The organism is Flavobacterium sp. 2755 (genome assembly GCF_031455715.1).
Lineage (GTDB): Bacteria > Bacteroidota > Bacteroidia > Flavobacteriales > Flavobacteriaceae > Flavobacterium.
Window position 1 is genome coordinate 634387 of record NZ_JAVDTG010000001.1, and the last position, 115343, is coordinate 749729.

Genomic DNA, 115343 nt, shown 5'->3' on the forward strand with positions numbered 1-115343 from the left:
TTTCTCAGCAATTTTGGCAAATATGTAATACAAGCCCGGAATTACAAATACTCCGCAAATAGTCCCTATAAGCATACCTCCAGCGGCCGCAGTACCAATAGTTCTGTTACCAATTTTACCCGGACCAGTTGCAAATGCAAGCGGTAATAATCCCGCAATAAACGCAAATGAAGTCATCAAGATAGGACGGAACCTTGCTTTTGCTCCTTCCATTGCAGCTTCTAAAACGGTTCTTCCTGCTGCGTGCCTTTGTATCGCGAACTCTACAATCAATACGGCATTTTTACCTAATAAACCAATAAGCATTACCATGGCAACCTGCGCATAAATATTGTTTTCTAATCCTGCAACTTTCAATAAAAGGAAAGCTCCAAAAATACCCGCAGGTAAAGAAAGAATTACTGATAATGGAAGAATAAAACTTTCATACTGAGCTGCTAATACCAAGTAAACGAATCCTAAACAAATTAAGAATACCCAAATTGCCTGATTACCTTGTGCAACCTCATCGGCAGAAATACCTGCCCAATCAATATCATAACCTCTAGGTAATTTTTTAGCTGCTATTTCCTGAATGATTTTAATAGCTGTACCAGAACTGTATCCCGGAGCTGGTCCACCACTAATCTCTGTAGAAGTGTACATGTTATGTCTCGTAATTTCAGAAAGTCCGTATACTTTTTCTAACTTCATAAAAGCAGAGAAAGGAACCATTTCATCACGATTATTTTTCACGTATAATTTCAGGATATCATCTGGCTGTGCACGATATTCAGGAGCAGCCTGAACGATTACTTTATAGTTAATACCGTATTTAATGAAACTGATCTCGTAGTTACTTCCCACAAGAGTTGACAAAGTATTCATGGCGTTTTCAATAGAAACTCCTTTTTGCTGTGCCAAATCATTATCAACTTTCATCATATACTGAGGGAAACTCGCACTAAAGAAACTGAATACGTTAGATAATTCCGGACGTTTGTTCAATTCTTCAACAAACTCTTTATTAACTTCTTCCAGTTTTTTGAAATCTGTAGTACCAGTTTTATCCAGTAAACGAAGCTCAAATCCTCCCGCAGCTCCATATCCTGGTACCGCCGGCGGTTGGAAAAACTCAATATTTGCACCTGCAATGTCTTTTGATTTTTCTTCCAGTTCCGTCATAATTTCCTGAACAGATTGTTTACGATCGTTCCAGTCTTCTAAGTTGATCAAACATGTTCCCGCATTTGATCCAGTACCTTCTGTCAAAATTTCGTAACCCGCCAATGCAGATACTGATTTTACACCTTCTACAGTTTCTGATATTTTTTGAAGCTTCAAGGCAACATCATTTGTTCTTTCTAATGATGAACCCGGAGGCGTTTGAATAATAGCATAAAACATTCCCTGATCCTCATTCGGGATAAATCCAGAAGGAACAGTGCTGCTGATTAACCATGTTCCGGCACAAAATCCAAGAAGTGCGATAATTGTAACAGCTCTTCTGTTTACGATTTTACCTAATACATTTTGGTATTTACCTTGTGCAAGGTTAAACTTGTTGTTAAAACCATCAATAAATATGTTTACAGGAGTTCTCTTTTTAGGTTTACCGTGGTTGTTTTTCAACATCATCGCACAAAGTGCAGGCGTTAAAGTCAAAGCCACAATACCAGAAAGGATAATCGCTGTTGCCATTGTAATCGAGAACTGTCTGTAGAAAACCCCAACAGGACCAGACATAAACGCAACCGGAATAAATACCGCAGCCATCAGGAACGTAATCGCAATAATTGCCCCTGCAATTTCGTGCATTGCTTTTTTAGTTGCTTTTAATGGAGAAAGATGTTCTTCTTCCATCTTGGCGTGAACGGCTTCAATAACTACAATCGCATCATCGACGACGACCCCAATTGCTAATACTAAAGCAAACAACGTAATTAAGTTCAATGAAATATCAAAGAAGGTCATGAACACAAATGTTCCAACCAATGAAACGGGTACCGCAATTGCCGGAATTACCGTAGAACGCCAGTCTCCTAAGAAAAGGAAAACTACTATACCAACTAAAATAAAAGCTTCAACAAGAGTGTGGATTACTTTTTCGATAGAAGCATCAAGGAATTTAGAAACGTCATAAGAGATTTCATAATTCATTCCTTTTGGGAATTTTTGCTTGATTTTTTCCAGTTTTGCTTTTACATCTTCAATAACCTGATTCGCATTACTTCCAAATGATTGTTTTAATACAATCGCTGCAGAAGGTTTTCCGTTCAAGTTAGAATAGATATCATACATCGAACTTCCAAATTCAACATTTGCAATATCTTTCAAACGCAAAAGTTCTCCGTTAGCATTCGATCTTACCACAATATTTCCGTATTGCTCTTTCGTTGTAAAACGTCCAGAATATTTCAATACATATTCAAATGCCTGAGAACGTTTACCAGAACTTTCTCCCGTTTTACCTGGCGAAGCTTCCAAACTCTGACTTGATAATGCTTCCATTACTTCATCTGCAGAAATTTTATACGCTAACATACGATCTGGTTTCAACCAAATACGCATTGCATATTCACGTGTTCCTAAGATATCTCCGGAACCAACTCCATTTACCCTTTTTAATTCAGATAATACGTTGATATCGGCATAGTTGTACAAGAACTTCATGTCGGTATTTTTATCCGTACTATAAAGATTCACGTACATCAGCATACTCGGAACTTCTCGTGTAATCTTAATACCTTCTCTAATTACTAAAGGAGGAAGTTTATTAGTAACCGAAGCCACACGGTTTTGAACGTTAATCGCAGCCTGGTTAGGATCTGTTCCTAAATTAAATACAACCTGAATACTTGCTTCACCATCATTTCCGGCATCAGAAGTCATATATTTCATTCCAGGAACACCGTTTAAGGCTCTTTCCAACGGAATTACAACAGATTTAATCATAAGCTCTCCATTAGATCCAGGGTAATCCGCAGTAACGTTTACCATTGGAGGAGAAATCGAAGGGAATTGGGTAATTGGTAAATTCAATACCGACAATACTCCCAAAAAGACAATAATCAGCGATATCACTATCGACAATACGGGTCTTTGAATAAATTTATTAAACATTTTTATATTTTTTTAATGATTAAACTTATTTGAAGTTTAAAAAAGGGTTTCATGTTTCAAGTTTAAGGTTTAAGGTTTCAGCATAAAACTTGAAACTTGTAACCTGAAACTTGAAACAAAAAACTTACTCCGCTTTTAAGCGCAGGTTATTAATTACCTTTTTAGGAGACTCAAATTCGTATTTGATTTTGTCATTTTCTTTTACTTTCTGAACACCTTCAAGTAAGATTTTATCATTTTCATTAAGTCCCGTTTTAATCACATACAAATCAGGAATTTCACCTGTAATCGTGATTTCTTTTGAGCTTACTTTATCATTTTTATCAACTATAAAAACATATTTTTTATCCTGAATTTCGTAAGTCGCTTTTTGCGGAATTACGATTGCATTTTTAAGAGGAACCATCATTTGAACTTGTCCTGTTTCTCCGTTTCTAAGCAATTTTGCTGAATTTGGGAATCTTGCTCTAAAAGCAATGTTTCCTGTTTCATTGTCAAATTCACTTTCGATAACTTCTACATTACCTTTTTCTTTAAAAGTATCTCCATTTGCTAAAACCAAGTTCACTTTGTTTTCGGCACGATCTTTAACATTGGTTTGATACTGAAGATATTCTGGTTCAGAAACGTTGAAGTATGCAAACATTTGACTGTTGTCTGAAAGACTTGTCAATAATTCACCTTCATCGATAAGACTTCCTAATTTCAAAGGAATTCTGTCGATTGTTCCGTCAAACGGAGCTCTGATTTCTGTGAATGATAAATGAAGTTTTGCTAATGCAACTTCTGCTTTTGCAGATTGCAATTTAGCCTGAGCAACGCTCAATTCGTTTTTAGAAACGATATTTTTATCTGCCAGTAATTTAGCATTTTGCAGTTCAATTTCTACTGATTTTTGTTCAGCCTGTGCTTTCAATAATTCTGCCTGATACATGTTTGGCATAATTCTGAACAACAGCTGACCCGCTTTTACAAACTGTCCTTCATCAACATAAATGTTTTGTAAAAACCCTTTTTCCTGGGCGCGGATTTCGATATTTCGAACAGATTTAATCTGCGAAACATATTGTTTAGTAAATGAAGTATCAATTCTTACCGGATTTGTAACCGTGAATTTTTCTACTTCTTCTTTTTCTTCCTTTTTAGATGTACAACTAGTTAGGCACACTAGGGCAAACAAGCCCGTGAACACGATAATTTTTTTCATGATTTAGTTTGGAAATTAAGCGATTGAATGCTTGGAATAATGATTTCTTTAGATGATAAAATGCATCAGCCAGCCTGAAGTCAGAACTTAATTTTCATATAAGCGGAAGTAAAATAATATACATCAACGAGATATGCAGATCACGACTTAGGTAACCGATGTATACTGTAAAATCAAATTCTTAATACTCGTTGAGTAATGTAGATAGGATTTGAATGCCCTAAAGAAGGCGTAAAAATTTTAAAACGATTGGAATCATTCGCAGCAGACTGATCTGAAAGTGCCAGATACAAGTTGTCTACTAAGCTGTACGAAGCAGCAAAAAGCTTGTTCGTAAGTAAAGCATCATCATTTCCTAATAGATCTTCTTCAAGATCAACATCGGCATCTTCGATTATAGAAGTTCCACGATCCTGGCTCGTAAATTTAACTCTATGTTTCTGTGCAAGATTATGATGATGAGAAAAAGTATTTGCATTAAGATATTGGCCTCCGCCTAGCAGAAGCAAATTCATGAATACTAAAAATACTATTAACTTTCTCATTTGGGTGCGAAAGTAGTAAAACTATCAAAACAAAAAAAGAATTTTTAACAAGGTTTAACAGTTATATAAAACGAAAACGTTTTCATTTTTTTATTACATTAAAATTACATTCAAAAATGAGGTTTTTTAAAGTAATTTAAGACAATAAACGTCTTAGTATTAATTTGTTATAGAAATGTAGGAAATCTATTTTGATAAATTGATTTCCATAATGGTATATTCCTGTCCGGCTTTGGTAAAAGTTTTAAAAGTATCTTTCATGCCGAATTTTTCATAAAAAGACTTTTTATTGGTTCTGGCATTGCACCAGACTTTTTCTAAATCCCTTTCTTTAGCAAACTGTAAAATATATTCTAAAAGATGAGAAGCGATTCCTTTTCCCTGATATGATACTAAAGTGGCTAATTTTCGAAACTGCATTTCTTTCTCTTCAATAAAGCAGGAAATTATAGAAACTAATTTATCATCTTCAAAAGCGCCAAAATGAAATCCTGAATTGTCTTCTTCTAATTGTACAAATTCTAAAGGCTGGTCCGGCCACATTACTTCGTGTCTAATCTGCCAGGTTTGTGAAGCCTGAATTGCTTTAATTTCCATTTTATACTTATTTCTGATATTCCAAAATTACATTAATTTTAAAATAAAAAAGGGAATCTTAAAACAGATTCCCTTTCTAATTATATTGATTTTTTGAATTACTTCGCTCTTATAAAATAAACTTCAGGATTATTTTCGGTTATTTTTTTAACACCCTTTTTTCCATATTTACCTATATTAATGGCGCGCATTACTTTATTATCTTCATTTAAAATACAATCCCAAACCCTCCCGTCTGATAAAATAAATGCCGAATATAAAGAATCAGATCTGTCATTATTAAAGTAAAGTAAATCCTCTGTTTTAATTAGTGTTTTTACTTTTGATTTACGGTCTTGCTCATAAAATAAAATTTTATCCTGTGCTACTTCAACTAATTTATCAACTTTTTGGTTTTTAAAATCATCATGGGCAGTAACTGTCCAAATTGGTTTATCGCCCGTAACTAACCAGGTTCCGCTTATTTTTTCTAAAACATCTTTTCTTAAAATTTCTTTTAAGGTATCTATCTCTTTTAATGATTCCTGTCCAATTTCGTTTTCCGGTTTAATTTTCGATGCCAGTGAAAACAAATCAAGAGCTTTTACATACTCTGATTTCTTTAAATAAGAAAGAGCCAATTCGTATTTATTTTTTTGAAATGTCTCTTTTGAAGCATTTTGCGCAATACTTTTTACTGAAAAAAGCAAAATGATAAGAATCAAATAATTTTTCATCTATTTAAACTTTATTTTTATTTTGCAATATTAGAATATTTTTCTTACAAAGTGAAATAAAAAATAAGTTTAATCTGATATTAATTTTTAATTTGAAAATGAATTTAAAATAGTCATTGCTTTTTCGACGTCTTTTTTATTGACAAAAATATGGTCGTGATAAAATGCCGCAACAACATTACAGCTTATATTATGATCTGAAAGTGCCTTTGAAAATGCAGCTGTTAAGCCAACAGCTTCCAGCGAAGAATGTACCGTAAGTGTTATCCATGACATTACTATAAAGTAATCCAATTTCATTTTTACTGCTATTTCTTCTTTCAGAATAACCGTTATAGCCTCTTTTTCTCTAAAAAACATTTCAACTTCATCTAAATTGAAATTCTCTAAAGTATCAACTTTACAAAAAACATAATCTCCCTGTTTGTGTTCAGGTTTCATTGTTTTAAGTAATTTTTGAAGATCTTTTTCTCCTGACATTTTCTCTGTTTTATTTTAAAAGCTTATCTAATTTTCCTTTTGTTTCAGGAAAGTTTTTATCCATCGCTAAAACCTTTTCATAATTTGCAATAGCATTTTTCTTATCTCCGCTTGCTTCATAAAAATCACCTAATGAATCATATACATTTGGACTTTGCGGATAATTGGTAACATTCAGCTTAAATAAATATCCTGCCAGTTCCAAATCTTTTTTGGCAAGCGATTGATAGGCAAAATTATTTACTGTGCTTTCCGGAACATCCACTTTATATCCTAAATGTTTTGAAACATCTTTGAAGTGCTTTTCAATTTTGGCAAAAACGGCTGCATTAAAATCAATCTGTTCTGGTATAGAAAGCTTTAATTGATTGAATTTAAAGATAAAACGAAACGCATCATAAGTTGCAATTAAGGGTACAGAACCGTGATTATCTTCGTTATAATATTTATAATCGTAATTAAGATCGCTTTTTTTATTCTGCTTCAGGAAATCATTCAAATCCAATATAGCTCTGATATGTCTGGTAAAAACAGTTGTATCTTTTCTAACTTTTATCAAATCCATATTATCATCCATTGTATTTGCAGCTGCGAGAAACAATGAAATATTAGCTAAGTTTTTTGTGGCTAGTTTTTTTGTGGTTTCTTTTAAAAACTGATCGTGGTCCCACCACATGCTTGGGTCAATGGCCACGTAAGAATTGAATAAGGAAGTATGATTCGTCAAAATATTCATAACGGTTAATCCGCCAAAAGAATGTCCAACTAATGTTTTGTATGGCGCTGTTGGATATTTGGTATTGATATACGGAATCAGTTCATTTTCCAGAAACCCGACAAATTTTTCTCCGCCTCCAGATTGTTCACTTACCACTTTTGGTACAAACGGAAGATCAATCTCAGAATGTGTTGGTGTTAAATCCCGATTACGATTTGTATTTGTAATCCCAACCACAATCATTTCAGGGCAGTTTGTATTGCCGTTTATTTCACTCAATTGCTCAATCATTCCCACAACAGAACTAAAATGGGCATCGCCATCAAGCAAATAAACAACCGGATATTTTTTTTCTGCAAAAACGCCTGCATATTGCAAACTTCTTGGAAGATGAATCCAGATTTTTCTGTTTTCATTTAAAACTTTAGATGAAATACTATCAATAGTTCCTATTTCGATTTTTAAGTTTTTCTGAGCAAATCCAAAATTAGACAGCATTAAAAAAACAAAAAACAAGATTATTTTATGCATTAAAATCTTAACTATACTGCTTTTCATAATTGGTTATTTTATTTTGGTTGATTGTTAAAAGATTTTTTGCTGATAAAAAAAACCGTCTTAATCGTTAGAAAAAGACGGCTCTTTAATTTTTTATTTGGCTGCCCAAGTATTATTGTCTGGTGTAGCATCCATGAAAATACCGCCATCCAGTGTAACTTGTTTAATTTGTTTTTTACTGTTAAAAGCTACAGAAACTGAATTTTGGTTTTTCTGCCAAACTCCCGGAGTCTGATGTAATGTTTCTGTAGAGTTGTCTGCATATACAATATTCACATCAAACGGAATAGCAAATCCTCCTTTATTTTCGATAGTAATGGCATTTTTTGAAACATTACTAACCGAAATATCGATATAATTGTTGGTAAAGAACCAGTTATTGAAAAACCAATTCAGATTTTTTCCTGAACCTGTATTCATCGAATTAAAATAATCCCACGGAATTGGGTGTTTTCCGTTCCAGGTATCCATATAATGGTGCAGTGATTTTTTGAATAATTCATCTCCAAGTAAATCTTTTAAAGCTATATAAGAAAGAGAAGCTTTTCCGTAAGAGTTATTTCCATAACCCGGACCAGAAACTTGTGTAGACATTGTGATTATTGGCTGATCTTCTTCTGTAGATTTATCCTTGATATAATCTTCAACTCTAAATTCTTTATAAAATTTATCTGCGGCTTCTTTTCCGTGTTCGGCAATTCCAATTAAATATTCAAAAGTAGTTGCCCAGCCTTCGTCCATAAAAGCATAACGCGTTTCGTTAATTCCCATATAAAAAGGAAAATATGTATGTGCTACTTCGTGATCCTGAACTAATTGAGCAAATTTTGGATCGTTCATTTGTGAATCGTTACACATCATTGGGTATTCCATATCTGCAAAACCCTGAAAAGCTGTCATTTTAGAAAACGGATACGGAACTCCAGGCCAGTTATTAGAAAACCAGTCTAAAGCATATTGATTATTTTTAATTGAATTTACAAAATCAGTTCCTTTTACATCATAAGCTGCCTGAACGCTGGCGCGGCGATTTGTTTTTTTATCTACCACAACACTGCTCGCATCCCATAAATAGTGGTCGCTTAAACCAAAACATACATCTGAGATATTTTTAACTTCAAATTTCCAGACATTCCATTCGTTTTGTTTAGTTACAATACCGCTTTTCATTTCCTGTTCGTTTGCAATATGCATGATTTCATCAGTCACGTACGATTTTTTCAAACGTGCTGCAAACTCCGGCTGTAAAACCTCATCTGGGTTTAAGAAATCTCCGGTTGCATAAACTACATAATTTTTTGGTGCTTTTACGGAATAAACATAATCGTTGAAATCATTGTAAAATTCCTGACGATCTGTATGTGATATTCTGTCCCATCCATTGTAATCATCAAAAACAGAAACTCTAGGATAACTATAAGCAACAAAAAATGTAGTTTCGTCGATTTGTCCTTCTCTTCCGCTTTCTTTTGATAAAGGATAATTCCAGTCGATATTAATGGTAATTTTAGAATGTGGTGCAATTGCTTTTTTCAATTTCACATTTCCAACAGTTCCCCAGCTTCTGGCATCTTCTTTATAAACTACATCAGCTACTTTTAAAGACGTAATGGTTAATCCGTTACTAAAAAAATCGTCACTTACGCTCCCGCCTCTTGGTGAAGAAGGTTTATGAAGATTGTTTACAAACCGAATCGCAAGGTTTCTTAAACTATCGTTACTGTTGTTTTCGTAAACGATTGTTTCTGTTCCGCTGACCAATTTTGTTTTAGCATCTACGGTAATATCCATTGTATATTTTCCGTGGTTCTGCCAATAGTTTTTTCCGGGTTTTCCGTCTTTCGAACGAGTACCTTTGTCGTAAGCTTCTTTAATATTTCGAGGCATATAAAGCTCTTGTGCAAAGCTGATTTGTGCCAAAAACAAAAATGCAATAAATGCAAATTGAGATAGTCTTTTTTTCATAAGTTGTTTTTTGGTTTGCTGATTAAATGATGTTAATAAGACCCAATTTTTGAAATAATGTTACAAAACTTTATAAAATTATGTTTTTAAAGAATAAAAAAAACTAAAAACTTAGTCCCGATAGCTATCGGGATAGAACCTCAGCATCTTAAAAAAAGAAAAACCGCCTAATTCAAAAAGAAAAAGACGGTATCTACAATTAATATATAACCTTGATACTACAAAATATAGTCGGTATTAATGAAATTTGATTCCTTGCTGTTTAGCAATTCCTGCAAAATTTCATTATTATAAGCGATATCTTTTGAAGCGACAAACGTACGAATTGAGAAAGAACGTAAAGCATCTGGAATACTTAAAGTACCAACAGCAGAATCTTTACGACCTGTAAATGGGAAAGCATCCGGACCTCTTTGGCAAGAACTGTTTAAGTTCACACGGCATACTAAGTTTACCAAAGCATCGATAAGCGGTGCAAGGGTTTTAATATCTTTTCCGAACAAACTTACCTGCTGTCCGTAATTAGATTCAGCCATATCTTCTAACGGCTGCTGAATATCTTTAAAAGAAATAACAGGAACTACAGGTCCAAATTGTTCTTCGTGATACACACGCATTTTACTGTTTACCGGATATAAAACGGCTGGGAAAATAAAATTATCGGTATGTTTTCCTCCTTTTTCATTCAGGATTTTTGCGCCTTTGCTTGTTGCATCGTCAATTAATCCCTGAATATATTGTGGTTTATCTGTTTCTGGAAGCGGTGTTAATGCAGCTCCTTTTTCCCATGGATTTCCAAATTGTAATGCATCCACTTTTTCAGAAAATCTTTTGTTGAATTCTTCTACAATTGATTCGTGAACATATAAAACTTTTAATGCCGTACAACGCTGTCCGTTAAAAGACAAAGTTCCTGTAATACATTCCTGAATTGCCAAATCTAAATCGGCATCCGGAAGAATAATTGCCGGGTTTTTAGCTTCTAATCCTAAAATTAAACGAAGTCTGTTTTTATTTGGATGCTGATCTTGTAAAGCAATCGCCGATTTACTGTTTCCAATTAATGCCAAAACATCAATTTTACCCGATTTCATAATTGGAGAAGCGACTTCTCTACCTCTACCGTAAACAATATTGATAACACCTTTTGGAAAACTGCTTCTAAAGGCTTCTAATAATGGTGAAATACATAATACACCATGTTTAGCAGGTTTAAAGATTACAGTATTACCCATAATCAAAGCCGGAATCAACAATGAGAAAGTTTCGTTTAAAGGATAATTGTAAGGTCCAAGACATAAAACAACTCCAAGAGGTCCACGGCGAATCATAGCGTTTACACCCTGCACTTTTTCAAAATGTGCACTGCGTCCGTTTAATTCTTTGTAGCTGGCAATCGTATCGTAAATATATTCGACAGTTCTGTCAAATTCTTTTTGAGAATCGCCAAGGTTTTTTCCAATTTCCCACATTAAAAGTTTAACCACTTCTTCGCGGGTTTCTTTCATTTGGGTAACGAAATTCTCCATGCATTTAATACGGTCAGCTACTTTCATAGTTGGCCATAATCCCTGCCCTTTATTGTAGGCGGTATTTGCAGCTTCAACAACTTCGGCAGCTTCTGCTTCTGCCATAAACGGAATAGATCCTAATAATGTCGGCGTATATTTTTCTGTAGAAGAAATAGTCGAAAAAACAGGTGTGGTTTGCCCTGTCCATTGTTTTAATTCTCCATTTACAAGGTAAGTGTCTTGATTTATAAGGCTTTTAATCTCAAACTCTTCTGGAATTAAACTCATAATCTGGTAATTTTTATTTGGTTATTAATAGTGGTTTAATGAAAAAAGAGGCTTTTTTATGCCTCTTTTTCATTTTATGGTTGTACGGTTTCGCCTTCCCAGTCCAGGATTCCGCCTAGCAGATTATAGGCATTTTCGATGCCTAATTCATTCATAACCTGGCATGCTTTCGCACTTCTGGCTCCAGAACGACAATACACGTAGTAGTTTTTGTTTTTATCTAATTCTTCGATTTCATAAATAAAACCCTGACCTTTATTGATATCAATGTTTAAAGCATTTTCAATATAGCCATCATTAAATTCGTCTTCAGTTCTTACGTCCAGTATAACTGCATTCTCGTCAGCAGCAAGCTGATTAACCCAATCTTCTTGTGATAAATTCATAATAAATGTGTTTTTGTAAAATTACGACGTTTCTATTAATTAAAAACGTACCAAATGCGATTTCGATTATTATTCTCAGAAAACGTTTTAGAGAAAGTATTATAATCAGTGAAACACAAATTTACTTACTATTTTTAAAAATACACCCTAGAAAATCGATAGAAAATAGGATTTTTTCATTTACCCAAAATACCTTTAAATATAGTTTTCTGACAATTTATGACAGCCGAATCTATTATCTTTGTAAAAAATTATAGTATTTAATCTCTTTTTGATAAAAGTATTCGCCACGAATTACACTAATTTCCACGAATTAATTTTTAGAATTTTGTGAAATTCGCGTCAAAAAAATAATTTTCAACATATAGAAAAACACCCAATATTTCAAAAAAACATCCGTCATCAATTCAAAAATAAACGCAAACCTAATTTGTGAAAATTCGTGAAATTCGTGGCAAAAAAAATATAATACATGCAAAATTCATTAAAAACCATCTTTCCTAATTTCTCCAGCGAACTTATCGCTACCATTGAAGAAAACGGAAGCCATCAGGATTTTGAAGCCGGAACTATTTTAATGCGCACCGGACAGTATATTAAAAACACCGTTTTGATTACGAAAGGGAAAATCAAAATTTACCGTGAAGGCGAAGATGGAGGTGAATTTTTAATGTATTACCTGCAGCCCGGACAAGCCTGCGCCATTTCGATGATCTGCACTGCAAAAAGCGAAAAAAGCCAAATTATGGCAAAAGTTGTTGAAGATGTTTCAGTCATGATGATTCCGCTGCAAATGATGGACAAATGGATGATGGAACACCGTTCCTGGTATGAATTTGTTATTGAAACTTACAGAAGCCGTTTTGAAGAAGTTCTGGAAGTTGTCGATAATATCGCTTTCCGTTCTATGGATGAGCGTTTAGAGTTTTATTTAAAAAGACATTCTGATGCCTGCGGCTGTTCTGAAGTGAAACTTTCACACCAAGAAATCGCCACCGAATTAAATACCTCAAGAGAAGTTGTTTCACGATTACTTAAAAAAATGGAACAGCGAGGTTTGGTCAAACTAAACCGAAACCAGATTGAATTATTAAACACAAATTTCACTAATTAACACAGATTTGATTAGTCAGAAATGTCAGTTCGAGCGAAGTCGAGAACCCGCAAAGCATTTCGACTTCGTTCAATGTGACATATGAGTTCGTGTTAATTAGTGAAATTTGTGTTTAATAATTCTTTCTGTGATAAATGTTACTGTAGGATTCTAATTTCCGAAGCAACTTTGCATAAAAATAAATGCAATGGAATATTTAGGATATTTTGCTTCAATCATTATCGGGGTTTCACTGGGCTTAATTGGCGGTGGGGGATCGATATTGACAATTCCTATTTTGGTGTATTTATTTAAAGTAAATCCTGATCAGGCCACTTCTTATTCTTTATTTATTGTTGGCTTAACCGCTTTATTCGGAAGTTACAGTCATTATAAAATGGGGAATTTGAAACTAAAATCGGCACTTTATTTTGCAATTCCTTCTGTAATTTCAATTTTGATAATCCGTGAAGTTATATTTCCTCAAATTGCTGCGACACTTTTTTCTGTAGCATCTTATACCGTTTCAAAAGATTTTCTGATTATGATTGTCTTTTCGGTTTTGATGATAACGGCGGCAATTTCGATGATTCGAAAAAACCTTCCAGAAGTAAAAAGTACCGAAACCAATTATATTCAATTAAGTATTATTGGATTTTTAGTTGGAATTGTAACCGGATTTCTTGGTGCGGGCGGCGGGTTTTTAATTATTCCGGCACTTTTGTTTTTTGCAAAATTACCCATGAAACAAGCCGTTGGAACTTCATTATTGATTATTACAATCAATTCTTCAATAGGTTTTGGAGGAGATTTATATATAGGAACTCCAATAGATTATACTTTTTTATTAGGCGTTTCGGGAATGGCACTTCTCGGAATGTTAATTGGAAGCCAGCTTTCTAAAAAAATTGACGGAACTAAATTAAAACCGCTTTTTGGCTGGTTTGTTCTCGTAATGGGTTTTTATATAATTGCTAAAGAGGTTTTGTTTTAGAAATTATTTTCTACCGCAGCTTTTTCTTTAAATATTTTTGAATTAGTTTCACTTGTAGATAATCTTTGTCAAAGTTTAAAACTTTGACAAAGATGAAACTATTTAGATTATTTTCTTTTCAGCAGTTTTAGCAATTGGTTTTCGGTAAAACAAATACCTCAAAACCAAAGTATAAAAAGTAAAGATTGAAGTCGTTAAAGTTCCAACAACAAACAGAAACTCCGTTTGCGATAAAATAAAGAATTTATAAGATCGTCCAAAACCGTGTAAAAGAATTATTAAAGCAATAAAAATCGCCCATCTTGCAGAAAACACAAAAGCTTTTTCAGCATTCTTTTGTCTTAACATTCGTTCAGAACTTTCATTTGCCTGTTCGATTTCAAATCTTTTTAATTCTATGTATTCCGAATGGCTTTTAGGATCATAAGGTTTCATTAAATGATTTTCCTTTTCCGCTTCTTTCGATACATCTTTCGGAACATTAATAATATCGTTTCCTAAAGCACTTTCCGGTAATTTTTCTGCTAAAGTTCTTTCCATTAACTATTTAGTTTTTCCTGATAATATTCTTTAATTAAATCGTTTCCAATTACAACATCATGTGTTCCATCCCAGGTTTGCGACCACGGACTCCCCTCTTCATGCGTTAGTGCCGAAAGCTGCAATCCGGATAATCCTTTGTAATTATCCCAGATTTTTTTCAGGAACTCTTTATCTTCTTCATTTAATGGCGTTTTCGCAGATATATTCAGCAAAAACGGATCAACAGGATCTTTCCCAAACATTCGTATGGCATAATACAAATCTGGAATAACCGCGCCATATTTCCACGCCTGAATTTCATTATCAAAAAGTGGTTTTCCGGTAATTCCCAAATGCCATCCATCTGAAATATAAGTCAGCTTTAGCAATTTCATTGGGTCAAGTCCTTGCCCTTCTGCCTTTGCTAATTCTATGAAATACTTTGCTATATCAAAACAATTATACATTTTCTAAAATTTAAATTATTTCTCTTCTAACAAAACTAAGAAAATCCCAACCAAATACAATATTTGTAAAAATTATATTAAGAAAATTTAACGTGAAGTCCAAAATACATTTAAAAAATAATGAGAAGTTTTTGAGCGTTACCTTCGGCCGGGCTATCCGCTTGTATCTTTTTGTTTTTAAAGAAAAAACAAAAAGGATACCGCTTCTATCCCTAACGCAAACCCGGATAAATAACTTATAGTTTTTCAATAAATTAGCTGGAGGTAAACAAATCTATATAAATAAAGACTTTAGCCAAACTTTACGATTTGGGCTAAAGCCTTCTCAATATCAATAAAAAACCTCCAGCTAAAGCTGGAGGCAATTGATCTTATACCAAAATTTACTTAGCGTTGTCCGCCAGAAACAGCGATTGTTTCACCAGTAATCCAATACGAATCTTCAGAAGCAAGAAACACAGCAACTTTTGCAATATCTTCTGGTTTCCCTACACGAGCAAGCGGCGTTTCAGACACGTGCCATTTTTCTGCATCACCATTCATAACTCCAGAGCTATGAGAACCTTCTGTTTCGATTAGTCCTGGATTAATAGAATTGACACGAATTTTCTTTGGACCAAATTCTTTTGCAAGAATACGCGTCATGGCATCTACAGCGTATTTAGTTTGCGTATAAACCAATGTAGTTGGCATATCAAGTGTTGATACTATCGACCCGACATTAATAATAACACCGCCTTTATCTCCAAATAATTTCGCCGCTTGCTGAATCGTCAATATACTGCCCAAAACATTAATGTTAAACATACGGTGAAAAGATTCTTCGGTAATATCGTCAATACCCGCAAAACTGTAAACTCCTGCATTATTTACCAAAATATCAAGCTTACCAAATGATTTTAGAATTTCTTCAAAAATGCGTTTTACATCGGCCGCTTTTTCAACATTGCCTTGTATGGCAATTGCTTTTCCGCCATTAGTCGTTATTTCTTCAACAACTTTATCAGCGTCATTCTTATTACTAGCATAATTTACAACTACTGTTGCGCCCTGATTTGCGTATGCTTTAGCGATTCCGGCACCTATACCTTTTGATGCACCTGTTATTAAGGCTATTTTACCATTTAATTTTTGTGAATTTTCCATTTTAACTTTATTAATTATACGTTGTTAATTGATAAAGCAAAGTTGGGTATTAAGTCAGGCTGAAAAGTTGAAGTATCTTAGGAAAAAAGGTTGAACTAGTTCAACCTTTTTTCTTTACTTTTTCATTACGTATTTTCGATAAAAACTCTGTAGTCATATTAAGATAAGATGCGAGCGCGTATTGCGGCAGGCGCTGCGCAACTTTTGGAAACTTTTCCAGAAACTCCGTATAACGCTGCTCTGCATTTTGCGTAAGCGTTGCAATAATACGACGCGCAAAAAATGCCGCCGATTTTTCAGCCATTATTCTAAATAATGTTTCAAGATTATGAGCTGAAGATTTAAGTTTCTGTTCGGCTTCGTGATTTATTTGCAGTATCACGCTGTCTTCTAACGCTACTACAAACATCGTTGCTGGAGTTTGGTATATATAACTATTATAATCCGCTATCCACCAGTCTTCTATAGTAAACTGAATTGTATGCTCGTTTCCTTTTTCATCTACCACATAAGCACGAAAAGCTCCTTCAAGCACATAAGTTCTGTGTTTGTTTACAAATTCCGGCTGTACAATAAACTGTCTTTTCTTTATTTTTCGCACTTTAAACTCTGACAATAGAGCATCCATTTCGCCCGGCAATAAAACGACTTTCTGATTAATATTTTCAATAAACAATGTCAGGTCTTCCATGAAGTTTAAGTTACGATTTAGAATAGATGCAAGCAGTGTCACAAATTTATTCTAAAAATTGGTATCAATGCGAAAAATTGAATGGGCTTGTTTTGGGCGTTTCCTCCGGCCGGGCTTATCAGTTCCCGTTTAAATAATAGTGAGATTGCTTCGTTCCTCGCAAGGACACATGCAAAGTCTTTGCGAGGAACGAAGCAATCTCACTATCAAAATCAATCATCATTATTAAATTAAAAAACCGTTGGTTAAAACCAACGGCTATTGATATAATTAATTAGTGTAATTCGTGGCAAAAAATAATCAATGCTCACCATACCCAATATCATCCATTTTACCGCTAAAAACTCTATACTGAATAATAAAATAAATAATCACAAGAAACAAAGCTACAAAAAACCAGCTCATTCCGGCGTTTAATCCGTATTCTCCGGCGGCAGTATTATAAATCGTTAACGATGGATTTACTTTATTTGTCGAAGGCAAAACATTCGGAAAAATCGAAACCGCTGTTGAAGCAAATCCTCCAACTAAAAAGAAAGTAGAAAACATAAATCCGTAACCGTCTTTTTGAAACGAACGTACTTTGAATAATCCCAGAATTCCAACGAAAGTCAAAAGCGGGAAAAACCAAAGAATAGGATTTTCAACAAAATTATGAAACGGTTTTGGCTCAATAAAATGCCAAACCTGCAATGAAATACAGACTAAAACCAACAGAACAATATTCAATGCAAAAACAACTTTTTTAAGCTTCGGGTTTAAAGATGAATTCGTTTTATAAATAATCCAGTTTGCACCGTGAATTGTTAAAGCGACAGTGCTCACAATCCCAAGGAAAAGTGTAAACCAGTCAATAATTCCCAATTCATTTGCCTGCGGACTAAATGTTGGGTTCCATAAAGGCAAAAAGAAATAATGTGCTTCCTGTGTTGAAACTCCATTTTGAACCATTCCGAGATTTACGCCGCGAACAATATTTCCTAAAGCAATTCCGAAGAAAAGTGCCAAAAGTAAACTCGCAATTCCGAAAGCTTTATCCCAAATCGTTTCCCACATGGCGTTATGAATCTGTCCGCGCATTTCTAATCCGATAGCACGGAAAATCAAAAGCCACAAAATCATAATCAAAGGCAGATAAAATCCGCTGAAAGAAGAAGCATATAAAGTTGGAAAAGCAAAAAACAAAACCCCTCCGGCCGCAATAAGCCAAACTTCATTGGCATCCCAAAACGGGCCAATGGCACTTGTAATTGCTTTTTTATCTTTTTCTGTATCGGCAAAAAATAAATGAATAATTCCTGCCCCAAAATCATAACCGTCTAAAACCAAATAAACGGCCAGGATTCCCATTAAAACTATGTACCAAAAAAATTCCATACTTATATTTTTTCTGTTGAAAGTTCCACGTGATGAGGCCCTTTATTGATAATTTTTCCAATCAAAAGTAAAAACAACATTCCCAGTAAAAGGTATAAACCAATAAACCCAAGTAATGTAAACAAGGTATTTCCTGAGGAAACTGTTGGTGAAGCTCCGGCTGCAGTTCTAAGTAAATTATAAACCAGCCACGGCTGTCTTCCTAATTCGGCCGTGTACCAACCTGTTGTATTCGCAATATACGGAAACGGCATCATGAACATAAGCGACCATAAAATCCATTTGGTTTCAAACAATTTTCCTCTAATTAATTGAAAAAGCGAAATCACCATTAAACCTATAAAAACGGTTCCAAGCCCAACCATAATATGATACGCATAATACAATCCTGAAATATTTGTCGGATGCAAATCCTCTTCAAACTGGTCTAAACCTTTAATTTCCTGATCCCAGTTTCCGTACGTCAGGAAACTCAAAATATTAGGAACAGCAATTTTATTATCGAGTTTTTTATCTTTTACATCGGGCTGACCAATTAAAACAATTTCAGAGCCTCTTTCTTCGGTATGAAAAATCCCTTCCATTCCTGCAAAAGTTACGGGTTGGTATTTCACGACATTTTTAGCCAGTAAATCTCCTGTTGGAACTGCCACAATAACACTAGAAATCAATCCGAAGATAACTCCCGTTTTAAGGAACAATTTTCCAAAAGAAACATTCTTTTGACTTAAAATATAGAAAGCGCCAATTCCGGCCACAACAAACGAACTAGTCACTAAAGAAGCAGCCTGATTGTGTAAATAAGAAGGCCAAAGCCAAGGATTTAAAAATAAAGCCTGAAAATTATTGAGTACAAATTTTCCGTTTTCAAGAATTTCATAACCCACTGGATTCTGCATCCACGAATGTGTGGCAATAATTAAAAATCCGCTGGCCCAAGAACCAATCATGATTAATAATCCGGTTATAAAATGCCATTTATGTCCGAGGAGTTTTTCTCCAAATAAAAATATTCCAAGAAAAGAAGATTCGAGAAAGAAAGAAAACATTCCTTCCATTGCGAGAGTCTGCCCAATAATTCCGCCTGTTAATTCGGAGAATTTTGCCCAGTTCGTCCCGAATTGAAATTCCATCGGAATTCCGGTTACAACGCCCATTGCAAAGTTGAGAGCGAAGATTTTCATCCAGAAATGGGTGGCGTGATTGTATTGTTCGTCTTTAGTTTTTAGGTATTTCCATTTGAAGTAAACAATAATGAGCGAAAGACCCATTGTAAGTTGTGGAAAAAGATAATGAAAAGTAATGGTGAACGCGAATTGCATTCGATCATAAAAGAGCATTTCTTCCATAAGTGGTAATTTGTTTATGAAGTTCCACAAATTTAACCATTACAACCCGAATTGTCGCTTTAAAAAAGAGTTTCTTTTTTAAAATTTTAAACCATATAAGTGATATAAGTTCATTTTAGTTTTTTGTGTAAAACTCACATTTACTTATATCACTTATATGGTGAAAATCATTTTTTCAAAATTCCTTTTTCTACGCTTTCATTTATCAAACCTTCAGCATAATTCCATAAAGATGTTGAGCCATTTTTTATAACGCTCTTTTTTTCGTAAACCTTATTATACTTTACATCAAATTCTTTCCAGGTTCCGCCATTGTTCGAAGTATTTTGTAATAAAGGCTCCAATCTGTCCATCGATCTAGCAAATTTGGCTTCGTTGGTTTCTCCGGCTTCAAATTCTTCCCAAATAGCAATTAACTCTTCTGCTTGTTTTTTTGGAAGTAAACCAAAAATTCGATTCGCTGCTAATCGTTCTTCATCTGTATTATCATGACTTTTCACCGTATCATACATGAAAACATCTCCAGCATCGATTTCTACAATATCATGAATCAAAACCATTTTTACTACTTTTAAAACATCGATTGGTTCATTAGAGTGTTCTGCCAAAACAATGGCCATTAAAGCTAAATGCCAGCTGTGTTCGGCATCATTTTCACATCGGTCGCTGTTGAATAATTTTGTTTTTCTCTGAATGTATTTTACTTTATCAATTTCTTTTATAAAAGCTATCTGATCTAATAAGTCTGCTGTATTCATATCAATAATTTTCGTCAGTTGTAAAATTACGTAGATTTTTTTTTGCACCATATAAGTTATATAAGTTCATTTTAGTATAACGTCGATTATGTATGCCAGATTTTTTTATATGGTAAAACAGGCGAGCTTATAAATCCATTTTAATATAATATCAATTATGTGATGCCTTAAATTTACTTATATAACTTATATGGTTAAATTCCTTCTTTTTACACAAAAATCAAATTTCTGTAACATTAGTCACCTATTTTAAATGAAAACAGAGTTATCTTTGTATTCCCAATATTTTTCAATTCATATCATGAAAATAGAACAAATTTACACCGGATGCCTCGCACAAGGTGCATACTATATAACTTCAAACGGAGAAGCAGTAATTATTGATCCGTTAAGAGAAATCCAGCCTTATTTAGATCGTTTAGAACGCGACAATGTTAAACTAAAATACATTTTTGAAACGCATTTTCACGCTGATTTTGTTTCCGGACACATTGATTTAAGCAAGGAAACAGAAGCTCCAATTGTTTACGGACCAAATGCGGCCTGTGAGTTTGACTGCATTTCTGCAAAAGACGGACAGGAATTTAAACTCGGAAATGTAACGATAAAAGCATTGCATACTCCGGGTCACACCATGGAAAGCACTACTTATTTATTGATTGACCAAGACGGAAAAGATTATGCGATTTTTTCTGGTGATACTTTATTTATTGGTGATGTTGGCCGTCCGGATTTAGCTCAAAAAGCTGCCGGAATGACTCAGGATCAATTAGCCGGAATTTTATTTCATTCTTTAAGAGATAAAATTATGACGCTGAATGATGATGTAATCGTTTATCCTGCACACGGTGCCGGAAGCGCCTGCGGAAAAAACATGAGTAAAGAAACGGTTTCAACAATTGGAAATCAAAAAGCTACGAATTATGCTTTGCGTTCGGATATGACGGAAGCTGAATTTATTGAAGAAGTAACGGACGGATTATTACCTCCTCCAGCCTATTTCAGCATGAACGTTGCCATGAACAAACAAGGCTATGAAAGTTTTGAAACGGTTTTGCATAACGGAATGAAATCTATTGATGCCAAAGATTTTGAGGCTGTTGCCGAAGAAACCGGAGCTTTAATTTTAGATACACGAAAAAGCGGTGATTTTGCCAAAGGATTTATTCCGCAGTCTATTAATATAGGAATCAACGGAGATTTTGCTCCGTGGGTTGGAACTTTAGTGGGCGATGTAAAACAACCTATTATATTAGTAACCGAATTAGGTCTTGAAGAAGAAACGGTTACACGTTTAAGCCGTGTTGGTTTTGATTCTATTATCGGACATTTAGAAGGTGGTTTTGAAGCTTGGGAAAAAGCGGGTTTTGAAATTGATACCGTTAACCGAATTTCGGCAGAACAATTTGCTATTAAATTTAATATCAAAGAAGATAAAGTTATTGATGTTCGTAAGGAAACGGAATATGAAGCTGAACATATTGAAGATGCTTACAGCAAACCTCTTGCTTATATTAATGACTGGGTAAAAGATATTAACCCAAATGAACATTTTTATTTGCATTGCGCAGGCGGTTACCGCAGTATGATTGCCGCTTCGATTTTACAGGCACGCGGTTTCAGAAATTTTAGCGAAATTGACGGCGGTTTTGGAGCCATCGCAAAAACTGAAATCCCAAAATCAGATTTTGTCTGTCAGAGTAAGGTTTTGAAAGCATAAACATTGAACATAAAGTTTAACCATATAAGTGATATAAGTTCATTTTAGTTTGGAGCGTTTTTAAGTCTGCTTCTTATATTCCTTAGCTTTTCTAAGTTATATAATAAACCCCAACTTATAATTTCTTATATAACTTATATGGTGGAAAAAACACTTAATATTTAAATTATATATGAGTTTACTAGAAATTATTCAAGAACCTTGGCCTTGGTATGTTGCAGGTCCGTTGATTGGTTTGACTGTTCCTATTTTATTGATTATCGGAAATAAATCTTTCGGGATTAGTTCTTCACTTCGTCATATTTGTGCGGCTTGTATTCCAGCGAATATTTCGTTTTTTAAATACGACTGGAAAAAAGAAAGCTGGAATTTATTCTTTGTTTTGGGGATATTTCTTGGCGGTGTTATTGCGGCTTACTTTTTATCAAACCCAAATGACGTTCAAATTACTCCGGAACTTTCACAGCAATTATCGTCTTACGGGATCACAGATCATTCTGGTTTGGTTCCTTCGCAATTATTTTCCTGGGAAAGTTTATTAACGCTTCGCGGATTCATCATGATTGTTGTGGGCGGATTTTTAGTCGGCTTTGGAACGCGTTACGCAGGCGGATGCACGAGCGGACACGCCATAATGGGATTATCAAATTTACAATGGCCTTCATTAGTAGCTACAATCTGTTTTATGATTGGCGGTTTTGTAATGTCACTTTTGATTTTACCTTATATTCTTTCACTTTAAAATTTCAAAAATGAGCAATTTAGAAAATAAAAATACAGACGGAGAAGGAATCAATGCAAGTCATCAAAAAGAAACAGTATTCTCAAATCTTAAATATTTAATCGTCGGAATCTTTTTCGGGATTGTATTTGTAAAGGCAGAAATCATCAGCTGGTTTCGTATTCAGGAAATGTTTCACTTACAGTCATTCTTCATGTATGGCGTAATTGGGAGCGCAGTTGCTGTTGGCGTTATCTCGGTTTTCATCATTAAAAAATTCAACATTAAAACGCTTCAGGGCGAGAAAATCGAAATTCAGCCAAAGACTTTCAGTAAAGGACAAATCTATGGCGGATTACTATTTGGTTTTGGATGGGCGATTACCGGAGCTTGTCCGGGTCCGCTTTTTGCTCAAATTGGAACTGGTGCAACTGTAATTATTGTGACTTTATTAAGTGCTATTGCAGGAACCTGGTTTTATGGTTTGATTAAAGATAAACTTCCCCACTAAAATTTGTTTCAGGTTTCAAGTTGATTTAACCGAAAAGCACGCAAAGATATACACAAAGTTCGCAAAGTTTATTTATAAAGCTTTGCGAACTTTGCGCTTTATAAAAGTCTTGTTTCTAATAAACCTTGCGCGCTTTGCGGTTAAATCAACTTCAAACCTGAAACTTGAAACAAACTTTAACAACTAAGATATTTCTTCATCTAAATCTAATTTCGTTTCGTTAAGTTTGCTTTAAACAATGAATCCCAAAAAATAGAATATAATATATGAACCGTTCAGAACAGCTATTGATATTAAAGAACACTGAAAAATGGGATGTAATTGTAATTGGAGGCGGTGCCAGCGGTTTAGGAACTGCTCTTGATGCTGCAAGCAGAGGATACAAAACAATTTTACTTGAAGCAGTTGATTTTGCAAAAGGAACTTCGAGCAGAAGCACTAAACTAATTCATGGCGGCGTACGTTATCTGGAACAAGGAAATATTCACTTGGTCATAGAAGCGCTGAAAGAAAGAGGCTTAATAGCTAAAAATGCGGGTCACTTAGTCAAAAACCAATCTTTTGTGATTCCAAACTACAATTGGTGGAGCACTTTCATTTATACTATTGGGTTAACTGTTTATGATTTATTGGCCGGACGTTTAAGTTTAGGCCGTTCCAAATATATTTCTAAGAAAAAAACAATCGAAATGCTTCCTAACGTAGAAGAAGCTGGTTTGCTAAATGGTGTTATTTATCATGACGGACAATTTGATGATTCACGTTTAGCTATTAATATCGCTCAGACTGCTGTAGAAAAAGGAGCTTGTATTTTAAACTATACAAAAGTTATAAATTTAATAAAAGACGATAAAAACCAAGTCATTGGTGTTGAAGTAGAAGATCAGGAAACTGGAGATAAATACAACTTAAAAGGCGCTGCAGTTATAAATGCTACAGGAGTTTTTACAAATGCCATAATGAAACTAAACGATACTGTTTATAAAAAATATATCGTTCCGAGTCAGGGAATTCATCTTGTGTTTGATAAATCTTTTTTACCCGGAGATCATGCTTTGATGATTCCAAAAACAAGTGACGGACGAGTTTTATTTGCAGTACCCTGGCATAACCGAATTGTAGTAGGCACAACAGATACTTTAATTAAAAAGCAAAGTTTAGAGCCTGTTGCTTTAGAAAGCGAAATCAAATTTGTGCTAGAAACAGCCCAGCATTTTTTAGCAAAAAAACCAACCAGAGCAGATGTTTTATCGGTTTTTGCAGGTTTACGTCCTTTGGCTGCTCCCGAAGAAGAAGGAAAAAAAACTAAGGAAGTTTCCAGAAGCCATAAAATTATTGTGTCAGAAACCGGCTTAATAACGATTACAGGAGGAAAATGGACAACGTACAGAAAAATCGCTGAGGATATTATAAACAAAGCAATTACTATTGGTAAACTGCCCAAAAAACCATGTATTACAGAACATCTTCCCATTCATGGAAATAAAACTACGACGACTTTAGACCGAGAAAATCATTTGTATATCTATGGTTCAGATATTTCTAAAATAATTGAGTTACAACAAAACGATCCTGAATTAAACGAAAAAGTTCATCCTGATCACGAATTTACTATGGCAGAAGTGCTTTGGGCGATTCGATATGAAATGGCAAGAACTGTAGATGATATTTTAGCCAGACGTGTTCGTTTATTGTTTTTAGATGCAAGAGCAGCGATTCAATCTTCAGAAAAAGTAGCAAAACTTCTTGCTAAAGAGCTTGGACATGACGAAAACTGGATAAATAACGAAATTTTAAATTTCAAAAAAACTACAAAAGGCTTTCTTTTGTCCGAATTTCAATAAATCTTTTTTAAATTCGATAACTTTTATAGAATTTATAAGGACAAGTTTAATTTTTAGTTAAATATTTAAAAATCAATATTTTAAAACTAAAAAATAAATTATTTTTATTCTAACTTTTTCCGTTCAAAATTGATGTCATTTTGAATTAACAAAAAATTAACATGACATTTGTATATACAACTATTAAAACTTCTACATTTGTATATACAAATTATACACTTACGACTATGACAATTGAAGAGGTTATTAAAAGTACAGTTAAGATGGATAATGCGAAAAAAGTTATTCTAAATATCATGTACACACAAAATGTGATTCAGGATCATTTCAGCGAGTTGATGAAACCGTATGATTTATCCGGAGAGCAATATAATGTATTACGTATATTAAGAGGACAAAAAGGAAAACCTGCTAATATGTGTGTAATACAGGAACGTATGCTGGCTAAGACAAGTAATACAACCCGATTAGTAGATAAATTATTGCTGAAAGATTTAGTAACAAGAAATGTCTGTCTGGGAAATCGACGCAAAATTGAAGTTTTGATTACACAGAAAGGATTAGATATTTTAAAAGAATTAGACCCTAAGGTAGATGAGCACGAGCGTTTGTTTGCCGAAAATATAAGCCAAGAAGAATTAGAATTATTAAATACATTATTAGAAAAATACCGAACCCAACAAAATTAAAATTATGAGTACATTATTAGATAATTTAAACTGGAGATATGCAACAAAAAAATATGATGCATCTAAAAAAGTATCTTCAGCAGATTTGAATACTATTAAAGAAGCTGTTAGATTAAGCGCTTCTTCATACGGATTACAACCTTACAGAGTTGTTATTGTAGAAAATCCGGAAATTAGAGAACAATTAAAAGCGGCTGCTTACGGACAAACTCAGCTTACAGATGCATCTCAAATATTTGTATTTGCAAATGATGTAAATCTTGGAGCACATTCTGTAGACAGTTATATCAACAATATTAGTGAAACAAGAGGTATTCCTGCTGATGCTTTAGCTGGATTTGGCGATATGATGAAAGGTACAGTGGCAAACTTATCTGACGATGCTAAAAATACATGGACAGCAAAACAAACTTATATTGCTTTAGGAACTTTATTAGCTGCAGCTTCTGAATTAAAAATTGATGCTACTCCTATGGAAGGTTTCAATGCAGCAGAATTCAACAAAATCTTAGGTTTTGACAAACTTGGCCTAAGTGCTACAGTAATTGCTGCTGTAGGTTACAGACATGATGAGGATGATACTCAGCATTTCAAAAAAGTTAGAAAATCTCACGAGGAATTATTTATCACTATATAATTATTATTAATCAAATTCAATTTTACAACATGAAAAATTTAAAGACAATTGCAATTGCATTATTCGTAGCAGCAGCTGGTATCTCAGTAAACGCACAAACTAAAAAAATCGACGTAAAAGCGTCTACTATCAAATGGGTAGGTAAAAAAGTAACTGGAGAGCACTCTGGAACAGTAAACTTTAAAGAAGGTGCTGTAGTTTTCAAAGGAAAAAAATTAGTTGGAGGAAGCTTTACAGTTGATATGACTTCATTAACTTCTACAGATTTAACTGGAGAATACCAAGGTAAATTAAACGGTCACTTAAAAGCTGACGATTTCTTTGGAACTGAAAAATTCCCAACTTCAAAATTAGTTTTCAAAACTATTGGTGCTAAATCTGCTGACGTTTACACTGTAACTGCTGATTTAACTATTAAAGGAATCACTAAACCAGTAACTTTTGATATCACTGTAAGCGGAAACACTGCTACAACTGCATTTAAAGTTGACAGAACTAAATATGATATTAAATACGGTTCAGGAAGTTTCTTCGAAGGTTTAGGAGACAAAACTATCAGCGATGATTTCGAATTAACAGTAGCTTTAAAATTCTAATTTCAGGCTTACCTAATTCATATATAAGAAAAACCCCAATAGTTGATTCTATTGGGGTTTTTCTTTTTTATTTCTTTTCAAAAGCATAACATTCTTAACGATAAAATAACGCTTTCATAATAACTATCCCCGTATTGATTAACATTCGGGGTCTAATTTTGAGCAAATTAAAAATCCAAAACTAGAAATTAAAATTATAGTTATGAAAACAAAAATACGTGTTATAATAATTACACTTCTAAGCACTTTTTTACTTCAAGCTCAACAACAAACAAAAGGAATAATCGGTACTAATAACTGGATGAACAATTGGACCAATTTTAATCCGGCAAAAATGGAATACAGCGAAGCGACCAACATAATTGCAGGAACAATTGATAAAGATACCAGATTGGTAAAACGAAATACATATCAATTAGTAGGGATTGTTTACGTGACAAACAATGCAACTTTAACCATCGAACCCGGAACTGTAATACGAGGCGATGATAAAACCTGTGGAACTCTTGTTATTTCAAATGGTGCAAAAATTGTAGCAGAAGGTCTAGAAACAGATCCAATCATTTTTACTTCAAACAAAGAAATTGCAGACAGACGTCCGGGTGACTGGGGCGGAATTATCATTTTAGGAAAAGCTCCAATTAATTTTCTTGGCGGACTTCACACACTGCCTTTTACTTTAGATCCAATAATAAATCATTATGGAGGTCAGGATGCCGAAGATAATTCAGGAATTTTAAAATATGTCAGAATAGAATTTGCAGGAAGAAAATTGAGTTCAGAAAAAGAACTTAACGGACTTTCACTGGCTGGAGTTGGAAAAAAAACAATTTTAAGCAATATCCAGATCAGTTTTTCAAATGATGATTCTTTTGAATGTTATGGCGGAGATTTAAATATGAACAACTTAATTTCATACCGAACAACTGATGATGATTTCGATTTTACGCAAGGTGCTCAAATCAGCATCAGCAACAGTATTGCTATTCGTCATCCTTTTTCATCAGATATCTCTGGTTCAAGATGTTTTGAAGTCGATTCATACGACAAGATTCAAAATACGGATATGAGTAAAAAAATGACAAAAATCACCGCAAGCAATATCACTTTAGTTAATCTTGAAGAAAACAATCAAGGTTTGGTTAGAGAATCTGTTCACATTAGAGAAAATACTTTTTTTAGTTTAACCAACAGTATTGTTTCTGGTTTTTCTCCTTTTGTTTTATTAGAAAGCAATATTGGAGATGGAAATGAAAACTTATCAAAAATGAGTTTCAAAAACATAATTGTAAACAATTGCAACGGCGGAATTACAAGTGAATCATCTAGTTCTGATGTCGCAATTCAAAATTATTATAACCCAAATTCCGGGATAGAATACTCAAAATGGAAGAATAGCGAGTTATTTACAATGCCAAATATCAAAGGAAATCCAGATTTTAGAGCAAATGTAAATAATACGATTGCGATTGGAAACTAAGACCTTAAGCAGATTTTAGATTTTAAAATTTAACAAATTTTGAAAATTAGAAAAGTTTTTTTTGAGATTTTATGTATTCTAATTCAAATTACATTTATATCTTTGTCACATCAAAATAAAGAAATGAAAACATTAATGAACAATACTTGGTGGTGGAACAATTTACGTCAGACGTCGTGAACTAAGCTTCCTATGGTATTTTCAAAACTATAAACAAAAAGGGCTTGTCATCACGACAAGCCCTTTTTTTTGGTCAAAACTTTAGCCTAAAAATATTAAAAACTAAAAAACAACATACTTTGAAACCTTTTATACTCAACACACATTACAAACAAATTCTGGCAGACACTATTACGCCAGTTAGTATATATTTTAAAATAAGAGATAAATTTCCTAATAGTTTATTATTAGAAAGTAGTGATTATCATGGAAATGACAACAGTTTCTCTTACGTTTGCTGCAACCCGATTGCAACGATTAAAATCGAAAACGAAACGATTTCAAAAACTTTCCCTGACGGAACTTCGGAACAAACTAAAATTGATGCTTCAACAAATATCCCGGAAGTAATTCAGGAATTCTCAAGCAAATTTCAATCGGAGAAAAACGATTTTAAATTCATCAATAACGGATTATTCGGATACATTTCTTACGATGCTGTTCGTTATTTCGAGAAAGTTTCGATTGCTAAAAAAGACAATGCAACTTCAATTCCGGATGTTTTTTATGCAGTTTACCAAAACATCATCGCCATCAATCACTTTAAAAACGAGGCGTATATTTTCTGCCACAGCGTTGATGGAACAAACAATATTGCTGAAATTGAACAATTACTTCAGTCAAGAAATATTGCTTCATACAAATTTTCAAAGGAAGGTGAAGGTTTCTCAAACTTAACCGACGAAGAATTCAAACACAATGTTGCTTTAGCTAAAAAACACTGTTTCCGCGGAGACGTTTTTCAGTTAGTTTTATCTCGTCGTTTTACACAAGGTTTTAAAGGTGACGAATTTAATGTTTACAGAGCCTTAAGAAGCATCAACCCATCTCCTTACCTATTCTTTTTTGATTATGGAGATTTCAAAATATTTGGGTCTTCGCCCGAAGCACAAATTATCGTAAAAAACAGAAAAGCCGAAATTCACCCCATCGCAGGAACTTTTAAAAGAACCGGAAATGACGAACGTGATGCGCTTTTAGCTAAAGAACTTTCGGAAGATAAAAAAGAAAACAGCGAACATGTAATGCTTGTCGACTTAGCAAGAAACGATTTAAGCCGAAACGGTCACGATGTAAACGTAGAAAAATATAGAGAAGTTCAGTTTTTCTCGCACGTAATTCACTTGGTTTCTAAAGTAACCGGACATTTACATGAAAAAGCTACAACTATGCAGGTTGTTGCCGATACTTTCCCAGCCGGAACTTTAAGCGGCGCACCAAAACACAGAGCGATGCAATTGATTGAAGATTACGAAAAAACAAATCGTAATTTCTACGGAGGTGCAATTGGTTTCATGGATTTTAACGGAAACTTTAATCATGCTATTATGATTCGAACTTTCCTTTCTAAAAATCACCAATTACATTGCCAGGCCGGAGCCGGAATCGTAGCAAGTTCTGACGAAGAAAGCGAAATGCAGGAAGTTTATAATAAATTAAGAGCATTGAATACAGCGTTGGAAATGGCGGAGAAAATATAGTTTCAAGTTTTCTTTGTTTCAGGTTTCAAGTTGTTGGAACGTGAAACTTGAAACCTGAAACTTTAAACAATAAAAACAAACTATAAAAAACCACAAATTATGAAAAAAGCAATTTCAATTTTAGTTTTAATCATTAGTATAACCGCTTGTAATTCGGAAAAAAAGGAAAATCCGATAAAAGGAACCTGGCGTCTGATATCTGCAGAAACGACAGAAAAAGATTCAACGTTTTCGACTTTTAATCCGAAAACAAAAATGATTAAAATTATAAACGATACACATTTTGCTTTTTTCAATCATGATTTAAATAATGGTAAAGATTCAACAAATGCAGTATTCTTTGGCGGAGGCGGAAAATATACTTTAAAAGATAGTATTTATACTGAGAATTTAGAGTACTTCAATAACCGTCAATGGGAAAATGGAAAATTTGAATTTGTAGTAAAAATCAAAAACGATACTTTAACTCAAAAAGGAGTTGAAAAAGTAGAAAAATTAGGAATCGATAGAATTATTACTGAAAAGTACGTTCGAGAAAAATAAATAAAAATTAGTTGCCAGTCACAGTATTCAGTCTCAGTTTAAAAACTTAGTAACTCAGAATCTCAGCAACTTAGAACCTTAGAAAAAATGAAAAAAATATTAGTTATAGACAATTACGATAGTTTCACTTATAATTTAGTACACTACCTGGAAGATTTAAACTGCGAAGTAACGGTTTACAGAAACGACGAATTCGAAATTGACGAAATCGCTTCTTTCGATAAAATATTACTTTCGCCAGGTCCGGGAATCCCTGATGAAGCAGGTTTATTAAAAGCAGTAATCGAAAAATACGCGCCAACAAAAAGTATTCTGGGCGTTTGTTTAGGACAACAGGCAATTGGGGAGGTTTTTGGCGGAACACTTTCTAACCTTGATAAAGTATACCACGGCGTTTCGACAAATGTAAAAACGGTAGTTTCAGACGAAACTTTATTTGAAGGTCTAGGAAACGAATTCGAAGTGGGAAGATACCATTCGTGGGTTGTAGACAGCAATTTGCCTGAAGTTCTTGAAGCAACTTCAATTGACGAAAATGGGCAGATAATGTCACTAAGACACAAAACTTTTGATGTAAGAGGCGTTCAGTTTCACCCTGAAAGTGTGCTTACGCCAAAAGGAAAAAGGATTTTAGAGAATTGGATAAAAAGCTAGTTTACAGTATTCAGTCTCAGTTTACAGTCACAGTAAAAAAACTTAGCATCTCAGTATCTTAGAACCTTAGCAACTTAAAAAAAATGAAAACTATATTAAACAAATTAATCAATCACGAAGTGCTTTCTAAAGAAGAAGCAAAAGACGTTTTGATTAATATATCAACAGGTCAATACAATCCGAGTCAGATTTCGGCATTTTTGACCGTATTTATGATGCGAAGCATTACGATCGATGAACTTTCGGGTTTTCGCGAAGCTTTATTAGAATTATGTGTTCGCGTTGATTTATCAGCTTACAATACAATCGATTTATGCGGAACGGGCGGCGATGGAAAAGACACTTTCAACATCTCAACTTTAGCTTCTTTTGTATCTGCTGGAGCTGGAATTAAAGTTGCTAAACACGGAAATTACGGCGTTTCATCCATTTCTGGATCGAGTAACGTAATGGAAAAAATGGGAATTAAATTCAGTAATGATCCTTCATTTTTAGAAAAATGTATCGACAAAGCCGGAATCTGTGTTTTACACGCTCCCCTATTTCATCCAGCAATGAAAAATGTTGGGCCAATCCGTAAAGAATTGGCTGTAAAAACATTCTTTAATATGCTGGGTCCAATGGTAAATCCATCATTTCCACAAAATCAATTGGTTGGAGTTTTCAATCTAGAATTAGCTAGAATGTATGCTTATTTATATCAAAATACCGATATCAATTTCACGATTTTACATTCGCTTGATGGATATGACGAAATCTCTTTAACAGGTCCAACCAAAACGATAACATCGCATATGGAAGGAATGCTAAAGCCAGAAGATTTTGGTGTTAGACTTTTATCCCAAACAGAAATCGAAGGCGGAAAAACCATCGAAGAATCGGCTGAAATATTTACGAATATCATTTCTGGAAAAGGAAACGAAGCACAAAATAATGTGGTTTGTGCCAATGCTGCAATGTCAATTGCAACGGTTACAAAATGTTCTCCGCTTGAAGGATTTGAATTAGCAAAAGAAAGTTTATTGTCTGGAAAAGGACTAAAAGCATTACAGACATTACAGGAATTAAGCAAATAAAAAACAAACACAAATTTCACGAATTAGCACTAATAAATTTGCGTCTTTGTGACTTTGTGGCAAAACAACAAAAATGAATATTTTAGATAAAATAATATTTGATAAAAAACGAGAAGTCGTTCTCAAAAAATCAATCATTCCGGTTTCTCAGTTGGAAGCTTCGGTATTTTTTGGAAAAGAAACAATTTCATTAAGCCAAAAACTAAAAACAAGTTCAACTGGAATTATTGCAGAACACAAACGTCGCTCTCCTTCAAAATCAGTCATTAATCACAATTTTACAGTTGAAGAAGTTGTAAAAGGTTATGAAAATGCCGGAGCTTGCGGAATCTCTGTTTTAACGGATGGTAAATATTTTGGAGGCTCTTTAGACGATTTACTTTTAGCAAGAGCAAGCGTAAATATTCCGCTTTTGCGAAAAGAATTTATTGTTGATGAATACCAAATTTTAGAAGCAAAAGCACACGGAGCTGATTTGATTTTATTAATCGCTGCAGTTTTAACCCGCGAAGAAACCAAATCTTTATCTGAATTTGCAAAGAATTTAGGTTTAGAAGTCCTCTTAGAAGTTCATAATCAAGAAGAATTGGAAAAATCGATTATGCCGAGTTTAGACATGATTGGAGTAAACAACAGAAACTTAAAAACTTTCGAAGTCAGTTTAGATTTCAGTAAACAATTGGCATCGCAAATTCCAGATGATTTTGTAAAAGTTTCCGAAAGCGGAATTTCATCAATCGAAGCCATTCAGGAATTAAAACCTTACGGTTACAAAGGTTTCCTAATTGGAGAAAACTTCATGAAAACCGATAACGCCGGACAAGCCGCAACGGAATTTATAAGCAAGCTAAGTCTTTGACGGTTTGCCACAAAGTCACAAAGGCGCAAATTTAATTTGTGTCAGTTTGTGAAATTAATAAAAAAAACTTAGTGTCTTAGCGCCTTCGTGGCAAAAACAAATATAAAATGAAACTCAAAATATGCGGCATGAAATATCCTGAAAACATTCTCGAAGTAGGCGCACTCCTACCCGATTATATGGGATTTATTTTCTGGGAAAAATCCGCACGATATTTTAACGGAACCATTCCTGAACTTATAAAAACAATCAAAAAAGTGGGCGTTTTTGTAAATCAAACACAGGAAGAAATTCTGGAAAAAGTAACAAAATACAATTTACAAGCCGTTCAGTTACACGGAAATGAATCTGTTGAATTTTGTTCAGAATTAAAGAAACAATTGCCAAAAAAAATCGAAATCATAAAAGCATTTTCCGCAGATGAAAATTTCGATTTTGAAGTGATAAAACCTTTCGAGCCAGTCTGCGATTATTTTCTATTTGACACAAAAGGAAAACTACCGGGCGGCAACGGAACAACATTCGACTGGACCATATTAAAAAAATACAATTCAGATAAACCCTTCTTTTTGAGCGGCGGAATCGGAATTAACGAATTAAAAGCCATTGAAGAAATTTCAAAAAGCAATTTGCCTATTTATGCTATCGATGTAAATAGTAAATTTGAAATCGAACCAGGGCTGAAAAACAGAAATTTATTTAGCAATTTCAAACGAAAATTTGATGTTGCCAACTTTTAAACTTTAAACAAAATGAGTTTTAACGTCAACGAAAAAGGATATTACGGAGAATTTGGAGGAGCTTACATTCCTGAAATGCTTTATCCAAACGTAGAAGAATTACGCCAAAAATACCTAAGCATAATGGATGAACCGGATTTTAAAGCTGAGTTCAACCAATTATTGAAAGATTATGTAGGGCGCCCAAGTCCGTTGTATTTTGCAAAGCGATTATCTGAAAAATACAATACAAAAGTCTATCTAAAAAGAGAAGATTTAAACCATACAGGAGCGCATAAAGTCAACAACACAATCGGGCAGATTTTATTAGCAAAACGTTTGGGTAAAAAAAGAATTATTGCCGAAACCGGAGCTGGTCAACATGGTGTTGCAACAGCAACAGTATGCGCTTTAATGGGAATTGAATGTATCGTTTATATGGGTGAAATTGATATTGCGCGTCAGGCACCAAACGTGGCCCGTATGAAAATGTTAGGCGCAGAAGTTCGTCCGGCACTTTCGGGTTCACGAACTTTAAAAGATGCTACAAACGAAGCGATTCGCGATTGGATCAATAATCCGGTTGACACACATTATATTATCGGATCGGCTATTGGACCTCATCCTTATCCAGATATGGTAACGCGTTTTCAGAGTATTATTTCAGAAGAAATAAAATGGCAGCTAAAAGAAAAAGAAGGACGTGAAAATCCTGATTATGTTGTTGCTTGTATTGGCGGCGGAAGTAATGCGGCCGGAACATATTACCACTTTTTACACGAACCAGAAGTTGGAATTATTGCTGTTGAAGCTGCCGGAAAAGGTGTTGACAGCGGGCATAGCGCAGCAACAAGTAAATTAGGAAAAGTAGGCGTTATTCACGGTTGTAAAACGCTTTTAATGCAAACACCAGACGGACAAATTACAGAACCATATTCAATTTCTGCCGGATTAGATTATCCGGGAGTTGGACCTTTACATGCGCATTTGGCACAAACGGGACGTGGTGAATTTTTCTCTGTAACCGATGATGATGCAATGAATGCAGGTTTGCAATTAACAAAATTAGAAGGAATTATTCCGGCAATTGAAAGTGCACACGCATTTGCAGTTTTAGATCAAAAGAAATTTAAACCTACAGATGTCGTAGTTATTAGCCTTTCTGGACGTGGCGATAAAGATTTAGATAATTATATTGACTATTTTAAATTGTAATAAAAATCGTAATTTGGGCGTTCCCTACGGTCGGGCTGTCCGCTATATCTTTTTATTTTTAAAGAAAAAATAAAAAGGATGCCGCTCCCATCCCTAACGCAAATAAATAACGAGAAAAAAGTAGATATGGAAAAGTTATTCTCTTACGGAACATTACGATCAAAGCAAATTCAAATGCAGATCTTCAATAAAGTATTGTCGGGAACTGCAGATCAACTTCTTGGCTATAAATTAAAAAGCCTTCAAATAGAAGAAGAATTTGGAATGGCTGATTATGTAGTAGCGGTTCCAAGCGATGATCTTTCAGATATTATATATGGGGTTGTTTATACAATTTCAAATACAGATCTGGCTAAAGTAGATATATTCGAATCGAACTCATATAAAAGAGTTCAGGTAAGATTAAAGTCTGGAATACAGGCTTGGATTTACACAGAAAATTAATAATTGATATGATTCTTGCTGCTGCACAAACAAAACCAAAACGAGGAGATATCGATGCTAATTTATCAGATCATTATCGCCTTATCGAATTGGCCGTAAAAAATAAAGCGCAATTAGTTGCATTTCCTGAAATGTCTATTACTGGCTATGAAAGAGAACATGCACAAAAATTAGCTTTCCAGAAAAACGATTCGCGTTTGGATCATCTGCAAAAATTAGCTGTAGAAAATAATATTACAATTATTGCCGGAGCACCTATTGAAATTGACTCCAATTTGTTTATTGGCGAATTTGTAATTTCTCCGGATAATTCGGTTTCCATTTATACGAAGCAGTTTTTACACGAAGGTGAGGATGAATATTTTCAATCTTCTTTTGATAATAATCCAATTATTTCAATTGAAAATGAAAAGATTTCATTTGCTATTTGTGCCGATATTGATAATCCGCTGCATCCGGAAAATGCACGTAAAAGAGAAACTGACATTTATATTGCCAGTATTTTCTTTTCGCCAAACGGAATTCCGAATGCGTATAGAAACTTGCAAAATTATGCCGAGAAACATCAAATGAATGTTTTGATGTCGAATTTCAGTGGCGAATCCTGGGGATCTCCTTCGGCGGGTCAAAGCGCTTTTTGGAATAATAAAGGAGAATTAATTGGTCAGATGAATGATTCAGATTCCGGATTATTATTAGTCGAAAAACAAAATGATAATTGGACAACTCAAATCATTATTGACTAGCAAAGACTCCTGCAAGGTTTTCAAAACCTTGTAGGTATAAATAAATTACTTAAAATAAAACACCTACAAGGTTTTGAAAACCTTGCAGGAGAAAAAAGATATTAAAAATGAACAGAATAACTCAAAAATTACAAGAAGATAAAAAGATACTTTCGATCTATTTTTCTGCGGGATATCCTAACTTAAATGATACCGTGCAGATTATTCAGGATTTAGAAAAAAACGGTGTTGATTTAATCGAAATTGGACTTCCGTTTAGTGATCCTTTGGCAGACGGACCAACAATTCAGGCGAGTTCTACACAGGCGCTTCATAACGGAATGACAACTCAAATTCTTTTCGACCAGCTGAAAAACATCCGCGAAAGCGTAAAAATTCCGTTGATTATTATGGGCTATTTTAATCCGATGTTACAATACGGAGTTGAAGCTTTTTGTCAAAAATGTGCTGAAATTGGTATCGACGGTTTAATTATTCCTGATCTTCCGGTTGATGTTTATGCTGAAGAATACAAAGCAATTTTCGAAAAATACGGATTAATTAATGTTTTCCTTATTACGCCTCAAACTTCAGACGAACGTATTCGTTTTATTGACAGCGTTTCAAACGGATTTATTTATATGGTAAGTTCTGCAAGTGTTACGGGATCGCAGTCTGGTTTCGGAGATGTTCAGGAAAGCTATTTCGAAAGAATATCAAATTTAGATTTAAAAAATCCTCAAATTGTTGGTTTTGGAATTTCAAATAAAGAAACTTTTAATCAGGCTACTAAATATGCAAAAGGTGCTATTATAGGAAGTGCTTTTATTAAACATTTAAGTGAAAGCGGAAGTGGGAAAATTGAGGAATTTGTTGGAGAGATTCGATAGAATTTAATCTGTATAATTACTTATCTTTGAATAAAATAAAACAAAATGGATTTAGAAGCTCGTAAAATATCATTTGTTCAGGAATTCCTGAGACTTGAAAATGAAGAGATTGTTACTGGATTAGAAAATTTACTTCATGAAAAAAAAGTAGAATTATTAGATTCTGAAATGAAACCAATGAATATTGATCAATTTAACAATGAAATTGATCAATCAATTAATGACGCTTTTCAAGGAAGAATTGTTTCTGCTAAAGATCTAAAATCCAGAATTCAAAAATGGGATTAACGGTTTATTGGACTCAATTTGCAGAAAATAAACTTGAAGATATTTTTGAATACTACAAATTCAAAGCTGGTATTAGAATTGCTCAAGTACTTATAAATGGTATAATTGATTCTTCACTAACTTTAGAATTCAATGCATTTGGCGGGCAAAAAGAAGAACTTTTATCAGACAGAATTCAAGACTTCAGGTATTTAATTTTTAAAAATTACAAAATAATATATTGGATTGATGAAACTCGAAACACCGTTTTCATCTCAAACATTTTCGACATAAGACAAAATCCTGATAAACTTAAATTAGGAAAATAATTTCATAATCATTTTCAAAAAGCTGAAATACTAAGTGTTTCAGCTTTTTTTTGCCCAAAATTATCGAAACCGTTTTATGTTAATATTATGTTAAAATAAAATTAAACAAGTGTTTAAATTAAACAAGTGTTTAATTTTGTATCCGATTAGAAACAATTCCATGTCACACATCGAACTAAACGATAAAAAAATTCAGATTCTTAATGTTGCTGAAAAGCTATTTTCTGAGAAAGGATTTGAGGGGACGTCTATACGGGATATTTCGAAACATGCAAAAATTAATATTGCGATGGTTTCCTATTATTTCGGTTCAAAAGATAAATTACTGGAATCTTTAATTATTCATAAAACAGCCGATTTAAAACTGCAAATCGAAAGTTTACAGCACGAAGATCTTCATCCTCTTGATAAAGTCAATAAATTAGTCGAAATTTATATCAATCGAATTAATTGTAACAGAGGGATTTTCAGAGTTTTACACTTCGAACTTAATTCTAAAAAAAGAGAAGAGAGTCTTGCTGCTTTTACGGAGCTGAAAAAGGGGAACCTAAAATCTCTTGAAACGATTATTAAAGAAGGCCAGTCAAAAGGAATTTTTAGAAAAGATGTCATTATCCCGTTGATTACACCAACGATTATGGGGACTTTTTTTCATTTCCACATGAACAAATCATTTTTTGAAGAACTCTTAAATCTAAAAACAGAAACGTTATACAACGATTATATTAAAAACAGTCTTACAAAGCACATTCAACAAACTATAAAAGCGCTACTTGTTTATGAAAATTAGTCAATTAATGCTCTTTGGAGTTTTCTTTATAGGAATCTCTTCAATAGAAGCACAAGAAAAAACAAGTTTAACTTTAGATGAAGCCGTAAAAATGGCGTGGGAAAAGAGTAACGAAGTTACGCTTGCCAACACTAAGGTAAACTCAAAGAAATATGAATTACAAACGGTTAAGAATAACCAATATCCAGATTTAAAAATTTCAGGACAATATCAGCGATTAACAAAAGCTTCGATCGATATGCCTAATCAGGGAGAAAGTGCTTCTTTAGCTTCTCCGGATCGTGCAATGCTTGGAATGGCAAATTTAAGTTTACCTCTTTTTGCAGGATTTAAAATCCAAAATAGTATTGACGCTTATGAAAGCTTATATGAAGCTGAAAGCGTTACTGCGGCTAAAACAAAAGAAGATGTTGCTTTAAAAGTAATTACTTATTACACCGCTTTATACAAAGCACAAAAAACTTTGGATGTTTTAACAGAGAATCAAAAAAGTGCTAAACAGCGTGTTACTGATTTTATCGAATTAGAGAAAAACGGAATCATTCCAAGAAATGATTTATTGAAAGCACAATTACTGGTTTCAAAAACGCAGTTATCTATTGATGAAGCTAATAACAACATCAACAATATCAACTTTTATTTAACGACATTACTTAAATTAGAGCCATCTGTAAAAATTCAGGTTAACGAAGATGATTTCTTCAACCTAAAAACAACTGGTGCTCCTACATCTGATGTTCTGGCACTTGAAAGCAGAAAAGATTTAGAGGCAATTCGTTTACAACAAAAAGCTTCAGAGGCTAATGTTAAGATTGCAAAAGCCGGATATTATCCAACAATTTCATTACTTGGAGGTTATACTGCTTTAGATCTTAAAGACATTATTACGGTAAAATATGCTATGAATTTTGGTTTAGGTTTATCTTATGATTTATCTGGAATTCTGAAAAACAGCGCACACGTAAAAGAAGCAGAAAGTAAAGCTCTTGAAGTAAAAAACACGGAAGCTATTATGACGGACCGCATTAAAGTTGAAGTTCAAAAATCTATTGAAGATTATGACTTAGCGATCAATCAAAGTGTGGTTTATGAAGAAGCATTTCAACAAGCTACAGAAAATTACAGACTTGTAAAAGATAAATTCGACAATGGTCTTGCAGATACCAATGATCTTGTTGAAGCCGATGTTGAGCAGTTAAGTGCAAAAATCAATACTGCTGTAGCAAAAGCAACCATCATTCAAAAATATTACGAATTACTTTCAGTATCAGGACAATTATCACAATCATTCAATCTTTCTAAAATATAATCGAAGCTCTCATGGAAAAGAAAAAGACAAATAAAAAATTCATCATCATACTAACCGTTTTGGTTTTAGTGGGAGGAACTTACGGAATATCAAAATACTTACACTCATTGGCTCACGAAGAAACGGATGATGCTCAAATTGAGAAAAAAATGAACCCAATTATTCCGAGAGTATCAGGATATATCAGCAAAGTTTATGTGAAAGATAATGACTATGTAAAAAAAGGAGATACTTTATTTACTATCGATAAAAGAGATTATCAGTTAAAAATCGATGAAGCAAATGCTGCATTATTAGGAGCTGAAGGTCAATACGAAGCTGCAAAAGCTGATATTGGAAGTGCTTATGCTAGTATTTCAGTTTCTGATGCTCAAATGAGATCTGCTGGTGGTTCTATCGAAAGTGCTAAAATTAGATTGAGACAGCTTACAAACGATTTTAACCGTTACAGCAATTTATATAAAACACATACAATTACAAAACAACAATTTGAACAAGCTCAAACTGCAAAAGATGAAGCTGAAAATCAAGTACGTGTTTTAGAACAACAACAAAGAGCGACTTCTTACCAAAAATCGGTTATTCAGTCAAAATCAAAAGTTTCTGATAAACAAACAGAAGTTGCTGCAGCAAACATCAAAAAAGCAAAAACAATGCTTGATGTTGCGCACTTAAACTTAAGCTATACAGTAGTTACAGCGGCTATTGACGGTCAGGTTTCTAAAGTTGATATTCAGCCGGGACAATTAGTTCAGCCGGGACAATCTTTATTCTATATCATCAACAATAATGAGGCTTGGGTTGTAGCGAACTTTAAAGAAACACAATTAAACAAAATGGTTGTGGGACAAAAAGTAAGTTTAAAAGTTGATGCTTACCCTAACTATGAGTTTAAAGGTACTGTAACTTCATTTTCTCCAGCAACAGGATCACGTTTTTCATTGTTACCTCCTGATAATGCTACAGGAAACTTCGTAAAAACAATTCAGAGATTACCAGTAAAAATTAGTTTAGATCAAGCAAACGATCCTGAAAAAGTAAAACTTTTAAGACCGGGAATGAATGTTGACGTAGACGTACATTTAAAATAAATAAATGGCAGCAGCAGTACAAGCAGACGACGATTTAGTAGAATACGGTTACCGACGCGTTATTATTACCATTACGGCAGTACTTTGTGCCTTGCTGGAAATTGTAGATACGACGATTGTAAACGTAGCTCTAACAGACATGCGCGGAAGTCTTGGTGCTACCTTGACCGATGTGGCGTGGGTTATTACAGCATACGCAATTGCGAATGTTATTGTAATTCCGATGACGAGCTGGTTATCACAGCAATTTGGAAGACGTAATTATTTTGTGGCTTCTATCATAATATTTACCGTCTGTTCCTTTTTGTGTGGAAATGCCAGTAATATTTGGGAACTTGTAGCCTTCCGATTCGTACAAGGTATGGGTGGTGGAGCGCTACTTGTAACAGCCCAAACGATTATTACAGAAAGTTATCCGGTTGCAAAACGTGGTATGGCGCAGGCTATTTACGGAATGGGTGTAATTGTAGGTCCAACTTTAGGTCCGCCTTTGGGAGGATATTTAGTAGATAATTATTCTTGGCCTTATATCTTTTACATCAATATTCCGCTTGGAATTATTGCTACTATTTTGGCTTTAACTTTCGTAAGAAGTCCTAAATATGGAGAGAAATTAAAAGCAAATCAGGTTGATTGGTGGGGAATTTTCTTGTTGAGCGCCTTTATTGGTTCTTTACAATTCGTTCTTGAACACGGACAGCAGGATGACTGGTTTAACGATTCTCTTATTGTAACTTTAAGTGTTGTGACTGTTTTAGGATTGGTTCTTTTTATTTGGAGAGAGCTGACTTACAAACATCCAATTGTAAACTTAAGTGTTTTAAAAGATGGAAATTTAAGAATTGGAACTGTAATGTGTTTCATTCTTGGTTTTGGATTATATGGTTCGACGTTAATTATTCCTATTTATACACAGTCAATTTTAGGATGGACAGCAACTGATGCGGGATTATTATTAATTCCGGGATCTATTACAACGGCGATTATGATGCCATTTGTTGGAAATATGATTCAAAAAGGTGTTCCGCAAGGTTATATGGTTGGAGTTGGATTTTTAGTATTCTTCTTCTTTACCTTTATGATGCAGACTCGTATGACGCCAGATACTGGTGTAGAACATATGTATTGGCCATTAATTTTGAGAGGAATTGGTCTTGGATTACTTTTCGTTCCAATTACAACACTTTCGCTTTCAACTTTAAAAGGAAAACAAATTGGTGAAGGAGCCGCTTTTACCGGAATGATGCGTCAATTAGGAGGTTCATTTGGTATTGCAATTATTACCACTTTTATTACACGTTTTAGTCAGGAACACAGAGTTGATTTGATCAACAATTTAGATCCTGCAAGATATGATGTTCAACAGCGTATCGCAGGAATGCAGCACGCTTTTATGTCCAAAGGATATAGTGCAGATGTTGCTCTTAAAAAAGCTTATCAGGGAATAGAATATTCAGTATTGAAACAAAGTACTGTTTTGGCTTACATGGATATTTTTATGTACCTGGGAATTATGTTTTTATGTTGTATACCGATTATTCTCTTTATCAAAAAAGGGAAGAACAAAATTAGCGCAGCCGACGCAATGCACTAATAATAATAATTTTATAATACGCAGAAACGCCGAATTCAATTTAGAATTCGGCGTTTATTTTTTTAATTTAACCGCAAAGAGCGCAAAGAATTTATCTCTAAGATGTTTTAAAAACGCAAGGTTCGCAAAGCTTTGTGTAAAAACTTTGCGAACCTTGCGTAAATCTTTGCGCTCTTTGCGGTAAAAATATTAGAATCTTAGCAACTCAGAACCTTAGCATCTTAAAATCATCTTGTAAAAACCAAATGATTTCCTTTTGAAAGATTCGCATCAAAATGATAACCTTCGTAATTAAAACCTTTTAAGTCATCAATAGTTTCAGCATTTGTATCAATAATATAACGAACCATCATACCTCTCGCCTTTTTTGCGAAGAAACTGATCATTTTTAATTTTCCGTCTTTGTAATCTTTAAAATCCGGAGTGATTACAGGAACTTTTAAAGCTTTTACATCAACTGCCGAAAAATATTCGTTACTGGCTAAATTCACGAATAATTCTCCTTTTGCCAATTCTTTATTTAGAGCTTTTGTAACAACAGGTTTCCAAAATTCATGCAGGTTTTTATAATCTCCAACAGGTAATTTTGTTCCCATTTCTAAACGGTAGGCCTGCATTAAATCAAGCGGTTTTAAAACACCGTAAAGTCCGGATAAAATTCTAAGTTTATCCTGAAGGACATCTAGTTTTTCTAACGGAATTGAATAAGCATCTAAACCTGTATAAACATCTCCATCGAAAGTATAAACTGCCGGGCGGGCGTTTTCAACTGTAAATGGTGTTTTCCAGTCTTGGTTTCGTTTCCAGTTTAAGTCAGCAAGTTTATCTGAAATTGACATTAAATGGGATAATTCAGCAGGCTTTTTCCCTTTTAATATTTTATGAACCTGACGCGCTTCTTTTAAAAATGAAGGTTCAGTATGTTGAGCAGTAGGTAATTCTTTTTCGAAATTCAGTGATTTCGCCGGCGATATAACAATTTTCATTTGTGCATTTTTATATGATTCAAAAATACAAATTGCAATTTTAAAAATATGTTATTGTAATTGATTTGTTTTATCGTTGTATAATTTTTTCTGCCACGAATTACACGAATTTTCACGAATTATTCTTTTATGTAGATTGTGATTTTTTTCTGCCACAGATTAAAGTGATTTCCACAGATTTTTTTAATCCTTATAATCTGTGGCAGAAAAAAAATAATTCGTGAAAATTAGTGTAATTCGTGGCAGCCCTTTCTCAATTCATAAAAATCAACGCATCAAAATGTGAAATTGTTCAAAAAATTGAGCTATAGATTATAATAGCGATTTTCTATGTTGTAAATTTGCATGCATTTCATTTCTTCGAAAATTGAAATCATCTTTATTCAAAAATTAGTGATCCCGATAGCTATCGGGAGTGGCAAACAATATGAACTATAAAACTGCTTTACAAAACAAAATCTTCGATATTATTTCGAAAGCTTCTCAGGAATTAAATGTAGACTCTTATGTGATAGGAGGTTTCGTTCGTGATTTGCTTTTAAACCGAGGTTCTAAAAAAGACATCGACGTTGTAGCAGTTGGAAGCGGCATCGAATTAGCGCTTAAAGTTTCTGATTTACTTCCGAATAAGCCAAAAGTTCAGGTTTTTAAAACTTACGGAACAGCAATGCTTCGTTTTGAAGATACCGATATTGAATTTGTGGGTGCCCGAAAAGAATCTTATAATTTCGACAGCCGAAATCCGATTGTAGAAAACGGAACGCTTCAGGATGACCAAAATCGTCGTGATTTTACAATCAACGCTTTGGCTTTATCTTTAAATAAAAAGAACTTTGGAGATCTTTTGGATCCGTTTAATGGATTGGCGCATTTAGAAAGTAAAACAATCAAAACGCCTTTAGATCCGGATATTACTTATTCTGATGATCCGCTGCGAATGCTTCGTGCAATTCGTTTTGCTACACAGTTGAATTTCGAAATCGAAGAAAATTCTTTGAATGCAATTACCAAAAATGCTGATCGCATCAAGATTATTTCGGGAGAAAGAATTGTAGACGAATTAAACAAAATTCTTTCTACGCCTAAACCATCAACTGGATTTTTACTTTTATATAAAACAGGGCTTTTAGATTTAATCTTACCTGAATTAACAGCTTTAAATCAAGTAGAAGAAATTGAAGGTCATACGCATAAAAACAACTTTTACCATACACTTGAAGTCGTTGATAATATTTGTCCAAATACAGATGATGTTTGGCTGCGATGGTCGGCTTTATTACATGATATTGGAAAAGCTCCAACAAAACGTTTCAATAAAAAACAGGGTTGGACTTTTCACGGACATGAATTTTTAGGTGGAAAAATGGCGAAAAAAATATTCGAACGTTTGCATATGCCATTGAATCACAAAATGAAATTTGTGCAAAAAATGGTTATAATGAGTTCTCGTCCGATTGTTTTGGCGCAGGATATAGTAACCGACAGCGCAGTGCGTCGTTTGGTTTTTGATGCGGGTGAAGATGTTGAGGATTTAATGACTTTATGTGAAGCTGATATTACAACCAAAAACCCAGCGAAGTTTAAGAAATATCATAAAAACTTTGAAATTGTTCGCAAGAAAATTGTTGAAGTCGAAGAACGCGATCATGTTCGTAATTTTCAACCGCCAATTTCCGGTGAAGAGATTATGGAAATGTTTGATTTGAAACCTTCACGAGAAATTGGAGTTTTAAAGGAAGCCGTAAAAGAAGCGATTTTAGAAGGAGATATTCCAAATGAATATCAAGCCGCATATGATTTTGTGATTAAAAGAGCTGCGAAGTTAAATCTTACCCTAAAAAAATAATGATAGCTATCGGAGTCATCTTTTTATTGATTATTATATCAGTCTTTTTATCAACTAATATACTTTTTTATAGAAAGCTTAAAAACATTAACAAGGTACGGTTTAAACATATTATACTTTATTTTTTGTTCTCTGTTGCTTCAGCTTTTATAATTGCAATACTATATTATTTTTTTGAAAAATATATTCTAATTAGTTTATTTGGAAATGAATTCCATGCATCTATTACTGAAAGGATAATAAAATTTATTATGCTATTTTCATCTTTTATATATGGGAGTTTTTATTTTTCAAAATTTTACATCAATAAATTAACAAAAACAAACGAAATCGAATTAATCGGAAAAGAATGAAAAAAGAGAATAAATCAGTAATCATTTGGTTACTATCAGGTTGTGTTTTATTATTTTTAATGGTTGTCGTGGGTGGAATCACACGTTTAACCAATTCAGGTTTATCAATGACGGACTGGCATTTGGTTACCGACACATTTCCTCCTTTAACGGATGCAAAATGGCAAGCCGCTTTTGATGAATATAAAAAATTTCCTGAGTACCAAAAAATCAATATTCACAACGATTTTCAATTAGCAGATTATAAATTCATTTATTTCTGGGAATGGTTTCACCGTTTCATCGGTCGTATAATTGGATTGGTTTTCTTTGTGCCTTTTGTTTATTTCTTAATCAGAAAGAAATTAGATACTCCAACAATTAAAAAATGTATTGTTCTTTTAGCAATGGGAGCTTTTCAAGGTTTTCTTGGATGGTTTATGGTTCGAAGCGGATTAATTGATAATCCGGATGTAAGCCATTTTAGACTTTCCTTACACTTAACTTTTGCTTTTGTCACTTTTGCTTACACACTTTGGGTAGCGTTAGATTTGATTTATCCTGAAAGAAATATCAATAAAATATTACCGCTTCGTACAATTGCCAGATATGCTTTAGTCGCTTTATTGATCCAGATTATTTATGGTGGATTTGTTGCGGGATTAAACGCCGGATTAATTCATAATCACTGGCCTTTAATGAGCGATGGAGAATTTATTCACGAATCGGTTTTTATTGAGCAGTCTAGCTTGATTAAAAATTTAATTGAAGGAAAAAGTGGCGTTCAGTTCGTACACAGAACTTTTGCTTATGTTGTAGTTGCAATTATTCTTTTCCTTTTCTTCAAAAGCAAAAAATATACGCTTACGAATACACAATCAAACGGAATCAATACTTTAGTTGTTTTTGTTTTTATACAATTCCTTCTTGGTGTTTTTACATTATTATACAGCGTGCCTTTGGCTCTAGGATTAATTCATCAAATTATGGCATTTTTCCTTTTGAGCGCCATGACATATACATTGCATAGATTGAGTAAATAATGTTTTGAATAAAATAAAAAAGAGCCGAAAATTTCGGCTCTTTTTTATTTTATATAATTGGGACTAGAAAATTATTTTATCCCAGCCAGGTTTTAAAATCCTGCACTTTTTCACGGCTTACAATAACCTCATCTTCTTTATAAGTTGGTAAAATTACTTTTAAACGTGAATTGGTATAAACCTGAATTTCTTTAATGGCCTGAAGCGGAACAATAAATTTTCTGCTTACGCGAAAGAAATCCTTTTTGTCTAATTCCTGTTCCAGAATCTCTAAAGTTGAATCGATTAAGTAGTTTCGATTGTCATAAGTATGGATATATGTTCCTTTGTTTTCACTAAAAAAACATTCAATTTCTTCTGTTGTAATTACTTTTAAATGCTGGCCAATTTTAACCGTAAATCTCTTTTTATAAGTCTTCTCAAAGGGATTTGAGAGCATTTGGCGAATCTGTTCAAAATCAAGCTGTACGTTTGAAGTTTCAGAAGCTGTTTTCGGAAGTCGGGATTTAAATTTTGAAACCGCTGCTTCGAGATCATCTTCGTCAATTGGTTTTAGAAGATAATCTATGCTATTTAGTTTAAACGCTTTTAATGCATATTCATCATAAGCTGTTGTAAAAATAATAGCGCTTTTAATATCTATTTTTTCAAAAATTTCAAACGACAATCCATCTGACAATTGTATATCCAGAAAAATCAAATCCGGATGCTGGTTATTGCTAAACCAATGAACTGATTCTTCAACCGAATGAAGCATCGTTTCTACGGTAACGTCTAACTTTTCAAGTTTTCTTTGCAGCAATCTTGCAGCTGGTTTTTCGTCTTCTATAATTAATGTGATCATTTACTATATACAAAATTTAGAAAAAATAGTATTTCAAAGTTACTCCCATTTATTTGTATTCGCGGCTTCTTTCTCCATATATTTTTGGATTTTCTTTTGCTCCCAATCGTCACTAAAGAAAAGATCACGGCCAAAAACAGACATTGCGTGCGCCAATAAACCAATTCCCCAGAAAAATGCTGTTGAATAAGTCTGCCAGTCCATTAATCCGCTTTCATGAATATTTTCGCTAAAAATATCCCTGTTTAAATTTGCGATTATAATGATTACATTCACAATAATATAAACTCTTAAATGCGAGTAGAAACCTTTTAACCTTTTAACTTTTCTATAAGCATTATTATAATTTTCGTCTGTGCTGAATTCGTGTGCATATTCTTCGTACATGCGTCTTCTAAAACGTCCCATAATATTTATTTCTTTAAAATTATTTCCATTTATTTTTATTCTCTTTTTCCTTTTCCATAAACTCTTTGATTTTTCTTTCTTCCCAGTCTTTTCCTAAAACCGGAAATACTTCAAAAACCTTTAATCCATGAAAAACAACTCCAATTCCCCACCACATTAACGGCCAGAAAAACCATAAATATTTTGGTGAAGTATATAGATTAATGAAAATCAAAATTGCGTTTACTAAAATATAAGCAACAAGATTTCCGTAAAACCCTTTAATACTTTCTACTTTCTTTTTTGCTAAAAAGTATTTATCATCTTCATTAAAATTCATTTCCATGATTACTCCCATTTTTGTGTTCTGTTTTTCTTTTCTAAAAGGCTTCTCAATTTTCTTTCTTCCCATTCCTTGCCGAATATTTTGAAAGAAACAAACATATCAATTGCGGAACCTACATATACTGCAGACCAAATAATTACTACCACTCCGTTTAAAAAATGTATCGGAAAGAAGTTTAATGGCAATTCTGTATATTCTTTCAATACATAAAGAATCATTGCAGCGGCATACAGAAAAGTGTGTTTGTAAAATGATTTTAGTTTCACCACTTTTTTACTTGCCAGCTCTTTCAAAACATTTTCTTCTGAACTATTATTAGAATTTGTTTCCATTATTCCCAAGTTTTTTGATTGCGTTCTTTCTCTAAAATTTCCCTGATTTTTCTTTCCTCCCATTTTTTATTAAAAAAAGGCGGAAGGTTAAAAACCTTTAATCCGTGTAAAACAACTCCTATTCCCCATCCCATTAAACACCATATAAACCATAAATATCCCGGCGAAGTCATAATATTAACCACAATTACAATTGGATTTACAAGTACATATACTGTGAGATGTTCATAAAATTCTCTTAGTTCTTTTACTCTTTTTTGAGCCTGATAATATCTTTCACCTTCGGCATAATTCTTTTCCGTCATTATTTCCAGGTTTTTTGATTATTTTCTTTCTCTAAAATCTCTCTGATTTTTCGTTCTTCCCAATCAGAGCTGTAACCAAAAACTTTAAAAGCATGCATCGCAACTCCAAATCCCCATCCTAAAGCCGAGAACCAAAACCATTGAAATCCTGGTGAAAATTTTAAATTGATGAAAACTAAAAACGGAATGACACATAAATATGAAATTACATTTCCGTAAAATCCTTTCAACTCTTCTACTCTCTTTTTAGCTCTGTAATACGCTTTTGCTTCGTCATTATATTCTGTACTAATGTCCATAACTGCAATTTGTTTAGTTAAAATTGGAATCTTAACCGAGAAGTTCTTTTCATCCTGCTCAATCAGCACTTTTCTGTCGGTTATAATTCCGTAACGGTTTACAATATTCTGCAATCCAACGCCTTGCCTGTCCTGCAGAACTTCTTTTTTCTGAAGATCATTTTGAATAACCAAATAATCTTTGTCAATAAAAATTCTAATATGTAATGGCTTCTGTTCGCTTACCACATTGTGTTTTACTGTATTTTCCAGTAAAAGCTGTAAAGAAAGCGGAACCACTTTGGCATCCGGATTTATATTTCCTGCTGGCAATTCATAAAACAAACTGTTTTCGAAACGCATTTTCAGCAGGTTCATATAAGTTTTTGCAAATGATAATTCATCTTCTACAGAAACCAGTTCTTTATCTTTTTGTTCTAAAACATATCTGTAAATTTTAGATAAAGAAGTGGTGAACCGCTGTGCGTTATCCGGATTTTCTTCAATTAAAGAACTAAGAACATTTAAGCTGTTAAAAAGAAAATGCGGGTCGATTTGATTTTTTAAACTTTCGAATTTGGCGTTTGCCGTTCCCGCAATTATCTTTTGCTGTATAACCTTATTTTCCTGATATAATTTGTAAAAATGTAATGCGTGAAATATCAGCAAAACGATAAAAGTAATGACCGAAGATTCTATATAATTTGCCGGATCTTCATTTGCCAAAAAGCTTAATAACGGGCGTCTTTCTATAACAACCTGCGTGAAAATGCGCAGTACAAAAATGACGAAAAGCGAAATGAAAAATGAACTTATAAACCCTATAAAAATTCTTCTGGCAGAAAACCTGTTTGCTCCTTCAAAAACCTTATCTAAATACACAAATAGAGAAGCATTTACCACGTACAAAACAACGCTGTACAACATACAGTACAAAAAATAGATGTACAAATCTTTGGTAAAAACTGCAGTTCCAAATGATGCAAAGCGAATCAGGAAGGAAAATAAAAATACTACTCCGCCAATTAAAAACGCTTTAAATAGATTTGGTTTTAAGGTCATTCTTTTATTTTTTTATAAAATTATTTACAATTTTTTTGAGTTTCCAAAGCTCTGTCTAATCCCCACTTAGGAGAAAAAGGAGTTTCTGGTTTAAAAGTAGCAAAAAGTTCTATAGCTTTATCAACTTGAGCACAAAGTGGTTTTGTATCAACTCCTGTCCATTTTGCACCGCCTATTTGGTAATCAGCTTCTCCAAAAACAATTCTTGGATTGTTTGGGTCAATCGCTTTTCCTTTTGCGTAAGCTTCCATTACTTTAGCCGAATATTTCATTCCGTTTGTCATTGGGTCAGCCACAACATATCCTGTATAAATTAAAGCTTGCAAAGCATAAAGTTCAGCATTGTTTTGATCTTTAATAAATTCAACATCTAATGCGTCTTGTGCTTTTGTCAATAACAAATCGATTTTTGTTTTATCTTTTTCAGTAAAAACCGCTGTTGCATTCATCAAAGCAATATAATAATTTGGCAGATAACTGGTTTTATCAGCAGAAGCAATTCTTTCAAATAATGCCGAAGCTTCTGTAGTTTTGCCTTCTTTCCAAAGCGCGAAAGCTTTAGTCATTCCTTGCTCAAATTGAGTTTGAGCTGAACTTATTACTACAACAAATAATGCGATTAACGTGATGATTTTTTTCATTTTATAAGTAATTTAAATGGTTATTTTGATTTGTTTGCTAGTTACTGTTTATAATATAATTTCAATTTTTGAATCTTTTGCTATAACAAATTTAGCATCTTTATAGGAAGGCGGCCCCATAAATCCTTTTGCATTGTTTGAAGCTGCATAATCTTCAGAAGGTATTCCCATCGCGTTTCTATCAAGCTTACCGTTATTGTTTTCATCGTGATATGTCGAAATTGCATATTCTCCCGAAGGAAGATTGTCAAATGTTACGATAACTTCATTGTTTTTAATTTCAGAAGAAAGACTTTTGTAAGTCGTTTTAAGAAACGTACCGTCTGAGTTATACAAACCTACTTTTACAATTCCAGTATTGTTTTTTATACCTGAAACAGCAACAGTTAATTTTACATTTTGAGCAGACATTAAGCTGCAGATAAATAACGTGATTAGTGTAATAATTTTGGTCATGATTCTTTTTTTTAAAGTTTCTAAGATTCTAAGGTTCTGAGATTCTAAGTTTTTTTGTTGATGATTAAAACTCTTTTTTCTAGGCTCAAAGGTTCTGAGTTACAAAGGGACAAAGGTTTGACTTTCTTATTATTGACATTCTAAAAAACTTTGAACCTTTGTCACTTTGTTTCTTTGTACCTTTTAATTTATACTTCAAAAGTATATCAGATTTTACCTTCTTAAAATTAAATGATACTGAGTTGTTGATTTTTGATGCTGAATTGTTTTTTTTTGAGGTTCTAAGATTCTGAGATACTAAGGTTCTAAGTTTTTTTTCTTAGTTTCTAAAATCTTAGCATCTCAGAACCTTAGCAACTTAGCATCTTTTTAAAGATTCTTCAACTGATTCTCGCTCTTATTCTGGCTGATCGTCCAGAAGAAACCTACGAAGAAAAATCTATCTGCGGTTGGTGTAATTGCTTGTCTATTATACACTCCGTTTGGATCTGGTAATTTTGCGTAATCGTATCCAAAGATATTCTGCGTTCCTAAAAGGTTTGAAACTGAGAAATAAAGGATTTTTTGTGTTGTCAATAAATACGCCCAGTTAAAACTCAAACTATTATACGATTTTGTTTTTCCGTTCATGAATTGCGTTTGATTTGGATCGTTATACGGACGACCTGAACTGTAACTATTTGTAAATCCAATTTGTGATTTCCAGTCCGTAATGAAATATTTCGTTACAACAGATAAGGTATGATTTGCAATAAAACTTGGCGTTGCCATTGTTGGAAAATTCTTGTATTGTCTTTCTGAATCGATATAAGAATAGGATATCCAATATTCTAAATTTTTATACAAGTTGCTGTCTCTCCAAAATAAATCCAATCCTTTTGCATATCCTTTTCCGTTATTATTGAAAACCGAATTGTACTGAATATCTCTCGTATCGTATTGCACTAAATTGCTGTAATCTTTATAATAAGCTTCGGCTCTAAAAGTTTGTCCCGGCTGTGTAAACTGATAATTTAAAATATAATGCTGTGCTTTTTCGCTTTCAAACTGATGGTATTTTGAATACTTAATATAATCTACAACAGGCGTTTGAGAAAAATCTCCGTAAGCAAATGAAAACTGGCTGCTTTTTGAAACTTTGTATGCTATTGAAGCTCTTGGCGCAATATTATTTTCGTTTAATAAACTGTTGTTCGAATATCTCAAACCAACTTTCATTGCCAGTTTTTTAGAGAATAAAATATCTGCTTCGGTATAAGCTGCAAAAATGTTAGAATCATATCCGTTTTTAACATCAATAGAAACATTGTCATCAAAATTTTCATTGAATTTGGTAATGAAATAATCTGTTCCAAAAGACAATTTGAAATAGTTCGAAACTTTCTTTCCTAGTTTTAATTTCAACTGTGCAGCATTTTCATCTGTATTGATATCATTAATGTCGTATTTTGTTTTGTTTTTGCTGTAACCGTAACTAATTCCAGAAGTTAACTGCCATCCCGTTCCAAAAGTTCCTTTATAAGAAGAATTTAAATAGAAGTTATTATTGTTTAAATCTGTTCTGATAGGATTCTCGAAGTTGATATTTTTCTGATTCAAATCGAATTTTTCAGAATCAAAAGCCGCATATAATTTGAAGATTCCGTTTGTAAAATTGTATCGGTAAACCGTTTCTCCTCCAAGAGATTGATACGGATTATTCCAGTCAACATTTTGTGGAATTACAGCCTGATAAGGCGCTAAATTAATATAAGCCATATTGACACTTAACGAACTTTTTGTCCATTTTTGAGTATTTCCTAAACTCAAACCAACCGTCATTAAACCAATATCTGTTTTATTATGATCTGGTTCATCCTGCGTATTTAAAAGTAAAACACTTGATAAAGCTTCACCATATTCTGCCGAGTAACCTCCGGTAGAAAAAGCAATTCCGCTGAATAAAAAAGGAGAAAAACGGCTTCTTGTTGGTAAATTATTAGTTGTTGCTCCGTACGGTTGTGCCACGCGAATTCCGTCAACAAAAGTCTGTGTTTCACTGGCTTCTCCACCACGTACAAATAAACGTCCGTCTTCGCCCACACTTTGCGTTCCAGGCAAAGTCTGCAAAGCGGCAACAATATTTCCGGCAGAACCTGCAGTTGTTACAATATCTAAAGGTTTTAAAACCGAAACTCTTGCTTTATCTCCAGATTCTAAAGTTCCGGCTGTAATGACAACGGCATCAAGAGCATTTACATTTTCTCTTAGTTTTACCGTTTGATCTTTAAAGTTGGTAACATCAATTTCTTTTTTGAAAGTTTCGAAAAGTAAAAAGCTTACTACTAAAAACTGATTTCCTGTTGCAGAAGTTTCAAAAGAGAAATCTCCAGTTTCAGAACTTGTTGCTCCATCGTAAGTTCCGTCTATATAAATATTCGCTCCGGCAACTGGTTTTCCTTTTTGGTCCAAAACTTTTCCTGAGATAACATTTTGTGCAAAAGTAAAAGTGCTTAGTAATAATAAAATAAAAGTAATTCTGGTTTTCATGATATTGGTTTTTGATGAGGCAAATGTATTTTAACATTTCCTGTTAAAAAATATATAATAACCCAATTGTAGAATTTTAAGGATGAGTTGTAAAATACTAATTTGTATCTTAGCTAGAAATTGAAAAACATCGTTAATCATGTCAGAAAGTAAAAGAGTTTCGAACTTGTACCAATCCATTTATAATGGAAATCCGTGGCTTGAAGTTACCTTAGCAGATACTTTAAAAGATGTAACTGCGGCTCAGGCTTATAAAAAAATCAACCCTAATTTAAACACGATTTGGGAAATTGTCAATCACCTAATACAATGGAGAAGAAACATATTAAAACGTGTTCAGGGTGAAATAATCACAACTCCCGATCATAATTATTTTGTACCCATTTTAGATTCATCAGAGCCGGCCTGGGAACAATCATTGCAGAGTCTGGCAAAATCTCAGGAAATGTGGAATGATTGTTTGAGTAATTTTAATGATGCGGATTTTGAGAAAATAGATCAAAATAATAATCATAATTTTTATGAAGATATTCACGGAATCATCCAGCATGACGTTTATCATTTGGGACAAATTGTTATTTTGAAAAAGCTGCTTTAGTAGTATGATTAAAAATATTGATAAAATACAGAACTTACTTCCTTTAGGATATCTTTTTCTTATCCTTTTAGGAATAACAAAGGATAGCATTTTTTACTATCTGCTTGGTATAAACATTATCAGATATTCGTCTATTATGGATATTTTGATAAGTCCGTTAGCAGCAACGATGTCACATCCAGTGTTTTTTGTAACTGTATTAGCATTATTTATTTTTTATTATAATGTGCCAAAATTGTTATTAAATAAGAAAGGTAAAAATTGGCTGCCTAAAATTACTGGTGTAAAAACCGGTCCTGAATTCGAGAAATTACCCGAAAATGAAAAACTAGAATATTATAATATAATTGCAATACAATCTTTAAGTACTTTTTTAATTTCTGTTTTTTTAGGATATGGGCTAGCAGATGGTATATCAATCTCTAATAAAATAAAAAACAACACATTAAACTATAACTACACATTAAATTATAGTGATGAAAAATCTGAAAATATTTATATAATTGGTTCTAATACTGCTTATTACTTTTATACAACACAAGGAAATCCAACTATAAAAATTGCACCTATTAGTTCGATAAAAAATCTGGAATTCACAAAAAACAAAATGCTGGACAAATAACAAGAAATATTCTTAAAAATGAAAAATTCAATTTTAATCCTGCTTCTTTTACTTTGCAACTTTGGTTTTTCACAAGAAACTGAAGTTAAATTCGATGAAAATCTGGCAAAATCTCTAAATGCAGATGAATACGGAATGAAGAAATATGTTTTCTGTCTTTTAAAATCGGGAACTAATACAACGGCTTCAAAAGAAGAAACCAAAAAATTGTTTGAAGGACATATGGCAAACATCAATAAACTGGCAAAAGAAGGAAAACTCGTTGTGGCAGGGCCTTTTATGAAAAACGACAGAAATTATAGAGGTATTTATATTTTTAACGTAGAAACTGTCGACGAAGCAAAAGCGCTTGTAGCAACAGATCCTGCCATAAAAGCCAATTTACTCGAAGCCGAATTAACGCCTTGGTACTGCACCGCAGCTTTGCAGGAAACTGTAAAAATTCATGAGAAAATCGCTAAGACGAAAATGTAATACCTTATAATGAAGACAGAAAAAGAAAAAATGATTTCGGGTGAATACTATAACGCTTTTGACCTTGAATTAGTAAAAGGCCGCCGAACTGCAAAAAATCTTTTACACAGTTTAAATGTAAAAGAATATAGAGTTACCAAAAAAGCAAAAGAAATTTTAAAAGAACTGATTCCCAATACTGGAGCCGGTTTTTACATCGAACCACCTTTTCATTGTGATTACGGTTATAATATTTTTTGTGGCGAAAACGTTTATTTTAATGTGAATTGCGTTGTTCTGGATTGTGCGCCTGTAAATATTGGTTCGAATGTATTTATTGCGCCAAATGTTCAAATTTATACCGCATCACATCCTCTTGACGCTGAATTACGAAAATCATTAGAAAATGCTTATCCGGTTACAATTGGCGACGATTGCTGGATTGGTGGAAATTCAGTTATTTGTCCGGGTGTGACAATTGGAAAAGGCTGTGTTATTGGCGCCGGATCTGTTGTTACAAAAGATATTCCTGATAATTCATTAGCCGTTGGAAATCCGGCAAAAGTAATCCGAAAATTAAATCAAGAACCTGAATCAAAAAAATAATGCTTACCCTAAATAAAGTTCACCATATTGCCATTTTATGCTCTGATTTTCAAAAATCTAAAACTTTTTATACCGAAATTTTAGGTTTAACAGTTATCAGAGAAATTTACAGAGAAGAACGCCAGTCGTATAAATTAGATTTGGCTTTAAATGGAATTTATGTAATTGAATTGTTTTCATTCCCAGATCCGCCAAAAAGACCTTCAAGACCAGAAGCGGTTGGATTACGTCATTTAGCATTTGAAGTAATTAATCTCAATGAAACTGTTGCTTTTTTGACTTCAAAAAACATAGAATCTGAGCCTATCAGAATTGATGAAACGACAGAAAAACGTTTTACTTTTATCGCAGATCCTGATTTACTGCCGATAGAGTTTTATGAGAGATAAGTTTTTGCCGCGAAGGCACTAAGGCGCGAAGTTTTTTTTCTCATTTTATATCATTACGTATGTAAAAAAATATTTCAATTGCTTCCAGCTTTAGCTGGATGATTAAAAAAGCAAAACTTGAAAGGCTTTAGCCCAAAAATACAGTAATTTGGCTAAAGCTTTTTTTATTCAAATTTTATTTGTCTACAGATTTTACAAATCGTCCCCAACCTTTATACTAAAAAAACACTCTATTAAAGAAAAGAAATTCTAAAACATAGATATGAGATTATTTTACTTATTTATTTTAATTTTTTTTCCTCTAATTCTGTGCAGTCAGGAAAATAGAATAATCCAAATGATAGATGGTGAACCGATAAAAAACGGGGTATTTTTAAAATCTACCCCAGAAGGATGGACTTTTGCTAACAAAAAAGGAGTTCAATATAACAGATCGTTCAAATCAGTTTTTAGCATTAATAACGGAATGGTCAGAGTTGAAGAAAATCTGCCTGCAGATCAAATTAAAAGGAAAACCAAAGGAAAAACTGCCAATGTAAGTGAAATTTATATTTTAGAAATCATGAAACAACTAGGCGACATTCACTATTATTATTTTCAAGATCGATATATAAAAGTTGGGTATCATGAAGATAATTCAAATAAGTTAGATTATACTATTGAACTTAATGAACAGACTGATGCCGTGGGCTTTGCTGGTTCCAGAGACAGCAAATATGCAAAAATTAATAAGAACGGAGACGTTTTAACAGATTTTAAATACGACCATAGTTTTAGATTTTTCACTGTCACTAAAAGAAATAAAAGCATAAAAACCTATGTAAAATTAGATTACTATTCCGGTAAAGAAATTTTCAAAACAAAAGACAGTCTTGTAAGATATTGGGACCCTAACAACTATATTGTCAAAAACACCAAGACTAAAAAATATTTTTTTACTTACGATTCTCATACTTACAAAGTACCAAAAGAGTTTATCTACATAAAAAGCTTATCACAGAAAAGTAAAATTTTTGCCTATCACTTTTACAATCATAAAAAAGAGATTCATGAATATGGTTTTATTACACTTAAAGGAAAAAAATTAAAAACTGATTTAGAACCGCTTTCTACTTTCTATAATGGCCATTGTATCGTGAAGGAAGAAATAAAAGATAGTCTCCAAAAAACAACAACTATTATTAAAATTGTAAATGAACAATTAGAAAGCATCAAAATACTAACCGATGCTCAAATAGCTAGTGATTTCGATAGTTATGGAAACGTCATTATTACATATCCGGTAGGAGAAATACAGAACATTCGTTTTAAAGATTGTGTAATTGACTATAAAGGAAATTATATTATTACTCCTGAAGGAGATTGGAACAAAATATGGGAAGTATCTGAGGGTATTTATCATCGTGAAGTATATCATTTTAAGCTAATAGAAAATTTATGGAGCAATACCACAGATGAATATTACTACAACCAAAAGGGCGAAAAATTATTTGAAGTTTCAACAGATGGTTTAAATAGACCTTTATTTTTTATTAGCGAAAAAATCAATTATTTCCGCATGTCTAGTACACAAAATATTATTATGACTTTGGATAAGCAAAATAACATATTGGAAAGTACTGTATCCGGTATAGTTGAAACCAAGTTATAAACGAATAAAACGTTATGCAATGAAAAACACACTGAAAGAATTTTCTTATTTTAATAATTTTAACATATAATAAGGAGTGATTATTATTAAAAAACAGATTTGATTGCCTAATTTTGTGAAATCGCAAATAAAATCCTGCGACTACAAAATCACTTCTGATGAACAAAACGGCGCAAATCAAAAAAAATCATCAATTCATTAAGTTCCGAAAATTAGTTATTGTTTCTATTTTAATTGGCTTCCTTTCTGCCTTTCTCGGAATTTCACTTAAAAAAATTACGGAGTATTACGAAGAAATCTTCTTTCATCAAGTTTCGGTAAATCCATTATTCTATATCATTTTCCCGGTTTTCGGATTGTCTGTAATTTATTTTTTGAGGCAATATCTTTTTAAGAAAAAAGAAAACAAAGGAATCAAAGAAGTCTTTGAAAGTACACAAACCACAAAAAATCTTCCCTCTTATAAAATTCCATCACACTTTATCAACGGATTATTGACTGTAGTTTTTGGAGGTTCAACCGGAATCGAAGTTTCTACCGTAGTTGCCACAGCCACAATTGGTTCCGTTGCACATGAAAAAGAAAATGTTTTCCGCCAATACAAAACAGAATTAATCTGCGCCGGAGTTGCTGCCGGAGTAACAGCACTTTTCAGCAGTCCAATTGCGGGAATTTTATTTGCTCTTGAAGTTATTTCCAGAAAAGTGACACGAGCTTTTATCATTTCAAATGTAATTGCGGTTTCAATTGCTTTTGGTTTGCTTTCTATTTTAAAAGAAGAACCTTTGTTTGCGGTTTCTATTGAAACCTGGCATTTAAAAGCGATTCCGTATTTTATTCTTTTAGGAATTTTAGCCGGAATGAACTCGGTTTATTTAACCAAATGTGTATTGTTTTTTAAATCTCAATTTGGGAAAATCGGAACTCATTATTATAAAATTATAATAGGCTCTGCAGTTTTAAGTATTTCATTATTTATTTTTCCTCAATTATATGGCGAAGGTTATCATGCTATAAAAGGTATTTTCGAAAATACTGCAGAAATTCCATTAACAATAACATTAGCTTTAACATTCATCGGAATTTTAATTCTGAAACCAATCGTAACATCTATAACATTAGCTTCCGGCGGCGACGGCGGCGTTTTTGCTCCAAGTTTGTTTATTGGGGCTTTCTTAGGATTATTATTGGCTTCTGTTTTAAACAGCTTTTTCCATGTAAATGTAATTCCGGTTAACTTTATGATTATCGGAATGGCGGCTGTTTTGAGCGCGAGTATTCATGCTCCATTTACAGCAATATTTTTAGTATGCGGATTAACAAATGATTATACGTTGTTTTTACCGATTCTTGTTGTTTGTTTAATTTCAAAATACACAGCAAAAACACTTTATCCTTATACTGTATATAGTTACGCCCCAAGCTTAACGAAATAAATATTTTTTTAGGCCACAGATTTCACAGATTCACACAGATTTTTAATCCTTTTAATCTGCGAAATCTGTGGCAAAAAATACCACAAATTATATTATTATGCCCACTCCTAAAATTAAAAGAAGCTATCGCAAAACACGTTACATTCTTTATAAAGAAACTTTAATTGATTATAAGGAACATTTTTGGTCGTTTTTAGGATCGTTTGTTGGAATTGGAATTCTGGCTTACGTGCAATCAATTCATTTTTCGGGAAGCGATGCCGTTTACTTAATTGGTTCTTTTGGGGCTTCGAGTGTTTTGGTTTACGGAATTATTCAGAGTCCGTTTTCGCAGCCTAGAAATCTGGTTGGCGGACATGTAATCTCTGCTCTTGTAGGCGTAACCGTTCACAAACTGGTTCCGGATATTATGTATATAGCTGCTCCATTAGCCGTTTCTATTGCCATAATTTTAATGCAGATTACTAAAACGCTTCATCCGCCAGGAGGTGCAACGGCTTTAATTGCTGTTATTGGAACAGAAAAAGTAAAAGCTTTGGGATATATGTATGTGCTTTCTCCAGTTTTAAGTGGTGTACTTATTTTACTTTTAACGGCGTTGATTTTTAATAATATGACTTCAAGCAGAAGTTATCCTAGTCATAGTACTTACCACAAACATTATCATAAAATTAGAAAGAGATTGACTGGGAGATAAGATTTTTTCTAAGTCTCGTTTGTCACCCCTGAGCGAAGTCGAAGGGCGCTCCTATTGGATTCGGGGCTTCGACTTCGCTCAGCCTGACAATCGACGCCACATAATCAGAAAGCTGAAAAAATCTTTTCAACAAATCGTAATTCACAATTCGTATTTCGTTTTTTATATTTTACCTTTGACCTCTCAATAAAAACAAAGATTATGGTTTATAAATTTAGAGTAATTCTAGACGCCGAAGAAGATATTTTTAGAGACATTGCTATTCTTGAAGACGATACGCTTGAGGATTTACACAATGCGATCTTCAACGCTTTTGGTTTTGACGGATCAGAAGTTGCTTCATTTTATACTTGTGACGAGACTTGGAATCAGGAAGATGAAATTCCTCTTTTTGATACTGGCGATGTTCCGGGTGAACAAAGAACCATGAACGATTATCCGTTATCTAGTATTTTAGATAAAGAAAATACAAAGATTATCTACGTTTATGATTTCATTAGCATGTGGACTTTCTTAGTTGAATTGGCTGCTGTTGAAGATGAAGCAGTCGGAGCAACATATCCTGAAACTTTATTCTCTCACGGTGAAATGCCAGACGAAGCGCTTGAAAAAAACTTCGAAGCAGATGATATGCACAACGATATCTACGGAGAATTTGAAGACGATTTAGACGAAGATGATCTTGATATGTTCGAAGGCGACGACAGCTTTGAAGATTACGGATTTGAGGAAAATTGGAATTAGTCTTTTAAGGTGCAAAGGTTCAAAGTGGCAAAGGTTCAGAGGTTTTTTCTTTAGAATCTTTGATTTTTTATTGTAGGAATATTTTTATTTTTGTGTTTTATTTTTAAATACAAAATATGAATACTTTTAGAGATCTTTTGATTTGGCAGAAGTCAATGAACTTAGTTACCGAAATTTACCAATTAACAAATTCATTCCCTAAAGAAGAAATTTATGGACTATCTTCACAAATTAGAAGATGTTCAATATCAATACCGAGTAATATTGCTGAGGGATACGGAAGGGATGGAAATAATGATTATTTGAGATTCTTAAATATTTCAATTTCATCACTATTTGAAATGCAGACTCAGCTTGAAATTTCATTCAATTTAAAATATATAACCGAGTATCAATTCAATAAAATAAATGGAGAAAGCAGAGAAATAGAACGAATGTTAAGCTCTTTTATCAGAAAAATAAAAGACAGAAAATAACCTTTGTGCCTTTGAACCTCTGCCACTCTGTACCTAAATAAAAAATATGATCAATTTATTCAACACCCACATCGAGACGCTTGCGATACACCGCGTAGGGAACAAAAGTCGTAACGAAGCTATTTTTTTATCAGAGCAGCCATTTAATCTTAATGATGAAATTGTGCCTTTGATAAAAGAGTACTTCTTTAAACCTTTTAGAGAGAAAGAAGAAAACTATTATCAGTTTGCGCACGAAGTGGACTTGGATTACAACGACATGTTTAAATATGCAACGGAGATTTTTACAAATCCTTCTAATTTACAGGAGATTTCAAAAAAAATCACGACGCATTTATTTGAGCAGTCCAATCATCCGCATATTAAAAACGGAGAGGTTTATGTAACGTACTTAACAAACTTAAGTATTGATAATAATGTAGTTGACGCAATTGGGATTTTTAAAAGCGAATTGCAAGCAGACTTTTTACAATTTGAAGAAAAAAACAGCAACCTTGAAATGATTTTGCAGCAGGGAATCAACCTGAGCAAATTAGATAAAGGATGTTTGATTTTTAACTATAAAAAAGAAGAAGGATACAAAATTCTAACTGTAGACAGCAACCGTTACGACGCGCGTTACTGGTTAGAGCACTTTTTATCTGTAGATGCTTTTGAAGACGAAAACTTCATCACTAAAAAATATTTAAAATTCTGCCAAAACTTCGCAAAAGATGTGGTTTTACCAGCAGAAGATAAAAAAGAGGAAGTAATGTTTATGAACCGATCTGTGAATTATTTCGCTAAAAATGATCAGTTTGAAGAGCAAAACTTCCTGAATGAAGTATTAGACAATCCAGACTTAATTCCTGAATTCAAAAACTATAAAGTTGATAAAGGAGAAAAATATAGCATCGAAGATGTAACCTCATTCCCAATTGCTAACGCAGCAGTTTCTGACGCCAGAAAATCGATTAAAAACGTAATTAATCTGGATACTCACATTCAGATTAAAATGGATTTTATCAACCCTGAAAGTGCAGAAAAATTTGTTGAAAAAGGCTGGGATGAAGAAAAACAAATGTATTACTACTTAGTGTATTTCAACAAAGAAGAAAAAAGCTAAGAAGTTTTCATTTTCTATTACTTACTTAAAACAAAAAATGGCAGTTACAAAATGTAATTGCCATTTTTTTATTGCCTCAATTTAGATTTTATAAAAGAGAAAAAACTGCTTTTACAATATCATCATAAACTTGTTTATCTCTTTCTCCGGCGCGGGCCAAAACCCTAATTCCGGAATAATTATTAAAGATGAATCGGGCTAAAGTTTTCGCATCTAACTGTTTGGAAATATGTCCTGCTTCCTGCCCTTTTTTTACGGCATTTGTAAAAACTTCTTCCATTGTCTGGCTGTTGTTTTTTACAATCTTAGCAATTTCTTCATCGTGCATAGCTAGCTCTACAGAAGAATTTACCATAAAACAGCCTTTTGTAATTCTGTCTTCGAGGCTTTCTATAACTGCTTGTTTAAAAATAGCATGCAATGTTTCTTTGACATTTTCAGATTTATCCAAAAGCTCTTTTACAGCATCTTGATTCTGCTGCTGATAGCGCTGCAAAGACTTTGAAAACAATTTTTGCTTGTCGCCAAAAGTATCATACAAACTAGAGCGGCTTAAACCTAAATGTGTTACCAAATCCTGGGCAGATGTTCCGTTGTAACCTTTGTGCCAAAAAATTTCAATTGCTTTATCTAAAGCCTGATCTTCATTAAATTCCTTCGTTCTAGCCATGACATCAAAATTATTTTTTTTTACAAATATAAGAATTAAACGGAACAATCGTTCCTGAATAAGTCAAAAAAATTATAATACTGTGTTTACAGTAAGTCCGCCGTCAACCACAATTTCGGTTCCTGTAATGAATGAAGAATCATCAGAAGCAAGGAAACTAATTGTTTTTGCAACTTCAGCAGCTTGCCCAAAACGTTTTAATAAAATTTTGTTTCCTAAAGCAGCTCCTAAACCTTCAACTTCTTCTTTTTCTAAACCAACTTTACCATACAAAGGTGTTTCGATTGGACCAGGAGAAACTGCATTTACTCTAATTTTTCTTGGCGCTAATTCTGCAGCAAATATTCTGTTTAATGATAAAACCGCTGCTTTACTTGCTCCATATACGCTTGAACCCGGCATTCCTAATTGAGCATTTACAGAAGTATTAAAAATAATAGAGCCGCCATCGTTTAAAATTGGCAATACTTTTTGAACTGTAAAATAAACTCCTTTTACATTCACATTCATAATACTGTCATAATGATCTTCTGAAGCTGAATCTACCGGAGCGAAAGCTGCAATTCCGGCATTTAAAAATAGAATATCAACTTTTCCGAATTGTGCTTTTACTTGTTCTACTAAACTGTCAATAGATTTTAAATCAGATTGATCTGCAACGATTCCGGTAACGTTTAATTCTGTTTCGGCTTTTGCCAAAGCTTCTTTGTTTCTTCCTGTTACAATTACTTTTGCACCTTTTGATACTAAATCAGCTGCTGCTGCGTATCCAATTCCACTATTTCCACCTGTTACAATAGCTACTTTGTTTTCTAAATTTTTCATTTTATTTGTTATTTAAGTTATTGATTATTCAATTATTATGGTACAAAGATATAATGACGGAACGATCGTTCCGTTATTATTAAAGTTAATTTTTTGTTAAAATAATTATTCACTTCTGAAAGTGCCATTTTAAAAGGGTTTATGTCTATGTAACTATAAAGGAAACAAATCGTAAAATGCCTCGAATTCTTAATTTATGCTTAATTTTGTATTTCTAAAAACAAAAAAACAGATGGATCGTCTTTTACCAACCGAAAGTCCTTTCGAAACGATAATCTCATTTCATAAACTGATTGAATCTTTTGAGCAGATTGCTTTATCTAATGTCGATTACCGATCTAACTACGCCAAAGCGATTTTAAAAGAAATTGAAGCGTATCCGGAATTCAGAACAGGAATTCGCGATTACAGTACTATTAAGGATAATGAAGCTTTAATTAAAAACATTGCTGCTGACTTATTCCCTACGGCTTTAACAAACAATGAAATAAAAGCCATAACAATACCTTTTCAAAATATATCATTTAATTATACAGAGCGTTTCAAGAAAATTTTACGTAATGCCGGTGATGAATTTTACATGGAAATTCGTGATTTTGATGATCACCAATTCTATATCAATAACTGCTGTTTAATTTTAAGCGCTTATTATCGTCAAAATATAGATTTTAATAAACCTTTTTTCTATGATATTCCAGATGAAGAAGGTGTAGAAAAACATTATCGTATTCTGTACAATGCCGATTTCATGGAAATCACACCTACAGAAAATGCACCGCAGCTTACGCAGGACGATATTGATATTTTGATTGATAATTATAATGATATTGATTTATGGAAATCTAAATTTCCGCCAAGAAGCTGGATTTTAAAAGGTTTCGGAATTGTTTCTTTATTTGATGCGACTACAGAAAGTGCGATCTCTAATTTAAAAAGTAATCTTTTAAAACCAGAAACTTCAAGAGTTGCTTCTACAGAAATTATAGAAAATATCTTCAGGTCTATTTTTAAAATTCCGAGTTTAAAAGTCGGGTTTATTATCTATAATCCTGAAGAAGAAAAATTTATACGACCTATAAAGTTTGACAACCAAATGCAGAGTTTTTTACTTTCATCAACTCAGGAAGTAGATTGTAAAAATGCTTTTTTTGGATGTTCGTTTGAAAATCTTTTAGATAAAAAAGAGCCGTTTGTAATTTCAAATGTGCAAAAATTTATCGAAGAATCTTCAAACCCTAAACTTGGCGAGCATTTATTAAGTCAGGGAATTCAAAGCTGTGTTTTTGCACCGGTTATAAAAGATGACCATTTACTGGGCGTTGTCGAATTGGTTTCTGGAAACATCCGCGAATTAAACAGCGTAAATGCAACAAAACTAGAATTGGTTTTACCATATTTAACCGATACTATTGATCGCTATAATACGGACATGCAGCATCAGGTTGAAGCGATTATTCAGCGTGAATATACTACGATTCACCCAAGCGTTTATTGGAAATTCAGAAAAGAATCTCAAAACTATTTCCAAAATATAAATCACACAAAAGATTATATTTTTAAGGAAATTGTATTTAAAAATGTATTTCCGTTATACGGACAAATTGATATTAAAGGTTCATCTGAACATAGAAATGAAACGGTTAAAATCGACTTAAAAAATCAGCTTACTGCCCTTTTGGAAATTTTCGATAATCAGAAACCGAATTCAAATCTTGTACTTTTAGAACAAAGAAAATTCGAATTGGAATCTCTTCGAACTGAATTGGATTTTCCGCTAAAAGCAGATATGGAACAGCATATTCAGCGTTATATTGAAGACGAAATTCATCCGATACTGAAAAATACCAAAGACAATGCTAAAAATAAACAGTTAGAAGAATTGTACTTTGAAAGTCTGGACGAAAAAACGGGAATGTTTTATCAGGAAAGAAAGAAGTTTGACAATGCTATGTCGATTATCAATAAAAGACTGGCTTCTGTATTAGATAAAAAACAAGTTGAAGCACAGCAAATTTATCCGCATTATTACGAACGTTTTAAAACGGATGGTGTTGAGCATAATTTATATATTGGGGCATCGATTTCGCCAACAAAACCGTTTGATATTATGTACCTGCACAATTTACGTTTGTGGCAGCTGCAGACTTTATGCGAAATGGAATTAGAGCATCATCAGCTTAAGGAATCGCTTCCGTATGAATTAGATGTTACTTCGCTTATTTTGGTTTTCAGTTCGCCGCTTTCTATTCGTTTTAGAATGGATGAAAAACGCTTTGACGTTGACGGAACTTATAATGCAAGATATGAAGTGGTTAAAAAACGTATCGACAAATCGAACATTAAAGGAACAAACGAAAGAATTACCGAAAAAGAGAAAATTACAATTGTATATTCTCAAAACAGTGAAGAAGCAGAATATTTAAAATATATCAAATATTTGCAGCACAAGAAAATTTTAGAACCGTCTATAGAACAATTTGAAGTTGAAGATCTTCAGGGGGTTTCTGGTTTAAAAGCGATTCGTGTAAAAGTGATTAATAACGTAAATAATTCAAAAATAAAGAAAATTACTTATCAAGATTTATTAGATGAGCTTAACTAAAAGTTGAGCTTTTTCTTATAGTCAAATTTTATAGAAATAGAACGCGGATGAAACGGATTCGCTTCGCGAAGACGCAGATTACACGGATAAATATTTAACGCGGATAAATACAGAAAAAAATCTGTTTTTATCCGCGTCTAATTTTTATAGATTTTAAAATTTAAATCGATTTAAAAGCGATTACAAACGCAATTACAGTAACAATAATTCCAAACATAAACAGATTGTACGCAATACGAAGCAAGTTATATTTTCGCTGTAAAACCAATCCCAGATAATATAAATCTTTGATCATGTTCGAATAAAGATAATCTCGGTCTTTCATCATTTCGTTCATCGCCCAGTCGTATTCTTCTAAAGGCATTTTGTAGAAATTTCCAAAAAACAATAAATTAATCTTTTTATTCTCAATATCTTCTCTTGTAAAAACACCCGAAGTTACTTTTGGCCTTGTAGAAAGAATCGCAAAAATAATCGTGATTACACTCGACATCAGCATAATAAAAGTCGGGATAACTAAATGTGCATTTTTCGGACTGTCTAGTTTTGGAATAATAGATGAAAGTGCAATCGAAATAATAATCGCATTTACAGATAATAAAATATTGGCTTTACTATCAGCAATTCCGCTTAAACGGGTATGATTTCCAAGCGTAACGCGAAATAAGGTATCAACACCGCGATCTGGTTTTTCTACTTTTTCGCTTTTTTTGGTTTCTTTTTCAAGTTCTTCTGCCGCTTTCAATTCCTGTTTATTTATTTTTTTCTGAATCAAAATAAGGTTCTTTTCTTTTAAAGGCTGCCATTTTCTTAAAGCATAATCCGTGTAGAACCTGTGTTTATTCAGTAAAAAGTTTAAGTTTTCCTTTGTCCATTCCGCATTCGAAAAATTTACAATTCCTGTATTTTTCAATTCTAAACGCAATAATTCGCAGGTTGTAACATATTCAGTTCCCATTAAATGGGCATAATCAGCATCTTTAATTATTTTTTCCAAATGTGTTTTTGGATGGTAATCTTTGGCTGTAGCCAAAATCAAACTGGAAACCAATTCGATAAACTTTTCAGATTTTCCTTTTTCCTTTAAAAAATCAACTGCAATCTTTACGCTCTTCGCTTCATGATCTTCGTAACCTTGAATATATCCTGTATCATGAAACCAGGCTGCAACTAAAAGTGCCTCTTTATCATCACTTTCTACATCTTCCTTTTTGCAAAGCTCTTTTACCGCTGTAACTACTGTGAAAGTATGGTTAAAATTATGGTAAGAATATAAATTAGAAAGTTTATCTTTGAGTAAATTACCGACGAAATCCTCGGATTGTTCTATTAGATTCATAAAAGAATATTTTTATACCACTAAATTATGAAATTGTTTTTGGATATTCATTTTATTGCTAAGGTTAAAAAATTTTCATTAGCAATTATAACTTTAACATTTATTTATTCTTGTGCCACACATAAGGCGCAGTACGGAAAAGATGTTAGTGCTAACGAAACAGAAAACGCAACAGATACTATAAAAATTGCCCACACTTTTTATCTAGTTGGAGATGCCGGAAATGCCGATGAAGAGCAGGCACAGCAAACACTTGAACTTTTACATCACAAGCTTAAAAAAGCGAGTAAAAAATCGACTTTACTTTTTTTAGGAGACAATATTTATCCTAAAGGTTTTCCTACTGACAATGCTGATAATAAAGCTTTGGCAGAAACGAAATTGACGAACCAGTTAAAATTAGCTAAAGGATTTAAAGGAAAAACAATTTTTATTCCCGGAAACCATGATTGGTACAGCAGTATAAAAGGTTTAGAATTACAGGCTGATTTTGTAACTAAAAATTTAAATGATAAAAAAGCTTTTCTGCCAAGAAAATCCTGCCCTATTGAAGATGTAAAAATTGATAGCATAACGACGTTAGTAACTATTGACAGCGAATGGTTTCTGGAAGATTGGGATAATCACCCAACAATAAACGATAATTGCGACATCAAAACGAGAGAAGATTTTTTTAAGGAACTAGAAAGCATCTTAAACAAAAATCAGGAAAAAACGGTTGTTTTAGCAATTCACCATCCTTTATTAACTAATGGGAGTCACGGAGGTCAATATTCTTGGGAAAAACAATTATTTCCGTTAGAGAAAAAAATCCCGCTTCCGGTAATTGGATCTTTCATTAATTTATTGAGAAAAACATCTGGAGTAAGTCCGCAGGACCTTCAAAATAAACAATATACCATTTATGCAAAACGAATAAAAACGCTTTTGCAAAAGCAGCGAAATGTAATTGTAGTTTCCGGACATGATCATAACCTGCAATACATCAGCAAAGAAAATATTCAGCAGATTATCAGCGGCGCAGGCTCAAAATCGGAAGCGGCAAGAGCCATAAATCCATTTGATTTTTCATATGGCGGCAACGGTTATGCAGCTTTAACTTTATATAAAAGCGGCGACGCCAAAGTTTCTTTTTACGGAAATGAAAATAACAAAGAGAAACTGCTTTTTGAAAAAGAAATTATAAAAGCAAAAGAAATTAACTGGGCATCAGACATTTCGAATAATTTTCCTCCAAGAATTACAACTTCTATCTATTCCACAAAAATGACAGATAAAAGTATGTTTCACAGGTTTTTATTCGGCAAGCATTACAGAAAGTATTACAGCATGCCAATTGATGTAAAAGTAGCCACTTTAGATACTTTAAAAGGCGGTTTAAAACCTATTCGCGAAGGCGGCGGGCATCAATCTGTTTCTTTAAGAATGTCTGATCCAAAAGAACGTGAATATGTAATGCGTGGCATGAAAAAAAGTGCCTCGGTATTTTTACAATCTGTAGCTTTTAAAGATCAATACATTGTGAATGATTTTGAAGATACTTATACCGAAAGTTTTTTATTTGATTTTTATACCACTTCGCATCCATATGCTCCATTTGTAACTGGCAGTATGTCAGACAAAATTGGTCTTTTGCATACCAATCCGATTTTATATTATATCCCAAAACAAAAAGGTTTAGGCGAATTTAATGCCGGTTATGGAGATCAATTGTATATGATTGAAGAAAGACCTGCTGATAATCATTTAGATGCTAAAAACTTTGGAAATCCGAGTAACATTATCAGTACAGATGATATGATGATGAATCTTCATAAGGACGAAAAATATTCGGTTGACGAAAAAGAATATATTAAAGCACGTTTGTTTGATATGTTGATTGGCGATTGGGACCGTCACGCTGATCAATGGCGCTGGGCTGAGTTTAAAAAAGATGGTAAAGTTATTTACAGACCAATTCCAAGAGACAGAGATCAGGCTTTTGCAAAATATGACGGTGCACTGCTTTCTATTTTAATGAACATTCCTGCATTGCGCCACATGCGTACTTTTAAAGATAAAATTGGCAATGTAAAATGGCTGAGCAGGGAACCTTATCCTATGGATTTGGCTTTCCTAAAAACGGCTGAAGAAAAAGACTGGATTGAACAGGCTAAATTTATTCAGGATAATTTATCTGACAGCGATATTGAAAATGCTTTTAAAGCGATGCCAAAAGAGGTTCAGGACGGAACAGTTGACGAAATTATCCGAAAATTAAAAAACAGAAAGAAAGAGCTTCAGGAATATGCCATAAAATATTCTGATGTTTTGAGTAAAACGGTTATGATTGCCGGAACAGATAAAAAAGACAAGTTTGTTTTAAATCATAATGCCAGAAAAAGTATTGAAATTCAGGTTTTCAGAGTAAAAAAAGAAGGCGATGAATTAGTTTATACCAAAACAGTAAATGATGCTAAAACCAAAAATTTATGGATCTATGGCTTAGATGATAATGATATTTTTGAAGTGAAAGGCGATCAAAAATCGAGAATTAAAGTTCGTTTAATTGGCGGTCAAAACAATGATACTTACAATATTGAAAACGGAAGAAAAGTTATTGTTTACGATTTTAAATCAAAAGAGAACACTTATAATTTAGATTCTAAAACCCAAACACAGTTAACCGACGACTACGATGTTAATTTATATAATTTTCAAAAACCAAAATACAATGTTGTTTCCGGCTTGCCAAATATTGGTTTTAACCCGGATGATGGTGTAAAATTAGGCGTTAACTTAAATTATACAGTAAATAACTTTAAGCAGAATCCGTACACACAAAGACACGTTTTAAATGCTTTTTATTATTTCGCAACCGGAGGTTTAGAGTTTAATTATGTGGCACATTTCCCTGGGTTATTAGGAAAATGGGTTATTGATGTTGAATCACTTTATACCACACCAAATTTTGCGATGAACTATTTTGGTTACGGAAATGAATCTCAATATAATGATGATTTAGGAATGGATTATAACCGTGTCCGAATCCGAAAATTTAATGCTTCGACTGCGATTCGACATGTTGGAAGATATGGAAGTGAGTTCAGTATTCAGCCTATTTTCCAGAGAATGACGGTTGAAGAAACGGAAGACAGATTTATCGACATCCCGAATATTGTAAATCCTGATGTATTTAACAGTCAGAATTACGGAAGTTTAAAAGTAAAATATCTTTTCAAAAACTCAGATTTTGCTGCGAAACCTACGTTAGGAATGGCTTTCATGATTGCGGCAACCTGGACTACTGATTTAGATGACACGAAGAAAAATTTTCCAACGCTGGAAAGCTTTTTAGGTTTTACCCATAAATTAGATCATAACGGAAAACTGGTTTTAGCAACTTACGTAAAAGGGAAAGCCATTTTTAATAATAACTACGAGTTTTATCAGGGAGCTGCTTTAGGCGGTGATACCGATTTAAGAGGTTTTAGAAATGAGCGCTTTTTAGGAAACTCTTATTTCTCTCAAAGTTCTGATTTGCGTTTGAGTCTGGGGAAAATCCGTAAAACGATTGCTCCTTTTACATACGGAATTTTAGCTGGTTTTGATTACGGAAGAGTTTGGCTTGACGGCGAAGATTCCAGAAAATGGCATCAGGATTACGGCGGCGGTTTTTGGCTGAATGCAATCAATGTTTTAACAGCCAGAATTTCTTATTTCAAATCTCCTGATGAAGTTGGGAGGGTTATTTTTGGAGCGGCTTACAGTTTCTAGGTTCAGAGGTGCAAAGTAACAAAGGTTCAAAGGTTTTTGCCACGAATCACACTAATTCTCACTAATTTTTATTTAAATATAATTCGTGGAAATTTGTGTAATTCGTGGCAAACTTTTTTTTCTTAGAATCTTAGCAACTCATAACCTTAGCAACTTAGAGTTTAAACTCGTAGACGTTCCCTCCTATTTTGTTTGTTTTTTCGTCGGCTACGAGTAAGGTGTTGTTGTCTTTAAAAACTATTGCTTCTTTTTGGGAGAAGTGGTTTAGACTTATTTCAGTTTGGGTTCCTTTGTGGAATAAATCTCCTTTGAAACCTTTAAACAAAACTATTTTATCGTGGCTTAATAAAACCACTTTTTTTCCGTCGGGACTTATCGTTGCGCTTGTTAAAACACAGTGATTGTAATTACTACACGTTTTAAACTCTCCTATTTTAACTGCTTTTTGAGTTCCTTTTGCATTTTTGATTTTGTAGATAAAAGCAGTTCCGTCAAAACCTTTGCTTCTGTTTTTGGTGAAAAGATAAAAATAACCGTTGTGCTCAAAGAAACCTTCAACATCATAAAACATTTCTTTTTTCTTAGGCGGAAATTCGGTTTGTTCCGGATACGAGAATGAGATTTTATATTCGGCGGAAGCCACCTCTTTATTCAACTGATTTTTGGCCACTTTATAAATGCACAAATCTCTACGTTCGTTATCGTTGTTTCCAAAATCGCCAATGTAAATATTTCCTGTTTTATCTTTGGTAATATCTTCCCAATCTACATTTTCGGCATTTGAAATTGTAATTGTCTTTTCTAATTTTCCTTTGGAATTAATGGCATAAATAGCATTTTTATTTCCGCTGTCTTCCAGTGTATAAATTATGTTTGTTTCCGGAAAATAGGTAATTCCCGAAACTTCTTTTAATTTTTTCGGAAGCGAATAAAGCGTTTTCAAATCATCACCAGATTGCTGCTGGCAAGCTAATAAAACAATAGAAACAGCTACTAAAAAAGATTTTTTCATAAGATTTGTTTTTTTTGAACCATATAAGTTATATAAGAAAATTTAAGTTTTTGCTTTATAAATAACTTGTGTTGATTTTAAAAAATCAACATAACAAAATTCAAGTTTTACTTTAATGAACTTATATAACTTATATGGTTTAATCCTTTAAACTAAGTTTGTGTTTTTAAAATTACGGATAATGAATTCAAAAGCGGCCTGCATGATGTGTCCCATTGATCTTGCGTTTTTAAACTTCATATCATTTGTGTATCGGTACAATTCCATTTTTAATTGGTTTAAATGTTCCTCTGTCGAAATAGTATCGTGACACATAATATTCAATAATTTCTTAATTCTGTTTTCAGCAGAATGGATTCGTTTCGCCAGAATCGCTCTTTCTTCATCTTTATACTGAATGATCGAACGTTCTTCCAATTTCTCTTTAATCAGCTGAATCATCGGATAGTTTTCCTTGAAAAACTGTGGACGATACACTTTAAAATTCCCTTCGTAACATTGCTGATCAAAATCGATAGGGCGAATTTTATAAACGACCTGATCAAAATCATGAATTGGTACAATAACATAATTATACGCTCTCATATCGCCCAAAAGCCTGATCATACAGCGTTCGTTAAATTTAACAAATTCTTTCGCAATTTGCGCTTTCTCCATTTCGGTACATTTGTCGAGCAGCGTATCCATAAAAACATCGCCGGGAATCCCAATAATATGTTCTTCGATTAAGGTGTCATTATAAACCAAAAAGTTGATTTTATCCGGCGAAAGAATATCTTCTAATTCTAATCCGTAAATCCTTGAAGCATCAGCTTTTTTAATATAAAAGTGAACATAATTATCGTTGAGAATATTACGGACTTTAATTCTAAAAGGTTTTGAATTTCCAAAAGTACAATAGTCAATTGCATCAATATTTAAAAACTGAATAATCTCGCTGTTTCCATCAGAATGTAAAAGCGAGTAGATTTTCTTTAAATTGAGATCAATTTCATTTCTTTCAAATTCATTGTAGTAAACCCGAATCCATAAAGTATCAGTTTCGTTTTTATCATAAACGTTAACCGAACCAGAAAATCGCAATAAGTCATCATAAAACACAGAAACTTTCGATATACGCTCGTATCTGTCTAAATAACTTAAAAGTGGCTGTGTTAAAGGAAAAGAAGGTTTCTTTAACACCATCAACGGTTCGCTCATTTTGAATATCTTTATTACAAATTTACATCAATAAGCTGATAAAAATAAATTTGACGTAACAATATAGAATTTGAATCGTCATACTAAAAACTAAAACCGAAATAAATTTGGAAACCATCCTTACTATTCAGAATCTCAGTAAAAGATACGGGCGCATTCAGGCGCTTAAAAATGTATCTTTTAGCATACAAAAAGGCCACGTCTACGGAATCCTGGGCCCTAACGGAAGTGGAAAATCAACCACTTTAGGTATTGTGTTAAATGTTGTAAACAGAACATCAGGCGATTACAAATGGTTTGACGGAAATATAGAAACGCATGAAGCTTTGAAAAAAGTAGGTGCTATTATTGAGCGTCCAAATTTTTATCCCTACATGACAGCCGAAGAAAACCTAAAATTGGTCTGTAAAATTAAAAGCATCAATTATTCTAAAATTGGAGAAAAGCTTGATCTTGTTGGTTTATCTGAAAGAAAAAACAGCAAATTCAGCACTTTTTCTTTGGGAATGAAACAGCGTTTGGCAATTGCATCGGCACTTTTAAACGATCCTGAAATTTTGATTTTAGATGAGCCAACGAATGGATTAGATCCGCAGGGAATTCATCAAATTCGAGATATTATTAAAGAAATTGCATCGCAGGGAACTACAATTTTACTGGCTTCGCATTTATTAGACGAAGTCGAAAAAGTATGTTCTCACGTTGTTGTTTTGCGAAAAGGCGAAGTTTTATATTCTGGTTCTGTGGATGGAATGTCTGCAAATGAAGGTTTCTTTGAAGTTTCTTCAGATGATAATCTGGCGCTTAAATCTGCTTTACACAACCATCAGGCCGTTGCAGAAGTTAAGGATGAAGACGGAAAAGTTTTGGTTTACTTAAAAGCCGATTTATCTGCTCAGGAATTGAATCAGTTTTTATTTTCAAAAAATATTATTTTAAGTCATTTGGTCAAACGTAAAAATAGTTTGGAAGCCCAATTTTTAGAATTAACCAAAAATACAAATCCAAAAATCTAACTAAGCCATGAAAAGACTTATCTCTATAGAATTGCAAAAAATCTGGTTGAATAAAGCCAGTCGTATTCTAACTTTAACCTATTTTATTTTACTTTCATTTATAGCCTTAATTGCTTCAATAAAGTTTAATCTTGGCCCGCTTAAATTTCACTTGGCCGAAATGGGAATTTTTAACTTCCCTTTTATATGGCACTTTAATACTTATGTTGCCGCTATCTTGAAATTATTTCTTGCTATTGTAATTGTTTCCATGATGGCTAACGAATACAGTTATGGAACACTAAAACAAAATTTAATTGATGGCTTGAGTAAAAAAGAATTTATTCTATCGAAATTCCTAACTGTCGTTTTATTTTCAGCTGCTTCAACTGTCTTTATATTTGTGATGAGTTTAATATTAGGTTTGATTTTTTCTTCTTACACTGAACTTGATATTATTTTTAGTGACTTAGATTATCTTCTGGCCTTTTTTGTAAAGTTAACAGGATTCTTTTCATTCTGTTTATTTCTTGGGATTTTGGTAAAACGCTCCGCTTTTGCATTAGGTTTTCTTTTAGTTTGGAATATAATCGAAGCCATAATTAGAGGTTATCTTGCCTTTACGATTTTCCCAGACAGCGATACTGATGAAAAAATTACGCAGTTTCTTCCGTTAGAATCAATGGCTAATTTAATAGTTAATCCTGGCCCAAGATTATCTATAGTTAAAAACATTGGAACACAAATGGGAATCAATACGGATATCGATTATAGTGTAAGCTACTTTGCAATTTTGATTGTATTAATCTGGACATTTTTATTCGTGTATTTTTCTTACAAATTATTAAAAAATCGGGATTTATAGTATATTTGTTATACTATGAATCAGGCAAAAAGTTTTTTAATTATTTTATTTTTATGCTGTTTATCTACGAAGGTAAATGCGCAGTTTATTACTATTGATGATCAAAAAACACCGCAGCAGCTTATTGAAGATATTCTCGTGAATAGTTCGTGTGCTGCTGCTACAAATTCAACCGGTAATGGTGATACTTTCAGGCCCGGAAAACAAAGTTTTGGTTATTTTAACAGCAACGGAAGTAATTTTCCTTTTGCCGAAGGAATAGTTTTAGCAACATCAACTGCTGAAAGTGCCGTTGGGCCTTTTGTTAGTGACTTAACCAGCAGCGACAGTCCTAACTGGCTTGGCGACAGCGATCTTGATCAAATATTAGGTATTCATTCTATAAATTCAACAGTTTTAGAATTTGATTTTATTGCCTATACAAGTGCATTGAGCTTTAATTATATTTTTGCATCAAATGAATATCAGTACGATTATCCTTGTGAGTTTTCAGATGGATTTGCTTTTTTAATTAAAGAAGTTGGAACCTCAGATCCTTATAAAAATTTAGCCGTATTACCCAATACAACTACTCCTGTTTCGTCTATAAATATCCGTCCGAAAATTGAGCCCGGAACCAGACCTGGCGGAATTAATTATCAAGGCTGTGCGGCTGCAAATGAAAATTATTTTGATGGTTTAAATAACAATACCAGTCCGGTAAATTATGCCGGACAAACTACTGTTATGACGGCACAGACTACCGTAACAACAGGAAAAACATATCATGTAAAATTGGTAGTGGCCGATGATACTTACAGATATCTCGAATCTGCCATTTTCCTTGAAGCCGGAAGTTTTGCTTCAAAAATTTTACTAGGTGAAGATCGTACAACTGCCACAAATAACCCTGCTTGTTTTGGAGAAGAAATCGACCTTAACAGTAATCTTGATCCTGCCACTTATACTTTTAGATGGTTTAGAAAAAATGATCCAACTAATATTCTTGGCACAAATGCAACTTACAAAGTTACAAGTGCTGGAAATTATAGAGTTGAAGCTACTGTTATTGGTACAACTTGTGTATTATCCGGAGAAATAAAAATTGATTACGCTCCCGAAATTCTTTCCTCAAATACTTCTTTATTTCAATGTGATGACAATACCGATGGAATCTCAATTTTCAATTTAGATAAAGCCAACAATATTGTTAAAAATAACGCGGCCTATATTATTAATGAAGGCTATTATGAAACATTAGCGCAGGCACAGGCTAAAACAAGTAAAATTGTAAAACCTGAAATGTATATCAATAAATATGCAGATCAAATTGTGTATGCGAGATTAGAAAATGAGTTTGGCTGTTTTAAAATTGCCGAAGTAACCTTAAAAATTGCACCAACATCAATCTCAGATCCGAGTCCGATAAGTACTTGTGACCGAGACGAAATTCAGGATGGACTTTATCAATTTGATTTGAATGCAGAAGTTACGCCGATAATAACTGCCGGACTTCCAAGCGGATTGATTGCTAGTTATTATTTAAACGCAAATGATGCTTTGGTCGAAATAAATCCATTACCTAATATCTTTAAAAATACAACACCTTTTAATCAAAGAATATACGCAAGAGTCGTAAACGGTCCAGATTGTTATGATGTTGTACCAGTCGATCTTGTCGTTAACACTTTTAATCCACCAAATTTTCAGGATGAATCGGCTTTTTTATGCAAAAACGGAGATACAACTTTGTCTGTAGCCACTGGTTTTAGCAGTTATTTATGGAGCAATGGAGATACTTCAAATTTTACTATTATAACTGTACCCGGAGATTATTCCGTAAGAGTAACAGATGCAAATGGCTGCGAAAAAACAAAAGATTTTAAAGTCATTTTGTCTGAACCTGCAATCATAACAAATGCAGTTGTAAAAGATTTTTCAGGAAATGAAAACTCTGTTTCTATTGAATATACCGGAGTTGGAAATTATGAATTCTCATTAGGCGGAACTACTCAAAACGAACCACTATTTACAAGCGTACCTGCAGGAACTTACACAGCAGTAGCAAGAGATAAAAACGGCTGCGGATTGTCTAATGCGTTTGTGGTTTATGTTTTAGATTATCCTAGATTTTTTACTCCAAACGGTGATACTTTTAATGACTTATGGCTTATTGGAGATTCTAATTTGCTGCCTAATTACACTTTAAATATTTTTGACCGCTACGGAAAACTCTTGAAACAAATGAACCAAAACAGTCCGGGATGGAACGGTATTTTTAACGGACAGCCGCTTCCTTCTGATGATTATTGGTTTACTTTAATTTTTGTAGACGGCAGAAATGTAAAAGGGCATTTTAGTTTGAAAAGGTAAAATCCTAAAATTTCAATTTGAAAAATTCCAAATTCTAATTGCTTAAAAAATTAGAATTTAAAGCATAAAAAAATCCCAAACTCCTAATGGAATTTGGGATTTTTATATTGAAATTTAAATCTAATTAGATTTTAAATCTTTTTCTATCAGTTTCTGTCAAATAGATTTTTCTCAAACGAATAGATTTTGGTGTAACCTCTACATATTCATCTTTTTGAATGTACTCTAAAGCTTCTTCAAGAGAGAAAATAATTGGTGGAATAATTCTCGCTTTTTCATCATTTCCAGAAGAACGAACGTTAGATTGTTTTTTCTCTTTCGTTACGTTTACACACATATCATCACCACGAGAGTTTTCTCCAATTACCTGACCTTCATAGATTTCAGCATTTGGTTCAACGAAAAACTTACCACGATCTTGTAATTTATCGATAGAATAAGGAATAGCTTTTCCTTTTTCCATAGAAATTAACGAACCTTTGTTACGTCCAGAAATTTCTCCTTTGAAAGGCTCATATCCAATGAAACGGTGCGACATAATAGCCTCACCAGCAGTAGCTGTAAGTAATTGATTTCTTAAACCAATAATTCCACGAGATGGAATATTAAATTTAATAATCATACGCTCACCTTTAGTTTCCATACTTAACATTTCACCTTTACGAACTGTTACGAACTCAACAGCTCTACCTGAAAGATTTTCTGGTAAATCGATTGTTAATTCCTCAATTGGCTCACATTTTTTACCATCAATTTCTTTGATGATAACTTGCGGCTGACCAATTTGTAACTCATAACCTTCTCTTCTCATTGTTTCAATAAGAACAGATAAGTGAAGTACTCCACGGCCAAAAACCATGAATTTATCTGCAGAATCAGTTTCACCTAACTTCATAGCTAAGTTTTTCTCTAATTCTTTTGTTAATCTTTCTCTAATATGACGAGAAGTTACAAATTTACCTTCTTTACCAAAGAAAGGTGAGTCATTGATTGTAAACAACATACTCATTGTAGGCTCATCAATAGCGATAGAAGCTAAGCCTTCTGGGTTTTCGTTATCTGCAATAGTGTCTCCAATTTCAAAACCTTCAATACCAACTACAGCACAAATATCACCAGCAATAACTTCTGTAACTTTTTTACGTCCAAGACCTTCAAAAGTATGTAATTCTTTGATTCTTGATTTCGTTACAGTACCATCTCTTTTTACTAAAGATATTGCCATACCTTCTTTCAAAATACCTCTTTCTAAACGACCAATAGCGATACGTCCAGTAAAAGCAGAGAAATCCAAAGATGTAATTAACATCTGCGGAGTACCTTCAGAAACTTTAGGAGCAGGCACATTAGCAATAACCATGTCTAATAAAGGCTCAATGTTTTCTGTTTGGTTTTTCCAATCATCAGACATCCAGTTGTTTTTAGCAGAACCATAAACAGTTGGGAAATCTAATTGCTCTTCTGTAGCACCTAATTCAAACATTAAATCAAAAACTTTCTCATGAACTTCTTCCGGAGTACAGTTTTCTTTATCTACTTTATTGATAACTACACAAGGCTTCAAACCTAAGTCAATAGCTTTTTGTAATACAAAACGAGTTTGCGGCATAGGACCTTCAAAGGCATCCACTAGTAAACATACACCATCGGCCATGTTCAATACACGTTCTACTTCACCTCCAAAATCCGCGTGGCCAGGAGTATCGATAATGTTGATTTTTGTTCCTTTGTATTGAACAGAAACGTTCTTAGAAGTAATAGTAATACCTCTCTCACGCTCTAAATCGTTATTATCAAGAATTAAATCACCTGTATTTTCGTTGTCACGAAATAATTGACAGTGATACATAATTTTATCAACCAAAGTGGTTTTACCGTGATCGACGTGGGCAATAATTGCAATATTTCTAATAGATTCCATTTGTGATTTTTAATGGGTGCAAAAGTACACTTTATTTTGATAAAAAAAACGTTTCTGCGATAGTTTGCGTATATACAAGTAATTAGTTCATTAATCTAGTGTTAATTTGCACCCTAAAATGAACTTTACTTATTGTTTAGTTATAGTTAATTTAACTATATTTGAGTAATGAAAAGTAAAACTCTCCAAATTACTCTCGTTTACGTTATCATATCGCTAATTATGGCAATAGTCTGCCATAATTTACTCACAGACTACTTTTTTGATGCAAAATACTCCTATTTATTTTTTGCAAAAGATGTCTTATTCATAATCAGTACTGCATTCATTTTCAGATATATAATTTCTACAAATGAGACTAAAAATATTTCTGTTTTTCAGAAATTAAAAAGCACAAATGAGGAAATTAAAGAATCAAACGAAAAATATGATATTGTTGCAAAAGCGACAAGTGACACTATTTGGGACTGGAAAATTCAGGAAGATACCATAAATTGGAACAAAGGAATTGAGAGTGTTTTTGGCTATAATCCGGAAGAAGTTGGAAAAACTTCAAAGTGGTGGTTTGACAAAATTCATCCCGAAGACAGCATTCGAATGTCAATCAAATTATACTCTTTTATTGAGCAAAAAACAGAAAAATGGCAGGATCAATACCGATTTAGATGCGCCGACGGGACTTATAAGTATGTTTTGGATCGAGGTTTTTTACTGAAAGATGAAAACGGAAGAGCCATTAGAATGATTGGAGCAATCCAGGATATTACCAAACAAAAAGAAGAAGAACAGCGATTAAAACTTTTAGAAACCGTAATTACACAATCTAAAGATTCAATTTTAATTACCGAAGCCAACTCACAAGATCGTAAAATACCAAAAATTGTTTACGTAAATCCGGCATTTTCGCAAATGTCCGGTTATCAGTCTGATGAAATTATCGGGAAATCAACCAATATATTTAAAGGTCCAAAATCGGATTCGGAAGAATTGAAAAAACTTTTGCGGGCAATAAAAAACGAAGAAGAATGTGTAATTGAAACCATAACATATACCAAAACTCAAGAAGAATACTGGGTTCGTTTTGCAATGATACCTATTTTTAATAACGAAGGAGTAATTACACACTGGATTTCTATTCAAAGAGATATTACAGACGAAAAGAAACTGGAAACAGAAAAAGAACATCTTATTAGAGAGCTTACACAAAATAATAAAGATTTAAAACAATTCTCTTATATAACATCGCACAACCTTCGCGCACCATTATCTAATTTAATCGGACTTTTAAATCTGATTGAAGATATTCCAATCGAAAATGAAGAACTGGAAGAAATTTTGGCCGGTTTTACAAAATCAACTCATTTACTAAATGAAACCATAAATGATTTAGTAAAAGTGATTATCATAAAAGACAACCCTTCGATGCAAAAAGAGGAGGTTTCCTTAAAAGAAGTTTTTGAAAATGTTTTTAGTCAGCTGTCTTTTCAAATAGAACTTCACAAACCTATTATCAAATTAAAATTTGACAGAGTCCCACTTTTAATTACCAATAAAGCTTATATTGAGAGCATTTTATTGAATTTGCTTACCAATTCCATAAAATACAAATCTGAAAACAGAAAACTAAAAATATCAATTACTGCAGATCAAATAGATAATTACGCTATTTTAACTTTTAAAGACAACGGAATTGGAATTGATCTGGAAAGAAATCGTGACAAAGTTTTTGGACTTTATCAAAGATTTCATAATTATCCTGACAGTAAAGGATTAGGTTTGTATCTTGTGAAATCTCAGGTAGAAACTATGGGAGGAACAATTAGTATTGATAGTGAAGTCAATAAAGGCACCACATTTACTATAACATTTAAAAATTAATACATTATGCTTGAGCAAATTTTATGCATTGACGACGATCCAATTACGTTGATGTTGTGCAAAAAAGTAATTTCAAAATCTTCATTTTCGCATGAAATTATTACTGCTCAAAATGGCGAAGAAGCATTACACCATTTTAATACTTTAAAATATACCAACAACAAGAATAAAGTAAACAAAAAACCGGAACTAATTTTTTTAGATTTAAACATGCCTGTAATGGGCGGCTGGGAGTTTCTGGATCATTTTACTTCTGCTGATTATGCAGAATTCAACACCGCAAAAGTCATTGTATTATCTTCTACAATTGACCCCGATGATTTAGCGAAAGCAAAAAAATATCCTATTATAATAGACTTTCTTTCAAAACCTATCACCCAGGCCATGCTGGAATATCTTAAAAAGAAAATCAGCTAAAACAGAATAAAATTTAAAATTCCAAATTCCAATACACACACGCATAATTGGAATTTGGAATTTACCATGTGGTGTCAACAAAAAAAGTCCTCTAAAAGAGGACTTTTTGTATATTTAGGAAATTGTAATTAATTACAATTTAGCAACATGCTTAGTTAATTTAGACTTCAAGTTAGAAGCTTTATTATCATGAATGATGTTCTTTTTAGCTAATTTATCAATCATAGAGATTACAGTTGATAATTTTGCAGCTGCATCAGCTTTATCAGTAGCTATTCTTAATGCTTTAATAGCATTACGAGTAGTTTTGTGTTGATATCTGTTAAGAACTCTTCTTTTTTCGTTACTTCTGATTCTTTTTAATGCTGACTTATGATTTGCCATTTTCTTTTAATTTTAGATGTAATAATAATTATAAATACTAGTTAAAAAAGAAAAACCTCCCACAATTGCAAAACAATCACTTTGGTTTTAACTAATAAAACAAAAACCGAGACACCAATTTTTATTTTACAAAACTTATTTACAACTAATTTTGTAGTCTGTAAGGGAATCGAACCCCTGTTACCAGGACGAAAGCCTGGAGTCCTAACCCCTAGACGAACAGACCAGTTTCATTCTAAGTTTTCTTCAATTTAAATAAAATTGAAATTGTAGTCCGTGGGGGAATCGAACCCCCCTTACCAGGATGAAAACCTGGCGTCCTAACCGATAGACGAACGGACCATTAACATCAAGTATAATAACTTATTTGCAGAAAAAAAAGTAGTCCGTGGGGGAATCGAACCCCCCTTACCAGGATGAAAACCTGGCGTCCTAACCGATAGACGAACGGACCGTGTTTCTCTAATGCGGATGCAAAAATACAACTATTTTTAAGATGTACAATACCTGATGCAAAAAAAATTAAAAATTTTTAATATGCCTTAGCAAAAAGCACTCTTTTTGAAGAAGGATTCCCAGTAAACACACAGGCTCCCGCTTCTTCTACAGCATCTAAAGGGATGCAGCGAATCGTCGCTTTTGTCAAATCTTTTATTTTTTCTTCGGTTGCTGCAGTTCCGTCCCAATGAGCCGAAACAAAGCCTCCTTTTCCTTCTAAAATTTCTTTAAATTCCTCAAAATTATTTACTTCCGTAATATGTGTATTACGATAGTCTAATGCTTTGTTAAATAAATCCGTTTGAATTTGCTCTAACAAGTCATTGATATAATTTACGATTCCCTCTCCAGAAACAACTTCTTTTGTCAATGTATCACGTCTTGCAACCTCAAAAGTTCCGTTTTCTAAATCTTTTGGTCCAACAGCAATTCTAACAGGAACGCCTTTTAATTCCCATTCAGCAAATTTGAATCCTGGTTTTTGAGTCGTTCTGTCATCATATTTAACCGAAATTTTCAGTTTTCTCAATTTCGCAGCCAATTCATTAACCGCTGCTGTAATTTCAGCAAGCTGTTCGTCTGTTTTATGAATAGGAACAATTACAACTTGTATTGGCGCTAAGTTTGGAGGAAGTACCAATCCCTGATCATCAGAATGTGTCATTACTAAAGCTCCCATCAAACGAGTAGAAACTCCCCAAGAAGTTCCCCAAACATATTCTTGTTTTCCTTCTGCATTTGCAAACTTCACATCAAAAGCTTTAGCAAAGTTCTGACCTAAAAAGTGAGAAGTTCCAGCTTGTAATGCTTTTCCATCTTGCATTAATGCTTCAATACAATAGGTTTCATCAGCTCCTGCAAAACGTTCCGTTTCAGTTTTGAAACCTTTTACAACCGGAATCGCCATAAAGTTTTCAGCAAAATCAGCGTATACATTCATCATTTTTTCTGATTCTTCTATCGCTTCTGCTTTTGTAGCATGAGCCGTATGTCCTTCCTGCCATAAAAACTCAGCAGTTCTCAAAAACAAACGCGTACGCATTTCCCAACGAACCACATTTGCCCATTGGTTAATTAATAAAGGTAAATCTCTATAAGACTGAACCCATCCTTTATATGTAGACCAGATAATTGCTTCACTCGTAGGACGAACAATAAGTTCTTCTTCTAATTTAGCATTAGGGTCAACTATTAATTTCCCTGGTTTATCCGGATCATTCTTTAATCTATAGTGTGTTACAACAGCACACTCTTTTGCAAATCCCTCTGCATTCTTCTCCTCAGCTTCAAACATGCTCTTAGGAACAAATAAAGGAAAATAAGCATTTTGATGTCCTGTTTCTTTAAACATTCTATCTAACTCTGCCTGCATTTTTTCCCAAATTGCATATCCGTATGGTTTGATCACCATACACCCTCTAACTCCTGAATTTTCAGCTAAATCTGCTTTGACAACCAGCTCATTATACCATTTAGAATAATCTTCTGATCGCGTAGTAAGGTTCTTACTCATATTATATAGTTTGGCACAAATTTTGTTTTAATAATTTTAACTAAATAGTTTGACAAAACTAACTATTTTTGTAATGTGCAACAATAAAAAACACCACAGATATGAAAACTTATATTACTCTCCGCCAAAACTCAAGTTCTTTTTACTTAATTGGATTACTGAGTTTTCTAGCAGCATCCTGTGGTTCTTACCAAAACACTTCATATAATGATAATGATGGAGTATATGGTAATTCTACCAACAGATATGCTCAAACAAATACCACAAACACAAACAATCAATATAAAGACTACTTCAAGTCACTGCAAGATGACAACCAGCCTACTGAAATTTTTACAGATGTAGATAATTATGGTAATTATGCAGAAAGCGACAGTACGCAAACAGCCGCTGTAGCTTCTTACCCGGCTTGGGGAAGCAGTAATTCTGATGTTTCAGTAAACGTTTATTCTGACCCAACATGGTCATTAGGATTCGGATGGGGATACCCTTATTACGGATATGGATGGGGATACGGCGGTTATTGGGGCGGCTACTGGGGATATCCTGGTTACGCTTGGGGATATCCTGGATATTGGGGACCTGGATGGGGTTATCCTGGATACTGGGGCGGCGGTTACTACGGTAACTATGCTTACAGCTATGGAAGAAGAGGGTCTGCAGCTTACTACGGAGGCAGAAATTACGCTTCAAACAGAAGTTATGCTACAAATAGAAATTTTGTAAACAGCAGAAACTACACTAACAGAGGAAGCTATACAACAAACAGAAGTTATACTAACAGATCTAACGGTTATTCTGATTACAGAAGAAGCTCTGCTGTAAACGGAAGAACTTACAATTCTGGCAGTCCAACATTTACAAATAATAGAAGAAGTTATTCTCAAGGTCAAAGCAACAGCTACGATTATTCTAACAGAAGATCAGGCACAACTACTAACACAAGAAGTTACAGCAACGGTAACAATGGCAGTACTTCAAGAACCTACTCTCCTAGCCCATCACGTTCAATGAACAGCGGAAGCGGTGGAAGCATGAGATCATCTGGCGGCGGCGGTGGCGGCGGTGGAAGATCATACGGCGGAGGCGGAGGTGGAAGAAGGTAACATTTTCCTTCTTTTCCACATCTAGTTTATATATTTAAAATCTACCCAAATGAAAAAAATATTATTCCTTTTAATTACAGGACTAACTATCAGCGTCTCACACTCTCAGGATGTTTCTGATGCTTTACGATATTCACAAGATAACATAACCGGAACTGCAAGATTTAGAGCAATGAGTGGTGCTTTTGGAGCTGTGGGAGGTGATTTGTCTGCTACAACCGTGAATCCGGCTGGATCTGCAATTTTCAACAACAATCAAGTTGGAATTACATTAAGCAATCAAAACATTAATAATGGTTCAAAATATTTCAACAGTAACGAAACCCAAGACAAAGACAATTCTTTCATCCTAAATCAGGCTGGCGGTGTTTTTGTTTTCAAAGATCGAAATCCCAATAATAAAGGATGGAATAAAATTGCAATTGGAGCAAGCTACGAAAACACAAATAATTTCAACAGCAATACTTTCTCAGCAGGAAGAAATCCAAATAATTCTGTAGCTAATTATTTCCTAGCATATGCAAATGGGGATCCTTTAAAAAACAACGCTGTTCCACTAGGAGCCATAAGAAATACAAACTATGCGGATCAAACTTACAAACAACAACAAGCTTATTTTGGTTATTATGGATTTGTAATAAATCCCGCAGACGATGGTGATAATGGAAACACAGAATACACAGGTAATCTAGCTCCCGGAGGGAATTATTATCAGGAAAATAACATTTACGAAAGAGGCTACAACAGTAAAGTAAGCTTCAACATTGCAACATCATATAATGATCGCATTTATCTTGGAGCAAACTTAAACGTACACGTAACAGATTATAGAAGATCAAGTAGTTTTTACGAGTTTAACAACAACCCACTTACTGGAACACCAACTATTTCTGATGTAACATTTAATAATGAATTATACACTTATGGTAACGGATTCTCTTTTCAATTAGGAGCAATCGCTAAAGTTACAGAAGCTTTCAGACTTGGATTAGCATACGAATCAAATACATGGTACGAACTATACGATGAAGTATCTCAAAGCCTCTACACTACTACACAGGCAGCAGGCGGATCTTTAAATTATGCAAATATAAATCCAAATATTGTAAACGTTTACGAGCCTTACACTTTACAAACTCCAGGGGAATTTACTTTTAGTGGAGCTTACATATTTGGTAAATCAGGCTTAATTAGTGTAGACTATTCCATTAAAGATTATAGTAATGCAAAATTTAAACCAACAAATGATCCAGATTTTAGAGATTTAAATACTGAAACAAGCAATGAATTAACCACTAATGGTGAATTAAGAGTTGGAGCTGAATTTAAAATAAAACAATTAAGTCTTAGAGGAGGATATCGTTTTGAAGGAAGTCCTTATAAAAACGGAACTACAGTTGGTGACTTAAACAGTTTTTCTGCAGGTTTAGGGTATAACTTTGGAGCAACTAAATTAGACTTAGCTTATGCTTATGCAGAAAGAAAATCTAATCAAGGTTTCTTTTCTCAAGGATTCACTGACGGAGCAAAAATTAACTCAACACTGAATAATGTTTCTTTGACTTTATTATTTGAATTGTAATTAAAACTAAATAGATGAATGGAAATTTCCGTCAGGTTTTTACTTGGCGGATTTTTTTTACCACAAAATATCAAAAAGCCCTTCATAAAAAACACCTAAAAGAAACCGAAACAAGCGGTGTTTGAATAAAAAAGTGTAATTTTGCACTCCAATTTATAAAAGTATGAGAACCAAGTCTTTAAAAAAGAACAAAATTAACGTAATCACTCTTGGGTGTTCAAAAAATGTATATGATAGTGAAGTACTTATGGGTCAGCTTCGTGCAAACGGAAAAGAAGTAACTCATGAGGCAACTAAGGATGAAGGAAACATTATTGTAATTAACACTTGCGGTTTTATTGATAATGCGAAAGCAGAATCGGTAAACATGATTTTGGAGTATGCAGACAAAAAAGACAGGGGATTAGTTGATAAAGTTTTCGTAACCGGATGTTTATCTGAGCGTTACAGACCTGATTTAGAAAAAGAAATCCCAAATGTTGATCAATATTTTGGTACTACTGAATTACCTCAACTATTGAAAGCTTTAGGAGCTGATTATAAACATGAATTATTAGGAGAAAGATTAACGACTACTCCTAAAAATTATGCTTACTTAAAAATCGCCGAAGGCTGTGACAGACCTTGCAGTTTTTGTGCAATTCCGTTGATGCGTGGTTCTCACGTTTCGCAGCCAATTGAAAAATTAGTTAAGGAAGCACAAGGTTTAGCTAAAAATGGCGTTAAAGAATTAATACTGATTGCTCAGGATTTAACGTATTACGGTTTAGATCTTTATAAAAAAAGAAATCTTGCAGAACTTTTAGAAGCTTTGGCAGCTGTTGAAGGAATTGAGTGGATTCGTTTGCATTATGCTTATCCTACCGGTTTCCCAATGGATGTTTTGGAATTAATGAAACGTGAACCTAAGATCTGTAATTATATTGATATTCCGTTGCAGCATATTTCAGATTCTATTTTGAAATCGATGCGCCGTGGTACAACTCAGGCTAAAACGACACAATTATTAAAAGATTTCCGCGCTGCCGTTCCAGGGATGGCGATTAGAACTACTTTAATTGTTGGATATCCTGGTGAAACGCAGGAAGATTTCGAAATCTTAAAAGATTTTGTTCAGGAAATGAAGTTTGACAGAATGGGCTGTTTTGCTTATTCTCATGAAGAAAATACACATGCTTATTTATTAGAGGATAATGTTCCGGATGATGTAAAACAAGCAAGAGCTAATGAAATCATGGAATTGCAATCGCAGATTTCCTGGGATTTGAACCAAGAAAAAGTTGGGCAGGTTTTTAGATGTATTATTGACAGAAAAGAAGGTGCACATTTTGTGGGAAGAACAGAGTTTGACAGCCCGGATGTTGATAATGAAGTTTTGATAGATGCGTCTAAACATTATGTAAAAACAGGCGAATTTGTTAATATCAAGATAATTGAAGCAACAGAATTTGATTTATACGGAGAACCTGCTTAAATTTACCGTAAAACTATTGCTAACCTTAGACAAAATAACTTTATGAAAGCTACTCAAAACTTAATTCTATTAGTTTTTACATTATTCTGTTTCAATTTTGCTTCGGCTCAATACGGAAACGGGTATGGTAATGGTTACGGCAATGGCTATGGCGGCGGTGGTTACGGAAGAGGCGGCGGAATGGGTATGGACAGAAGTATGATGGGAGGCCCGCAAGGTAATACCAGCAAACCAAAAGAAATACCAGTTGAGGAAACTGCCGGAAAAATCGTTGATCAAATGAAACCTGTAGTAAATCTTGATGAACTTCAGGTAATTGCGATTACAAATGTTTTTGCTGAAAGTTTGAGAGAGCAGGGAATTCTTTTGAAAAATGAAGAAAGCAATCAGGATACAAAAATGGAGCAGTTAAAAGCTCTAAAAGAAAGTATGGACAAAAAAATCACTGCTTTTTTAAATCCTGATCAAATAGAGAAGTACAAAAACTTCATGGCTGATTTTAAAGAAATTAAAAAAACAAAATCAAAAAAGAAAAAAGATTCTAAAGAATCAAAAGATAATAAAGAAGAAGAAAAACCAGCTGAAAAAGTTCAGGAATAATTGTTCTAATTCTATTATAAAATGTAACCAACCATGGCAAAAAAACATTTATGTTATTTGTTTTTAGCAATTATCATTACTTCTTGCTCAACAAATCCGTATAAGAATACTGAAAAAGCTTATGATCAGCAGTTAAAGACTCTAGAAAATCAGATTACAAGCAAAGAAGCACAAACGATTCCTCCGGTAAGTCCGTTAATTATTGATACTACTTATGCTTCGCAATTGGGTATCGTAAAAGATACGCTGTCTAAAACAGGTTCAACAGCTTTATTAAACGGAATTAGCACAGAATGGATTGGAACTGTAAATTTCAACTTAAGAAAGCCGAGTTTTGTTGTTATTCATCATACTGCTCAGGATTCAATTCAACAGACTATAAATACTTTTACTAAAACCAGAACTCAGGTTAGTGCTCATTATGTGATTTCTGAGAATGGAAAAGTGGTTCAAATGCTGAATGATTATTTAAGAGCATGGCATGCTGGAGCGTCAACTTGGGGAAAAAACACTGATTTAAACTCTTCTTCTATAGGAATTGAATTAGACAATAATGGTTTTAAACCTTTTACTGAGGCGCAGATCAACAGCTTAGTCGCATTGCTGACTAAACTAAAAAAGGATTATAATATTCCGACGCAAAACTTTTTAGGTCATGCTGATATTGCTCCGGGAAGAAAACAAGATCCTAGTGCTTTATTTCCGTGGAAAACATTAGCCGAAAAAGGTTTTGGTATCTGGCCGGATGAAGTTCTCGAAGAAGCTCCTTTTGACTTTAAAATCGAACCTGCATTGAGAATTATTGGTTATAACACAAAGAATCTTTCTGCAGCAATTCAGGCTTTTAAATTGCATTATATTCAAACGGATGCAACTTCGACGCTTGACCGTAAAACAATTGATACTATATATTCTATATACAAAAAACAACTGCAGTAAATAGTTGATAAAAAACATAAAAACGCATTTCTAAATTTTACAGAAATGCGTTTTTTTATGCTTGCATTTCACTAACGATATAATATACATACAAGGTTTTGCTACTCCCGATAGCTATCGGGATAAAAGGATTAAAAAGATTTTTTTCTACCACGAATTTCACGAATTTTCACGAATTAATTTTGCTTGTTTTTTAAATTACTACATGAAGAATCTCTAACAAATGCTCTAGCAGAAGCCTGAAATATTTTTTTTGTTTACAATTTTCACCACAAATAATTCGTGAAAATTCGTGAAATTCGTGGCGAAAAAACATCAACCCAAAGAGCAAAAAAATAATCCTAATAAAAAAGCTGCCAAAACATTAGTATGTTTCGACAGCTCCAAAAAAAAAAAAAAAATATCAATCTTTATCTCTAGAAAGAGTATGTTGTAGCAAGTAAGGCGAAGAATGATCCTCCTGTTGGAGCAGCATCGCTGTCTAAGAAAATATCTTCAGAAGCAGCATCGTATCTTAGCTCAGGAATTATTGTTAGTTTTCCAACTTTGTAGTTTAATGAAACTGTGTTTGCAAATACATTAGATCCAGTTAATGTTCCTAAACTTGGAGCAGCATCTTTTGCATCAAAATATTCAACTCTGTATGCTAAAAGCAAAGACGGGCTGAATGAATAATTTGCATATCCTACTAATGAGAACCACTCGCCATCTAAAGTACTATCGAAATCATGTTTCGTTTTAGCGTAAGTTGCATTAAATCCAAGTCCGAAACTGTCGCTTATTGTTTTAGAAGCAGTCAAATCGAATTGAGTTTTATTCTCATCAGAAACTGGTATTAAACTTCCAGGAATTGGATTTGTACTTCCTGATGTAAAGTTTAAATAAGCACTTCCTGTATCACCCACAAAACCTACTTGTCCTATATACGTTTTTTGAGTAGAACCAGCATCCATTGCCGATTTAAAATCTGTTGGGTTAGTAATACCAAACATAGCAGTGAATTTACCAGCTGTATATTGTGCTTTAACCCCAGTATTAAAGAATGGCCCATAAGAGAAAGCATAAGACATACTGTAGTTTTTATTATCTACGGCATCTAACACTTCATAACCTATATGTGTACCAAAGCTACCGGCAACAACTTTAAATTCTTCTGTAATTTGGTAAGTGAAATATAATTGTTTAATTAAAAATTTAGCGTTAATATCTTTATCTGTTGTTTCATTATATGAGAACTCTCCTGCTCTTTTTCCGAAACCTAAGTCTACAAAAACAGAAGCTTTTCCAAAAGTATGACTTGCTTCAATCGAAGCCATTCCTAATTCAAACGAATCCTGAGAGTTGGTAAAGCTCGTTAATCCGTTCATTTGTTTAGAAAAATCATATTTATAGTAAGCGTCCGCAGACCCTCCCCATGTAGTTGCTGGCGAAGTTGGTTTTTCATCCTCTTGTGCAAAAGCAAAAGAACTCGTTAAAGTGGCAGCTAAAATGTAAAATACTTTTTTCATGTGTTAATTGGTTTTTAGTTATTAATTTGATTTTGGTTAGTTAATCGTTTATATATCTATTTAATAGTATAAGTCATTTTTTAAAACCCTTGAATCTCCCCCTAAAACCTCTTCATTTTCATTAGCGAATTTATTAACTTTTGTATGAGTAGAATAATTGGAAACTACTTTTTTGGCTTTTATAGCGAAGAATTATGGATTACAAAAATTAAACTGCCAATAATCGTTATTTGACATTTATAGCGTTTTGTTTTTGAAAATTCAACAACGCATTTTTAGCATTTTAAACTAAAAAACAAGGGTAAAACAAAAATTCAGTATTCAAATTTGATTAAAAATCATCTTAAAAACACTTTAAAAAAATTTTACCCTATAATTTTAAGGGGGTATGTTTAAAAATAAAATTTTAAAATAAAATCAAACAACAAATACACCTGAAATCCAGTAATGCTAAAGCTTAATGAAAAATTCCTACAAAAATAAACCACTCAATACAGCCGATAAAAATGTAATTCAAGACCCAAAAAATGGTTCATAAAACAAAAAAGCCTGTTCAAATTGAACAGGCTTCCTTATTATATAAAAGAGTTTTTTTTTATTCTTGAGTATTATATTTTCTTAAAAATTCCCGAACCTTAATTCCGGATTCTTTTAAATCTTCATCTTTCCACTTTCCGTCTGATTTTGCCGTTTTTTGCAAAATGGAACAAGTTTCATCTTTATCCGAAACTGACCATGTTATCCAGCTTAACTTTTTGGATTCCATCCAATCAATATATTCCTGCCATGCTTTTACATTTAAAGGCCCGTCGCCAGAAGCTTCCATTCCGGCAGATTCAGAAATAAAAATAGGAATACCTCTTTTTAGCGCCTGATCAGTTCGGTCTCTTAATTCCTTGCCGTGTGTTGCGGCATAAAAGTGCATGGTATACATTATATTGTTGAATCCTAAAATTGGATCTTCTGCCGGAAGGTCAACATCCTGATCCCAATGCGGTGATCCTACTAATATAATATTGTTGGGATCATTTTCTCTAATTACCCTTATTACTTCTTCGGCATAGGTTTTTACTTCCCACCAGGTTTCATAATCGGGTTCGTTAAATATCTCATATATTATATTAGGATACTTGGCGTACTTTTGGGACATTTCTGCAAAAAATGCTTTTGCTTCTTTTAAATTAACATTATGACTGTGCCAATCGATAATTACATAGATATCAGATTTTATGGCTCCGTTTATTACGGCTTCTATTTTTTCTTTTGAAAACTGAGGATCATTCATATAAGAGTAATCTCCAAGTTCGATTCCCATTGCGGCACGTACGACATTGCAATTGAAATCTTTTTTGAGCCAGCTTACCGCTTTTTCGTTATAAAATCTCGGCCACATACTATGCCAACCGAAACTTAATCCTCGCAAAACAATGGGTTCATTGTTTTTATCTACTAACTGAGTTCCATGAAGGCTTAATTGTCCATGTTTTTTCACAAATTGTGCTTGTGCAAAGCAGCATACTAATAAGAATAAAATCGTAGTTAATTTTTTAAACCTCATCATAAATTTAAATTTTAAAGAGACAATTTTAATGTTATGCAATCATGTGAAGCTAATTCTGCTGTAAAATTCTTTTTCGTATTTCCTGAATCTTTATTCGTCCAAAGATTCTTTAATTTGAATGTAGTTTTATTAAAATCAGCTTCATAGCCGAAATCTACATCTTTTATTGCATTCTTTTTCCAATCGAAATTAATTTTTTTAGAAACCTCACTTCTGTTTAAAAAAGTAACCGCCCAATTTCCATCTGATAAAGGTTTAACCCAAACTTCTAAACCATCTTCTGCTGAATGTTTGAAACCCTGAATTCCTAATTTATCCTGATTTACAGCAATTAATTCTTTATTGGTTAAAATTGCCAGCGTTTCTTTAGACATTTTTCTATAATCATTTCCTGTAAATAATGGCGACGAAAGCATACACCACATAGCAAAATGCGATTTGTCTTCGGTATCGTTCATTTCGTTTCCAACTTCCATCATATCAAAATCATTCCAATGATCTGGGCCTGAATATTTACGGATGTCTTTTCGCATTTCGGCTATTTTCATAAATCCCCAGGATGACCAATTTTCAGGATGTTTAAATTCGCAGTCAAAACAAGGATAAATATCTCCGGAAATTCTCCAAAGATTTCCAACTGGCTTGCCCCACTCCCACGGCTGATTATCGCCCCATTCGCAAAGACTGAAAACAATTGGTCTTCCAGCCGTTTTTAAGGCATTACTCATTGTTGTATACGCTTCTGGCGCAGTAATTCCTTTTGTGTTACACCAATCGTATTTTAAAAAGTCGATTCCAAGTTTAGCATAAAAACGGGCATCCTGATATTCGTAACCGCGCGTTCCCGGATATCCGGCACAGGTTTGCGTTCCGGCACAATTGTACAAACCAAATTTTAAACCTTTACTGTGTACATAATCAATCAGCGCTTTCATTCCGTTAGGAAATTTAACGGGATCAGGAACTAAATCCCCATTTGCATCGCGTTCTCTGGTCATCCAGCCGTCATCTAAAACAATATAATTGTAACCCGCTGCGGCCAATCCTGATGAAACCATTATATCTGCTGTTTCTTTTACTAATTTTTCATCAATGTTGGTCGCAAAAGTATTCCACGAATTCCATCCCATTGGAGGTGTCATGGCCAAACCTTCAAATTTTCCTGCTGCCTGTGTATGTGTATTTCCTTGGCTAAAGCCAAAAAAGGAAGCACATAAAGCTAATCCTAAAATAATTTTCTTCATTTTATAAAATTTAAAAAGACATTATAAAAAGATATTCCCTAACTTTTCAATTAGGGAATATCTTAAACTAACTCAAAAAAGCATTTATTTATTTTAATACGAATCCTATATCATCAAATAATACCGTATTACCGCCGTCATTATTTGATTCCTGGAATGTAAGCATAGTAAGACTTGTAGGATTTCCTAATTCGCTAAAAGGAATTTCCAGATAAACCCATGTACTTGTAACTGGTAAAACATAATTTACACCGCCGTTTACACTAAAATTAACGCGTCCGGTTTTTGTACCTTTTATAGCGATACGTAATGCTTTGTATGGAGTTAAATCGACATTGAAACCCCAGTTTCCTCCATCCCATTGACCAAACTCCCACTGCCATGATTTTTCGCCTTGATAAGAATCTTTGTCATAAGCAAAATTAACACCTTTGCCTGCCCACGGGCCTCCCCATTGTACGCCATACAATACATCATCATACAACGCTGTTCCTATAGCTTCTTTTGATACGGCTGCTCCGGATATATTAGCAACAGAAAGATATCTGTGATTTGCGTTTGCCGGGATTTTTACTACGATCTGTTCTAAAGTTGAAGATACTACGGTAACCGGAACTGCAGGCTGCGTTGCTGTTTCTGCCAAAGTAACTACAGGATTTAAGAAATATTTACCTTTAATTATTACCTGATCTCCCTCTGCACAATTGATAGAATTGAAACCACTAAATGTCGGTACAGGAGGCGCAACTGTCAAATTATAAACAACAGTTCCTCTATCTGTAACAACCTTTAACTGATTTGAAGCATTTGCATAAGGCGTATCTTCATCTACCAATATAATGATATCCGTATCTGTTACAAATGTTGGTCTGAAATAGGTATCGAAGTCATTAAAGTATACTTTTTTGGTAGTAAGCAATCCTTTTCCGTGAATTACATAATAGTTTTTTGGATCTACTAATGTTACCGGAGTTAAGGGTTTCAGGGTTCCATCTGCATTATATCCAGAAGGCATAACAGATTCTATTACAGGCGCACCAGTAGAAGCCTCAGCGCTGCTGTCATCACTTGAGCATGAAGTAAAAAGCATTAAAGATAACATCCATGCCATGCATGCTGCTAACGAAACAATTTTTATATTTTTCATATTTTTATTTTTAAAAATTATTTAAAAGTATACGGTGCTACTTCTGTTAATTTTGGATTTTTAATTAAATCATCTGCCGGATAAGGCAGTAAAAGATTTGTTGCCGAAATTGTAATGTATTTTGGCGTTTCTTTATCTCCTCTGTTTTGAGCTTCTAAAATTGCTTTTGCTTTTGCAAATGGCAAACGTCCTAAATCAAAATAATAATCTCCTTCACAAGCTAATTCTGCACGTCTTTCTTTAAAGATATCGTCAAATGAAATAGAAGCTTTAATTGGAAGACCTGCTCTTTTACGAACTGCGTTGAATGATTTTAAAGCTGCAGGATCAGAAGTGCTTCCGGTTTGTGAGCCTAAAATAGCTTCGGCATGAATTAAAAGTAAATCAGCATAACGCATCATATAACTATTCATACTGCTTTCTCCATTAAATGGCGCATTGAATGGTCCTGTTATTGGTAAATTTTCTTTTCCTATTACATACTTTTTCAAACCAGCTCCTGAATTTTGAGCTTCGTTTTCTTCTTCAAAAGTATATCCTAAAAGTTTTGGAGAATCTACTGCAAGTGTTTGTGCATAAGTTAAGTTTGGATAATAATCTCCAGGAAGCATAAATGTTTCTGCTCTTCTTTTATCGCCCGGCTCATAAACATTATGAATTAAATCCTGAGACGGTGCAATTTGACCTGAATAAGATGTTTCAACCAATCTGTTTTCCGGAGCAAATAATGTATTTGAAAAGTTTCCTTCAAAGTACGTTCCTGCACCAGTCCATTGCCATGAAAAGATAGACTCTTCATTATTATTGTTTTTTTGAAGCCATAAATCAGCAAAAGATTTAGTTGGAAGTTCATCTCCGCCTAATAATTTAAACTCTCCGCTGTTAATTACTTCCTGAGCCATAGCTCTTGCAAGCTCATATTTCTTTTGATACAAATATACTTTTGCCAATAGTGCTTTTGCAGATCCACTCGAAACGTGTGCATTTGAAGCATAATCAGAACCTCTGTTTTTAGATCTTAAATTAGCAATAGCAAATTTTAAATCGTTCTCTATAAATGTATAAACGTCTGCTACAGGATTACTTGGAATCACAAAATTTTTAGAATAATCGGCATTGTTTTCAATAATAGGTACATTTCCCCATAATCTTACCAAAAAGAAATATGAAAAAGCTCTGATAAAGTGCATTTCACCTAAAGCATTGTTTAACGCTTCACTGCTTACATCCGGCCCAACACTTTGAGGTAGTAAACCTATATAAGTGTTACAATTTGCAACAGCTCCAAAACAAGATCTCCATGAATCACCAATAAAAGATTGTGAATTAGTAAAACTCAAATCTGTAAATTTTCCAAACTCATTATAAGGTCCCGCATACATATTACCAGAAATAACATCTGTAATACCATAAAAACCTTCTTTGTTCATATTAAACCAAACAATTCCATAAAGTCCGTTACTAGCATTGTCCAGTTTTACATCAGAATCGTAATAGTTTCCTATTGTTGGCACTCCTTCTGCAGGCACATCTAAAAAGTCCTGAGAGCAAGAAGAAGATATTAACATCAGTAGTGTCAAAGCAACAGCACCACTTCTTTTTATTATATTTTTCATATTAATTCGTATTAAAATTCAACATTAAAACCAAAAGATATTTGTCTAGGCACAGGATAACGGCCATTATCAACACCTGATAATAACGCATCCTGATTATAAGAACCAACTTCAGGATCGTATCCTTTATATTTGGTAAAAGTGTATAAGTTTTGTCCAGAAGCGTAAACTCTCAATCTTGTTAATTTTATTTTTGAGATGATGTCAGAAGGAAGTGAATATCCTAAAGTTACATTCTGAATTCTTAAGTAAGATCCATCTTCGATAATTCTTGACGAAACTGCGTTGTTGATATCATTGTAAGCAGAAGGTCTAGGCAGTGAAGCATCTAAATTATCTGCAGAATAAAAATCAGCAGCATCAGTTAAATAATTAGTTCCTAAATTACTATTCAAAGTACCAGACATACGAGTTAAATTCATAAGCTTGTTTCCGGCAGTTCCCTGAAGAAAAATAGACAAGTCAACATTTTTGTATTTAAAGTTGTTTGTAAACCCGTAAGTGAATTTTGGGTTTGGATTTCCAATCGTAACTAAATCTTTTGTATCAATAATACCATCATTGTTTTGATCTTTATAAATAACATCTCCTTTTACAAAGTTTGGTAATAATGAATTTGTTCCGTTTTTCAGCACAACTCTTGTTCCACCGGCAGTTTCGTGACCATAAGTCAATAAATCCTCATCTGTTCTGTAAATTCCTGTTGCTTGATAACCTATAAATGAACCAATTGGTAAACCTTCCTGAGTTCTTGATACTGTTACAGTATTATAAGCCAGCGTACCCATTGTTTTAACAATGTTTAAGCCTGCCATATTGGTAACTTCATTTTCATATTTTGTAAAGTTTGCACTTGCATTCCATGAAAAGTTTGGCGTAAATTGCTGCGTATAATTAAGTGTAACCTCAATACCTTTATTTTTCATGCTTCCAAGGTTAAAAGATGGAGGATTTACACCACCTTCATAATCTCCTCCTCCAGAAAGGAAGTTTGGCAAAGGAACCTGATACAAGAAATCTTTAGAAACTTTTTGATACACATCAATCGTTGCAGAAAGTTTAGAATCAAACATGGTAAAATCTAATCCTAAGTTGGTTTGTTCTTGTGTTTCCCATTTCAAATCTTTATTAGCCGTATTTGATGGCAGGTAAGAAGTTCCCATTGTACTATTAATAATATGCAGATTAGAATCGTATAAATTATTCCCAATCTGGTTATTACCAGTTTGTCCCCAACCCACTCTAAGTTTAATATTATCAACATACTTTCTTGTACTTTCCATAAAATCCTCATGAGAAAGTTTCCAAGAACCGCTGGCAGAACTAAAAACACCCCATTTATTTCCTACGAAAAATTTAGAAGATCCATCTGTTCTAACTGCTCCGGTAACACTGTATTTATCACCAAAGTCATAAACCACCCTTCCTAAATAAGAAGCTAAAGTCTGAGTTCCTGAGTAAACTCCGCTTGTAACAGCTTTTGACAAATCAGAAGCCGCTAATGATTTATCATTATTATCTTTATAACCATAACCTGTTATTGTATATCCTTCCCAGTGCGCTCTGTTTGACTCCTGAACCGCAAGAATAGTAAAATTATGTCTGCCAATAGTGTTTCTATACGTAAGCATATTTTTTAAGTTCCAAGAATTACCCGTAGAAGGATTGTGATATAAATTAGCAAAACTTTTTACTGCATTCCCCAAAGAATACATTGGATCAAATCTTTCTCCTAAATTGTCATATATATAACCTCCCGCTTCAAAACGATAATCCAAACCTTTTACGATATCAACCTGAGTATAGAAATTTCCTGAGTAGTTTTTTCTAACCAATGTATTTGATCCTAATAAAGAAGTAGCAACCGGGTTAACAAATGATGTTGCTCCACCAGCAGGCGGACCTGCAAAAGCTCCCGAAAGTTCTCTAACCGCAACATCCGGAGTTGCTAATAATGAAGTCGCCACAACTCCGTTAAACTGTCCGTTAAGCGTTAATTTTTCATCAGTAATGGCACCGCTTACATTAACCCCAACTTTTATAAACGAATTAACTTTAGCATCAATGTTTGCTCTAAAATTGTATCTTTTAAATCCTGACTCTATTACAATACCTTCCTGATTTAAAACTCCTCCTGATATATAGTAATTCACCCCTTCTTTACCTCCTGAAAAAGAAAGCTGGTTAGAACTCATAAATCCAGTTTCATAAATAGCATCTTGCCAGTCTGTACCTTTTCCTAAAAGTTCAGGATGAGCAAATTCTGGTCTGTAAGAAGTTGGATCATAAACTGAAGACAAAGCATTTTGATGCGCCGCATATTGCTGCAAATTCATTGAATGAAGTTTCTTTGGCAGGTTACTTATAGTATACGAATTTTCAAAAGATAATTTACCAGTACCTTTTTTACCCGATTTTGTAGTTACAATTACAACACCATTTGCACCACGAGAACCATAAATAGCTGTTGCCGAAGCATCTTTTAAAATATCAATAGATTCAATATCACTTGGATTAATAAGCGCTAAAGGGCTTTGTGTGATATTACCATTATTAGAAAAGTTAGAATTTCCCTGTGCATTTCTTCCAGAAGTTGATGAGTTTCTTGCATCTCCCGAAATTGGCACACCATCAATTACATACAAAGGTTCGTTTGTTCCTGTTAAAGATGAAACCCCTCTAATTCTTACCGAAACGTTACTTCCCGGCTCACCAGAGTTACTATTTACAACAACCCCGGCTGCTTTACCCTGCATCATTTGATCAAACGAAGCAACTTTTAGGTTTTCAATATCTTTTGAACTAATACTGGAAATAGCACTGTTCACATCTTTTCTCTTTTGTGTACCGTAACCAATTACAACTACATCTTTTAAGTCTTCAGCACTTGATTTTAAAATTACATTGATTGTTTTTTTACCATCAACTGCAACTCTTTGTGTATTAAATCCAATAAAAGAATATACTAAAGTTCCATTTGCAGGAACATCAATAGAATATTTTCCGTCAAAATCAGTTGAAGTTGTTGTCTTTGATCCTGCTATCGAAATATTGGCACCAGGAATCGATAAACCTTTTTCATCAGATACCGTTCCCGATACTTTAACCTGAGCAGCAATATAATTACTTGTCAGTAACAAAAATAAAATCAGAGGAACCGCTCTGTGGTTAGCGTTCCAATGAATAAAGTTAGTCATTAGTTTTTTCATAATAAGTGTTTGGTTAGTTTAAATTTGTTTCATTCCATAATTCAGCAGTAAGGGTAACTTTTACTTCGAAATTATTTAACAAATCTATAACAGATGAGATTATCAAATCGATAGTATTACATCATTTAATGATAATATTTTTACTATATCTCCTTAAAAAAACACATAATAAAATAAAACCATACAAATATTGAATTATTCGCAATGAAGCCACCCTTAACAACCACAAACTATAAAGAAAAGTTAACGAAATTGTAAAAATCAAACGTTTTCGTTAAAAATAATATTTATTTGTGCAAAAAAAGTATCACTATAAAATACGTTTTAATCCAGAAAAATCCTCACGATATTGACTAGGTGTGCAGTTTTTAATAGCCTTAAAGCTACGATTGAAGTTCGCAATATTATTAAAGCCAGATTTAAAAGCCACTTCAGAAACGCTCATATCTTTTTCAACAAGCCAGCGGGCAGCATATCCTATACGGATATCATTAATATAATTGACAAAAGTTTTTCCGGTACGCTTTTTAATAAAACGGTTAAAAGAAATTATAGACATGCTCGCAACACTCGCAACATCATCTAAAGTAATTTTATCAGCAAAATGTTTTTGTACATATTCGTAAACCAATTTCATTTTATCATAATCATCAAACTTATCATAATCAACAGTATAAGTAGAAAGTAAACGTTGATTTCTCGAATTGGCAAGATCATATAATAAGGAAGTAATTTCCAGAAAATAGTCCATACCGTCTAATTTAGAAAGCCTTACCAATCTTGGAGTTAATTCTTCGGCAGTTTTTTTAGAAAATAAAATTCCGTGAATAGATCTATTAAACATATCACGGATTGGATTCATAATACGTCTTGCCAGCAAAGATTCATGAAACAAATCATTATGAAACTGAATCGTAATTTCATGTATTTTTTTATTGGTACATTTATTTAATTCCCAGCCGTGATATAAATTTGGCCCAATCAAAACCAATTCGACATTATCAATTTCTTCAATATTATCACCTACAACTCGCCTTACTCCTTTTCCGTTTAAAATAAAATTGATCTCAAATTCAGGATGATAATGAACCGGAAAATCAAAACTATCTTTAACCCTGTCAAAGACCAAAAAACTATCTCCGGCAGAAAGCGGAGCGATTTCTCTATAAAAATTTTTAGCAGTACTCATCTCTTAAAACTGTTTTTAGCTGATATCAATTGATTTTTTCCTGCAATAATATGATATATAATTGATAAAATAATATTAATTACGCTATAAACATAAATTTATCTTTGAAAAATAGAATTATCAACTTTATAAAATCAGCATTAATAATAAACATTAATCATTTTTAATACTTAAACTTTTTATAGTTTTAATAATTTTATAAGGAAAACAATACCGAATTACAAATAGATAAATTAAGCTTCAGCGGCAGATTTGCAATTTCAAACCAGAAGTTGAGAATACACTGAAAAACAATATTTTCGAAAATGAAAAAATACTTTTTTAATCTTTTAGCCACCGCATTAATAGGAACTTCATGTTCTGCACAGTCTATTAATAGTAATACGAATTTGTCACTTTCAGATAAAAAAGCAACACCTGAAACCGTTTCTCTATATAAAAAACTAAACCAGCTTACACAAAACGGTTATCTTTTTGGTCACCAAGATGACTTAGCCTACGGCGTAAACTGGAAATATGAAAACGGAATAAGCGACATAAAAGATGTTGTGGGAGATTATCCTGCTCTTTACGGTTGGGATATTGCAGGTTTAGAAAAAGACGATGCCAATAATATAGACGGAATTCCTTTCGCCAAAATGAAACAATATATTATAGAGGCCAATGAAAGAGGCGGAATCTCAACAATAAGCTGGCATTTTGATAATCCTGCAACCGGAAAAAGTGCCTGGGATAACACACCAAATTCTCTAAAAACAATTTTACCCGGCGGAGAAAATCATCAAAAATTTACTTCGTGGTTAGATAAAGCCGCGAATTTCCTTCTTTCCTTAAAAGATAAAAAAGGAAAAAACATTCCAATTCTATTTAGACCGTATCACGAGCTTTCCGGAGGCTGGTTTTGGTGGGGGAAAGGAAATTGCACTCCTGAAGAATTCAAAACCGCATGGAAATTTACATTTGAATACCTGCAGAGAAAAGGCGTACATAATTTAATCTATGTTTACAACACAGGAAGTTTCAGCTCAAAAGAAGATTTTCTAACGAATTATCCCGGAGATGATTTTGCCGATATTTTAAGCTTCGATTCTTATCAAAACAACAATGATACAGAAGGAACAAAGTTTATAGAAGAAGTTCAAAATCAGCTAAAAATTTTAAATGAAATAGGTCTTGAAAAACACAAATTAATTGCCGTTGCCGAAGCTGGTTACGAAGCCGTTCCAGATCCAAAATGGTGGACAGGAACTTTCTCAAAAGCCATTGGCGATTATAAAATATCCTATGTTTTATTATGGCGAAATCACGGTTGGCAGGAAAAAGAGCAAAAAATGCATTATTACGCACCATTCAAAGGTCAAATAAGCGAAAAAGATTTCATTGAATATTACAATCTCGACAAAACCTTATTTGAAAAAGACATAAAAAAAATTAAAAATTGAGAATTAAAAATTAAAAATCCGCGTCATCTGTGTGCTAAAGAATTCAAAAATAAAATCTGTTTTTATCCGCGTTTTTACGAAGTAAATCCGTTTTATCCGCGTCAAAAAAAACACACAGAAACATCAAAAATAATTAACCACCCAAAATAACAAAAGCCTAATGCACGACAAAATTAGTTTAAAAGAAAAAATCGGTTACGGACTTGGAGACGCCGCGTCATCTATGTTCTGGAAAATCTTTAGTATGTATCTTCTGTTTTTCTATACCGACGTTTTCGGATTGGCGCCTGCCGTTGTAGGAACCATGTTCTTGATTACCAGAATCTGGGATTCCTGCTTTGATCCAATTGTTGGAATCATTGCCGACAGAACAAAAACTAAATGGGGAAAATTCAGACCGTATCTTTTATGGGTTGCGATTCCTTTTGCCGTAATTGGAGTTTTAACTTTTTACACACCGGATTTTGACGAAAAAGGAAAAATAATTTACGCCTACGTAACCTATTCCTTAATGATGATGATTTATTCCTTAATCAACGTTCCATACGCATCACTTTTGGGCGTAATGTCATCTGACAGAAAAGACAGAAACACATTATCATCCTACAGAATGGTTTTTGCCTTTGGCGGAAGTCTTTTGGCACTTTGGTTAATTGAACCTCTTGTAAATTATTTCGGCGGAAGCCTAAATTCTAAAACGGGCTGGTTGGCAACAATTATTGTTTTTGGAGTAATTACAACAGCATTTTTCTGGGCTTGTTTTTTCTTTACAAAAGAAAGGGTAAAACCTATCGAAAATGAACAATCAAACCTAAAAGAAGATTTAAAAGATCTTCTAAAAAACAAACCTTGGTGGATTCTACTAGGAGCCGGAATCGGAACTTTAGTTTTCAATTCCATTAGAGACGGTGCGGCAGTTTACTATTTTAAATATTATGTAAGCAGTTCTGTAAATTTTGATTTCTCGCTTTTTGGAACCGATTTTCATATGACGCCAACATCCATTTATTTGGTTTTGGGACAAGCTGCCAATATCATCGGCGTAATTATCGCCACTCCTATCGCCAACAAAATTGGAAAAAAGAACACCTTTTTTGGTGCAATGGCAATCGCCTCAATTTTAAGTTTAGCGTTCTATTTCTTCGGAAAAGAAGACGTTCTCCTAATTATGAGTTTTCAGGTTTTAATCAGTATTTGTGCAGGCTGCATTTTCCCATTAATCTGGTCAATGTATGCCGACAGCGCCGATTACTCAGAATGGAAACAAGGCCGCAGAGCAACCGGATTGGTTTTCTCTGCTTCATCAATGTCACAAAAATTTGGATGGACCATTGGCGGTGCCGGAGCCGGATGGCTTTTAGGTTATTATGGTTTCCAAGCCAATGTAGAACAAACTGCCGTAACCCAAAACGGAATTCAATTAATGTTAAGTATACTACCTGCAATCGCAGCCGCAATATCAGTCGCTTTTATATTATTCTATCCTTTATCTGAAGAAAAACTGCAAACGATAGAACAAGATTTAAACGAAAAAAGAGACCAAACAAAATAAAAATAAATCAGATACCGAATCAAAAATGACAACAATAACCTCTTCGACTACTTTTCTGGATCGAAAAGCAGCATTAGAAAAAGAACATAAAGCACTAATCGAACGAAAAAATACTCCGGAAGAAAATGCTGGAAACGGGATTTATGAACGTTATAAAAATCCTGTTGTTACCGCATCTCACGTTCCGTTGAACTGGCGTTTTGATTTAAACGAAAAAACAAATCCGTTTTTACAGGAGCGAATTGGCGTAAATGCAGCTTTTAATGCCGGAGCAATGAAATGGAATGGAAAATATCTTTTGGCAGTTCGTGTTGAAGGAATTGACAGAAAATCTTTTTTTGCCATTGCCGAAAGTCCAAACGGAGTAGATAATTTCAAATTTTGGGATAAACCCTGTGTAATTCCACAAACCGAAGAACCAGACACAAACGTCTACGACATGCGTTTAATCAACCATGAAGACGGCTGGGTTTATGGTATTTTTTGTACCGAAAGAAAAGATCCAAAAGCACCAAAAAGTGATACAAGTTCGGCTGTAGCCAATGCAGGAATCGTACGTTCAAAAGATTTAGTAAATTGGGAAAGATTACCGGACTTAATTTCAAATACCGGACAGCAGCGAAATGTTGTTTTGCATCCGGAATTTGTAAATGGAAAATACGCCTTATACACACGTCCGCAAGATGGATTTATTGACGTAGGAAGCGGTGGCGGAATTGGTTTAGGATATGTTGACGACATGACAAATCCGGTTGTAAAAGAAGAAAAAATCATCTTCGGAAAACAATACCACACCATTTACGAATTAAAAAATGGTCTTGGCCCTGCCCCAATCAAAACAGAAAAAGGATGGTTACATCTTGCTCACGGCGTTCGTAATACCGCTGCAGGATTGCGCTATACGTTGTATATGTTCATGACCGATTTGAATGATATTTCGAAAGTAACGCACGTTCCGGCAGGACATTTTATGGGCCCAGAAGGAATTGAAAGAGTTGGCGATGTATCAAATGTTTTATTCTCAAACGGATGGATCGAAGATACCGACGGAACTGTTTACGTTTATTATGCATCATCAGATACAAGAATGCACGTTGCTGTTTCTTCTGTAGAAAAATTAGTTGATTATGTTATCAATACTCCCGCAGACACTTTTATTTCTGCAGGTTCAGTAGAAACTATCATCAATCAAATTGAAAAAAATAACGCAATTTAAGTATCGTGTGTACAACTGTAAAACAGCTAAAAACAGAACTAACAACAGAGCTCGATTCTATTTTAAATTATTGGATAAAACATACGCTTGATACTCAAAACGAAGGTTTTATAGGTCAGATTGATTTTAACGATCACCTAATTGCCAATGCAGAAAAAGGCGCTGTTTTGAATTCAAGAATTCTTTGGACTTTTTCATCAAGTTACCAAGTCACCAAAAAAGAAAATCATAAAAAGATTGCCGAAAGGGCTTTTGATTTTCTTTCAAAATATTTTTATGATGCTGAATTTGGTGGACTTTTTTGGAGCATTAATGTTGACAAAACACCAAAAGATACCAAAAATCAAATCTATGCCTTAGCATTTGCGATTTATGGTTTAACCGAATATTATGCTATTTCTAAAGATGAAAAAGCTTTAGAAATAGCCAAAAATTTATATTTCAAAATTCAGGAACACAGTTACGATCCTGTAAACAAAGGTTATCTCGAAGCTTTTACAAGAAATTGGCAGCCAATTGAAGATTTGCGTTTGAGCGATAAAGATGCCAACGAGAAAAAGACAATGAACACGCATTTGCATATTATTGAAGCCTATGCAAATTTGTATAAAGTATGGAAAGATGAAACGCTCCGAAAAAACAGCATCGAATTATTAGAAACAATTGAAAAGCATTTTATAAATACCGAAACCGGACATCTTCGTTTATTTTTTGATGAAAACTGGATCGAAAAACCGGACGTAATTTCATACGGACACGATATCGAAGCGGCTTGGCTTTTATTGCAATGTGCCGAGATTTTAGAAGAAGAAAATTTAGTTGGCAATTATAGAAAACACGCCGTTCAAATTGCCGAAGTTACCAAAGAAGGATTAGATTCTGACGGAGGTTTATGGTATGAATTTGATCCTGAAAAAAACGAATTAATTGCCGAAAAACATTGGTGGGTTCAGGCCGAAGCCTTAATTGGTTTTTACAACGCTTATCAATTAACCGGAAATGAAGATTATCTGGAAATCGTTTTTAAAAACTGGAAATTCATAAAAAAATATATTCTCGATCTTAAAAACAGCGAATGGTTTTGGGGAATTTACAAAGATTATTCTTTAATAGAAAAAGACAAAGCCGGATTCTGGAAATGCCCTTATCATAACAGCCGCGCTTGTATGGAGTTGATTCAGAGAATTAAAGATTAAAAACTTAAAATCGTTGAGTGAAATTAATTTAAACACATAGAAACATAGCTTCTCTTTGTCTTCAAAGGCGTTTCACTTGCATTAATACACATAGCCTATGTGTGAGAAACTAGTTTCTTTCTTTAATCTTTTTTAAGTTAAATATAAATCTATGTTTCTATGTGTTAAAACTTATTTTACAAATTAGACTAATAATCAACTAATTGCATTAAAAATATTGCTTATGAAAACACTCTTTCTTTTTAGTTTATTATTTCTAACTACAATAACAAACGCACAGGGAAACCTTGTCAAAAATCCCGGTTTCGAATATGAATTTATCAACTGGAACGGCAGCGACGCGGCTTATATAACTCCGTATGATAAAAAATCAGGAAAAAGCTGTGCGGCAATCAATCAGTTTGTTGGTGCCGAATGGAAAGCCGTTGATCAAACGATAAACATCCCGAAAAATATTTACGCTTTAGAATTCAGCATTTGGATTAAATCTGAAAGTATCGAAGAGCAAAAAGAAGCGTACAAAGCCGGTGCAGCAATTGCAGAGTTTACAACCTTAAGCGATAAAAAAATTATATCCGAAACTTTTGCCCAGGTAAAAGGAACAACCGAATGGACGAATTATAAAAAAACGGTAAAAATTCCAACCGACGCAAAAAAAGTCCGCATCATGCTTGCTCTCGCACAAACCAACGGCACCATTTATTTTGATGACGTAAAAGTTACCACTCTTTTAGAAGAAGAGTATTTAAAACAAAACGCTATAACTACCGAAAAATAAGAGATGAAAAAAACAATATTAAAAATAGCCTGCATAAGTCTATCGATTTTAGCATTTGCAAGCTGTTCTTCCGATAACGAAAAAGAAGACGAAACTATAATAATAGTAGATCCACCAACACAAAGCGATCCGTTAACAACGCAAAACGCACCAACTTACATGGTTGATGCAAACGCAACTAAAGAAACCACAGCTTTATTTTACAACTTAAAAAGACTCGCACAAACTAAAGTGGCCATTGGTCAGCAAGATGCTTTTAACGGCTTTTATCAGGATGCCGGAGGAGATTCTGACATCAAAAAAAATACAGGTTTTGATCCGGCTGTTTTAGGTTCAGATTTTATGTTTATTACCGATAAAAACAATAACAATCAGGCCGACAACTGGTTTTACCAGCAAGAAGTAAAAATTACAAACGATGTTAAAGCCGCTTACGCGAAAGGCATAATCAACACCTTCAGCTGGCATATAAGAGAACCTTTTAAAGACGAATCTTTCTATGCCGCCGATATGTCGGCACAAGAAAAAGCAACAGCTTTTAAAAGTATTTTACCGGGCGGAACCAATCACGAATGGTACAAGAAAAAATTAGACAAAGTAGCCAGCGTAGTTTTAAACTTAAAAGGTGCAAATGGCGAATTGATTCCGATAATTTTCAGGCCTTTTCATGAATTCGACGGAAGCTGGTTTTGGTGGGGCGCAAATTACTGCACCGCCGATGAATACAAACAAGCCTATCAATTTACCGTTGATTATTTGAAAAACACAAAAGGTGTTCATAACATTTTATATGCTTTTTCTCCTGATAATTCATATACAACAGAAAGCAGTTATTTAAGCCGATATCCAGGCGATAAATATGTCGATATTCTGGGAATGGACAATTACGGAGATTTCAATAATCAAGGTACAACAGGTTCCGGCAAAGCCAATGCCAAGCTGAAAATGATATCTGACATTGCTAAAACCAAAGTAAAAATCACCGCTTTAACCGAAACGGGTTATAGAGTTACAAGTTCAATTCCGCCAGTTACAAACTGGTTTTCAACTTATTTATATGATGCTTTAACAGCAAACGATATTCAGGTAAGTTATGTAATGTTTTGGAACAACAACAGCGACGGTTATTATGTTCCAAATGGTTCTGTTTCGAATGCCGCAGATTTTAAAACTTTTAGTACCAAAACAAAATCGGCATTATTGAATTCCCTACCAAAAATGTATGAAATGCCGAAATAACACAAAGCATGTCATTGCGAGGAACAAAGCAACCACACTAACAATAAGCACATTTGCTAATGAAATACGAGATGAGATTGCTTCGTACCTCGCAATGACTAAATAAAAAACAAACAATGAAAAACATATTTCTAAAAAACCTCAGCTTTGCTTTAATTTTCTCAGCAATCGCCTGTCAGGCGCAGGAAAAAATTACTGTAAAAGGAAACCAATTTTATAACGGTGATAAACCATACGCTTATATTGGAACCAATTATTGGTACGGAAGTTTACTGGCATCCAAAAAAGTAGGTGACCGAAAAAGACTTCTTCGTGAACTTGATTTACTGCAAAAAAACGGAATCGATAATCTAAGAATTTTAGTTGGCGGCGATGGCGGAAAATACGATTTTACTGTTCGTCCGGCTTTGCAATACGAGCAGGGAAAATACGATGAGGATTTATTAGACGGATTAGATTTCTTGATTAACGAAATGAGCAAACGTAAAATGTATGCCGTTTTGTATTTGACAAACAACTGGGAATGGTCTGGCGGAATGTCGCAATATTTAGAATGGAATGGAAAAGGGGCAATTCCGATTCCAGCGATTCCACCTAATACTTGGCCGCAATTTATGTCGTATACAGAACAATTTCATAGCTGCGAGCCTTGTATGAAAGGCTTAGAAAATCATGTAAAGTTTATTATTGAAAGAACAAATTCCTATTCTAAAAAGAAATATACCGAAGATAATACCATTATGGCGTGGCAGGTTGGAAATGAACCCCGAACTTTTACGCCAGAGAATGAAGCAAAATTCACAGTTTGGCTAAATAACATTGTCGATTTAATTGACAGCCTAGACAAAAACCACTTAATTTCGACTGGTTCTGAAGGTAAAAACAGTTCAAATGACAGCATGGAAATTTTTGAACGTACGCATCAGAATCCGAATATCGATTATTTGACGATGCATATTTGGCCAAAAAACTGGAATTGGTTTAAAGCAGACAATGCCGAAAAAACGCTTCCGACAACTTTAGAAAATGCCGGAAAATATATTGACGATCACATTAAAGTCGCAAACAATTTAAAACGTCCAATTATTATTGAAGAATTTGGTCTGCCAAGAGAAAACGAAAATTTAAATGCCGGATCTTCTGTTATAAATCGAGATATTTTCTACAATTATATTTTTAACCGAGTTGCAGAAAGTGTAAAAAATCATGGTCCATTACAAGCCGCAAATTTTTGGGGATTTGGTGGCGAAGGAAAGGCAATTACCAAAGACGGAAAATGGAATCCCGGCGATCCGTTAACGACAGATCCTCCGCAGGAACCACAAGGTTTGAATTCTGTTTTTTCTTCGGATAAATCGACTTTAGAAATTGTAAAAAAATACAATTTACAGTTGAAAAAATAAAATATTATTTCACCCCAATTTTCCGTAGAGACGCACAACAGTGCATGTTATGTGCAACGAATATACGCAACGTAAACTGGACGTAGACGTACTGCTGTGCGTCTCTACAAATCAAACCTCATGAAAAAACATATCTGCATATTATTCATTTTCTTTTCTATAATTGCAAACGCACAGACTTTTGACGTAACAAAATACGGTGCAATTGGCGACGGAAAAACAATAAATACCAAAGCACTTCAAAACACAATTGATGCTTGTTTTAAAAATGGCGGTGGAACTGTTTTTGTTCCAACTGGAATTTTCATGACGGGAACTTTAAACTTAAAAAGCAACGTAAATCTGCATTTAGAAAGCGGTGCAATACTAAAAGGAAGTGCAGATATTAATGATTATATTCCTGTAAACGGTGTTCATTACGGAATGTTTTTTACTGAAAATTCAGAGAACATAACTATTTCCGGAACGGGAACTATTGATGCAAACGGCGATACTTTTTTTGACACAACCAAAGCTAAAAAAATTGAATGGGGCGGCGTTACAGGCACTCGCCAAAAAGAAAACTTTAGAAAAGTAGTTGATGGCGGAATTGGCGACGGACCGATTGTTCCAAAAGAAAGACCTTATCAAACTATTATTTTCAGCAATTGCAAAAGAGTTACGATTAAAGATGTTTTCATTACACAATCGACTTTCTGGACTATTTTAATTGCCGACTGCGATAGCGTTCTCATTGACGGAATCAGACTTTGGACTAATATGCTTGCGCCAAATGCAGACGGAATTGACATTACTTCTGGAAAAAATATTACAATCAGCAATTGTGATGTCCGCGCTGGAGACGATGCTATTATTGTGGTTGGTTATGCGTCGCATTTTGAAGTTCCTGGTTTTAAAGATTTACGTCATTCATCAGAAAATATAAATATTGTAAACTGCAACCTTCAGTCGGCTTCGAGTGCAATTAGAATTGGTTATTTTGATCATAATTCAGTTCGAAATATTAATATTTCAAATTGTAATATTACCAATTCGACAAGAGGAATTGGAATTTTTCTGAGAGATCAGGGTTCTTTAGAAAACATAAATGTATCAAACGTAAATATTGAAACAAAACTCAGAACCGGAGATTGGTGGGGAAATGGAGAGCCCATTCATATTTCGGCAGTTCGAGGAAAAGTAAAAGTTGCGGGCACAGAAACAGAAAAATTAGGCGTTATAAAAAACGTGACTTTTACCAACGTAAACTGTAAAGCCGAAAACGGAATTTTAATTTATGGCTCTGAAGAAAGCCGGCCTCAAAACATCAATTTCAAAAACGTAACTTTCGAATTTATCGATAGTAAACTAAATGATGTTGCGGGTGGAAATATTGACCTTCGTGGCTGTCTGGACGAAAAACAACAGCTTTTTCAACATGACATTCCCGGAATTTACGGTCAATATGTTGACGGATTAACAATTGAAGATTTTAAATTAACCTGGACTGGAACCAGAATGCCTTATTTTACAAACGGAATCGAAATCAATAATTTTAATGATTTAAGAATTTCTAATTTTAAAGGAACGGGTTCGCCAATTAATAAAAATGCTGTTCCTGTTTTATTAGAAAACGGCAAAAAAACAACTTTAGGTTTAGACAAAAATCTTGTTGTGAAAATGGTAAAAGTGGTGAATTGATATTTTCTGAATGCAAACTGGGCGTAGACGCACTGCTGTGCGTCTCTACAATTTGCGTTGTGTGAAATATGTTTATGCTAATATTTTCTCAATCGAATTCAATTCATCATGTGTAAATTCGGTATTTTGAAGACAATCAATATTATTACACAATTGTTTTACAGAACTTGCACCAATTAAGACAGAAGTAATTCGTTTATCTTTTTGCAGCCATGCCAAAGCCAATTGCGCTAAAGACTGATTTCTATTTTGAGCAATTTCATTTAACTGGATTAATTTCTGAATACGTTCCTGCGTAACTTCATTTTCTTTCAAATGTCCATTTGGATTATGCGCTCTTGAATTTTCGGGAATTCCATTTAAATATTTATCTGTTAAAAGCCCTTGTGCCAAAGGTGAAAAGGCAATACAGCCCACTCCTTTTTCTTCTAAAACATCTAATAAACCATTTTCAACCCAACGCTCTAACATCGAATATTTTGCCTGATGAATTAAACACGGTGTTCCCAGTTGTTTTAAAACATCAACCGCAACACGAGTCTGCTCAGCCGAATAATTACTGATTCCAACATACAATGCTTTTCCGCTTCTGACAGCGTGATCCAGTGCCATCATAGTTTCTTCAATTGGCGTTTCTGGATCTGGGCGGTGCGAATAAAAAATATCGACATAATCAATGCTCATTCGCTTCAAACTCTGATCTAAACTGGACAATAGATATTTTCTGGAACCCCAGTCTCCGTAAGGGCCATTCCACATCGTATAACCTGCTTTTGTAGAAATCACGATTTCATCACGCAAATTTCCCTGAAAATTATGCCACAATATTTTTCCAAAATTTTCCTCGGCAGAACCGGGAACCGGACCGTAATTATTCGCTAAATCAAAATGGGTGATTCCTTTATCAAAAGCTTCTACGGCAATACTTTCGGCATTTTCAAAATTATCAACTGAACCGAAGTTATGCCATAATCCTAAGGAAATTTCCGGAAGTAATAAACCGCTTCTTCCACATCTGTTATATTTCATTGTTTTAGTTTAAAGGTTGGAGTTTTAATAGAATTTAAAGTTAGAAAAATAATGCTTTTGTTTTGCCACAAAGACACTAAGACGCAAAGATTTTTTTTACATAGCCCTAGCTTTAGCTGGGGGAATAAGATTGGAAGTTACAAAGGGCTTTAACCAAACTTTGTAGGTTTGGCTAAAGCCCTTTTGATTGCGTTAATATTTTTCATCCAGCTAAAGCTGGACGCTATTAATCTTAAATTTAAAAAAAAACTTTGCGGCTCTGCGACTTTGCGAGATTAAAAAACCTTGTGCCTTAGTGCCTTTGTGGCAAAAACGTCTACTCTTTTATCTCAAAACCATCTTGTAAACCTTTATCAGAACTTCCTCCAACCATAATTTTAAAAGTTCCCGGTTCAACTAAATAATTTCCTTCATTATCATAAAAACCAAGTTCCTTATCAGTTAAAGTAAAAGTTACGGTTTTAGTTTCGCCTTTTTTCAGGTTTACCAATTCAAAACCTTTTAATTCTTTTATCGGGCGAACGATACTTGCGTATTCATCATGGATATATAACTGAACTACTTCTTTTCCATCGTAATTCCCAGTGTTTGTAACCTCAACACTTACTTGTACATTTTCTCCTTTTGCAAAAGCAGTTTTATTCAATTTCAGGTTTTTATATTCGAAAGTCGTATAACTCAATCCAAAACCAAACGGAAATTGCGGTGTTTTCTCCACATCCATATAATGTGACCAGAAAACATTCTTATCGCTGTCTGTTGGTCTTCCTGTGCTGTATTTGTTATAATAAATTGGCACCTGACCTACATTTCTTGGAAACGACATTGGCAGTTTTCCACTCGGATTATAATCTCCGTATAAAACCTGCGCAACTGCATTTCCGGTTTGCGTTCCTAATTGCCACGCTTCCACAATTGCCGGAACGTTTTCTGCAGCCCACGGAATACTCAACGGACGTCCGTTATTTAAAACCAAAACCACATTTGGATTTACTTTATAGATTTCTTCTAATAATTCCTGCTGCAAACCCGGCAAATTCAAATCAGTTCTGCTTCTTCCCTCGCCGCTTTGAAATCCGTATTCTCCTAAAACCATTACTACAACATCGGCACTTTTTGCTGCTATTTTTGCTGCTTCAAATCCGCTTTTATCTGTTGTGTTGAAAACCGTTTCAGTTAAGAAAGTTGCTTTTTGTTTTAATAAATCAGCTCCCTTTTCAAAAACCAATTGATTGTCTTTGTATTGCTGCATTCCTTCTAAAACCGAAACCGCTGTGTTATCATCAGCAGCAATTCTCCAGCTTCCCAGCGGACTATTTTTATCATTTGCCAAAGCTCCAATCAAAGCAATTTTTTTTCCTGATTTTTT

General features: G+C 33.7%; 103 protein-coding genes and 3 tRNA genes (2 of these 106 only partly in view). 59 read left to right on the forward strand and 47 right to left on the reverse strand.

The window, feature by feature from the left end; all coding sequences use genetic code 11:
- The 10 genes from J2Y38_RS02645 to J2Y38_RS02690 form a co-directional block, all read right to left on the reverse strand.
- Positions 1-3102, reverse strand: partial view of an efflux RND transporter permease subunit gene (locus tag J2Y38_RS02645; RefSeq protein ID WP_180858071.1) — the 5' portion only. The gene continues 66 nt to the left of window position 1, outside the view; 3102 of the gene's 3168 nt are visible here — the first part of the coding sequence; its start codon is at positions 3100-3102; its stop codon lies off the left edge, out of view.
- A gap of 124 nt (positions 3103-3226) precedes the next feature.
- Positions 3227-4309 (reverse strand): efflux RND transporter periplasmic adaptor subunit, encoded by a 1083-nt coding sequence (locus J2Y38_RS02650; protein WP_309839326.1) that lies wholly within the window; start codon positions 4307-4309, stop codon positions 3227-3229.
- 173 nt (positions 4310-4482) lie between these two features.
- On the reverse strand, positions 4483-4854 hold the full coding sequence (locus tag J2Y38_RS02655; protein ID WP_309839328.1) for a hypothetical protein: 372 nt from the start codon (positions 4852-4854) through the stop codon (positions 4483-4485).
- A 186-nt stretch (positions 4855-5040) separates the two neighbouring features.
- Positions 5041-5451 (reverse strand): GNAT family N-acetyltransferase, encoded by a 411-nt coding sequence (locus J2Y38_RS02660; protein ID WP_309839329.1) that lies wholly within the window; start codon positions 5449-5451, stop codon positions 5041-5043.
- A gap of 98 nt (positions 5452-5549) precedes the next feature.
- Positions 5550-6167 carry a hypothetical protein gene (locus tag J2Y38_RS02665; RefSeq protein WP_309839331.1) on the reverse strand — a complete coding sequence of 206 codons (618 nt, stop codon included), beginning with the start codon at positions 6165-6167 and terminating at the stop codon, positions 5550-5552.
- Positions 6168-6254: 87 nt separating this feature from the next.
- Complete coding sequence (locus J2Y38_RS02670) at positions 6255-6647, reverse strand: ACT domain-containing protein (RefSeq protein ID WP_309839333.1); 393 nt, start codon at positions 6645-6647, stop codon at positions 6255-6257.
- A 10-nt stretch (positions 6648-6657) separates the two neighbouring features.
- Entirely contained in the window at positions 6658-7923 is a 1266-nt protein-coding gene (locus tag J2Y38_RS02675) for an alpha/beta hydrolase-fold protein (RefSeq protein ID WP_309839335.1), read from the reverse strand.
- 93 nt (positions 7924-8016) lie between these two features.
- Positions 8017-9888 carry a M1 family metallopeptidase gene (locus tag J2Y38_RS02680; protein WP_309839337.1) on the reverse strand — a complete coding sequence of 624 codons (1872 nt, stop codon included), beginning with the start codon at positions 9886-9888 and terminating at the stop codon, positions 8017-8019.
- Between the two features lie 218 nt (positions 9889-10106).
- Positions 10107-11687: an NADP-dependent glyceraldehyde-3-phosphate dehydrogenase gene (locus J2Y38_RS02685; protein ID WP_309839338.1), complete on the reverse strand. Its 1581-nt coding sequence runs from the start codon at positions 11685-11687 to the stop codon at positions 10107-10109.
- A 74-nt stretch (positions 11688-11761) separates the two neighbouring features.
- Positions 11762-12073, reverse strand: a complete 312-nt coding sequence (locus J2Y38_RS02690) for a rhodanese-like domain-containing protein (RefSeq protein ID WP_053473922.1) — start codon at positions 12071-12073, stop codon at positions 11762-11764.
- Between the two features lie 472 nt (positions 12074-12545).
- Here J2Y38_RS02690 and J2Y38_RS02695 point away from each other — a divergent pair, with 472 nt between their 5' ends.
- Both J2Y38_RS02695 and J2Y38_RS02700 read left to right on the forward strand, forming a co-directional pair.
- Positions 12546-13187: a Crp/Fnr family transcriptional regulator gene (locus J2Y38_RS02695; protein WP_291146887.1), complete on the forward strand. Its 642-nt coding sequence runs from the start codon at positions 12546-12548 to the stop codon at positions 13185-13187.
- 187 nt (positions 13188-13374) lie between these two features.
- Complete coding sequence (locus J2Y38_RS02700) at positions 13375-14160, forward strand: sulfite exporter TauE/SafE family protein (RefSeq protein WP_309839341.1); 786 nt, start codon at positions 13375-13377, stop codon at positions 14158-14160.
- Positions 14161-14262: 102 nt separating this feature from the next.
- Here the strand turns inward: J2Y38_RS02700 and J2Y38_RS02705 are convergent, their stop codons facing one another.
- The 7 genes from J2Y38_RS02705 to J2Y38_RS02735 all read right to left on the reverse strand — a co-directional run bounded on the left by J2Y38_RS02705 (position 14263) and on the right by J2Y38_RS02735 (position 20470).
- Positions 14263-14700 carry a hypothetical protein gene (locus J2Y38_RS02705; RefSeq protein ID WP_309839343.1) on the reverse strand — a complete coding sequence of 146 codons (438 nt, stop codon included), beginning with the start codon at positions 14698-14700 and terminating at the stop codon, positions 14263-14265.
- The gene (locus J2Y38_RS02710) at positions 14700-15149 is read right to left on the reverse strand and encodes a type II toxin-antitoxin system antitoxin SocA domain-containing protein (RefSeq protein ID WP_309839345.1); all 450 of its coding nucleotides are present in this window, start codon (positions 15147-15149) and stop codon (positions 14700-14702) included. The genes J2Y38_RS02705 and J2Y38_RS02710 overlap by 1 nt, the downstream gene beginning before the upstream one ends.
- A 387-nt stretch (positions 15150-15536) precedes the next feature.
- Positions 15537-16295 (reverse strand): glucose 1-dehydrogenase, encoded by a 759-nt coding sequence (locus J2Y38_RS02715; protein ID WP_309839347.1) that lies wholly within the window; start codon positions 16293-16295, stop codon positions 15537-15539.
- Positions 16296-16395: 100 nt separating this feature from the next.
- Complete coding sequence (locus tag J2Y38_RS02720; RefSeq protein ID WP_309839349.1) at positions 16396-16986, reverse strand: Crp/Fnr family transcriptional regulator; 591 nt, start codon at positions 16984-16986, stop codon at positions 16396-16398.
- A gap of 300 nt (positions 16987-17286) precedes the next feature.
- Positions 17287-18363 carry a cytochrome d ubiquinol oxidase subunit II gene (gene cydB, locus J2Y38_RS02725; protein WP_073484601.1) on the reverse strand — a complete coding sequence of 359 codons (1077 nt, stop codon included), beginning with the start codon at positions 18361-18363 and terminating at the stop codon, positions 17287-17289.
- Between the two features lie 2 nt (positions 18364-18365).
- Positions 18366-19712: a cytochrome ubiquinol oxidase subunit I gene (locus J2Y38_RS02730; RefSeq protein ID WP_309839352.1), complete on the reverse strand. Its 1347-nt coding sequence runs from the start codon at positions 19710-19712 to the stop codon at positions 18366-18368.
- 167 nt (positions 19713-19879) lie between these two features.
- Positions 19880-20470 carry an HD domain-containing protein gene (locus J2Y38_RS02735; RefSeq protein ID WP_309839354.1) on the reverse strand — a complete coding sequence of 197 codons (591 nt, stop codon included), beginning with the start codon at positions 20468-20470 and terminating at the stop codon, positions 19880-19882.
- Positions 20471-20771: 301 nt separating this feature from the next.
- On the opposite strand from J2Y38_RS02735, the gene J2Y38_RS02740 reads away from it, so the two are divergent.
- The 24 genes from J2Y38_RS02740 to J2Y38_RS02855 all read left to right on the forward strand — a co-directional run bounded on the left by J2Y38_RS02740 (position 20772) and on the right by J2Y38_RS02855 (position 42873).
- Positions 20772-22190 (forward strand): MBL fold metallo-hydrolase, encoded by a 1419-nt coding sequence (locus J2Y38_RS02740; RefSeq protein ID WP_309839356.1) that lies wholly within the window; start codon positions 20772-20774, stop codon positions 22188-22190.
- A gap of 172 nt (positions 22191-22362) precedes the next feature.
- Complete coding sequence (locus J2Y38_RS02745; RefSeq protein WP_309839357.1) at positions 22363-22932, forward strand: YeeE/YedE thiosulfate transporter family protein; 570 nt, start codon at positions 22363-22365, stop codon at positions 22930-22932.
- A gap of 10 nt (positions 22933-22942) precedes the next feature.
- Positions 22943-23422, forward strand: a complete 480-nt coding sequence (locus J2Y38_RS02750; RefSeq protein WP_309839359.1) for a DUF6691 family protein — start codon at positions 22943-22945, stop codon at positions 23420-23422.
- A gap of 266 nt (positions 23423-23688) precedes the next feature.
- A complete protein-coding gene (locus J2Y38_RS02755) occupies positions 23689-25266 on the forward strand; it encodes a glycerol-3-phosphate dehydrogenase/oxidase (RefSeq protein WP_309839361.1) in 1578 nt (525 codons plus the stop codon).
- Positions 25267-25493: 227 nt separating this feature from the next.
- A complete protein-coding gene (locus J2Y38_RS02760) occupies positions 25494-25955 on the forward strand; it encodes a MarR family transcriptional regulator (RefSeq protein WP_309839720.1) in 462 nt (153 codons plus the stop codon).
- Positions 25956-25959: 4 nt separating this feature from the next.
- Complete coding sequence (locus tag J2Y38_RS02765) at positions 25960-26592, forward strand: NAD(P)H-dependent oxidoreductase (RefSeq protein ID WP_256635707.1); 633 nt, start codon at positions 25960-25962, stop codon at positions 26590-26592.
- 29 nt (positions 26593-26621) lie between these two features.
- Positions 26622-27188, forward strand: coding sequence for a YceI family protein (locus J2Y38_RS02770; RefSeq protein ID WP_073484587.1), 567 nt, complete (start codon positions 26622-26624; stop codon positions 27186-27188).
- A 202-nt stretch (positions 27189-27390) separates the two neighbouring features.
- On the forward strand, positions 27391-28668 hold the full coding sequence (locus J2Y38_RS02775; protein ID WP_309839364.1) for a hypothetical protein: 1278 nt from the start codon (positions 27391-27393) through the stop codon (positions 28666-28668).
- A 299-nt stretch (positions 28669-28967) separates the two neighbouring features.
- Entirely contained in the window at positions 28968-30368 is a 1401-nt protein-coding gene (locus J2Y38_RS02780; protein ID WP_309839365.1) for an anthranilate synthase component I family protein, read from the forward strand.
- Between the two features lie 99 nt (positions 30369-30467).
- A complete protein-coding gene (locus J2Y38_RS02785) occupies positions 30468-30911 on the forward strand; it encodes a hypothetical protein (protein WP_309839367.1) in 444 nt (147 codons plus the stop codon).
- Positions 30912-30998: 87 nt separating this feature from the next.
- Complete coding sequence (locus tag J2Y38_RS02790; protein WP_309839369.1) at positions 30999-31565, forward strand: aminodeoxychorismate/anthranilate synthase component II; 567 nt, start codon at positions 30999-31001, stop codon at positions 31563-31565.
- 83 nt (positions 31566-31648) lie between these two features.
- Entirely contained in the window at positions 31649-32641 is a 993-nt protein-coding gene (gene trpD / locus J2Y38_RS02795; protein ID WP_309839371.1) for an anthranilate phosphoribosyltransferase, read from the forward strand.
- Between the two features lie 73 nt (positions 32642-32714).
- Positions 32715-33500, forward strand: coding sequence for an indole-3-glycerol phosphate synthase TrpC (trpC, locus tag J2Y38_RS02800; protein WP_309839373.1), 786 nt, complete (start codon positions 32715-32717; stop codon positions 33498-33500).
- 107 nt (positions 33501-33607) lie between these two features.
- Positions 33608-34240, forward strand: a complete 633-nt coding sequence (locus J2Y38_RS02805; protein WP_309839375.1) for a phosphoribosylanthranilate isomerase — start codon at positions 33608-33610, stop codon at positions 34238-34240.
- 12 nt (positions 34241-34252) lie between these two features.
- Positions 34253-35434, forward strand: coding sequence for a tryptophan synthase subunit beta (gene trpB / locus J2Y38_RS02810; protein ID WP_132989783.1), 1182 nt, complete (start codon positions 34253-34255; stop codon positions 35432-35434).
- Positions 35435-35560: 126 nt separating this feature from the next.
- Entirely contained in the window at positions 35561-35878 is a 318-nt protein-coding gene (locus tag J2Y38_RS02815; RefSeq protein WP_309839380.1) for a gamma-glutamylcyclotransferase family protein, read from the forward strand.
- A complete protein-coding gene (locus tag J2Y38_RS02820; RefSeq protein WP_309839382.1) occupies positions 35857-36624 on the forward strand; it encodes a carbon-nitrogen hydrolase family protein in 768 nt (255 codons plus the stop codon). Before J2Y38_RS02815 ends, J2Y38_RS02820 begins: the two co-directional genes overlap by 22 nt.
- A 107-nt stretch (positions 36625-36731) precedes the next feature.
- The gene (gene trpA, locus J2Y38_RS02825) at positions 36732-37493 is read left to right on the forward strand and encodes a tryptophan synthase subunit alpha (RefSeq protein ID WP_309839384.1); all 762 of its coding nucleotides are present in this window, start codon (positions 36732-36734) and stop codon (positions 37491-37493) included.
- Between the two features lie 45 nt (positions 37494-37538).
- A complete protein-coding gene (locus J2Y38_RS02830) occupies positions 37539-37781 on the forward strand; it encodes a hypothetical protein (protein WP_053473891.1) in 243 nt (80 codons plus the stop codon).
- The gene (locus J2Y38_RS02835) at positions 37772-38089 is read left to right on the forward strand and encodes a type II toxin-antitoxin system RelE/ParE family toxin (protein WP_309839387.1); all 318 of its coding nucleotides are present in this window, start codon (positions 37772-37774) and stop codon (positions 38087-38089) included. The genes J2Y38_RS02830 and J2Y38_RS02835 overlap by 10 nt, the downstream gene beginning before the upstream one ends.
- A gap of 160 nt (positions 38090-38249) precedes the next feature.
- On the forward strand, positions 38250-38879 hold the full coding sequence (locus tag J2Y38_RS02840; RefSeq protein WP_056202022.1) for a TetR/AcrR family transcriptional regulator: 630 nt from the start codon (positions 38250-38252) through the stop codon (positions 38877-38879).
- The gene (locus tag J2Y38_RS02845) at positions 38869-40188 is read left to right on the forward strand and encodes a TolC family protein (RefSeq protein WP_180858004.1); all 1320 of its coding nucleotides are present in this window, start codon (positions 38869-38871) and stop codon (positions 40186-40188) included. The genes J2Y38_RS02840 and J2Y38_RS02845 overlap by 11 nt, the downstream gene beginning before the upstream one ends.
- Before the next feature lie 11 nt (positions 40189-40199).
- On the forward strand, positions 40200-41279 hold the full coding sequence (locus J2Y38_RS02850) for an HlyD family secretion protein (protein WP_053473887.1): 1080 nt from the start codon (positions 40200-40202) through the stop codon (positions 41277-41279).
- Between the two features lie 4 nt (positions 41280-41283).
- Positions 41284-42873 (forward strand): MDR family MFS transporter, encoded by a 1590-nt coding sequence (locus J2Y38_RS02855; protein WP_309839391.1) that lies wholly within the window; start codon positions 41284-41286, stop codon positions 42871-42873.
- A gap of 227 nt (positions 42874-43100) precedes the next feature.
- On the opposite strand, the gene yaaA is transcribed toward J2Y38_RS02855, so the two are convergent.
- Positions 43101-43859 (reverse strand): peroxide stress protein YaaA, encoded by a 759-nt coding sequence (yaaA, locus tag J2Y38_RS02860; protein WP_309839393.1) that lies wholly within the window; start codon positions 43857-43859, stop codon positions 43101-43103.
- Positions 43860-44286: 427 nt separating this feature from the next.
- Between yaaA and J2Y38_RS02865 the strand changes: the two genes are divergently transcribed.
- Together J2Y38_RS02865 and J2Y38_RS02870 are read left to right on the forward strand one after the other, a co-directional pair.
- Positions 44287-45705, forward strand: a complete 1419-nt coding sequence (locus J2Y38_RS02865; protein ID WP_309839395.1) for an HD domain-containing protein — start codon at positions 44287-44289, stop codon at positions 45703-45705.
- Positions 45706-46054: 349 nt separating this feature from the next.
- On the forward strand, positions 46055-47080 hold the full coding sequence (locus J2Y38_RS02870; protein ID WP_309839396.1) for a COX15/CtaA family protein: 1026 nt from the start codon (positions 46055-46057) through the stop codon (positions 47078-47080).
- 76 nt (positions 47081-47156) lie between these two features.
- Here the strand turns inward: J2Y38_RS02870 and J2Y38_RS02875 are convergent, their stop codons facing one another.
- The 9 genes from J2Y38_RS02875 to J2Y38_RS02915 all read right to left on the reverse strand — a co-directional run bounded on the left by J2Y38_RS02875 (position 47157) and on the right by J2Y38_RS02915 (position 54260).
- The gene (locus tag J2Y38_RS02875; protein WP_053473881.1) at positions 47157-47924 is read right to left on the reverse strand and encodes a LytTR family DNA-binding domain-containing protein; all 768 of its coding nucleotides are present in this window, start codon (positions 47922-47924) and stop codon (positions 47157-47159) included.
- Positions 47925-47963: 39 nt separating this feature from the next.
- Complete coding sequence (locus J2Y38_RS02880) at positions 47964-48332, reverse strand: 2TM domain-containing protein (protein WP_309839397.1); 369 nt, start codon at positions 48330-48332, stop codon at positions 47964-47966.
- A gap of 19 nt (positions 48333-48351) precedes the next feature.
- Positions 48352-48657 (reverse strand): 2TM domain-containing protein, encoded by a 306-nt coding sequence (locus J2Y38_RS02885; protein WP_235992041.1) that lies wholly within the window; start codon positions 48655-48657, stop codon positions 48352-48354.
- Positions 48658-48659: 2 nt separating this feature from the next.
- Positions 48660-48989, reverse strand: coding sequence for a 2TM domain-containing protein (locus J2Y38_RS02890; RefSeq protein ID WP_309839398.1), 330 nt, complete (start codon positions 48987-48989; stop codon positions 48660-48662).
- A complete protein-coding gene (locus J2Y38_RS02895; protein ID WP_309839399.1) occupies positions 48989-49294 on the reverse strand; it encodes a 2TM domain-containing protein in 306 nt (101 codons plus the stop codon). Before J2Y38_RS02895 ends, J2Y38_RS02890 begins: the two co-directional genes overlap by 1 nt.
- Entirely contained in the window at positions 49294-50634 is a 1341-nt protein-coding gene (locus J2Y38_RS02900) for a histidine kinase (RefSeq protein WP_180857994.1), read from the reverse strand. The genes J2Y38_RS02895 and J2Y38_RS02900 overlap by 1 nt, the downstream gene beginning before the upstream one ends.
- Positions 50635-50654: 20 nt before the next feature.
- Positions 50655-51275 carry a hypothetical protein gene (locus J2Y38_RS02905; protein WP_180857992.1) on the reverse strand — a complete coding sequence of 207 codons (621 nt, stop codon included), beginning with the start codon at positions 51273-51275 and terminating at the stop codon, positions 50655-50657.
- A gap of 48 nt (positions 51276-51323) precedes the next feature.
- Positions 51324-51731: a DUF2141 domain-containing protein gene (locus tag J2Y38_RS02910; protein ID WP_309839400.1), complete on the reverse strand. Its 408-nt coding sequence runs from the start codon at positions 51729-51731 to the stop codon at positions 51324-51326.
- 369 nt (positions 51732-52100) lie between these two features.
- Positions 52101-54260: a TonB-dependent receptor gene (locus J2Y38_RS02915; protein ID WP_309839402.1), complete on the reverse strand. Its 2160-nt coding sequence runs from the start codon at positions 54258-54260 to the stop codon at positions 52101-52103.
- Positions 54261-54399: 139 nt separating this feature from the next.
- Here J2Y38_RS02915 and J2Y38_RS02920 point away from each other — a divergent pair, with 139 nt between their 5' ends.
- From J2Y38_RS02920 to J2Y38_RS02970, 11 genes are all read left to right on the forward strand, one after another.
- On the forward strand, positions 54400-54858 hold the full coding sequence (locus tag J2Y38_RS02920; protein WP_053473872.1) for a DinB family protein: 459 nt from the start codon (positions 54400-54402) through the stop codon (positions 54856-54858).
- Positions 54859-54862: 4 nt separating this feature from the next.
- The gene (locus tag J2Y38_RS02925) at positions 54863-55480 is read left to right on the forward strand and encodes a hypothetical protein (RefSeq protein ID WP_309839404.1); all 618 of its coding nucleotides are present in this window, start codon (positions 54863-54865) and stop codon (positions 55478-55480) included.
- Between the two features lie 18 nt (positions 55481-55498).
- Positions 55499-55954 carry a YciI family protein gene (locus tag J2Y38_RS02930; RefSeq protein WP_309839406.1) on the forward strand — a complete coding sequence of 152 codons (456 nt, stop codon included), beginning with the start codon at positions 55499-55501 and terminating at the stop codon, positions 55952-55954.
- Between the two features lie 9 nt (positions 55955-55963).
- Complete coding sequence (locus J2Y38_RS02935; RefSeq protein ID WP_309839408.1) at positions 55964-56539, forward strand: sugar O-acetyltransferase; 576 nt, start codon at positions 55964-55966, stop codon at positions 56537-56539.
- Positions 56539-56928 (forward strand): VOC family protein, encoded by a 390-nt coding sequence (locus J2Y38_RS02940; protein ID WP_309839410.1) that lies wholly within the window; start codon positions 56539-56541, stop codon positions 56926-56928. The genes J2Y38_RS02935 and J2Y38_RS02940 overlap by 1 nt, the downstream gene beginning before the upstream one ends.
- 262 nt (positions 56929-57190) lie before the next feature.
- Entirely contained in the window at positions 57191-58579 is a 1389-nt protein-coding gene (locus J2Y38_RS02945) for a hypothetical protein (RefSeq protein WP_309839412.1), read from the forward strand.
- Positions 58580-58737: 158 nt separating this feature from the next.
- Entirely contained in the window at positions 58738-60015 is a 1278-nt protein-coding gene (locus J2Y38_RS02950; RefSeq protein WP_309839414.1) for a chloride channel protein, read from the forward strand.
- 97 nt (positions 60016-60112) lie between these two features.
- Positions 60113-60712: an HPP family protein gene (locus tag J2Y38_RS02955; protein WP_291147012.1), complete on the forward strand. Its 600-nt coding sequence runs from the start codon at positions 60113-60115 to the stop codon at positions 60710-60712.
- Positions 60713-60913: 201 nt separating this feature from the next.
- Positions 60914-61456 (forward strand): IS1096 element passenger TnpR family protein, encoded by a 543-nt coding sequence (locus J2Y38_RS02960; protein WP_053473866.1) that lies wholly within the window; start codon positions 60914-60916, stop codon positions 61454-61456.
- A gap of 116 nt (positions 61457-61572) precedes the next feature.
- A complete protein-coding gene (locus J2Y38_RS02965; RefSeq protein WP_232679028.1) occupies positions 61573-61932 on the forward strand; it encodes a four helix bundle protein in 360 nt (119 codons plus the stop codon).
- Positions 61933-61978: 46 nt separating this feature from the next.
- A complete protein-coding gene (locus J2Y38_RS02970) occupies positions 61979-63037 on the forward strand; it encodes a nucleoid-associated protein (RefSeq protein WP_291146980.1) in 1059 nt (352 codons plus the stop codon).
- A gap of 88 nt (positions 63038-63125) precedes the next feature.
- Here the strand turns inward: J2Y38_RS02970 and J2Y38_RS02975 are convergent, their stop codons facing one another.
- Both J2Y38_RS02975 and J2Y38_RS02980 read right to left on the reverse strand, forming a co-directional pair.
- Positions 63126-63707 (reverse strand): TetR/AcrR family transcriptional regulator, encoded by a 582-nt coding sequence (locus J2Y38_RS02975; protein WP_309839416.1) that lies wholly within the window; start codon positions 63705-63707, stop codon positions 63126-63128.
- Between the two features lie 72 nt (positions 63708-63779).
- Positions 63780-64532 carry an SDR family oxidoreductase gene (locus J2Y38_RS02980; protein ID WP_309839418.1) on the reverse strand — a complete coding sequence of 251 codons (753 nt, stop codon included), beginning with the start codon at positions 64530-64532 and terminating at the stop codon, positions 63780-63782.
- 232 nt (positions 64533-64764) lie between these two features.
- Here J2Y38_RS02980 and J2Y38_RS02985 point away from each other — a divergent pair, with 232 nt between their 5' ends.
- Positions 64765-67134: a GAF domain-containing protein gene (locus tag J2Y38_RS02985; RefSeq protein WP_309839420.1), complete on the forward strand. Its 2370-nt coding sequence runs from the start codon at positions 64765-64767 to the stop codon at positions 67132-67134.
- Between the two features lie 160 nt (positions 67135-67294).
- On the opposite strand, the gene J2Y38_RS02990 is transcribed toward J2Y38_RS02985, so the two are convergent.
- Complete coding sequence (locus J2Y38_RS02990; protein ID WP_309839422.1) at positions 67295-68473, reverse strand: Pycsar system effector family protein; 1179 nt, start codon at positions 68471-68473, stop codon at positions 67295-67297.
- Between the two features lie 27 nt (positions 68474-68500).
- On the opposite strand from J2Y38_RS02990, the gene J2Y38_RS02995 reads away from it, so the two are divergent.
- Positions 68501-72229: a metallophosphoesterase gene (locus J2Y38_RS02995; RefSeq protein WP_309839425.1), complete on the forward strand. Its 3729-nt coding sequence runs from the start codon at positions 68501-68503 to the stop codon at positions 72227-72229.
- 154 nt (positions 72230-72383) lie between these two features.
- Here J2Y38_RS02995 and J2Y38_RS03000 read toward each other — a convergent pair whose 3' ends face one another.
- Both J2Y38_RS03000 and J2Y38_RS03005 read right to left on the reverse strand, forming a co-directional pair.
- Positions 72384-73241, reverse strand: a complete 858-nt coding sequence (locus J2Y38_RS03000) for a hypothetical protein (RefSeq protein WP_309839427.1) — start codon at positions 73239-73241, stop codon at positions 72384-72386.
- Positions 73242-73388: 147 nt separating this feature from the next.
- Positions 73389-74441, reverse strand: coding sequence for a hypothetical protein (locus J2Y38_RS03005; RefSeq protein ID WP_309839428.1), 1053 nt, complete (start codon positions 74439-74441; stop codon positions 73389-73391).
- A 107-nt stretch (positions 74442-74548) separates the two neighbouring features.
- Here J2Y38_RS03005 and J2Y38_RS03010 point away from each other — a divergent pair, with 107 nt between their 5' ends.
- From J2Y38_RS03010 to J2Y38_RS03020, 3 genes are read left to right on the forward strand one after another with little or no spacing between them, the layout of a single operon-like run.
- Positions 74549-75457, forward strand: a complete 909-nt coding sequence (locus tag J2Y38_RS03010) for an ATP-binding cassette domain-containing protein (protein ID WP_309839430.1) — start codon at positions 74549-74551, stop codon at positions 75455-75457.
- A 7-nt stretch (positions 75458-75464) separates the two neighbouring features.
- Complete coding sequence (locus J2Y38_RS03015; RefSeq protein WP_309839432.1) at positions 75465-76301, forward strand: ABC transporter permease; 837 nt, start codon at positions 75465-75467, stop codon at positions 76299-76301.
- A gap of 15 nt (positions 76302-76316) precedes the next feature.
- Positions 76317-78653 (forward strand): choice-of-anchor L domain-containing protein, encoded by a 2337-nt coding sequence (locus J2Y38_RS03020; RefSeq protein WP_309839434.1) that lies wholly within the window; start codon positions 76317-76319, stop codon positions 78651-78653.
- A 124-nt stretch (positions 78654-78777) separates the two neighbouring features.
- On the opposite strand, the gene typA is transcribed toward J2Y38_RS03020, so the two are convergent.
- Positions 78778-80574 carry a translational GTPase TypA gene (gene typA, locus J2Y38_RS03025; protein WP_309839436.1) on the reverse strand — a complete coding sequence of 599 codons (1797 nt, stop codon included), beginning with the start codon at positions 80572-80574 and terminating at the stop codon, positions 78778-78780.
- 168 nt (positions 80575-80742) lie between these two features.
- Between typA and J2Y38_RS03030 the strand changes: the two genes are divergently transcribed.
- Complete coding sequence (locus J2Y38_RS03030; protein ID WP_309839438.1) at positions 80743-82452, forward strand: PAS domain-containing sensor histidine kinase; 1710 nt, start codon at positions 80743-80745, stop codon at positions 82450-82452.
- Between the two features lie 6 nt (positions 82453-82458).
- Positions 82459-82869, forward strand: a complete 411-nt coding sequence (locus tag J2Y38_RS03035; protein ID WP_291147004.1) for a response regulator — start codon at positions 82459-82461, stop codon at positions 82867-82869.
- Between the two features lie 132 nt (positions 82870-83001).
- Here the strand turns inward: J2Y38_RS03035 and rpsT are convergent, their stop codons facing one another.
- From rpsT to proS, 5 genes are all read right to left on the reverse strand, one after another.
- Complete coding sequence (rpsT, locus tag J2Y38_RS03040; protein ID WP_053473851.1) at positions 83002-83253, reverse strand: 30S ribosomal protein S20; 252 nt, start codon at positions 83251-83253, stop codon at positions 83002-83004.
- A gap of 154 nt (positions 83254-83407) precedes the next feature.
- Positions 83408-83479 (reverse strand) — tRNA-Glu (locus J2Y38_RS03045).
- A gap of 44 nt (positions 83480-83523) precedes the next feature.
- Positions 83524-83595: transfer RNA gene (locus J2Y38_RS03050), tRNA-Glu, on the reverse strand.
- Positions 83596-83635: 40 nt separating this feature from the next.
- A tRNA-Glu gene (locus J2Y38_RS03055) sits at positions 83636-83707 on the reverse strand.
- A 78-nt stretch (positions 83708-83785) separates the two neighbouring features.
- The gene (gene proS, locus J2Y38_RS03060) at positions 83786-85264 is read right to left on the reverse strand and encodes a proline--tRNA ligase (protein WP_309839442.1); all 1479 of its coding nucleotides are present in this window, start codon (positions 85262-85264) and stop codon (positions 83786-83788) included.
- A 101-nt stretch (positions 85265-85365) separates the two neighbouring features.
- Here proS and J2Y38_RS03065 point away from each other — a divergent pair, with 101 nt between their 5' ends.
- The 5 genes from J2Y38_RS03065 (at position 85366) to J2Y38_RS03085 (ending at position 90965) form a co-directional block, all read left to right on the forward strand.
- On the forward strand, positions 85366-86370 hold the full coding sequence (locus J2Y38_RS03065) for a hypothetical protein (protein ID WP_309839445.1): 1005 nt from the start codon (positions 85366-85368) through the stop codon (positions 86368-86370).
- A 49-nt stretch (positions 86371-86419) separates the two neighbouring features.
- Positions 86420-87952: an outer membrane protein transport protein gene (locus J2Y38_RS03070; protein ID WP_309839447.1), complete on the forward strand. Its 1533-nt coding sequence runs from the start codon at positions 86420-86422 to the stop codon at positions 87950-87952.
- Positions 87953-88115: 163 nt separating this feature from the next.
- Positions 88116-89426, forward strand: a complete 1311-nt coding sequence (gene rimO, locus J2Y38_RS03075) for a 30S ribosomal protein S12 methylthiotransferase RimO (RefSeq protein ID WP_309839449.1) — start codon at positions 88116-88118, stop codon at positions 89424-89426.
- Positions 89427-89468: 42 nt separating this feature from the next.
- Positions 89469-90026, forward strand: coding sequence for a hypothetical protein (locus J2Y38_RS03080; RefSeq protein WP_309839451.1), 558 nt, complete (start codon positions 89469-89471; stop codon positions 90024-90026).
- A 33-nt stretch (positions 90027-90059) separates the two neighbouring features.
- Positions 90060-90965, forward strand: coding sequence for an N-acetylmuramoyl-L-alanine amidase (locus tag J2Y38_RS03085; protein ID WP_309839453.1), 906 nt, complete (start codon positions 90060-90062; stop codon positions 90963-90965).
- Positions 90966-91381: 416 nt separating this feature from the next.
- Here the strand turns inward: J2Y38_RS03085 and J2Y38_RS03090 are convergent, their stop codons facing one another.
- The 7 genes from J2Y38_RS03090 to J2Y38_RS03120 form a co-directional block, all read right to left on the reverse strand.
- A complete protein-coding gene (locus J2Y38_RS03090; protein WP_309839455.1) occupies positions 91382-92473 on the reverse strand; it encodes an outer membrane beta-barrel protein in 1092 nt (363 codons plus the stop codon).
- A 595-nt stretch (positions 92474-93068) separates the two neighbouring features.
- A complete protein-coding gene (locus J2Y38_RS03095) occupies positions 93069-94034 on the reverse strand; it encodes a glycoside hydrolase family 5 protein (RefSeq protein WP_309839457.1) in 966 nt (321 codons plus the stop codon).
- Between the two features lie 11 nt (positions 94035-94045).
- Complete coding sequence (locus J2Y38_RS03100; RefSeq protein WP_309839459.1) at positions 94046-95278, reverse strand: glycoside hydrolase family 27 protein; 1233 nt, start codon at positions 95276-95278, stop codon at positions 94046-94048.
- Between the two features lie 88 nt (positions 95279-95366).
- A complete protein-coding gene (locus J2Y38_RS03105; RefSeq protein WP_309839461.1) occupies positions 95367-96425 on the reverse strand; it encodes a hypothetical protein in 1059 nt (352 codons plus the stop codon).
- A gap of 17 nt (positions 96426-96442) precedes the next feature.
- Entirely contained in the window at positions 96443-98041 is a 1599-nt protein-coding gene (locus tag J2Y38_RS03110) for a RagB/SusD family nutrient uptake outer membrane protein (RefSeq protein ID WP_309839463.1), read from the reverse strand.
- An 11-nt stretch (positions 98042-98052) separates the two neighbouring features.
- Entirely contained in the window at positions 98053-101250 is a 3198-nt protein-coding gene (locus J2Y38_RS03115; protein WP_309839465.1) for a TonB-dependent receptor, read from the reverse strand.
- Positions 101251-101560: 310 nt separating this feature from the next.
- A complete protein-coding gene (locus J2Y38_RS03120; protein WP_053473839.1) occupies positions 101561-102439 on the reverse strand; it encodes an AraC family transcriptional regulator in 879 nt (292 codons plus the stop codon).
- 305 nt (positions 102440-102744) lie between these two features.
- On the opposite strand from J2Y38_RS03120, the gene J2Y38_RS03125 reads away from it, so the two are divergent.
- From J2Y38_RS03125 to J2Y38_RS03160, 8 genes are all read left to right on the forward strand, one after another.
- Positions 102745-103881 carry a glycosyl hydrolase gene (locus J2Y38_RS03125; RefSeq protein ID WP_309839467.1) on the forward strand — a complete coding sequence of 379 codons (1137 nt, stop codon included), beginning with the start codon at positions 102745-102747 and terminating at the stop codon, positions 103879-103881.
- A 160-nt stretch (positions 103882-104041) separates the two neighbouring features.
- Complete coding sequence (locus J2Y38_RS03130; RefSeq protein ID WP_309839469.1) at positions 104042-105433, forward strand: MFS transporter; 1392 nt, start codon at positions 104042-104044, stop codon at positions 105431-105433.
- 25 nt (positions 105434-105458) lie between these two features.
- Entirely contained in the window at positions 105459-106649 is a 1191-nt protein-coding gene (locus tag J2Y38_RS03135) for a glycosidase (protein WP_309839471.1), read from the forward strand.
- 5 nt (positions 106650-106654) lie between these two features.
- A complete protein-coding gene (locus J2Y38_RS03140) occupies positions 106655-107845 on the forward strand; it encodes an AGE family epimerase/isomerase (protein WP_309839473.1) in 1191 nt (396 codons plus the stop codon).
- A 223-nt stretch (positions 107846-108068) separates the two neighbouring features.
- On the forward strand, positions 108069-108623 hold the full coding sequence (locus J2Y38_RS03145; RefSeq protein WP_309839476.1) for a hypothetical protein: 555 nt from the start codon (positions 108069-108071) through the stop codon (positions 108621-108623).
- Positions 108624-108626: 3 nt separating this feature from the next.
- Entirely contained in the window at positions 108627-109862 is a 1236-nt protein-coding gene (locus J2Y38_RS03150; RefSeq protein ID WP_309839478.1) for a glycosyl hydrolase, read from the forward strand.
- Positions 109863-109978: 116 nt separating this feature from the next.
- A complete protein-coding gene (locus J2Y38_RS03155) occupies positions 109979-111265 on the forward strand; it encodes a cellulase family glycosylhydrolase (protein ID WP_309839480.1) in 1287 nt (428 codons plus the stop codon).
- A 120-nt stretch (positions 111266-111385) separates the two neighbouring features.
- Positions 111386-112945, forward strand: coding sequence for a glycosyl hydrolase family 28 protein (locus tag J2Y38_RS03160; RefSeq protein ID WP_309839482.1), 1560 nt, complete (start codon positions 111386-111388; stop codon positions 112943-112945).
- 72 nt (positions 112946-113017) lie between these two features.
- On the opposite strand, the gene J2Y38_RS03165 is transcribed toward J2Y38_RS03160, so the two are convergent.
- Together J2Y38_RS03165 and bglX are read right to left on the reverse strand one after the other, a co-directional pair.
- A complete protein-coding gene (locus J2Y38_RS03165) occupies positions 113018-113974 on the reverse strand; it encodes an aldo/keto reductase (RefSeq protein WP_309839484.1) in 957 nt (318 codons plus the stop codon).
- A gap of 316 nt (positions 113975-114290) precedes the next feature.
- On the reverse strand, positions 114291-115343 hold the 3' end of the coding sequence (gene bglX, locus J2Y38_RS03170; protein WP_309839485.1) for a beta-glucosidase BglX. Its footprint extends 1245 nt past the window's final position; 1053 of the gene's 2298 nt are visible here — the last part of the coding sequence; its start codon lies beyond the right edge, outside the window; it ends in the stop codon at positions 114291-114293.

Excerpts from the sequence above, each read along its gene's own strand:
- J2Y38_RS02650 (WP_309839326.1), bottom strand. The coding sequence starts at position 4,309 with ATGAAAAAAATTATCGTGTTCACGGGCTTGTTTGCCCTAGTGTGCCTA.
- J2Y38_RS02655 (WP_309839328.1), bottom strand. The coding sequence starts at position 4,854 with ATGAGAAAGTTAATAGTATTTTTAGTATTCATGAATTTGCTTCTGCTA.
- J2Y38_RS02660 (WP_309839329.1), bottom strand. The coding sequence starts at position 5,451 with ATGGAAATTAAAGCAATTCAGGCTTCACAAACCTGGCAGATTAGACAC.
- J2Y38_RS02665 (WP_309839331.1), bottom strand. The coding sequence starts at position 6,167 with ATGAAAAATTATTTGATTCTTATCATTTTGCTTTTTTCAGTAAAAAGT.
- J2Y38_RS02670 (WP_309839333.1), bottom strand. The coding sequence starts at position 6,647 with ATGTCAGGAGAAAAAGATCTTCAAAAATTACTTAAAACAATGAAACCT.
- J2Y38_RS02675 (WP_309839335.1), bottom strand. The coding sequence starts at position 7,923 with ATGAAAAGCAGTATAGTTAAGATTTTAATGCATAAAATAATCTTGTTT.
- J2Y38_RS02680 (WP_309839337.1), bottom strand. The coding sequence starts at position 9,888 with ATGAAAAAAAGACTATCTCAATTTGCATTTATTGCATTTTTGTTTTTG.
- J2Y38_RS02685 (WP_309839338.1), bottom strand. The coding sequence starts at position 11,687 with ATGAGTTTAATTCCAGAAGAGTTTGAGATTAAAAGCCTTATAAATCAA.
- J2Y38_RS02690 (WP_053473922.1), bottom strand. The coding sequence starts at position 12,073 with ATGAATTTATCACAAGAAGATTGGGTTAATCAGCTTGCTGCTGACGAG.
- J2Y38_RS02695 (WP_291146887.1), top strand. The coding sequence starts at position 12,546 with ATGCAAAATTCATTAAAAACCATCTTTCCTAATTTCTCCAGCGAACTT.
- J2Y38_RS02700 (WP_309839341.1), top strand. The coding sequence starts at position 13,375 with ATGGAATATTTAGGATATTTTGCTTCAATCATTATCGGGGTTTCACTG.
- J2Y38_RS02705 (WP_309839343.1), bottom strand. The coding sequence starts at position 14,700 with ATGGAAAGAACTTTAGCAGAAAAATTACCGGAAAGTGCTTTAGGAAAC.
- J2Y38_RS02710 (WP_309839345.1), bottom strand. The coding sequence starts at position 15,149 with ATGTATAATTGTTTTGATATAGCAAAGTATTTCATAGAATTAGCAAAG.
- J2Y38_RS02715 (WP_309839347.1), bottom strand. The coding sequence starts at position 16,295 with ATGGAAAATTCACAAAAATTAAATGGTAAAATAGCCTTAATAACAGGT.
- J2Y38_RS02720 (WP_309839349.1), bottom strand. The coding sequence starts at position 16,986 with ATGGAAGACCTGACATTGTTTATTGAAAATATTAATCAGAAAGTCGTT.
- cydB (WP_073484601.1), bottom strand. The coding sequence starts at position 18,363 with ATGGAATTTTTTTGGTACATAGTTTTAATGGGAATCCTGGCCGTTTAT.
- J2Y38_RS02730 (WP_309839352.1), bottom strand. The coding sequence starts at position 19,712 with ATGGAAGAAATGCTCTTTTATGATCGAATGCAATTCGCGTTCACCATT.
- J2Y38_RS02735 (WP_309839354.1), bottom strand. The coding sequence starts at position 20,470 with ATGAATACAGCAGACTTATTAGATCAGATAGCTTTTATAAAAGAAATT.
- J2Y38_RS02740 (WP_309839356.1), top strand. The coding sequence starts at position 20,772 with ATGAAAATAGAACAAATTTACACCGGATGCCTCGCACAAGGTGCATAC.
- J2Y38_RS02745 (WP_309839357.1), top strand. The coding sequence starts at position 22,363 with ATGAGTTTACTAGAAATTATTCAAGAACCTTGGCCTTGGTATGTTGCA.
- J2Y38_RS02750 (WP_309839359.1), top strand. The coding sequence starts at position 22,943 with ATGAGCAATTTAGAAAATAAAAATACAGACGGAGAAGGAATCAATGCA.
- J2Y38_RS02755 (WP_309839361.1), top strand. The coding sequence starts at position 23,689 with ATGAACCGTTCAGAACAGCTATTGATATTAAAGAACACTGAAAAATGG.
- J2Y38_RS02760 (WP_309839720.1), top strand. The coding sequence starts at position 25,494 with ATGACAATTGAAGAGGTTATTAAAAGTACAGTTAAGATGGATAATGCG.
- J2Y38_RS02765 (WP_256635707.1), top strand. The coding sequence starts at position 25,960 with ATGAGTACATTATTAGATAATTTAAACTGGAGATATGCAACAAAAAAA.
- J2Y38_RS02770 (WP_073484587.1), top strand. The coding sequence starts at position 26,622 with ATGAAAAATTTAAAGACAATTGCAATTGCATTATTCGTAGCAGCAGCT.
- J2Y38_RS02775 (WP_309839364.1), top strand. The coding sequence starts at position 27,391 with ATGAAAACAAAAATACGTGTTATAATAATTACACTTCTAAGCACTTTT.
- J2Y38_RS02785 (WP_309839367.1), top strand. The coding sequence starts at position 30,468 with ATGAAAAAAGCAATTTCAATTTTAGTTTTAATCATTAGTATAACCGCT.
- J2Y38_RS02790 (WP_309839369.1), top strand. The coding sequence starts at position 30,999 with ATGAAAAAAATATTAGTTATAGACAATTACGATAGTTTCACTTATAAT.
- trpD (WP_309839371.1), top strand. The coding sequence starts at position 31,649 with ATGAAAACTATATTAAACAAATTAATCAATCACGAAGTGCTTTCTAAA.
- trpC (WP_309839373.1), top strand. The coding sequence starts at position 32,715 with ATGAATATTTTAGATAAAATAATATTTGATAAAAAACGAGAAGTCGTT.
- J2Y38_RS02805 (WP_309839375.1), top strand. The coding sequence starts at position 33,608 with ATGAAACTCAAAATATGCGGCATGAAATATCCTGAAAACATTCTCGAA.
- trpB (WP_132989783.1), top strand. The coding sequence starts at position 34,253 with ATGAGTTTTAACGTCAACGAAAAAGGATATTACGGAGAATTTGGAGGA.
- J2Y38_RS02815 (WP_309839380.1), top strand. The coding sequence starts at position 35,561 with ATGGAAAAGTTATTCTCTTACGGAACATTACGATCAAAGCAAATTCAA.
- trpA (WP_309839384.1), top strand. The coding sequence starts at position 36,732 with ATGAACAGAATAACTCAAAAATTACAAGAAGATAAAAAGATACTTTCG.
- J2Y38_RS02830 (WP_053473891.1), top strand. The coding sequence starts at position 37,539 with ATGGATTTAGAAGCTCGTAAAATATCATTTGTTCAGGAATTCCTGAGA.
- J2Y38_RS02835 (WP_309839387.1), top strand. The coding sequence starts at position 37,772 with ATGGGATTAACGGTTTATTGGACTCAATTTGCAGAAAATAAACTTGAA.
- J2Y38_RS02840 (WP_056202022.1), top strand. The coding sequence starts at position 38,250 with ATGTCACACATCGAACTAAACGATAAAAAAATTCAGATTCTTAATGTT.
- J2Y38_RS02845 (WP_180858004.1), top strand. The coding sequence starts at position 38,869 with ATGAAAATTAGTCAATTAATGCTCTTTGGAGTTTTCTTTATAGGAATC.
- J2Y38_RS02850 (WP_053473887.1), top strand. The coding sequence starts at position 40,200 with ATGGAAAAGAAAAAGACAAATAAAAAATTCATCATCATACTAACCGTT.
- J2Y38_RS02855 (WP_309839391.1), top strand. The coding sequence starts at position 41,284 with ATGGCAGCAGCAGTACAAGCAGACGACGATTTAGTAGAATACGGTTAC.
- yaaA (WP_309839393.1), bottom strand. The coding sequence starts at position 43,859 with ATGAAAATTGTTATATCGCCGGCGAAATCACTGAATTTCGAAAAAGAA.
- J2Y38_RS02865 (WP_309839395.1), top strand. The coding sequence starts at position 44,287 with ATGAACTATAAAACTGCTTTACAAAACAAAATCTTCGATATTATTTCG.
- J2Y38_RS02870 (WP_309839396.1), top strand. The coding sequence starts at position 46,055 with ATGAAAAAAGAGAATAAATCAGTAATCATTTGGTTACTATCAGGTTGT.
- J2Y38_RS02875 (WP_053473881.1), bottom strand. The coding sequence starts at position 47,924 with ATGATCACATTAATTATAGAAGACGAAAAACCAGCTGCAAGATTGCTG.
- J2Y38_RS02880 (WP_309839397.1), bottom strand. The coding sequence starts at position 48,332 with ATGGGACGTTTTAGAAGACGCATGTACGAAGAATATGCACACGAATTC.
- J2Y38_RS02885 (WP_235992041.1), bottom strand. The coding sequence starts at position 48,657 with ATGGAAATGAATTTTAATGAAGATGATAAATACTTTTTAGCAAAAAAG.
- J2Y38_RS02890 (WP_309839398.1), bottom strand. The coding sequence starts at position 48,989 with ATGGAAACAAATTCTAATAATAGTTCAGAAGAAAATGTTTTGAAAGAG.
- J2Y38_RS02895 (WP_309839399.1), bottom strand. The coding sequence starts at position 49,294 with ATGACGGAAAAGAATTATGCCGAAGGTGAAAGATATTATCAGGCTCAA.
- J2Y38_RS02900 (WP_180857994.1), bottom strand. The coding sequence starts at position 50,634 with ATGACCTTAAAACCAAATCTATTTAAAGCGTTTTTAATTGGCGGAGTA.
- J2Y38_RS02905 (WP_180857992.1), bottom strand. The coding sequence starts at position 51,275 with ATGAAAAAAATCATCACGTTAATCGCATTATTTGTTGTAGTAATAAGT.
- J2Y38_RS02910 (WP_309839400.1), bottom strand. The coding sequence starts at position 51,731 with ATGACCAAAATTATTACACTAATCACGTTATTTATCTGCAGCTTAATG.
- J2Y38_RS02915 (WP_309839402.1), bottom strand. The coding sequence starts at position 54,260 with ATGAAAACCAGAATTACTTTTATTTTATTATTACTAAGCACTTTTACT.
- J2Y38_RS02920 (WP_053473872.1), top strand. The coding sequence starts at position 54,400 with ATGTCAGAAAGTAAAAGAGTTTCGAACTTGTACCAATCCATTTATAAT.
- J2Y38_RS02925 (WP_309839404.1), top strand. The coding sequence starts at position 54,863 with ATGATTAAAAATATTGATAAAATACAGAACTTACTTCCTTTAGGATAT.
- J2Y38_RS02930 (WP_309839406.1), top strand. The coding sequence starts at position 55,499 with ATGAAAAATTCAATTTTAATCCTGCTTCTTTTACTTTGCAACTTTGGT.
- J2Y38_RS02935 (WP_309839408.1), top strand. The coding sequence starts at position 55,964 with ATGAAGACAGAAAAAGAAAAAATGATTTCGGGTGAATACTATAACGCT.
- J2Y38_RS02940 (WP_309839410.1), top strand. The coding sequence starts at position 56,539 with ATGCTTACCCTAAATAAAGTTCACCATATTGCCATTTTATGCTCTGAT.
- J2Y38_RS02945 (WP_309839412.1), top strand. The coding sequence starts at position 57,191 with ATGAGATTATTTTACTTATTTATTTTAATTTTTTTTCCTCTAATTCTG.
- J2Y38_RS02950 (WP_309839414.1), top strand. The coding sequence starts at position 58,738 with ATGAACAAAACGGCGCAAATCAAAAAAAATCATCAATTCATTAAGTTC.
- J2Y38_RS02955 (WP_291147012.1), top strand. The coding sequence starts at position 60,113 with ATGCCCACTCCTAAAATTAAAAGAAGCTATCGCAAAACACGTTACATT.
- J2Y38_RS02960 (WP_053473866.1), top strand. The coding sequence starts at position 60,914 with ATGGTTTATAAATTTAGAGTAATTCTAGACGCCGAAGAAGATATTTTT.
- J2Y38_RS02965 (WP_232679028.1), top strand. The coding sequence starts at position 61,573 with ATGAATACTTTTAGAGATCTTTTGATTTGGCAGAAGTCAATGAACTTA.
- J2Y38_RS02970 (WP_291146980.1), top strand. The coding sequence starts at position 61,979 with ATGATCAATTTATTCAACACCCACATCGAGACGCTTGCGATACACCGC.
- J2Y38_RS02975 (WP_309839416.1), bottom strand. The coding sequence starts at position 63,707 with ATGGCTAGAACGAAGGAATTTAATGAAGATCAGGCTTTAGATAAAGCA.
- J2Y38_RS02980 (WP_309839418.1), bottom strand. The coding sequence starts at position 64,532 with ATGAAAAATTTAGAAAACAAAGTAGCTATTGTAACAGGTGGAAATAGT.
- J2Y38_RS02985 (WP_309839420.1), top strand. The coding sequence starts at position 64,765 with ATGGATCGTCTTTTACCAACCGAAAGTCCTTTCGAAACGATAATCTCA.
- J2Y38_RS02990 (WP_309839422.1), bottom strand. The coding sequence starts at position 68,473 with ATGAATCTAATAGAACAATCCGAGGATTTCGTCGGTAATTTACTCAAA.
- J2Y38_RS02995 (WP_309839425.1), top strand. The coding sequence starts at position 68,501 with ATGAAATTGTTTTTGGATATTCATTTTATTGCTAAGGTTAAAAAATTT.
- J2Y38_RS03000 (WP_309839427.1), bottom strand. The coding sequence starts at position 73,241 with ATGAAAAAATCTTTTTTAGTAGCTGTTTCTATTGTTTTATTAGCTTGC.
- J2Y38_RS03005 (WP_309839428.1), bottom strand. The coding sequence starts at position 74,441 with ATGAGCGAACCGTTGATGGTGTTAAAGAAACCTTCTTTTCCTTTAACA.
- J2Y38_RS03015 (WP_309839432.1), top strand. The coding sequence starts at position 75,465 with ATGAAAAGACTTATCTCTATAGAATTGCAAAAAATCTGGTTGAATAAA.
- J2Y38_RS03020 (WP_309839434.1), top strand. The coding sequence starts at position 76,317 with ATGAATCAGGCAAAAAGTTTTTTAATTATTTTATTTTTATGCTGTTTA.
- typA (WP_309839436.1), bottom strand. The coding sequence starts at position 80,574 with ATGGAATCTATTAGAAATATTGCAATTATTGCCCACGTCGATCACGGT.
- J2Y38_RS03030 (WP_309839438.1), top strand. The coding sequence starts at position 80,743 with ATGAAAAGTAAAACTCTCCAAATTACTCTCGTTTACGTTATCATATCG.
- J2Y38_RS03035 (WP_291147004.1), top strand. The coding sequence starts at position 82,459 with ATGCTTGAGCAAATTTTATGCATTGACGACGATCCAATTACGTTGATG.
- rpsT (WP_053473851.1), bottom strand. The coding sequence starts at position 83,253 with ATGGCAAATCATAAGTCAGCATTAAAAAGAATCAGAAGTAACGAAAAA.
- proS (WP_309839442.1), bottom strand. The coding sequence starts at position 85,264 with ATGAGTAAGAACCTTACTACGCGATCAGAAGATTATTCTAAATGGTAT.
- J2Y38_RS03065 (WP_309839445.1), top strand. The coding sequence starts at position 85,366 with ATGAAAACTTATATTACTCTCCGCCAAAACTCAAGTTCTTTTTACTTA.
- J2Y38_RS03070 (WP_309839447.1), top strand. The coding sequence starts at position 86,420 with ATGAAAAAAATATTATTCCTTTTAATTACAGGACTAACTATCAGCGTC.
- rimO (WP_309839449.1), top strand. The coding sequence starts at position 88,116 with ATGAGAACCAAGTCTTTAAAAAAGAACAAAATTAACGTAATCACTCTT.
- J2Y38_RS03080 (WP_309839451.1), top strand. The coding sequence starts at position 89,469 with ATGAAAGCTACTCAAAACTTAATTCTATTAGTTTTTACATTATTCTGT.
- J2Y38_RS03085 (WP_309839453.1), top strand. The coding sequence starts at position 90,060 with ATGGCAAAAAAACATTTATGTTATTTGTTTTTAGCAATTATCATTACT.
- J2Y38_RS03090 (WP_309839455.1), bottom strand. The coding sequence starts at position 92,473 with ATGAAAAAAGTATTTTACATTTTAGCTGCCACTTTAACGAGTTCTTTT.
- J2Y38_RS03095 (WP_309839457.1), bottom strand. The coding sequence starts at position 94,034 with ATGATGAGGTTTAAAAAATTAACTACGATTTTATTCTTATTAGTATGC.
- J2Y38_RS03100 (WP_309839459.1), bottom strand. The coding sequence starts at position 95,278 with ATGAAGAAAATTATTTTAGGATTAGCTTTATGTGCTTCCTTTTTTGGC.
- J2Y38_RS03105 (WP_309839461.1), bottom strand. The coding sequence starts at position 96,425 with ATGAAAAATATAAAAATTGTTTCGTTAGCAGCATGCATGGCATGGATG.
- J2Y38_RS03110 (WP_309839463.1), bottom strand. The coding sequence starts at position 98,041 with ATGAAAAATATAATAAAAAGAAGTGGTGCTGTTGCTTTGACACTACTG.
- J2Y38_RS03115 (WP_309839465.1), bottom strand. The coding sequence starts at position 101,250 with ATGAAAAAACTAATGACTAACTTTATTCATTGGAACGCTAACCACAGA.
- J2Y38_RS03120 (WP_053473839.1), bottom strand. The coding sequence starts at position 102,439 with ATGAGTACTGCTAAAAATTTTTATAGAGAAATCGCTCCGCTTTCTGCC.
- J2Y38_RS03125 (WP_309839467.1), top strand. The coding sequence starts at position 102,745 with ATGAAAAAATACTTTTTTAATCTTTTAGCCACCGCATTAATAGGAACT.
- J2Y38_RS03130 (WP_309839469.1), top strand. The coding sequence starts at position 104,042 with ATGCACGACAAAATTAGTTTAAAAGAAAAAATCGGTTACGGACTTGGA.
- J2Y38_RS03135 (WP_309839471.1), top strand. The coding sequence starts at position 105,459 with ATGACAACAATAACCTCTTCGACTACTTTTCTGGATCGAAAAGCAGCA.
- J2Y38_RS03145 (WP_309839476.1), top strand. The coding sequence starts at position 108,069 with ATGAAAACACTCTTTCTTTTTAGTTTATTATTTCTAACTACAATAACA.
- J2Y38_RS03150 (WP_309839478.1), top strand. The coding sequence starts at position 108,627 with ATGAAAAAAACAATATTAAAAATAGCCTGCATAAGTCTATCGATTTTA.
- J2Y38_RS03155 (WP_309839480.1), top strand. The coding sequence starts at position 109,979 with ATGAAAAACATATTTCTAAAAAACCTCAGCTTTGCTTTAATTTTCTCA.
- J2Y38_RS03160 (WP_309839482.1), top strand. The coding sequence starts at position 111,386 with ATGAAAAAACATATCTGCATATTATTCATTTTCTTTTCTATAATTGCA.
- J2Y38_RS03165 (WP_309839484.1), bottom strand. The coding sequence starts at position 113,974 with ATGAAATATAACAGATGTGGAAGAAGCGGTTTATTACTTCCGGAAATT.